Source organism: Alphaproteobacteria bacterium (assembly GCA_037200005.1).
Classification (GTDB): domain Bacteria; phylum Pseudomonadota; class Alphaproteobacteria; order UBA9219; family RFNS01; genus JBBCGY01.
In genome coordinates, this window is the sequence record JBBCGY010000001.1 from 1,629,354 (window position 1) to 1,744,696 (window position 115,343).

The following is a 115,343-nucleotide window of genomic DNA, read 5'->3' on the forward strand; positions in this document are numbered from 1 at the left end:
TATGTCCTGTCCATGCCAACATTACTTTCATGCTTAACGGCTTCATTATAACAGCGTTTTCTTACAATAAATTGAATATCACGGTGCGCAGTCCCGTCATGCCGGTATTGCGCGTCGCGCTGGTCGATAAAAGCTCGGCATAGGCCGCCGGATGTTTGGTTAATTTTTGCCGCGTCTCTTCAAGGATTTTTTCCTGGGCCTCGGGCGGCGTCAGATCGGTCTTGGTCAGGACGATCTGATAAAGCTGGGCCGCCCGGTCGAGCGTGGCCAGCATCTCCTGATCCGTCGCCGTGATTCCGTGCCGGGAGTCGATCAGCGCGAAAACCCGCTTTAACGTCCGCCGCTCGCGCAAATACAGGCGCAGCAAACTTTGCCAGGCGGCGGCCTTGACCTTGGGCGCCTTGGCGAAGCCATAGCCCGGCACGTCGACGAGATAACAGCGGCGCTCCAGGCGGAAGAAATTCAACTGCTGCGTCCGTCCCGGCGTCGTCGAGACATGCGCGAGCTTTCTGCCGGTCAGCGCGTTGAGAAGCGAGGACTTCCCGGCGTTCGAGCGTCCGATAAAAACGAATTCAGGCAAATGCGGCGGCGGCATCGCGGCAGCCGTCGCCGCGCCGAAAGCGAAGTCGCATTCCCCGGCAAAAAACTTATCGGCACGGGTAGGGCCTGTGCTCATTATGGCTTGCTGTGCTTCTTGTCCATCTGGCGATAGATCAGAAACTGCTGCGTGATCGAGATCGTGTTGCTCCAGGTCCAGTAAATCAGCAAACCCGCGGCCATGCTGGGACCGAGCATGGCGGTGAATATCACCGGCATGAGCATCATGACCTGCGCCTGCATGGGATCGGGCGGGGCCGGGTTCATTCTTTGCAGCGCGTACATGCTGACGCCCATCAACAGCGGCCAGACGCCGATATGGAGAAAGGCGGGAGATGCGGGGATATTCCATGGCATCAGGCCGAAGAGATTGAGAATCGTCGTCGGGTCGGGAGCCGACAAATCCTTGATCCAGCCGAAGAACGGCGCGTGACGCATGTCGATGCCGATATAAAGCACTTTGTAGAGCGCGAAGAAGACCGGCAGCTGCGCGAAGATGGGCAGGCATCCCGAAAGCGGCGAGACTTTTTCCCTTTTATAAAGCTCCATCATTTCGATGCTCTGGCGCGGCTTGTCGTCCTTGAAGCGTTCCGACAGGAGCTTCAATTCAGGCTGCAATTTCTTCATCTTGGCCATGGAGCGGTATGATTTGATGCCCAGGGGCAGCACCGCCATCTTCACCAATACGGTCAGCGCCAATATGGCGAGGCCGACATTGCCGAGCTGCCTGCCGAGCCAGTTCAGCGTGTAGAGCAACGGCTTGGTCAGGAATCCGAACCAGCCGAAATCGATGGCGAGAGCGAATTTCTCTATATTATATTTCTCGGCATACATATCGAGCAGTTCGACCCGCTTCGCCCCGGCGAAGAAGTGGCGCGTATATTCATGCGTCGCGCCGGGAGCGATCGTGGCGGGAGCGCCGCGATAATCGACCTGGAATTTTCCGTCCTCTGTCTTCTGCTCCGGACGCCTGGCAAATTTGAAGCTCGCGGCGATTTGTTCCTCGGGCGGAGGGATCAAAGCCGTATGCCAATATTTGCTGGTGATGCCGGCCCATCCGCCCTGCGAGGCCTCGGCGATGGAAACCTTGTCTTCCAACTCGCCATAACTATGTTCCTTCAGCACGCCGCCCAGCACGCCCAGCGGCCCTATATGGCCCATGGCAAGCTCGCTCTGGTCGGGAATGGTCTGATGCACGAGCAGCCCGAAGGGATGCAAGGTCACGGGCCGTTCGCCGCTGTTGCGAACGCGATCGGTGATGGTGAACATGAAGTGATCGTCAAGCGTGATGACGCGCTCGAAGCGCAATCCCTCGCCATTGTCCCACGTAAGCGTGACCGGCGACTCCGGCGTCAGCCTGGCGCCCGGCGGCAGGCTCCACTCGGTATCGGAGGACGGCAGCTTGACGTTCTCGCCGAGCCAGCCGAACTCCGCATAACAGGCAGGATGCGGCCGGGCCGAACCGGACGGAGACAATAAAACGACCGGCGGGCTGGCGGGATCGACGGTTTCACGATAGCGGCGCAGGACCAGATCATCGATGCGCCCGCCGGCCAGATTGATCGAGCCGCTCAATTCGCCGGATTCGACGGCCACACGCTTTTGTTCCGCGACCAGAAGGGCGCGGTCTTTAAGTTCCGTTGACGCCGCCGCGGTGGAGACAGAAGGCGCTGGGCGGCGCGACGCGGGCGGTTCTTTCAGCGCCAGCTTGGCGGCTTTCTGCTGGGCAATGGCGGCGCGATAGGCCTCGAGCCTCGGGCGTTCGTAAAAATAGTGAAAGCCAAGCAATATGCTCAGCGAAATCGCCATGGCCAGAAACAGATTGGCATGATTCATCGAACTCATCGGCATTCCTTAGAAACAGGGTCATAGCCGGAATCTCCCCAAGGGTGACACCGGCAAATACGGCGCAGCGCCATCCCGCCGCCGCGCGCGGCGCCATGCGTCTGCAGGGCTTCAAGCGCATAAGCCGAACAGCTGGGCTCGAAACGGCAATTGCTCCCCAGCCACGGCGCGAGCATAAAACGATAAAAGATCACCGCGCCGCGAAGAATCGAGGTTACGGCAAAAGACATGGCGGCGGCGCAAATGCGGAAAATGGCAAACATGGAGTGTTTATGGCAAAGTTTTGCCCGTGCCTCAATTTGAATAAATGAATAATGTCATTATTCCTTGGAAGAAGCTTTGGGGGAGGCGGCTTTTGCGGCGTTAAGGCGGCGCAGCGCGTAAAGCAGATCTCCGCGCAGGGCGGCAAAATCACGGGATACCGTTTCCGGCCTGGCAATCAGCACGTAATCGCAGCTCTCGCCCGCCATGGCAGGCAAGACTTCCCGCGCCAGCGCCCGAAGCCGCCGTTTGGCGCGGTTGCGCATGACGGCATTGCCGACGCGCTTGCTGGCGGTCAACCCATAGCGCAGTCCGCCGGACTCTTGGCCGGATTCATGCGCCCGCGCTTGCAGGACAAGCCCTTTGGTCGCGCATTTGCGACCGCTGGAAGCGGCGGCAAGAAACTCCGCACGCCGCTTGAGAATAGAAAGCATGGCAGGCATGTTCATCTTTAAGATGAATCACTAGGCCGACAGGCGCTTGCGGCCCTTGGCGCGACGACGGGCGACGACTTGGGCGCCGTTTTTCGTAGCCATGCGGGCGCGAAAGCCATGACGCCTTTTGCGCACCAGCTTGCTGGGCTGATAAGTGCGTTTCACGATAAACTCCAGAACGCGAATAGTTAAGCGGCGGTTATAGGAAACCTCGCCGCCGGAGTCAAACGAATCCGCGAATCGGGCTTAAGGAGGCGAAATCGTCGAGCCGGTGATGGGAATCGTGGCGGTTCCCCCGCTGCTCAGCGGCGGGCCGGAGGCGCAGGTGCCGGTCGTCGCTTTCTTGACTTTGAAATTACCACTTACCGACTGCGGGCGCCTATAGCAGCCCGTGCAATAATTCGCAGGAGCTACCGTGGGAACTTGGCCTTTGGTGTATATCAGGCCGCTATCGGTATTGGTCATGGTCAATATGTAAGACGCGTTCGAGGGAACGATCTTGCTCGTCTGCTCCCAGCTGACAGTTCCCTGTACCGGACATTCTCCGGCTCCATAAGAGATGGTTTGGTTCGCGATGGAATCGCTAAGATTGTCAATAACGGTATTGACGGCTGCACCGGTACAATCATCGCATACACCCGCCGAGCAGGAAACCGTGCCATCGGTGCCGGTGCAACCCCAAGTCCATGGCCCACGGGCAGGCGCCGCAGGGGTCACAAGCGTATTGACATTACCCACAGCGCATAGATTCGTGTTCGGCGTATTGGGAAGCCTGTTTCCCGGCAAGCCCGCGAGACCGCAACCCGCAAGGCCCGTCACGTTCGCGACCGATGTCGAGCATTGCCAGCTGGTCGTCCCGCCATTCTGGCCGGTGCAGAACCATGTCCATGGGCCAGTGCCGGCGACCGGCGTCGCCGTGCCGGTGGCGCACAGGCCGGTGACGGGCGCGCTTACGCTCGATATGGCAGAGGCTGGACCGCAAGTTCCATTGACGGGCGGCGGCGGCGGCGGCGGAACGTAATCCGCCTGCGCGTCGCGCCAGCAATAATCGATATAAAGGCCGCCCGCTTGATCCGTGCAGTTCCACTCCCAGCCGTTGTCGCCCGGACTCCAGGTTATGGCTTCGATCGGACTCGCCACGCCCGCCGCACAAAGCTGCTCGGAAGGCGAGGGCGCGATAGGATTGATCTGCTCACTCGCCGAGCCGCATCTTCCGGGAATCGGATTGCCCCCATAGACAAGGCATTCCTGTTCATATTCCGGATCATTCGGATCATTGCCCTGGCATTTCCACGTATTAAGAAGACCGGTCTTGACATAATTTGCCGCCGTGCCGGAAGCACATAGCTCATCCATTTTCGGCGGAGCGCTCAGTTTTTCACCCCAATCGAAATTGCACACGCCGCGCGTCAAGCCGAGATTGACGTTCACAACACATTGGGCGTCGGTGCCGGTATTTTCGCCCTTACAAGTCCATGTCAGCTTATTGCCAACCATCAAGACATTGACCGGCGTGCCGTTCTGACAGGCGTTATCGGGCAATTGATTGTTGTTGATGACATAATTGGAATCGATGCCGCATTGGCCGTTGATGATAGGCAGATAAGCTTTGCAGGTGGTATTGGAAACGCCGCCATTCACTCCTAGGCAAGTCCAACTCCAGCTTGGCTCTGTCGGCGTCGCGACATGCGTGATGACAGGATCCGGCATAGGGCTGTTAAAGGGATGGCGGCAGCCACAATTGTCCATTCCGCCAGGCGGAAGCCAGCCATTATTCCCCCAGATCGTCCAACCGTTGCAATCGCCGCATTGGCCGGGGAAGGGAGATGTGCTGGCAATAGCGCTGCAGTCCGCGTTCGACTTGCCAGGGCTGCCGGTGCATGACCACCGCCACCGGCCATCGTTGCAGCCATAACAGCCATATATGCCTGTGCCGGTCACGGGAGTCGGCGTGCCTCTACTGCATAGATCGGCAGGATCGAATGGCACGGCAGGCAATCTCCCGCCATTCGCGGGACCGCACTGGCCGTTATAAGCGGGCGGCACCTTCAACGCCGAACAGCTCGCCGTAGTCTTGCCGGGCGTGCCGGGACATTGCCAGGTCCATTTATTGCCGCCATCGACCGGACCGATGATCGCGCCGCTGCCGGGGCCACACAAATCCTGGATATTGGTCGGAAGCGAGGGAAGTCCCTGAGGCGGATTATTGACCGCACAAGTGCCGTCAGTCGGCGTACAGGCTCCCACCTGGCGCGTCAGAATCCATTGCCCTCCCTGGCATGTGTAGGTGATTTCATAATTGATCGGCGTATGCGGCACGCCGGCGGCGGTCAGCGCCGCATCGGCATTAATCGTAAACGGCTCTCCCTCGGCGCCGACGCGATCGATCAATGCGGAGGCGGGAACCCCATTAATGAGGGTGGCGGCATGTTCAGGCGCCGCCGGGTCCTTAGTCCACTCTATAATTTTCTGGCGCACGGGCGCGATCCGCCTGCCCATTTCGTCAGGCAGACCAAGACTTTGCAGCGTGTTGCCCCCACAGAATACATCGGTGGCTTTTTTCGCGGGACAGCAGGCGTTCGGGGTCACCATGATTTGGGGAGGCGGATTGGCAAGAAAAGCGCCCCATTCCTTCGGCGTATTCCATGGAATGAAGAACGGCTTGTCTTGCCCCACGCCCGTATCGTAAAGCATCCGGCAGGTCGCCGAAAGTTCCTTGATGGGGGAAGTCAGTTCATCATAGTCTGGCGATGGAGCTACGGGACAAACCACCGATGTCGCGCCGGGCCGATCGCAATCTGTCGCCCGCACGAGGGCCGTTTCGCCGGGACCGATGCGGGTGCCGTTTGCTCCCGGCATGCGCTCTCCCTCGCTATCGGTCATCCGCATATCAATGACATCGCCAACGGGGGGTATCAGCGTGGATGTGTCCGCCGCATGCGCGGGCGCTCCCGCCACCAGAACCGAGGCTGCGATAATGCCTAAAATAATACGACAAAGCGCCAATGGCTTGCGCATCCCTGTTCCCCGCTGGAGATGGAGCATTTTAAGGGCCATGCCCCTAACAAAACCTTAAGTTCCCCGGCGGTGATTAAGCCATGATCCGCAATTGCCGCCCCAACCCCATTGGCAAACCCCGTAGCCATGTTGGTTAATTTTTAATTAACGCTTCTTTCCGCTTCAAATATAAAATTCTTCTCTCCAATATCCCACACTCGGCGAATACTTCTCGTTTTTTGATGAATAAAACGATATGCCCGCTTGCGCACGTACGCGCCCCTGTTAAACTCACTCGCTGATCGCGCCGAATTATAGAGGAAATGACAATGATCATGAAGACGATGCAGCGGCTTATATTGGCTATTCTCGCCCTGACTGTTCCTCTCGCCCCGGCTTATGCGAAACATCACGTCAAGCCTGAGGCAAAAACGGAAAACTACCATTATCTGATGCCGCGCGACGTCGCGGATGCCGCGCGATCCCTGGCGAAACCGCCCGGCACCGGATCGAAAGCATGGAAAAAAGACATCCAGGACATTATCGGGCTTCAGGCCGCCCCCTCGCCCGATGAAATCGCGGCGGCCCGGGACGAAAACCGGCTGCAGCCGGAACTCGTGACCCATGTCCTGGCGGAAGATTTCACCCGCGATAATTTGCCGGTCACGTTCGCGCTGCTCGACCAGACCGGCGTGGATGCGAAAGACGCGACGGGGGTCGCCAAGAAATACTGGAAACAGCCCCGCCCCTTCAAGACCAGCAAAAAAGTCAAATTAATGCTCGATGAGCCCAAGGATTACGCCTATCCAAGCGGCCATACCAGCACCAGCTATGTCTGGGCCATGATCCTGACAGATCTGCAGCCTGACGCCGCCGCGCCGCTGACCCAGAAGGCAGAGAGCATTGCCGGGCATCGCACCTTGGCCGGAGTCCATTCGTCGCACGACATCGACGCCGGGCGCGAATTCGGCAAGCAGCTGCTCAAGCTTTTCTATAAAGATTCCCGTTTTTTGAATCAGCTTGAATCGGCGCGGCGTGAAATCGCCGCCTTGGGCTGCGCCAAAGAGCGCGCGCTCGATATTCCGCCCGTCTGGGCCCGCAGGCCGGCATTCCTGTTCAGCCCCCTGGTCCGGCCGCATTAGGGTCCCTCAAAACGAACAAATCCTGAAAGATTTCTCTCATTACTTTCATGATTTTGTGGTTTCTTTGAGAAATATAGGGGGAGATCATATGAGCTTGTCCAGGAAAGATATTTACTTCGCGCCGGCCGTTCTCGCGAACAGCATTTATGGTTTGCGTGAAACCCGGGTGCGCAAAACCCGGATGAAACGCCTGGCTATCGTCGGGATCGCCGCCGCTGCCTATGGCGCGGCCGCCTGGGCGACACCGGAAAGGCCGCGGCAAAACCCTCAACATGCGCAAACCGCCTCCCTCGACGCCCATTAAGAACGCCGCCAAACAACGCGCCGATCTCGCTCTCGTCCGGCAAGGACTGGCCGACGGCGAGGATAAGGCGCGCGCGCTCATCATGAGCGGCGCGGTCTATGCCGAAAACAGGCGCATCGACAAGCCCTCGGAATCGATTGGCGCGAAAGAAATCTTGCGCGTCAAAGGCAAAGCCCATGATTACGTATCACGCGGCGCGCTGAAGCTTGTCGCCGCGCTCGACCATTTCAATATCGGCCCCATGGGGAAAATCTGTCTCGATGTCGGCGCTTCGACCGGCGGCTTTACCGAGGCGCTGCTGCGACGCGGCGCGGCGAAAGTCTATGCCGTCGATTCGGGCACCAACCAGCTGGACTGGAAACTCCGCAGCGATCCCCGCGTGATCGTCCATGAGCGCTGCAACGCGCGCGCGCTCGACCGCGCGATCATTCCCGAAGCGCCGCAGATCATCGTCGCCGATGTCAGCTTCATAAGCCTGACGGTCGCGCTGCCCGCCGCGCTCGGCCTCGCCGCTTCGGACGCACAGTTCGTCGCGCTCATCAAGCCGCAATTCGAGGCGACGCGGGAAGACGTGGGCGACGGCGGCATCGTCCGCGACGAGGCTGTGCGCCAGGCCGCCTGCGATAAGATTCAGGCCTGGCTGGAGCGGGACATGAAATGGGCCATCCTGGGCCTGATCGAAAGTCCGATCACCGGCCATGACGGCAACAAGGAATATCTGATTGCCGCGACGCGCGGCATTTCCTAAAGTCCTGCATGCCTGTCCTGCTTTTTCTATTGGCGATTTTCCTCGCCTTCCCCGCTCATGCCGATCATGCGATCGCCATGCATGGCGCGCCGAAATACGCGGCGGATTTCCATCATTTCGATTACGTCGATCCCGACGCGCCGAAGGGAGGAACGCTGCGGCTCGGCCTGACGGGTTCGTTCGACAGCGTCAATCCCTATGCGTTGCGCGGGCGCAAGGCCTATGGCGTCAACGGCATGCCGCTTTATCTTTACGACAGCCTGCTGGCACGCGGCTCGGACGAGCCCTTCACCCTGTACGGCCTGATCGCTAAGGGTGTCGCCTCTCCCCCCGACCGGAGCAGCGTCACCTTCACGCTCGATCCCGCCGCCAAATTCCATGACGGTGCGCCGATCACCAGCGCGGACGTTATTTTTTCATGGAAGACATTTCGCGATCATGGCCTGCCCAACCAGCGCACCTATTACAAAAAAATAGAACGCGCCGAAGCGCCCGACGCTTATACGGTCACATTCCATTTCGAGCGCAATGCCGATAGCGGCTTCAACCGCGAAATGCCGCTGATCATGGGTTTGATGCAAGTCATCCCGAAACATTATTGGGAGGGAAAAGACATCACCGCCCCCACGCTCGCGCCGCCGCTCGGCAACGGCCCCTACAAGATCGCCGCCGTCGATCCGGGGCGCGGCATCGTCTGGGAGCGGGTAAAGGATTACTGGGCGCAAGACCTGCCGCCGCGCCGGGGCCTGAATAATTTCGATGAAATCCGCGCCGATTATTACCGCGACGAGCAGGTCGCGCTGCAAGCCTTTAAGGCCGGACAGTATGACATCCGGGTGGAAATCAATCCGGCGCTGTGGGCGAGAGGCTATGATGGCGCGGCGCGGGACGAGGGAAAATACAGCCTGGCCGAGATTCCGCACCACCGCGTCGAGGCAACGCGCGCCTACGCCTTCAATCTGCGCAAGCCGCTGTTCCAGGATCGGGTCTTGCGGCAAGCCGTCAATATGGCGTTCGATTTCGAATGGATCAACCGCGTGCTGTTTTACGGGCGATACCGGCGCAGCGAAAGTTATTTCCCCAACAGCGAACTCGCCGCGACCGGAACGCCCGGCGCGGAAGAACTCAAACTTCTCGAACCGTTCCGCGCGCAGCTGCCGCCGGAACTCTTCACGCAGGAATTCTCGCTGCCTCACGGCGATATCGCCGCGCGCCTGAGGCAGGCCCAGCATCTGCTGCAGGAAGCGGGCTATAGCTTACAGGACGGAAAACTCCACGATCCCCAAGGCACGCGCGTCGCCTTCACCATCATCCTGAACGATCCGTCGGAAGAAAAAGTCGCACTGCAACTGAGCCGCAATGTGCGCTCGCTCGGCATCGAAGCCTCCGTGCGCATGCTCGACAGCGCGCAGTATCAGGCGGCGCTGAATAATTTCGACTATGACATGGCTCTGGTGCGCTGGGTGAACAGCCTGTCTCCCGGCAACGAGCAGGCTTTTTTCTGGGGATCGGCGGCGGCGGCGCAGCCGGGATCGCGCAATTACGCCGGAATCGCCAGCCCGGCCATCGACCGGCTGATTACCGCCATCACCGGCGCGGATAGCCGCGCCGGATTGGTCACCGCCGTTCATGCCCTCGACCGGATTTTGCAATGGGGTTATTACGCCGTGCCGCTTTATTACAGGCCCGCCGATTATCTCGGCATCAAAATCGGCCTCATGCGCCCCGCCGTCACGCCGCTTACCGGCTATGTGCTGGAAAGCTGGTGGCGGGCGCCTGGGAACAATTAACCAAAGGTAAACAGGTTTTCCCCAATAATGAGCGACGCGTCAAACACGGGGTTTGCGCGACGGGGAGCGTATGTACCTTTTCACGCTTATCTTCATATTCGTGACCATCGTCGGACTGTTCACGCAGGTTCTGGCGATGCAGAATACGCGCTTCATCGGCAGGCAAACCGGCGGCGCGCAGCAGATGCTGGCCTGGCACAGCGCCGTGGTGCAAGCGGCGCGCTGGAGCATCGTCAATCCGCCCAATCCACCTGCGCCGGCCTTTCCCGGCTGGGGCGTGACCACACAAAATCCATGCACGATCTATGCGACCGCGCAAGTTGCTTGGCCCGGTGCGCCCGCGCAATGCATAGACAATAGCGGCGTGCCTCCGGCCCTGGCGTTTGTTGATAATCTCGCCATCGATGCCAATCCACTCAATAATGTCAGAAGTCTTCTTCCGGCCGGATTCGCGACGCGCTTTCGCAGCGTGATCTTCACCGCCAACAATACGCGCCTCGTCGTGACTTTCGTGCAGCCGGATGCGACCGGCGACGCCAATGCCATATTGCCGCCCGTCGGCCTGACCGCCAGCCAGCTTTACCGCCAGTTCGGGCGCCTCGAGGTCGATCGCGGCGCATTCGGATATGCCGTCGGCACGCGACTTCAACCCGCCGCCGCCGCGACCACGACGGATGCGGCGGGCGCGCCGGTCAATATCAACGGCCTTGGCGTATATGACATTCCGGGCGGCGTTGTTCCCCCCGGCGCTATCGCTCTATTCACGCCCATATGAGACTATGAGAGGAAAGATCATGCTTCGCCGCTTTCACCAACGCAAAGGCTTTACCCTTATCGAGCTTGCGATCGTGGTCGGCGTTGCGGGGCTGCTGTTCTCCGGCCTGTGGCGGCTGATGTCGTCGGGCAGTTCGCAATTGCGCGAACAGGCGGCGGCGGACCAGATCAACCAAGTCGTCAGCGCGACGCGGAATTTCCTGGCGTCGCAGCAGGGGCAAGGCTTGCTCACACTTATGGGGCCGGGAACCGCTCAGGAATTGACATTGCCGGATGCGGGCGGCTGCCCAGGCGCATTGCCTGCAAACCAGAATACCTACTGCAACTTTACGCCCGCGGGATTTACCGGCGCCACGGCCAATTCGTTCAACCAGACTTACAGAGTGTTCGCGAGGAAACTTAGCGGAGCCGTCAACGCAGCGGCGGCGAATTACGATTTTGTCGTCTTCACTACGGGCGGCGATATCATCCCCGACGCGTCGGGCGGCAGAATCTCGGCCAATATCGGCGCGAGCGGAGGGTTCATTTATGCCGATGCCAGCGTATGCGCCACGCCTCTTGCCACGCTGGCGGATAATGCTGCTTGCGGCGCTTTCGGCGGCTTCGCCCTGAATCTTTTGGCCGCGCCTCCGACCGGTCTCAGTCTCGTCGCCAGCCCCCTCAGCGGTCACATCGTCACTCTGAACGGCAGCGGCACCAGCAATACCAATAACTCGCCCTGGCTCGCGCGCACCAATCTTCCCAACGATACGGGTTTCTTCTTCAATACGATGCAGGAAAACCTGTTCATGGAGCCAACCAACGGCTGACCGGCCTTCTTACGCCCGGAACATCCACCATCGCCTTCGCGCCATCCGGGCCGGGGGTTACGCCCGGCATCATCACCATGAATCGCGGCATTATCAACCTAAATACCGGGCCGGGAGGCGCTGTGCCGCAAAATCCGGCGAACGGCACGATCAATCTGGATGGCGGGGCAATTCAGGGTAATTTCGCGAATGCCGCATCGATATTAGGCGGCACGATCACCATCAATAATACCGAAGGCACCGGCGCTCTAGTCATTAACAGCAGGGTGTCGACCAACCCCACGGGAGCGGCTGGACCGACGGCGCAAATCACCGGACAGGATTGCGATAATACCAGCGGCGGAGCATGCACAGCCGCCCTCAATATCGATGGCAGCGTCAACATCATCAAGAGTCTGGTCGTTCAGGGCAACGGCAATGCCAATGAATTTAAAGCTTTCACCTTCATTTATAACTCCGACATGCGCGCCAAAAAGAATATCGAGCCGCTGACCGGGGCGCTGGACAAAGTTTCACGGCTTCAAGGTTATAAATTCAACTGGCGGAAAGACGGGCGCGAAGATATCGGCGTGATCGCCCAGGAGGTCGAGAAGGTATATCCCGAACTGGTTCATGATACCGGCGGCGGCAAACTGGGCGTCGAATATGGGAACCTCGTCGCGCCGATGATCGAAGCGATCAAGGAACTGCGGCAGGAAAACCGGGACTTGAAGCTGAAGCTGGAAACGCAGCAGCGTGCCATCGAGAGGCTGCAAAAGGCCAAGCCTTAATGCGGGGCCACATAGAGGCGGCATAGCACGCGATAGGCGTCCCGCTCCTTCATGGCGCAGCAAACCGGCCATATGGCATTGCCGGAGCCACCCCGAGTTTCGTAACCATCGGGCACGACGCAATCGGCATATTTTTTCTCGCCGAAATCCAGGCCAATATCCTTGCTGATACCGAAATAAGTCTGCACGCATTGCTTAACGCCAGTGACGATTTTCCGTTTGTCTGTCACGAATTCTTTTTCGGTATAGGTTCCTGGACATGATGTGCCGCTCAGCATCATTGCATTGCTCGCATTAAACGGCGCTTTGTCCTTGACCATCGGTCCCGGAAAATCGTCGGCGAGCGCCGGAGCGGCCATGACGAAAAGAACGGTCGCGGCAAGGATGAGATGGCGCATAGCGTGAACCCTGGGAGATCGTTTCGCGGAACCCGATTATCCTGACAGACGGGAACTAACGAAAACTTAACGGGGATTAAGCCGCCTTCGCCTGCTTGGGATGGATGGTCAGGCCGTCCTTGCCCGCATCCACCAGCACCGTCTGCCCTTCCACGATCTTGCCCGCCAGCAATTGCTCGGCGAGGGGGTTCATCAGCGCGCGCTGAATGACGCGCTTGAGCGGCCTCGCGCCATAGACCGGATCGTAGCCGCGCGTCACCAGCCAATGCAGCGCGACCTGCGACAGTTCCAGGCTCAGCTTGCGGCCCGCGAGCAGCTTTTGCAGCCCCTTGACCTGCACATCGACGATGCCTTCCATATCCTCGCGGCTCAGGCGCCGGAAGATCAGGATTTCGTCCAGCCGGTTGAGGAATTCGGGGCGGAAATGCCCGCGCACGATATCCATGACTTCGTCGCGCTGCTTCTGGGTGACGTCGCCGCCTTCGGCCAGAACCGCGCTGCCGAGATTGGAGGTGAGGACGATCAGCGTATTGCGGAAATCCACCACATGCCCCTGCCCGTCCGTCAGGCGTCCGTCATCGAGAACCTGCAGCAGAATATTGAAAACATCCGGATGGGCTTTTTCCACCTCGTCGAACAGAATGACCTGGTAGGGCCGGCGGCGCACCGCCTCGGCCAGCGACCCGCCCTCCTCATAGCCGACATAGCCGGGCGGCGCGCCGATCAGTCGCGCGACCGTGTGCTTTTCCATATATTCCGACATGTCGATGCGCAGTAGCGCGGCATCGTCGTCGAACATGAATTCCGCCAGCGCCTTGGTCAGTTCCGTCTTGCCGACTCCCGTCGGGCCGAGGAACAGGAACGATCCGGTCGGGCGGTTGGGATCCTGCAGCCCGGCGCGGGCGCGGCGCACCGCGCTCGACACCGCCGCGATGGCTTCCTCCTGGCCGATGACGCGCTGGCGCAAATGCTCTTCGAGCCTGAGCAGCTTGTCGCGCTCGCCTTCCAGCATCTTGTCCATCGGAATGCCGGTCCAGCGGCTGACGATGGAGGCGATGTCGCTTTCCTTGACCGCCTCGTCGAGCATGGGGTTGTCCGCCTGCTTCTCCGCCTCGGCCAACTGTTTTTCGAGTCCCGGAATGATGCTGTAGGCCAGCTCGCCCGCGCGGGTAAAATTGCCGTGGCGCTGCGCCTGATCGAGCTCGACCCGCGCGTGATCGATCTTCTCCTTGATCTTCTGCGCGCTATGCAGCTTTTCCTTTTCCGCCTTCCAGCGCGTCGTCAGCGCCGCCGACTCCTGCTCCAAATTCCGCAGTTCCTGCTCCAGCTTGCCGAGTCTCTCCTGCGCCGCCGGATCATTTTCCTTCTTCAGCGCCGCCTGCTCGATCTTGAGCTGGATGATGCGCCGGTCCAGCTCGTCGATATTCTCCGGCTTGCTGTCGATCGCCATGCGCAGCCGCGCAGCCGCTTCATCTATTAAATCAATCGCCTTGTCGGGCAGGAAACGGTCGGCGATATAGCGGTTGGAAAGCGTCGCGGCGGCGATGATCGCGCCGTCGGTAATGCGCACGCCGTGATGCAGCTCGTATTTTTCCTTGAGGCCGCGCAGGATCGAGATCGCGTCCTCGACCGAGGGCTGATCGACATAGACCGGCTGGAAGCGGCGGGCAAGCGCGGCGTCCTTCTCGATATGCTTGCGGTACTCGTCGAGCGTGGTCGCGCCGACGCAATGCAGCTCGCCGCGCGCCAGTGCGGGCTTCAGCATGTTCGAGGCGTCCATCGACCCTTCGGCCTTGCCCGCGCCGACCAGCGTATGAAGCTCGTCGATGAAAACGATGATTTCTCCCGCCGCCGCCGAAATTTCCGACAGCACCGCTTTGAGCCGCTCCTCGAACTCGCCGCGATATTTCGCGCCCGCGATCAGGCTGCCGAGATCGAGCGCCATCAGGCGTCGGTTCTTGAGATTTTCCGGCACGTCGCCATTGACGATGCGCTGCGCGAGGCCCTCGGCGATCGCCGTCTTGCCGACGCCCGGCTCGCCGATCAGCACCGGATTGTTCTTGGTGCGCCGCGCCAGCACCTGGATCGTGCGGCGGATTTCCTCGTCGCGGCCGATGACCGGATCGAGCTTGCCGTTGCGCGCCGCTTCGGTCAGGTCGCGGGCGTATTTCTTCAGCGCGTCATAGCCGCCCTCCGCCCCGGCGCTATGGGCCGCGCGGCCCTTGCGCACGTCGTTGATCGCCCGATTGAGACGATCCGGCTTCACGCCCGCCTTCGCCAGCGCGCCCTGGGCTTCGGTGCCCTGCGCCATCGCGAGCGCAAGCAGCAGCCTTTCGATGGTCACAAAACTGTCGCCGGATTTCTTGGCGATCTCCTCGGCCTGGGCAAGAATGCGCCCAAGTTCCGGCGCCATATAGAGCCGGTCATTGCCGCTGGCCTGAACCTGCGGCTGTTTGGCGAGCGCGAGTCTGGTTTCGGTGATGGCCGTCTGCGGATCGCCGCCAGCGGCCTTGATGAGGTTCGCGGCCATTCCTTCGCGGTCTTCGAGCAGCGCCATCAGAAGATGTTCGGGCAGAAACCTCTGATGCTGCTCGCGCAGCGCCAGCATTTGCGCGTTTTGCATCAAGCCCTTGGCGCGATCGGTATAATTCTCGAGATCCATGCAACAGCCTCCCTGAATGGAATTTAGGCATCATGGAGACAGGTTACAAGGCAGGGAGTTAAAATTACCGAAAAACCAAATGCTTGGACGCGGTATAATTAAAAATCAGACCGACCAGCGAAGCCGGGATAAGCGCCAGTTCCGGGATCGCGTGGCATAACGGGATGAAGGCCACGCAGGCGGTGTAGGTCGCGAAATTGGCGGCGAATCCGGACAGGTTGGCCAGGCAAAATTTCGTCCATTGCCGGATCAGGCTGCCCTTCCCCAAACCCCGAAATGTGAAATGACGGTTCAGCGCCCAGGTCACGGTCACCGCCGCCAGAAAGGAAACGATGCGCCCGCTGAACGGATCAAGCCCGACAGCGCGGGTCATCAGCGACAGAACGCCCGCATCGGCAATCAGCCCCACGACGCCGACCAGCGCGAAGCTGAAGAATTGGCGGAGCGAGGGGTAGCGGTTGATAAAGTTAAGAAACGTCATTGCAGATAGCGTGGTGGAATCCTTCTCCCCTTGGGGGAGAGGAAGCAAAAACCTGGACTTAGTTCGCCCTCTTCAGGCGAAGTAAGTCCTTGGTTTTTGCAGGTGAGGGGGTTTGGGGGTTGGAGGAAAGCCCCCTCACCTGCGAAAACTAAGGGCTTACATAAGAATGTAAGCCCGAGTTTTCGCTTCCTCTCCCCGGAGGGGAGAGGGGCACACCGGTCTATCTTCAAGTACGCGCTCACCGCCCCGCCGCCTCCGCGCCGGGCGCGGGAATGCTGAGATAGGCAATGCGCTTGGCCTCGCGGCGTCCGCGCGTGACGGTATCGAGGATCATGCCGCAGGCCAGGCTGAGGAAGCTCAGGATCATCAGGCCCATCGACAGGATCGCCGTCGGAAAGCGCGGCACGAGGCCGGTCGCCAGATATTCGGTCACCACCGGCTCGATCAGGACGCCCGAAACCAGCGCGAGGAACAGCGCAATCAGCGAGAAGAATTGCAGCGGCCTTTCCTCCTTGATCAGCACGACGATCATCCACAGGATGCGAAACCCGTCCTTGAAGGTGCTGAGCTTGCTGACCGATCCGACCGGGCGGTCCTTATAAGGCGTCCTGACTTCCGCCGTCGGCATCCTGACTTCGAGAGCGTGAACGGTGAATTCGGTTTCGATCTCGAAGCCCGCCGCCAGCGCGGGGAAAGATTTCACATAGCGGCGCGAGAAGATGCGATAGCCCGACAGCATGTCCTTGAACCGGTCGCCGAAAATCCAGGCCACCATGGTCGAGAGCAGCACATTGCCGAAACGGTGGCCCGCGCGGTAGGCAGCCTTGATCTCCGTCACCCGCGCGCCATTCACCATATCGAGCGGCCCGGCATACAGCGCCTCGATCATCGCCGGAGCCGAGGCCGCGTCATAGGTCGCGTCGCCGTCCACCAGCACATAGATATCGGCCTCGATGTCGGCGAACATGCGCCGCACCACATTGCCTTTGCCCTGCAGCGGCTCGCCGCGAACGATGGCGCCAGCAGCGCGCGCGGCGGCAACGGTGCCGTCGCGCGAGTTGTTGTCATAGACATAGATGCTGGCAGACGGCAGCGCCTTGCGGAAATCGCTCACCACCTGCGCAATGGCCTTTTCCTCGTTGTAGCAGGGGATCAAAACCGCTATGCGCGCGTCACTCGGAATCATCGTCATCTGACATCTGTCCTTTGTCGTCCGTTTTCTGAACCGGGCACAGCGCGTAGCTGTAACCCATATTATCGGGAAACTCGCGGCACTTCTTGTCGAATTTAAGGCCGAGAATGCGCAGATCGTTCTGAATGACATCGCCATAGGCGACCTGCCAGGCCGGAATCGCCAGCAAAAACCCGCCCTTATGCGCGGCGACCCGCTCTTTGATAAGACGGTTGATGCCCTTGTTCTCGGTCATGCTGGCGAAGTTACTTTGAATTCTGGTCACCGGCATGGCGGCGGGAAAGAACGGAATGATATGCGAATAGGGCTCATAGCCGCCCATCAGCAGCATGGTGCTTTCCGGACGGGCGACGGACGGCGCGAGCACCTGGACGATATTGTCCGTCCATGCCGGGCCGCGGCCCCAGTCGCCGGGTTTCACCGAACCGGCGGCAACCAGCAGAATCGCGCCCGCGACGATGAACCTGATTTCGCGCTTCAATGGCAGCATGCCGATGCACAATACGATCAGCAGCGGGGCCAGCATCTCCAGGATGACGAGATAACGGTAGATGCAGAACATCAGCAGCCAGACGAGATAGGCCCAGAACGCCGTCCATAAAACGAACCGCGCCGGCAGCGCCGGGGCCATTTCCTGAATCCTGTCATGCTTGCGCCCGACGAGCAGCGTGATCCATACGCAGGGCAGCAGCAGCGCGTAGAGCATGGGAATGCGCCAATCGCGCCAGACGATCTCGCCGACCTTCTTCGGATCGGCGGCGAAGGTGAACGGAAAACTCAGCATCTCGCGCCAGCCATGCGGAATATATTGCGTGTCGCGGGCGCTGGTCGGCGGCGCGAGCGGCGCGCCGAAAATCTGGTTGAAATAGGGGAACATGGGGCTTTGGTAATGCGTCCACAGATGCCACATCCAATAACCCTGGGTGATAAGCATTCCCGCCGTCATGCCGCAGCCCACGGCGAAGGCGATAATCAGCCGTCGCCGGAAATCGCCGCCGGTGCAAAGAATCGCGAGCGGCAAGGCGGCGCAGAAATCGATCATTGTCAATTTCAGCCCCAGCGCCATGCCCGCGGGCACGCCATACAAGAAAGCCGACAATAAAATACTGCGCAGCGGCAGCGTCAGCAGATAGGGAATCGTGGTGGCGATATGCAGCAGCGACAGCAGAAAGCCTATGCTGACCAGATTGTCATGGAACACCGTGCCGATCATGGCGATGCCGCCGCCGCCCAGCATCCCCATCGCCGCCAGCGCGGCAGCCGTCGCCACCCGCCGCGCGGATTTCGGAATATTCAACAGCGCATGGGACAGCATGAACAGCAGGCAGAAATTCAGCCCCTGCAACGCGCCGAGAATAAACGCGTAAACCTTGGCGGGGAGATAGGTGCCCAAAAGATAGACCGGCGCGTCGAGGATCGGGCTGTAGAAAAACGGCGTCTGCGAGGGCAGAAGGTCGAAGCCGTGCCGCCCGTTCAGGAACGCGTAGGCGTTGTACCAATGATAATTCCTCAAATCCCAGTTGGCGTCCGGCCCCAGCAGGATCGCCAGGCCGCCGAACGCCAGCGGCCCAAGCCATATCAAGGCGCGCGCAAGGCCCCTTGCCTTGTCGCCGGGAGGTGGAAGAAGCGCGAGATGGAGCATCAGATGGGAGCCAGATATCAGGTGTCAGACTGTTCTATCCGATAGAGCGCACCCCATCAACAAAGAACCTTCCGCCGTCCGGCGCGCGTTATTATTCCGCTGTTTGTTTTTTCTGAATTACTTTCGCGATTTTTGAAGTATGGTAGCCGCACAGTGGTCATAGGTTGGTTGTTATTAGGCTGGTTATTATGTTGCCTTCTTTCAAGCGTTTACGCGGCTCTTGGAATATCAAGGATCAGGAACCCGGCGCGCCCCCGACGCATCGCAACAGCGATGGAAGCAAGGGCAGGCTACGCGCCGCACAGAAAATCACCGTCGTCGCGCCCCCCGAATCGCCATGGGAAACGCCGCGGGAATTGATGGAATCCTACCCTCCTCAATCGGGATTCCGGCGGATCGTGCCTTCCAGCCCGGCGCTGTCCTTTATCGACGGCCAGCTGGTTTTCGTCGACGCGCCGTCGGACCAGCTCGTCTGCCTCCTCGCGCGCGCGAAAATAATGCTGACCCGGCGGAAGCCCCGCGACGTCGAACCGTTGCGTCAAGAGTTCGCGACAGAAATCGCGCCATCTTTCGCCAGCAAAGCCAAGCCCGCGCTGCTCAAGATCATCGGCGAAAATCTTGACAAAACGACCGAATGGCCGACCCAAGACCCGCATGGCGATATACAGGAAATTTTATCCGGCTATAGAATCCATCACAAGATTCCGCTCGAATTCGGCGGCGACAATCGGCCCGGCAACCTCGTCATAGTGCATGACGGCATTCACCGCATATTCAAGGAAGCAACGGATGCGATCACCCGCGATATGAAAGTGGGGCAATCCCGCCCGGCGCTCATCGTCTATCCGGAAGGCCCGCTGCTGATGCCCAGGATCAGCCAGGACGCTGCCAAACAATACAACGCGTCCATGCATATCTTCATGCACAGATACTACGACCTTTCGCTTTAGGGTCCAGACCCTAAGGCATCGTCAGCACGGCGGGATTCAAATGCTCGCGGATGCTGCGCTCAAGCTCGGCGTTCAAATCGTCCATCAGCCCGGTGATCATTTTGCGGTAGGCGCCTTGCTTCTCGGCTTCGGTCGCGTCTTCCAGCAACGTCGTGAAACGCGAAGCCTTGGCGGTGGCGCTGCCGTTGAAATTGCCCGCCGCGCCCTCGACCCGGATATCCGCCGCGACCTGCGCCGACCACTTCTCGCTCTGCTCGCGCGTGAACCAGGAATTGACGCCGGTGCTGCGATGCATTTTCTCGCGGGTGATGTTCGCGTCGTGGATCACCAGGATGGCACGGCCCTTGCCGCCTCCGGCCTGAAGCCGGTCGACGCCCCAGCGGTAAACCACGTCGGTGAATTGCGGCTTGAAATTCTCGAAATAGGCGGCATCGACCGACGGCGTGACCCGGTTCATGAATTCCATCTTCTCGACCGCGAAAGTGATCTTGCCGAGCTTGCTGTAATCGAGCGTGAACGGCCCTATCGGCCTCGTCGGCGCCTCGCTGGTGCAGGCGGCGACAGCGATGAGCAGCATAAAGCAAGCAAGAAATTTCTTCATCGTGGCCTCTCCAGATTCAATAGGGGAACGCACCCTAGCAAAACATGCGATAGCGCGCAATTATGCGGAAAATATCTCTTCGACCGCCGCCTCGTCATAACGATAGACGGTGTTGCAAAACTGGCAGGTCATGGTGACAATGCCGTCCTCGGCCATCTTATCCACCTCTTCGCGCCCGAACAGCCGCAGCGTATCGTGAATCCGCGTGGAGCAGGCGCATTCATGGCGCAGCGGGCGGGTCTCCGATATCAGCACGCCGTCCTCGTGGAACAACCGCAACAGCAGTTGTTCCGACGGCAGCGCGGGATCGACCAGTTCCTCCGGCGTGCAAGTGCCGAGCAGGATCATCGCCCGGCTGCGGCCGTCATCGTCGTTATCATTGGCAGCCGCCGCGCGCGGCACATGCTGCAGGAGAACGCCGCCGCCGCGCCATGCGCCGTCTTCCCCGCGCCGCGCCGCGATGACGAGGCCGGTCGGGATTTGCTCGGATTCGCGAAAATAATGATGCGCCGCCTCGGCATGCTGCCGCCGCGCAGTTCGACGATGCCCTGATAGCTCTCGCGGCCCGGCTCGTCGGGCTGCTCCACGGTGAAAGCGAGATGCCCGCGCCCCAAAAGCCCGATTCCCTCGTCGCCCATGCGCGCCACGGCCTCGGCGTCATATTGGGCATAGCCGCGCAGCGCGCCGTCCGCTGCGCTGTCCGCGACGACCAGCCCGACGGGGCCGTCGCCGCGCGCCTGCAGCGTGAACTTGCCCTGATATTTCAGCATCGCGGCTAGCGCCGCGCCGATCACAACGGTTTCCGCGAGCAATTGCGCCACCGGATCGGGATAGCCGTGTTTCTGCAAAATGGCGTCGAGCGCGGGACCGAGCCGCACCACGCGCCCGCGCAGATCGCTGGCCTCGATCTGGAACGGCAGCACCATGTCGTCCTGTATATTTACCGCATCGTCCACAGGGCATGCACCTTGACATTTTCGCCTGACTGATTGATCCCTAACGTAGCAGGCGCGGCTGCAAAAAGGGAAATATTATGATCGGCCTTGTTCTGATTACCCACGGACGGCTGGGCGCGGAGATGCTGGCCGCGCTCGAGCATGTGGTCGGCCCGCAGCAGCAGGCCATGGCCATCGGCATCGGCCCCGACGACGATATCGACAAGCGCCGGATCGATCTTCTGGCCGCCATCGCCGCCTGCGACCGGGGCCAGGGCGTCGTCGTGCTGACCGATATGTTCGGCGGCACGCCGAGCAACCTCGCCATCGCCGCGCTGGGACAAGCCAAGGTAGAAGTCATCGCCGGCGTCAACCTGCCGATGCTGATCAAGCTCGCCTCGGTGCGCGGCGAGAAAAATCTTGCCGCCGCCGTGGCCGAAGCCCAGGAGGCCGGCCGCAAATATATCAATGTCGCTTCCGTGCTGCTGAACGGATGACATCGGGCCCCGCTCTCCCCACGCCGGACGGCGAACTCTGCGAGACAGTGACGGTGTGCAATCAGCGCGGCCTTCACGCCCGCGCCGCCGCGAAATTCGTCAAGGCCGCCAATGGATTCACCGCCGATATTCAGGTCGTCAAAGGCGACGTGCGGGTATCGGGGCGCTCGATCATGGGATTGATGATGCTGGCCGCCGCGCGCGGCACCGCGCTTAAGGTCTGTACGCAGGGAGAGGACTCCGTCGCGGCCCTCGCCGCCCTCGCCGATCTGGTCAAACGGGGCTTCGATGAAAAATGAGCCAAGGGTCCTGAGCGGAATCGGCGTCGCGCCGGGTATCGCCATCGGCCCCGCTTTCGTGATCGGCAGCCACGCCTGAACGTGCCGGAGTATCACGTGGGCGCGGCGCAGACCGCCGAAGAAATCGCCCGTTTCAAGCGCGCCGTCGAGCAGGCGCAGAAGCAATTGAGGCAATTGCAGGCGCGCGCCGAATCCCTGCCCGCGGGCGCGGCCAGCGAGATCGCGATTCTGCTGGAGGCGCATCACGCCATGCTGGCGGGATCGCGGCTGGTGCGCGGCGTCGAGGAAATCATCAAAATCGCGCGCGTCAACGCCGAAGCGGCGATCGAGCGCCAGATCGTCGAGATCGGCGCCAATTTCGCCCGCATGGACGACAGCTATCTCGCCGCCCGCGTCGCCGACGTGCGCGAGGTGGGGCAGCGCCTGCTGCGCAATCTCATGCAGCAGCAATATCATCCCTTCGCCGCCGCCAAGCCGGGCAGCATCCTGATCGCCGAGGAAATCACCCCCGCCGATACCGCGTTGATGGACCCCAAGCAGATCGCGGGCTTCGCCACCGTATTGGGCGGCGCGGAAGGCCATGCGGCGATCATGGCGCGCGCGCTCGGCATGCCCGCCGTGCTGGGCGTCGCCGCGCTGATGCAGGGCGTGGGGCAGAACGACCTTATCATCATCGACGGCCATCGGGGCGAGATCACCGTCCGTCCCGACGCCGCGCAGCGCCGCGCGGCGCGGCAGATGCTGCAAAAACAGACGGCGGAGCGCGGCAAGCTGCGCGCGCTCAAGCGGCTTGCCTCGGTGACCCGCGACGGCGTGGCGATCAATCTGCACGCCAATCTGGAATTGCCGCGCGAGCTCGACGCCGCGCTCGATGCCGGGGCGCAGGGCATCGGCCTGCTGCGCACAGAATTCATGTTCATGAACCGGGCCGATCTGCCGGACGAGGAAGAGCAATATCAATCGCTGCGCGAACTCGCCGAAGGGCTGAAGGGCAAGCCGCTGACCGTGCGGACGCTCGATATCGGCGGCGAAAAGCTCGCGGGCGCGCTGGGGCAAAGCTCGAGCAGCGCCAATCCCGCCTTGGGGCTGCGCGCCATACGCCTCGGCCTCAAGGTGCCGAAGCTTCTGGAAACCCAGCTCGCGGCGATTTTGCGCGCGGCGGCGCACGGCAATATCCGCATCCTGATCCCGATGATTTCATCCGTCAGCCAGATGCAGCAAGTGCGCCAGCATGTCATGCAGACGGCCAAGCGATTGCAGCGGCGCGGCGTGAAACTGCCCGACCCGCTGCCGCCGCTCGGCGCGATGATCGAGATTCCCGGCGCGGCGCTGGCAGCAGATGCGCTCGCCCAGGTCAGCGATTTCTTCGCCATCGGCTCGAACGATCTGACGCAATACACGCTCGCCATCGATCGCGGCGACGAGCAGGTAGCGGAACTATACAATCCGCTGCATCCCGCCGTGCTGCGGCTGATTCAATTCACCGCCGCCGCCGCATTACGCGCGCGGGTTCCCGTAAGCCTGTGCGGCGAAATGGCGGGCGATCCGGATTATACGGCGCTGCTGACGGGATTGGGGCTGCGCGAGCTTTCGATGTCGCCCGCCCGCCTGCCCCGCGTGAAGCAGCGCGTGCGCAGCCTCGACTTTTCGGCGGCGAACTGCCTTGCCGAACAAATCATGTCGCAAAGCGACGAAGCGCATATCGCGCGGCTGATTAAAGAATCCGCCGCGCCCGCGGGACGGCGCTGAAACGCGGCAGCGCCCGCCTTATCCGCTTGTCTCCGGCGACGGTTTTTCGTATACGCGCGTGCCCGACAATTTGTCATGCAGGCCCGTCCTCTCCTTCGAGATGAGCATCGGCAAGAAATAAAGGACGGCCCAGGCAAGCAGCGCGCTCGGCACGACAAAAAAAGCGAGGCCCATGGCGGTAGCGTCAAACTCGCCGCCATGCGATATTTTACAGAGCGACCATTTGAGGGAAATAAAATACAAGGCCGGAAGCGCCCATACGCCATACCGGCAAGCCAGCGCACGGCAAGACGCCTTGCTCTTGCCGCGAGCCGTGACATATAGGCCCGTACATAGCTTGCCCAACGACGCCCGCAAGGGCGAGAATTCGAACAGCACAAAATAGGCACCAGCCGCCAGCCACATCGCACAGTCTTTCAAGACAAGGAAATCAGCCATTCCCTTTGCCGAGCAATATCCCGCCGAAGGCCGGAAGGGCGAAAAAGCGAAATTCACAAGATAAAGGATACCGGCCACGACGGCGCCATCCACGAGGAAGGCGAATATCCTGACGATGCTGCCGGCACGTTTCTCGGACAGAGCCGCAAACGCCGCGACAGGAGCGGCATCGACGGCAGCCGCATATCCACGCCTATACATGCGCGCCCCCGACAGGAGGTCATGCAGGCCGGCCCGCTCTTTGGTGAAAAGCGCGCTCAAAATGCAAAACCCCATCCATGCCAAGGCAATCGCGCCGGAAAACAGTATGGCTTCGCGCGCTCCGGAACAGTCGGGCCAATGGTGCTGGCAGAATTCGCTCCAATGTTCGTCGCGCCAATTGCTACCCGTCAGGGAGGGCCTGATTTCCTGAAATCCCCATATGTAAAAGGCCGCATACAGGAAAGAGGGCATGGCGAACAGGACATATCGCAAAAGAACCGCGCCCGGAGAAAGCTTCCCTCCGTCCGCCGCCGCAAGATATATGTTCGCGCGCCTTTTGCCGATGCTGCCCCTTTTCGAGAAGCCGTCATAGCCGACGAAATAGAAGAAGGCGAAAAAACAGGCGACAATACTTATCGTCTCGGACTCCTCCAAAAAGAGCCATGTCTGGGCGTCAGGCCAGACCATAGGAGCGATAAAAGGCATAAAGAGCAAAGAAACGACGCCGGATGCGAGAATTATAAAGAGAATATCGAGCAGGAAAGCGACCGCCCTTGCTCCAAGTCCGGCATAGATGGTTTTGTCCGTCATCACTGATTTCATCGCCGAGGCTGTAGCACGCTTGCGGAAAATCTTCCAGCGCGCCAGCGCGGCGATAGCGGCCATCAATCCTGATTATAAACCAGCAGCGTCGCCTTAAGCCGTTCAGCCGCGCCTCGGACAATTTCGGCTCCGGGATTTTCTCGAACCGCTCCAGCGCCTGAAAGGCCGTCTTGCTGACCTCCTCCGGCTGAGGAACGAGCGCGATCATGCCCAGGACGTCGGCGGTGCCGCGCGTCCGCGCCTTGGCGCTTCCCTCCACGATAGCGTCGAGCACCTTCACCGCGGCAATGCGGAAAGCAAGCCTCGGGTCCGTGCAGGCCTCCTTGGCCAGCCGTTCGAGCGCCATGTCGCGCACCTGGTCCGGCATGGCATCGGTCACGCGAAGCACCGCCGTCATAAGCGCGTTCACGCCGCGCTGACGGCCCTTCGCCATGGCGTCCTTTGCGGTGCCGACCAGCCAGCCATAGAAACGCGTTTCGGCGCTGGCGGTTTTTTCTCCCGTGATGGAAGCATGAAGAAGCTGCGCGATGGGAGAAGCCAGGGTGGAGCTGCGTACGGCGCTCGAAAGCAGGGAGCTGATGTCCGTCAGAACCGAACTTTCGGCGGGAACGCTTGCGCTGTTTTCGGCCATGATGCCCCCCCAATAATTTATATGATTTATGCGGCGAACCGCCCGTTATCGCCTCACTTTAAGGGCAAAACTGCAAAAGTAAAAAGAAAATTGTGCTTTGCAGCAAAAATTGCCGGATTAAGCCCTGCCAAAGCCTTGTGTCCCCAATATAAACCGCTAAACTCCGGCCAGTTTATAACACTCATTATGGAAACGCCAATCATGACCTCCGCCGCCGCAACCAAGCCCCAATTCTCCGATTTCAAGGTCAAGGACATGTCCCTGGCCGCCTGGGGGCGCAAGGAAATCAGCCTCGCCGAGACCGAGATGCCCGGCCTGATGGCGGTGCGCGAAGAATACAAAGGCAAGAGCCCGCTCAAGGGCGCGCGGATCGTCGGCTGCCTGCATATGACGATCCAGACCGCGGTGTTGATCGAAACGCTGACCGAGCTCGGGGCGGAAGTGCGCTGGTCGTCCTGCAACATCTTCTCGACGCAGGATCACGCGGCCGCGGCCATCGCGGCGGAAAATATTCCGGTCTTCGCCTGGAAGGGCATGAACGAGGAAGAATATTGGGACTGCATCGAGCAGACGATCCAAGGCCCCGGCGGCTGGAAGCCGAACATGCTGCTCGACGACGGCGGCGACCTTACCCGCCTGATGCATGAAAAATATCCGCAGCTGCTCAAGGACGTGCGCGGCGTATCGGAGGAAACCACCACCGGCGTGCATCGCCTGCATGTGATGGCGAAGGAAGGCAAGCTGCTGATCCCCGCCTTCAACGTCAATGACAGCGTGACGAAATCGAAATTCGACAATCTGTATGGCTGCCGCGAAAGCCTGGTGGACGGCATCCGCCGCGCCACCGACGTGATGATGGCGGGCAAGATCGCCATCGTCTGCGGCTATGGCGATGTCGGCAAGGGTTCGGCGGCGAGCCTGCGCTCGGCCGGCGCGCGCGTGATGGTCACCGAAGTCGATCCGATCAACGCGCTGCAAGCCGCGATGGAAGGCTATCAGGTCGTGACGATGGAAGACGCCGCGCCGCTCGCGGATATCGTCGTCACCGCCACGGGCAATGCCGACGTCGTCACGCTCGACCATATGCGCGCGATGAAGGACCGCGCGATCATCTGCAATATTGGCCATTTCGACAACGAGATTCAGATCGACGCGCTGAGCAACATGAAGTGGGACGAGATCAAGCCGCAGGTGGACGAAGTCACCTTCCCCGACGGCAAGCGCCTGATCGTTCTCGCGAAAGGCCGTCTGGTCAATCTCGGCTGCGCGATGGGCCATCCGAGCTTCGTCATGAGCGCCTCCTTCACCAATCAGGTGATGGCGCAGATCGAATTGTGGGGCAATCCCGGCAAGTATCAGAAGCAGGTCTATGTGCTGCCCAAGCAGCTCGACGAAAAAGTCGCCCGCCTGCATCTCGCCAAATTGGGCGCGAAGCTGACGGTGCTATCGAAGGCGCAGGCCGACTATATCGGCGTCTCGCCGCAGGGGCCGTACAAGGCGGATACGTACCGGTATTAATCGTTCTTCGGCGTATGCAGCGGCGCGCATATTTGCATCGCCCGATATAAGGGCACGGCGGGATCGACTGGCGCGGTTGGCTTGGCCAACTGCGGAAAAGATGCCGTTTGGACAAAAGCCGTCACCGTGTTTTTCTCAGATTGTAAGACTGGACAATGATATCGCCGCCCTGTTCCGTGCTTTGCCGCACGATCCAGCGGTTTGCGAAAGGATCGGCGAGGCGCAGACCGAAGAGCTTGTGGCCAGATCGGGGATGGGCGCCCCATGGCTGAAAAGGCATTTCGTAAAATTCTCGTCGCGCTGATCTTCCTGAGCCTTCGCGGCAAGGGCTGCTGTTTTCCGGGCGGCGGCAGCTTGCGCCTGCTCAGCCGTTTGGCGCTGTTTAACCGTTTCCTGAGATGAATTCTCGCATCCAGCCAACGCCGCTAAGGACAGGCCCAAGGCAACTCTTCTTTTCCAGTCCATAATACGTCCTTGAAAATAAGGTTGTTCCAACGTCACCTGCGCAGAATAGAGTTCTTTCCGCATCCTCCCAATAACTTTTTACTTTCATGCCGCTGCCGCCGGATTCCATTTCCACCTTATTTACTTTCAAGGTAGAAATAAATGTTAAGAAATGACGGTTAAGTTGTCATTCCGGCTCTACGCATTTTAGGCAAGAAGCATGTATCTCGGCATTGATCTCGGCACGTCGAATTCGGTGATTGCCGGCATTGTGGATGGCGAAGTCCGGGTGTTCAAGCCGTGGACGGCGGCGACGTGCTGCCTTCCGTAATCTTCCCGTAATCTTCTTCGACAAGCGCGGCCACCGGCTTTACGGACGCCGCGCCTACGACCAGGCAATGCTGTCGCCCGATCAGGTGGCGATGGGCTTCAAGCGCCTGCTCGGCACCTCGACGCCGATCCAGATTACCGGCGCGGGCCTATCTCTCGGCGCGGAAGAATGCAGCGCCGAAATCCTGCGCCAGCTTCTCGGCCAGGCGGCGACCGAAAACCGGCAACCAGCCGATCCACGGCGCGGTGGTCACCGTTCCCGCCGCCTTCAACCAGATGCAATGCGAGGCGACGATGCGCGCCGCCAAGACGGCGGGGCTGAGCAACGTGACGCTGCTGCAGGAGCCCATCGCGGCGGCGCTGTCGGCGCTCGGCACGCAGCGGCGGTCGGGACAGTATCTGATCTATGATCTGGGAGGCGGCACGTTCGACCTCGCGCTGGTCGAAGCCATCGAAGGGCAGACCAATGTGGTGGCGCACCAAGGCATCAACATGCTCGGCGGGCGCGATTTCGACCGCATGCTGGTCAACGAAATCATCCGCCCCTGGCTCGTCACCAATTTCGACATGCCGGAGAATTTCCAGCGCGACAAGAATTTCCAGCGCCTGATCCGCGTCGCCCATATCGCGGCGGAAAAAGCCAAGATCGATCTTTCGACGCTCGAACAGACCACGGTTTTCGCCAGCGACGACGAAGTTCGCCTGACCGACCTGAGCGGCACGGACATCTTCCTCGAAGCGCCGGTGACGCGGGCGCAGTACGAGGCGCTGATCCGCGAGCCGATCATGCAGACCATCGATCTCGTCCGGCAGGTGCTCGAGGAAAACAATTATAAGCATGAAGACATCGACAAGCTGGTCTTCATCGGCGGCCCGAGCCGCACGCCGCTGATCCGCGAGATGGTGGCGCGGGAACTCGGCATTCCGACCGATATCAAGGTCGATCCGCTGACCTCGGTCGCCATCGGCGCGGCGCATTACGCCACGATCTATCACTGGGACGGCCAAGCGCCCCAACCCGCCATTACGGCGGGCACCGACAAATCCCCCGCCGTCACGACGGGCGCGGCGAACGGCGAACGTCCGCCCACGCCGCGCGACGTCATGCCCGAAGAAGACGCCGCGGAGGGCCAGACGAAAGCGCCGCACGCCGCCAAGAAACAATCGCCGAAGCGGCGGCGCAGGAAAAACCCCGCGCCCGAAGCGCCGGTGCGGCTCGACTATCAGACGCCGACATCCGACACCGAAACGCCGGTCTATCTGCATATCGTCGATATATTGGGCGACGTGGCGCAAATCCAGATCGAAAGCGCCGACGGCTGGGCTTCCGAAATCGTCGAGATCACGCCCGATGTCGAAATCCGGGTGCCGGTCAAGAAGCTGGGCGTCAATGATTTCACCGCCCGCTATTTCGACAAGCGCGACCGGATGCTCGACCAGTTCGAGCAGAAATTCTCCATCACCCGCAGCGACGCGGTCATGATCCCGGCGGCGCAGACCATCGCGGTCAAGGCGCTCGACCATCTGCAAGGCCAGAACAACATCCTGGTGACGATCATCGAAAAAGGCGCGCTGCTTCCGGCGCGCGGCAAGGCGCAGTTCAAGAGCGCCCGCGAGCTGGCGGCGGGCGCGCGCGGCAATCTGAGCTTCGAATTGTTCCAGGTCGAATATCCCGAGCGGATCGAGCTCAATCTGTGCGTCGGCGTCTTTCGCGTCTCGGGCAGCGATCTGCCCGCGCGCTATGTGCTGCGGGCGGGCGATCCCATCGTCTTCAACTGGAAAATGTCGGACAGCGGCATTCTCCAGGCCACCGTGAGCCTGCCGCAGCAGAGCGGACGCGCGCCGATCGAACTGCACGCGCCGCGCTTCTACTCGCCGCAGGCCGGAGAAATGAATTTCGACGCCGAGCATGGCGGGCAATTCGCGGCGGCGCTGCTGCGCCAGGCGGAGGAAGAGCGCGGCGACCTGGTCGCCGCCGCCGGTCCGGAAGCGGGCAAGGAGCTCAGCATCCTGCATATGCGCATCGGCGATCAGCAGGAAATGCTCGCCGAAGATTCTTCGGACCCCGAAGCGATCCGCAAGGTCGCCGAGGAAGCGCGCCTGATCCGCCAGGACATCGCGCGCCTGAGCAAGAAGCATCGCGGCGCGGTGATGCAAAGGCAGCTCGGCAAGCTGACCGCGATCTTCAACCGCCTCGCGCGCGGCCATGCGGAGAAAGTCGACATCGAGCGGTTCGAGAGCTATGTCGATAAAGTGCAGAAGATCATCGACGACGGCGAAGAGCTGGCCCTCCCCGACGCCGAACGGCATTTCGCCGACATGCGCGATATCTTTTTCGCCGCCGCCTGGCGCGACGATCAGTATGTCCGCATGTGGTTCGACCGGCTACAAAAAGAAGCTTATCTTTTCCCCGACCAGGCGGAATTCGCGAAACTGTCCACCGAAGGCAAGGAAGCCAAGGACATCAAGGCGCTGCGCAAGCTCGTCAGTCAAATGCTGGAGGCCCGCATCGCGCTCGCCGCCAGCGACACGACGACCGAACTGGCGACCATCGTGCGGGCGTAACGGCAACCGTCACAACATCCTTATTCCCGGATTCGCATTCGGCACGCGCATCAGCGCATCGAGCGCCCAGACCAGCGCATCGACGCGGTCGGGTGAAGACCGCGCGATCTCCGCGAAGCTGAATGACGCCATCTGCGCCGCGAGCTCCGGCATCAGACCGGCATGGCGGACGCGGCGCTGCTCGTAGAGCAAGGCGATGGGCACCGCGCGATCCCATTTGCTCCGCCCCGCCCGCACCGCGCGGCATATCATGGACGGCGCGTGCTGCTGCAGAAGCCGCGTCAGCAGTTCGCCGCCAGCATTGACCTCAACAACGATGGAGGTGGCCTTGCAAGTTTCGGCGAGATGCGCCGCCCGCGCCGCCCATATGTCGGACGGAAAACGCCCCGACGCGTCGCCCAGCACGTAGAGAAAGCCGTCCTCGCCCAAACCGGCGGCGATGATGCCGGTCTCGTCATTCTTCTCGCCATGACCGAGGGCGGGATCGACCGCCACCACGACGCGCCGCATCGCCGGAATCCTGTCGCGGCTGACGGTGCAAGAGGCGATCTCCGCCGCCTTCCATAGCGCCCCCGCGTCGTCTTCCAGAATCTCCGCTTCCATCTCCTGGCGTCCGAGGCGGGTTCCATCGTAACGCTCTTTCAGTTCGGCCAGCAAGGCCGCCGGCAGATTCGCCGCATTGTCGCCGGTGCGCCCGCGCGTGAGATGCAGGTCGCTTCCGGCGCGCGCGACAAGGCTGCGCACCAGGAGCGTCGGGCGCGGCGTCGTGGTGATGACGGCGCGCGGATCGCCGCCGAGCCGCAGCCCGAGCATCATCTGATCGAACGCTTCCGGCCGCGCCCAGGCGGCAAGCTCGTCGCACCAGACCCGGTGATGCTGCGGGCCGCGCAAACGGTCGGGCTCGTCGGCGGAAAACAGTTTGACGATGCTGCCGTTGCGCAAGATAAGCTCGCCCAGGCTGCGGTTCCATTTCTTGACGCAGGCGCGCGGAATCGCGTGCAGCAACCCGCTCTCGCCTTCCACGCAGGTGTCGCGCGCGTCGGCGAAAGTCGGCGCGACCACGCCGAGGCGCGCGCCGTCGTTCCATAGCGCGTAGCGCGCCAGATCCTCGGCGCCCGTCCGCGTCTTGCCCCAGCCACGCCCGGCCAGCACCAGCCACAGCCGCCAGTCATGCGACGGCGTCAGCTGGCTCGGGCGGGCGTCCTTGATCCAGCGCAGTCTCGCCTCGATCGCCAAGAGATTTGGCAGCGGCAAGGTCTTCCAGGAGTTTGGCAATTGCATGGAGCGTGGCCTGCCTTTGTTTGCGTTCATCGTCGGTTTCTGTCTTGTCCATGGTCGATTCCTCATGTTTCAGGATGCGGTCGAGAAGCGCTTTGGCGGCGGTCACCCGCACCTGATCGCTGCCGCTGCCGGTCATCAATTCCATCAATGTCTGGAGCGCCGCGCCGGCGGAAACTTCCCCAGCCGCCGTGCCCGCCGTTGTTTTCCTGGGCGTTTTTGTCGCGGCTTTTCCCGCGCCAGCTTTCCCCGCGCCCTGGCCGCGATTTTTTTCGCGGGGGCCGATTTATCTTTTGGTGTTTTCATGGACTATGTTAAATCCGGCTCTTCCACTTGACGCCAAATATCTTTGGGCACGCCAAATTGTTCAAACGCCTGATCAACGGTTATTTCAAAAGTGTCCTGCAGATAATCATATATGTCCTTGCCATCTTCATAGACATACAAATAGTACCCGTACTGATCCGGCACTGACGGCATTAAGCTGGTCAGTTTCTGACGTTCGATTACAAATCGGCGTGGCTTCGGGCTCTCAATCTGCGCTTCCCATTTCATGGTCACTCAACCTGCCGCCAAATATCTTTGGGGATACCGTACCTCTCATAAGCTACGTTAACTGCGGCCTCAAGGTCATCCTGTAAATCATCGTCAATACCTTTGTCATTTTCCCAAACATATAGATAAAATCCGTCTTGATTCGGCACTCCCGGCATTACGCTTCTAAGCGTTTGTTTTTCGATGACAGCATGAATACGCCTGGGGTGAATTGTATCAGCAACCCATTGCATGATTTCTACTCCTTCCTAAAAGGATACCAATGTTTATCCCCAGCGGGATCCCAGTCAATTTTATTCCCATTTTGTACCCCTTTTTGAACATGAAAATGCGGTTCATCATGTGGAGAATAATTATTGATATCAAACCGTATTTTCTTGTCACCACGCATAATAACGAGATCGTCGGCAGGATTTTGGAATACTCTGTCAGGCTTTCCACCAAGATAATCCTCGATGGCCTTGGCCGCCCGGCGGATTCTTAAGCTAGAGCCGACTGATCTGCCAATGCCGAGCAGCAGCTCGACCGCCGCTCTGGCGCCTGCCGCTCCCGCGCTTGCTAATCCCACTGCCAGATATTCAATGGGATAAACCGATTCGAGCGGCGGATCGTCAATATCGTCAGGTATATGGCCGACGCCTCCACTCCCACCGCCGCCACCCGTCCATTGTCCGCCATCGGGGCCGCCTTGTGGCGCACGCGGCTGCGACGGCCAGTTCGGATTATGCCTGCGATGATAGTCGCATAGCGCCTCCAGCGAGGACAGTGCCTGTGTCAGTTCCTGAATGTCGGACGGAATGCGGCCGGCTCGCAAATAATGGCGGAAGGCTAGAGTCTCCGCCGCGCCGTGCAGAACTTTTCTCTGCTCGTCGAACCATTCACGGCTTAACATCGCCAAACCTCTGCCTTGAGGCAACAAAAAACCCGCCCGAAATATCGGGCGGGTTGTTCAATCTTTCCAAATTCCGGGCGCAAGCCCTCTGGGGATTGTCAATAACCGAGGATGGGGAATAAAGTCAAGGGAAATTTCCCACACACGGGAAAATCCCTGCGAAATCAGGCCGGATTCCCTGCATTTGTCTCTCATTTTAGATGCATGCGCGGATTGATTCAGGACTCTTTAGGCATTCGGGATCAAACTCAAAACATAAGAAGGAAGAATTTTGACAAAAATAAATTAACCCTGTTTGCGGGAGAATGTTATGAGCGATTCAGTAGGTTCCGTCGTTTCCAGCCAGGTGCAGAACGCCACCGTTCCAGTCGCCGCCGCGCAAAAAGTCGAGCGCGAGCGGGCGCCCGCGCCGGAAGCGCCGCCTCCGCCGCCGCCGTCCGACAGCGGTCATGTGGATATCAAAGTTTAGCGTAATCGATCAGACAGAATCTTAATTCCCGTTTTCTTTTGTTCCTGACAAAAAACAAACGGGATTCCCGCTCGCCCTGTCACCCGCAAGCGTGTGACAGGGCGTCGGGAATGACGGCTTTATTACCGGATAAAACCTTACCCCTCCGCAGCCGCCGCCTTGCTGGCGCGCTTGCGTTCGTTGGGATCGAGATAACGCTTGCGCAGGCGGATATTCTGCGGCGTGACTTCGACCAGCTCGTCGTCCTGGATATAGGCGATGGCTTTTTCCAAAGTCATGTTGATCGGCGGCGTCAGGCGCACGGCTTCGTCCTTGCCCGAGGCGCGGACGTTGGTCAGCTTCTTGCCTTCCAGCACGTTCACGTCGAGATCGTTGCCCTTGTTATGCTCGCCGATGATCATGCCCTGATAGACCTTGGCGCCGGGCTGAATCAGCATCGGGCCGCGATCTTCGAGTTTCCACAGCGCATAGGCCACGGCCTCGCCGACCGCCGTGCTGATGAGCACGCCCTCGCGGCGTCCCGCCACCGCGCCCTTGTAAGGCGCATAATCGTAGAATATCCGGTTCATGACGCCGGTGCCGCGCGTGTCGGACAGGAATTCGCTGTAATAGCCGATCAGGCCGCGCGACGGCGCGTGGAACACCAGACGGACTTTGCCCGCGCCGGAGGGTTTCATCTCCGTCATCTCGGCCTTGCGCTCCGCCATCTTGTTGACGACGGTGCCGGAATATTGCTCATCGACGTCGATGACGACTTCCTCGACCGGCTCCAGGCGCTGGCCGTTCTCGGTCTTGAACAAAACGCGCGGACGGCTGATGGAAAGCTCATAGCCTTCGCGGCGCATGGTTTCGATCAGAATGCCCAATTGCAATTCGCCGCGCCCGGCGACTTCGAAATGGTCCTTGTCGGCGGATTCGGTGATGGAAATGGCGACATTGCCTTCCGCCTCGCGCATCAGGCGTTCGCGGATCACGCGGCTGGTGACTTTGCCGCCTTCCTGGCCTGCGAGCGGGCTGTCATTGATCGAAAAAGTCATCGCGATGGTCGGCGGATCGATCGGCTGCGCGGGCAGCGCCTCGACCACGACGGGATCGCAGATCGTGTCGGCGACGGTGGTCTTGGAAAGACCCGCCAGCGCGACGATGTCTCCCGCGGTCGCCTCTTCGACGGCGACGCGCTCGATGCCGCGGAACGCCAGAACCTTGGTGATGCGGCCCGTCTCGATCAATTGCCCGTCGCGGGTCAGCGATTTGATCGCCATATTGGCGCGAACCGTGCCGTTCTCGATGCGCCCGGTAAGAATGCGTCCCAGGAACGGATTGGCCTCGAGAATCGTCGCGCGCAGGCGGAAAGGCGAGTCCGGATCGACCTTGGGCGCGGGCACATGGCGGATGATGAGATCGAACAGCGGCTTGAGGTCGGTTCCCTTCTCGCCCAGCTTCTCGACGGCCCAGCCTTCGCGGCCGACGGCAAACAAGGTCGGGAAGTCCAGCTGTTCCTCGCTGGCGTCCAGCGCCGCGAACAGGTCGAAAATCTCGTCGTGAACCTGGTGCGGACGGGCGTCGTTGCGGTCGATCTTGTTGATGACGACCATCGGCTTGAGGCCGAGCCGCAGCGCCTTCCCCACGACGAATTTCGTCTGCGGCAGCGGGCCTTCGGCGGCGTCGCACAGCACGACCACGCCATCGACCATCGACAGGATGCGTTCGACTTCGCCGCCGAAATCGGCGTGGCCGGGCGTATCGACGATATTGATGCGGGTGCCGTGCCAGTCGACCGACGTGCATTTGGCGAGAATGGTGATGCCGCGCTCGCGCTCGAGGTCGTTGCTGTCCATGACGCGCTCGGCGACCTGCTGGTTGTCGCGGAAGGTGCCGGACTGGCGCAGCATGGCATCGACGAGGGTGGTTTTTCCCATGATCGACGTGGGCGATGATGGCGACGTTACGAAGTTCCATTGTCTATCTCACAAAATCAGAACGGCGCACAAAATGCGCGCCGTTTATGGGTTCTTATGGCGTTTTTGCGGGCGATAAGCAAGCCTTGCATTACTTTCAGGCGGTTAACGTCCCGCGATCAGATCCTGCGTCCCGGTCACCAGCGCGAAAATGGCAATGCCGAACAGCAGGACGCCGGTGCCGTGATTGATATAGACGATGGTCTTTTCGCTGAACATTTTGCGAAAGACCGCCACGCCGCCACAGAGAGCAAGCCACCAGCCCGACGCGCCGACGAACACGCCCGCCGTCAGGATGCTCGCCTCGGAATGGGTCATCTTGCCGCCCAGGGTCGCCACCACCGCCAATGTCGCGATGATCGTCACCGGATTGCTGCAGGTCAGCGCGAAGCCGGTGACATAGGCCTTCAACAGATTGCCCATGCTGCTGGCGGCAGCGTCGGCTTCGAGGCGCGTCTGCTTGTGCCACGCGGCCCACGCCATGCCGAGCAGGATCAATCCGCCGACAATCGTGATCTCGGTCTGCCATCCCGTCACCCAGTCGAGAATGGCGGCGATGCCGAACGCCGCGACGCCGCCGAAAATCGCGTCGGCCGTCGCCGCGCCGAGGCCGGTGGCAAGGCCGGTCAACAAACCGCGCTGCGCCGTGCGCCGCAGGCAGAGCAAACCGATAGGGCCGACCGGCACCGAGATCATCAGCCCCAGGATCATGCCCCGATAGAAAACGCCGAATGCTTCAAACAATGTACGCCCCACGCTTAACGAAGAAGAAGAACCATCAACCAAAGTCGCCGCTGGAAATCAAGCCGCAAGCTTATTTCGCCAGAATGCTGGCGATTTCCCGCAAATTGGTGCGGGCGCGCAGCACGAAGAATCCCTGCGATGCCAGATGGCTGGGCAGAAACTGGCTGTCGGGCGCGGCGCTGACGATCACCAAAGGCTGCAGCGCGATCGCGTCGTGAAAGCTCGTCAGCATATTATTCCACACGCTTGTCAGATCGCGCTGCTTGATGACTTCGGCATAGTCCTTGCCGAGCTCGCGCAGCACGAGATAATAGGCGTAAAGCCTGCCCTTGGTGGCATAGAAAATGTCATCCGAATGGGGTTTCGGTCAGCCAGAAGCGGCGTTCGTGCAAATTGTCCTCGATGACCGCGGATTGCGAACCAAGATCCGCCGCAATGCTGTCGAGCGCCGTCATCAGATTGTCGGCGCGGGGATCGAAGACCGCCCTCCCCTCGGCGAGACGCTGATTATAGCTCAAAAGCGCCTCGCGGGCGCGGCGGTACTGCGCTTCGGACGGCGCGGTCGGCACCAGCGAAGTCTTCGGATCGAATACCCAGATATTGCCCGGATATTTCAAAAGCCCCGACGCGCGATCGAGATCGGGATCGACCTGGCTCGAGCCGCGCGCGCGCCCTAATTGATCGCTCAGTTGAAAGGTAAAGCGGCTCAAGCCGTAAATAATGCCCTGCTGGTAGTTCGGCATATTGTCGAGCCAGTGGCCGGGCATGAAAAACGGGTCATTGCCCGCCCAATGATGAATATTGACCTCGCGATCGATCAACGCGGCGGCCACGGCGACGGCATGGCTGCCGCCCTTGATCGTGTCGGAGGCCGCGAAATCCGGATCGGCATCGATATTATCCGTCGCCAGCATCGCCAGCCCGCCGCCACCGATCACGATCAGCACCAAAAGCAGCAAAATCCTCATTTTGCCGCCCAGGCTGACCCGGGACGAAAGACCGTCTATTTTCTGGCCGAGATACTCGAACAAGGGCCGTAGCGATGCCATGATGGGTTCCTAATGAAGCGACAATCGCATTTTATGCGGTTGTGCGCGGCGGTGCAAATCGGGTAATCAAGCATAGGAATGGGGGAAAAATGCAAGACGTTATCGAATCCGCCTGGGAAAACCGCGCCGCGATCAATAAAGACACGCAAGGCGGCATACGCGATGCCGTCAATGCCGCGCTGGCCGCGCTCGACGCGGGCGAATTGCGCGTGGCGCGGAAGGAAAACGGCGTCTGGAGCGTCAATCAATGGCTTAAACAGGCCATTCTTCTGTCCTTCCGCCTCAACGACAACACAGTCATTGCCCCGGACGCGCCGGTCAGATGGTTCGATAAGATTCCGGGCAAGTTCGAGAATTGGGACGAAGCCCGCTTCCGCGCGTCAGGCATACGCGCCGTGCCGGGCGGTTTCGCGCGCTATGGAGCCTATATCGGCCCGAATGTCGTGCTGATGCCGAGCTTCGTCAATATCGGGGCATATGTCGATACCGGCACGATGGTCGATGGCTGGGCGACGGTCGGCTCCTGCGCGCAGATCGGCAAGAACGTGCATATCTCCGGCGGCGCGGGAATCGGCGGCGTGCTGGAGCCTCTGCAGGCCAACCCGGTCATCATCGAAGACAATTGCTTCATCGGCGCGCGCGCCGAAGTCGCCGAAGGCGCGATCGTCGAGGAAGGCGCGGTGCTGTCGATGGGCGTCTATCTCGGCGCGTCGACCAAGATCGTCGACCGCGCCACCGGCGAGATTTTCATGGGACGCGTGCCTGCCTATAGCGTCGTCGTGCCCGGCAGCCTGCCCGGCAAGAATTTGCCGGACGGCTCGCCCGGCCCGTCGCTTTATTGCGCCGTGATCGTCAAGCGCGTCGATGCCGCGACCCGCGCCAAGACCGGCATCAATGAATTGCTGCGGGATTAGATGGCTCACGACCGCCCGCATCATCTGCACGGCATGGCGATGGGGGCCGCGGGCTACGGCATCTTTACCCTCTATGACACGCTGCTGAAACAGACCAGCCACGCCTACCCGCAATGGCAGATCATGGCGACGACCAGCGCCACGAGCGCGGTCTTGGTCATGGCGTTCGCCCTCATGACCGGCGGCATCAAGCGGCTGAAAACCTCTCGCCCCGCGCTGCATTTCGCGCGGGCCACTTTTAGCGTCATATCGTTCGGCTGCGCTTTCTACGCCATCCGCCATATTCCGCTGACCGATTTCTACGGCATCATCTTCGCGGCCCCGATCATCAGCACGGCATTGTCGATCCTGTGGCTGCGCGAGCATGTCAACTGGCAGCGGTGGCTGGCGGTGATCGGCGGCTTCGCGGGCATCATCGTGATGCTGAAGACAGGCATCGCGCAGGCTCCGACGGACACCGCGCGCCTCGGTTATTTCGCGTCCATGGCGGCGGCGGTGCTGAATTCCGCGGTCATGATCATGGTAAGGCGCTACGGCCAGGGCGAAACCAACGTGGCTTTCTCGTTTTATTCCGCGCTTTACTGTTTCCTGCTGACCTCGGCTCTGCTGCTGGCCTGGGGCGGCGTTGCCTATGCCACAGCCGATCTGGCCCTCGTCATCCTCGCCGGAGCGCTTGGCGGCGGCGCCAGCGTCCTGATGATGAGCGCCTTCCTGCGCGCGCCCCGCCGCCGCCGTGGCGCCGTTCCAGTATACCCAGATGATCTGGGGCACGATCCTGGGCTATCTGGTTTTCCACGACATACCGCAAACCAATATGCTCATGGGCGCGATGATCGTCATCGCCAGCGGCATCGCCATGCTGTGGCGCGAAGCGCGGATCGCCTATGCGATGAAACGCGCCGGCGCTCTTGCCGGAAAAACGCCATGAAAAATTTGCGCGATCATCACCCCACGGTGCGCGGCATGGTCTATGCCGCGCTCGGCTATTTCGGCTACACGGTTTACGACACCTGCATCCGCACGACGCGGGAAGGGCATTATCCGCCGTGGCAGGCGCTGTGCGTCATCGCCGCGAGCGGCCTCGTGACGCTGGCCGCGATCAGCCTCGCGCGCGGCGGCATGCAGCACGTCGTCACGAAGCGGCCGGGATTTCATCTGGGACGCGGCCTGGTCAATATCGTCAGCGTATGCTGCTCGCTCTATTCCGTGACGCATATTCAGCTCGCGGAATTCTATACCATTATCTTTCTCATGCCGCCCTTCGTCGCCTTGCTGACCGCCTTCTGGCTGCGCGAGCCGGTAAAACCCTCGGTATGGTTTGCCATCGCCGCAGGTCTGTGCGGCGCGCTGCTGGTGGTCGCGCCGTGGGAGAAAGGCGGATTCGCGCATGTGAATTTCGATTATCTTGTGCCGTTCGGCTCGGTGGTTTTCAGCGGCACGGCGATGGTGATGGTTCGCCGCTATGGCCAAGGCGAGAGACCGCTCAGCATTCCCTTCTGGTTCTCGGCGCTGAACACAGTTCTGAGCGGAACGCTATGGCTGCTGCTCGGCGGCAAGCCGTTCCTGCCTGGCCATATCGAGATGCTGCTGTTGGTCGGTGTCGTCTCCGCCCTCAGCCTGCTTGCGGTGATAACCGCCTTTCAGATCGCGAGTCCGGCTCACGTCACGCCGTTTCAATATACGCAATTCCTGTGGGGGGCGCTGCTCGGCTATTGGATATTCGGCGATGTTCCGCCGCCGCGCATCTGGGTTGGCGCGGCGCTGGTCATCGGCGCGGGAGCTTTTCTTTTGCACCGGCAGGCACGCAAGGAGCGGCTCAAGCGTAACGCTTTACCGCCAGAACCGCATTAAGGCCGCCAAAGGCAAAGGAATTCTTGAGCGCGACATCGATCTTCATCGCGCGCGCCTCGTTGGGCACGACATCGAGCCGGCATTCCGGATCGTCGCCGAGCCAGCCCATGGTCGGCGGCGCTTTCTGCTCGGCGATGGACAGCACGGTGGCGACCATCTCCAGTGCCCCCCGCCGCGCCCAGCGCATGGCCGAACATGGATTTGTTCGACGAGGCGGGAATCATCGCGGCGCGTTCGCCGAAAACCTGATAGAGCGCCCTGGTTTCGGTGACGTCGTTGGCGCGGGTTCCGGTGCCGTGGGCGTTGATGTAATCGACGTCTTCCTTGCGGATTCCGCCATCAACCAGCGCGCCTTCGATCGCGCGCGCCATGCCGTCCACGTCGGGCGTGGTCAAATCCTTGGCATCGGCGCTCATGCCGAATCCGGCGAGTTCGGCATGAATTTTGGCGCCGCGCGCCTGCGCGGATTCCAGCGTTTCGAGAACGAAGGCGGCCCCGCCCTCGCCCAGCATCATGCCTTGCCGGTCTTTCGAGAACGGGCGGCAGAAATCCGGCGCCATGACGCGCAGCGCCTCCCACCCCTTGAGCGTGCCGAAGGTCAGGCAGGCTTCCGAGCCGCCGGTAATCGCCATGTCCGCCATGCCGCTGCGCACCATATGCATGGCGGTGCCGATGGCGTGCGTCGACGAGGCGCAGGCGGAAGCGATGGTATAGGCCGGCCCCTGCGCGCCGAGCTCCATGCTCACCTGGCTCGCGCCCGCATTGGCCATCAGGCGGGGAATGGTGAAAGGATGCACCCGGCCGCCCAAGGCGGCGAGCTTGTCGAAACTGTCTTCGACCGTATTCTGCCCGCCCGCGCCGGTGCCGAGAATGACGGCGGTGCGCAACGCAAGCGCCGGATTCATCGAGAGGCCGGAATCTTTCCAGGCTTCGCGCGCGGCCACGACGGCGAATTGCGCGAAACGGTCATAAAAATTGAGCCTCTTCGGCTCGAAATGCTGTTCCGGGACGTAATCGGGCAGCGGGCATGCGCGAAACTGCACCGGGCCGGACGGACGGTTGAACGTCACCGGCTTAACCGCGACTTCGCCTTTGAAAAGATTGGCCTTGAAACTTGCCAATTCGAGGCCGATCGGCGCGATCACGCCGAGGCCAGTAATAACGACGCGGCGCATGGTCAGAGACCTACCCCGCCACTGCCGCTTTGCCTTGCTTCAATTCGATCTGGCGTTCGACCAGCGCGACGACCTGTCCCAGCTTCTCGAATTCCTGATTCTGGGCGTTGGCGTTAAAAGGCAGCTCGATCCCGTATTTGTCTTCGAGCGCGAAGACGATCTCCACGACATCGAGCGAGCTGATGCTCAGATCGGTCAGTTTGGCGTCAAGCGCCAGTTTGTCGCGTTCGACCATCGCCTTGGTGGCAATGACGTCGAGGATGTCGTTGGTCAGCGTCGCATCGGTCATGAGGTAATCCTAAGGGTCTTGAGTATGTTAAGAAAGAGAGTTAGCCGGTTTTGTCCGCCGGCTCAAGCGCCTTCATCTTCTCGGTGAGAGTTTCGACCTGTTTGAACAGGAATTTCAAGCGATTGGTTAACATCATATTGTCGATGAGCCTCTGTCTTGGCAAGGCCGGAATGCCCCCCAGAACCTGACGCGGCGGAGCATTGCCCGCGACGCCGCTCAGGGCCATGACGACGACATCGTCTCCCACGATGACGTGATCGGCGACGCCGCTCGCCCCGCCGATGACGACGCGGTTGCCGAGGGTCGCGCTGCCCGCGATGCTCACGCAGCCGCAGAGCATGCAATCCTCGCCGATTCGCACATTATGGCCGATCTGCACCTGGTTATCGATCTTGGTGCCGCGTCCGATCCGCGTGGCCGCGACGGTGCCGCGGTCGATGGAGGTATTGGCGCCGATTTCCACATCGTCGCCGATCACGACATTGCCTATCGAGGCGATGCGGCGCAGGCCCTGATTGTTGGTCGCGGTGATGGCGCCGTCGGACTTCGCGGCTTCCACGCTGCCGCGTTCCGGCGTGACGAAGCTGAATCCGTCGCTGCCGATGGTGGTGTTGAAATGGATGAGGCAGTTCGCGCCGATCACGCAGTCCGCGCCGATGCGCACACCCGCGCGCAAGACGGTCTTGGCGCCGACAACGGCTCCGGCCTCGATGGTGACATTGCTTTGCAGCGTCGCGCCTTCGCCGATGACCGCGCGCGGGCCGACCGTGCAGAACGGCCCGACGATCGCGTCCTTGCCGATGCGGGCCGTCGGGTCCACGGCGGCGCTGGGATGGACGCCGCTGCCGAATTCCGGCTCGGCCGCGAACAGATTGGTCAGGACGGCCATCGCGAGGCGCGGGCGGCGCACGCGCAGATAGGCGGCGGCGAGGCCGTCTTCGATATCCCCGTCGGTATTGAACACGGCGGCGGCGACAGGCTTTTCGCGCAGCAGCGGCAGCAGCTTCTTGTCCATGGCGAGCGCCAGATCCTGGCCGCCCGCATAATCGCTGGGATGCACGACGCGGGCGACCGGAATTTCACCGTCGCCGACCAGCGTAGCGCCTAAAATATCTGCAAGCTCTTTGAGCTTATAGGAACGGGGGGGCATCATGTCATCCAACGTCAATGGGGAAACGAGATTTCTCGTCGCTCTTGCTCGGAGTGGAATATAGGGACTATTTTGGCGCGATGGAAAAGCTTTTTTTATGGACGCTTGCGATTTCGCTGCTGGCGGCACCGGCCGCGGCTGCGCCCGTGCCGGCCGGCAAGTGGGAAATGCGCGAAATCCGCGACAGCAACGGCGCCATCAGCCATTGCGTGGCCGATCACGCCTATGACAACGCGATGCATATCAACTTCGCGCTCGATCATTCCGGCCGCATGAATATAGGCATTATCGTGCCGAACGCCGAATTCGGCGCCGGGGAAAAATACTCCTTGCGCCTGCTGCTGCCCGATGGCACATCCAGGATATCCAGCGCCGAAGCGAGAATGGACCAGATGCTGCTCGTCGAGGACGGCATCGATGCCGAATTCCGCAGCCGTTTGAAGACAAGCGCTTATATGATCGTCCTTGGAGTCAGGGACAAAATCATCTTTCCTTTACCCGACTCTGGCAACATGCTTCGGGAACTTGCCGCGTGCGCCAGGTAAAAGGATTGGGCAAAAAGATGTGATCGAAATCGAGGATAAGAAGTCCGTTATGGTTAAAACCCGCTAACCACATTATCGCCTCAATTTTGTCTCAGATTTTAGCAAATAGTCAATCAAACGCATGTAAGCTGATTCCATAATAAGAATGCAGATGAAACACGATATTCGTCGGATCAGCCGGCCCAGACCGGTCAGAAGGGTATAGAGCAATGTATATTGAACTGCCTCAACGTCAGTTGGCCATCGCGGTTCCTACCGATCAGCTTCATATCGACCCGGTTCTTAATCTGCCCGACCGCTTCGGCCTCGGCGCGATTATCGAGCAAGTGCTTCAGCATGCGGCGCAGCATCAGGTGATGGCCAGCTACTTCGTCATCGGCATCGACCGCATGAAAATGCTGAGTCAGGCATTCGGCGCGCGCGTGGCCCACGACATTTTGTCGGCGACGGCGCAAACCCTGGTCAAATACGCCGCCGACCGCGCCCATGTCTGCTGGCTTGGAGGCGATATGTTCGCCGTCCTGATGCTGAATGTCGACGAAAACGACATCAACAAGCGCGCCGCCGACATGCTTGCGCTGTTCCGCGACCCCCCTCCATCCCTGGCCGCAAGACCTGCATGTCACGGTTTCGGTCGGCGGCGCGGTGATCCCGAGCGCGGCGATCACGGTGCACGACGTCATGACGGCGGGCGAAACGGCGCTCCAGCAGGCGAAACTGGCCGGCCGCAATTGCTTCTCGATCTACAATGCCAATCCCGCCGCCGAGGACGAATTGCGCGAATCGATCATGATCGCGACGCGGGTGCAGCAGGCATTGAACGACAACGCCCTTCATCTCGCCTATCAGCCCGTGGTCTGCTCCACGTCGGGCCGGATCCTGTTTTACGAAGCCCTGGCGCGCCTGTTCAGCGAAAGCGGCGAACCGATCCCGGCGGCCCATTTCATTCCGGCGGTCGAAAAGCTCGGCCTCGCCTATCAACTGGACTGCCGCGTGATGATGATCGCGGTCGCGGAACTGAAAGCCCATAATGATTTGCAGCTCGCGGTCAATATTTCTGCGGGAACGGCGGAACATCCGGAATGGCCGGACTATCTCGAGCGCGCCCTGGAAGGCCGCCGCGATCTGGCTTCTCGCCTGATCGTCGAGATTACCGAAACCGTGCAGATCCGCGACATGGCCGTGGCCCGCCGCTTCGTCGATTTCACGCAGGGACTGGGCAGCCGGGTGGCGCTCGACGATTTCGGCGCGGGCTACACCACGGTTCAGCAGCTGACCGGCCTGAGCGTGCGGTTGATGAAAATCGACCGGGCGATGGTCGTGGGCATCGACACCAACACGCAGCAGCAGGAAGTCATGCGCGCCATGATCGCGCTGGCCCGCTCGCTCAACCTTAAGATCGTCGCCGAAGGCGTCGAAGACCCCAAGGTCGCGGCCTGGCTGACGGCGGAGAAAGTCGAAATGCAGCAGGGCTATCATCACGGCCATCCCGCTTTCGACCGGCCCTGGAACAGCACGGCGGCCTGAACTCACAATAAATTAAGCCCGGCTATATAGAATGGCCTGATGGAAACTTATACTTTCTATCACGGCACCCGCGCCGATCCTGCCGTCGCCCAACAGAGTTTCGCGCAAGGCGCGCAGCCGCAAGGCAAGGGCTATGGCGGCCAGAAGACAGGATTTTATATTCTTACATCCCAGGACGCCGCGCGCCGCCACGCCAGAGATTTCCTGGAGCAGGAGATTTTTGCCGATCAGGAAAAACGGGCAGGTCCGCCCTTGGTGGTGCAGATAAAAACTGATTTTAAGTCCTCCGAATGGGATATCGATTACGAACAGCACGCTTCGGAAGTTCTGGCGCTCCTGGGGGCGCATCGATCACTTTTCGGAGAAATCATCGGGCAGCCTTTCTCATATCTCAACACGCAAAATCAAACCGAGACTTTTTGCGTCAAGGGATTGCATGATTTCGGACCAGGCGGTGGCTTTAAGATCGCCGACGGCGCTCGCAGACGCGGCTTTGGATTTACCAGAGCGCCAGACGATGAAGGCACGGTGGGTGATGCGCCGATATTGCAAGCCATTGCCGACCATTTTTCGGCTATCGACCCTGATTTTGCATCCGCACGGCAGCAATTAATGCTGGATCTGGCCACGAAGCCGGGTTCCGCGCTAAAATATGTGGGAACCTCACCGCTTGCCGTGAAAGGCATGGAGGTTTTCGAATCCGGCACCTGGAATAATCTGCCATTGCCGCCGCGTCACCCTTCCTTGCCGCAAAATCGGCAAGATTTGCGGCTTTAGTTTTCCATTCGGCTTTACAGGATTTCCAAGAACGGCGTATATCTTCCGGATTGCCGCGCTTCGGCATGAGGAAACGCAATGTCAGACGACCCATTCGATCATCGAAGCTTTTTCATGCCCGGCCTCCAGCTGTCGGGCCTGGACGAGCATGCGACCCGCATGCCGGGCGTCGCCTTGATGGACAATGGGCGGGGCGGCTATCTTTTCGAAGACATTTCAATTCGCGCGGCCGCGCCGGTCAAGCTGGCCGCCATCGAAATATTGTCCCGATCGCTTGACGCCGTCGCGGGCGAGCGCGATCAGCGCGCCCGCAATAATCTTTTATGGGAGCACTGCCTGGCCGCGCGCATGCGGTTTCACCACTTCGCGGTGGAAGACGAGCAGCGGGTGGCGGCGGGAATGCAAAATTTCCTGGTCAGGCTTTTCAAGATTCCTACTCTGGACCAAGCCGCCAAAGACCAGAAGACCGCGATCGTCCGTTCGCTGGAGAGCAAGAGCGTCCATGATTACGAACGGGATCATCCCGGCGCGGGCGAACTGCCCAAGAGGCGCGCGCGCGTTCTTCTTGCCAGGCTCCACCACGCCGATCCTTCATTGTTCCCATAATGTCCCCTCCCCGCCTCATCACCGGCCTTTCCGAACTCACCGGCAAATATGACGCTTTCATATTCGATTTATGGGGCGTGATTCATGACGGCAAGACCTGTTATCCCGGCGTCGCGCCCTCCTTTCATGCATTGCGCGAGGCCGGGAAGAAAATCGGCATTATCAGCAATTCGCCGCGCCCGGCGGCATCCGCCGCCGACAATATCCGCAAATTCGGCCTGACGCCCGATATGTATGACGTCATCATGACGTCGGGGCAGCTGACCTATGAAGCCTTGCGCGACCGGCCCGATCCGTGGCTGCAAGCGCTTGGCCGGCGATGCGTCCATTTCGGCCCCCCTCACGAATTCGCGCTCTACGCGCCGCTCGGGCTTCGGGAAGCGGCCACGCCGCAGGATGCCGATTTCATCCTGGCGACCGGCGTCGAGGATGTCCATAAGACGCTCGCGGACTACGATTCCATCCTGAAAGCGGCGCTGGAGAAAAAACTGCCGCTGCTTTGCGCCAACCCCGATCTCGGCGTGTCGCAGGAGGGTCGTCACAAGCTCGCCGCCGGTTCCATCGCGCATCATTATGCCGACATGGGCGGCGATGCCCGCGTCCCCTACGGCAAGCCGCACCCGGCGATTTTCCCATCGGACTCTGGAGCAGCTGGGCGTCGCGCCGGACCGCGCCGTGATGATCGGCGACAATCTGCTGACCGATATCGCGGGAGCGCATGGCGTCGGCATGGCGACTCTATGGATTCACGACGGCGTGCACAGGCCGGAACTCGGCGAGGCCACCGACATCGCGAGCCTGCGCGGCTTTCTTGCCAAACATGATGCGCAAGCCGACTATATCCTGCCTTCCGTAACCTGGTCGTAAAAAGCCGCGCTGAACTTTAATCTCATGTCTATTTCCCCGCCGGAATTCCACCGCAACGTCTTTCGTTACCGCCCTTTCGCGATTCTGTGGACGGGACGGATGCTGTCGACTCTGGCTATCATGATTCAAAGTGTTACGTTGGGCTGGCAGGTCTATATGACCGCGCGCCTCGATCACGGCGTGGAGGAAAGCTCGTTCCTGGTCGGCATGATCGGGCTGGCGCAGTTCCTGCCGATGTTCGCGCTGGCCCTGCCCGCGGGAGAAGCGGCCGACCGCTACGACCGCCGAAAAATCATGATCTTCTGCGGCATTCTGCACACATTCATCGGCGTGGCGATGACGTTGCTGGCCTTGGATGAGAAGCCTCATCTGACCGCCTTGTTCCTGGTGGCCGGGCTGTTCGGCGTGGTGCGCGCCTATATGATGCCGCCACCGGCGCGCTGATGCCGATGCTGGTGCCGCGCGCCGCCATGCCTCAAGCCATAGGGTGGAGTTCGCTCAGCCGTCAGGTGGGCATGATTTTCGGCCCCTGGATCGGCGGCGCGCTGTGCGCCGCGTCCGCCTCGCTGTCCTATGGCGCAGCGTGCCTGCTCAGCCTGATCGCCACCTTCGCCTATGTGGCGATCAAGGGAGAGACGCGCCCGCAACATAAGCCCAGCGCGCGCCTGGCCATGATCCGCGAGGGCCTCCAGTATGTCTGGAACACAAAAATCATCTTCGGCGCCATCTCGCTCGATCTGTTCGCGGTGCTGCTGGGCGGCGCCACGGCGCTGCTACCGGTCTTCGCGCGCGATATCCTGCATGTCGGCGCCGACGGATTCGGCATCCTGCGCGCCGGAATCGCCATCGGCGGCGCGGCGGCGGCGACATGGCTGGGCCTGTGGCCGATCAGCCGCCACGCCGGAATATGGATGCTATCCTCCGTCGCCGTTTTCGGCGCGTCGACCATCGCTTTCGCCTATTCGGAATCGCTTTGGCTTTCCGTGGCGCTGATGGCCCTCGCGGGCGCGGCGGACGGCGTTTCGGTCTATGTGCGGCAAAGCATCCTGCAGATCGTGACGCCGGACGCGATGCGCGGACGGGTCTCTTCGGTCTCGGGATTGTTCGTCAGCGCCTCGAACGAACTGGGCGAATTCGAAAGCGGCGTCGCGGCGCGCCTGCTTGGCCCCATCGGCGCGACGGTCTTCGGCGGCGTCGGCTCGCTGCTCATCACGCTTATATGGGCGCGGCTGTTTCCCGCCCTGCGCAAGGTCGATAATGTGGTCCCGGCGGAAATGCCGCCGGCCTGAGGGCTAAATTCGCCCTTTTTCTGCCACCCGACATCTGGTATCTGTCTTCCAGGCGCGGAGAGGCGGCCGAGTGCCCGCGCGCAAGGGCGCGCATCAATAAACTTAACCACGAGGCTTTTTTCAGATATAGGCAATATAAGTGCGGAGAGGTGGCCGAGTGGTTTAAGGCGCTCGCCTGGAAAGCGGGTGTACTGTAACAGGTACCGTGAGTTCGAATCTCATCCTCTCCGCCAAACATTTGCGTTTTTATCAACAAATTCAATATGTTAGATAAAATGAAATCGTTAATTCATACAATTTGACATACAAATAATTTGTGGATATTGGTATACGGGAGTGAACGGGGACGGACAAAATCCCCTCCTGGGACGAGTTCTCAGGACGGATCGCGAGTGGTGAGTTCCAACGCCTGTTCGATGATTTTCGTGACGGTCGGAAGACGGTTCGCAGGACATGAAACAAGCAGGCGAGTCAGCCGGTCGATCTCCTTGCGATGAGCTTTGCCCTTCTCCTGTCCCTTCTCTTGCGCGGACGGAAAGTCGAACATCTCCGGCAGCGTCACGCTCAAGACTTTCGCAAGCTGCGCGACCGTATCCAAGCGCGTCGAGCTGAATCCTCTTTCGATATTACTGACGGTATCGACGCTGCGGTTGATCGCATCGGCGAGTTCTTCCTGCGTCAATCCTTTCAGACGCCGCAACTGCTTCACCCTCTGGCCTAACTGACGATTGAGCTTCTTCTCGCGCATGGCCGGAGTTTCCTTCGGTTAACCAAAGGAGACCACCGAATGAGATTCCGGTTTTTAGCTTGATTTTCGCCTATAGGTCGTAATATCAATCGGAGTAACACCCAATGAAGGCTATAAACATCGAGCGAAAATACGTCCCCATGCATCCAGCACAATCCTTCCCACCTACGGAGAGAATGGCACGGGTCGCGTGGCGCGGCGGCTGCATCATGGGTCTGTCTGCCTTCTTTATCATGGTCGAAGTGCCCGTCGCGCAGGCCCAGATCGTCGAACAGGAAATAGCGGTAGGGGAATGCGTCAAAACCGAACATATGGGACAGCCGGTCAGGCTATGTCGTGACAACGCCGGAACTTTGAGATTCCTCCCCCTTGAGGAAGAACCCGCCGAGCCGGAAGATGAGGCTCCTTTTCCCGCTTCCCAACTTCGCCTGGACGAAGAGCAGCTTACAAAATTTGAGACCGCACTTTCCACTTTCAACGTCGCCGACAAAGATGCTGCATCGAAAATGCAAACGCTGCTCGATCAGGTGACTCAATTTAAGTACCTCCTATCCAGCAGGTCACATGAGCCATCGTCATTTGTTGAAAGGGTCGAAGGACTAAGAGAGAGGATCGCCGCAAGACAAAATCAGTTGGCGAAGCAGCCCATTATACGGAAATTGTCGTCCTCTCCGCCTTTGTCACCTGAACAAGAAGAAGAGAATGCTCGCATAGGCTGGACATTTATGCGCGCCATTTTCTTGCTAGTCACATTTGTGATTGTTTGGGCCAGAACACAACGGCTTCCGTCGGGGTGGCGAGCCTTAATGGTGATCGGCATAGGGATTCTTATTATTCATCCCTCAACCGTCATAGGGGGAATGATAAGCGCATTGGCCTATTGGCTCTATTTCCGCAATCGGGCGCATGACGATCGCTTTGATGCCAAGAATGAAAATGTTCTCGATGAGGAAAATTTCAGCAATGAGGCGCTTAATCGTGACGCTTATAAGAAGTTTGCTAAGGCCGCTATTCAATTGCATGAGAGTTCATCCAGATTAAAATCTTTCAAAATTCATTTCGGCAATGAATTTCGAGCCTGGGAAGCATCCAGGCCTTTTCTCGCCATATATAATAGTTCTCGTACGCTTATCATAACACCATATCGCTATTGGCATTATATTAGAGGAAAGCTGATCGACAGTGGCGTGACGAAAGAAATTAGATATGAGGTTTCTTTTCAAGATACTGAGACTCGAAGAACATCTCATGAGGATGATGCTGTAAACGTAACATGGAGATACGCACAAAGGGTTGACCCCTCTAAACCTGACTTGCGCCATAACAATAATTACAAAATATACATCGTGCGCCGCTATGGGATCACGCTTGCTCTGCCAAATTCTCATCCGATTGAATTGCCTTTTAGCAAGAATGTGACTTCTTTGTTCGATGAAATTATAGAATCCGGGAGAACCCGACTGCATAGACCCTTCTCCGAAAAGGCAACGCGAATACCTCACGAGAAGACTCCATAAAAGACGCACACAGAACAACGCAACATGAGAAACACGAGGCCATCTGGTGCCAAGATTTGCAAGGCAGATGGTCAGGTCAGTCCGGAAGAAATTAGGCCTTTAAGAAATATTTTGGAATTGATGAAAACAACACTCCTGATGCCCTAAAGATTTTCTCACATGCCGCTTCATCACCACATGGGTTACAGGAACCTGCGCGTAAGATTTATACTCTTTTCAAAGGTGAGCGGGAACCTTTAGAGCATATTATTATTGGCCTTATCGAAGTCGCTGCCGCCAATAGAGTTATCACAAAAGCAGAAAAATTAGTCATCGAAGCGATATGTGCTGAATTTCAGTTTCCAGAAGACGAAATCGAACGTTTATTTTTGATATATGAAGACCTTCATCAAGAAGAGCATGATTTTTCTCAGCGAATTCTGCACAAGGCACTCATATAAAATATCCTGAAAATCCTCGGATTGAAAGAAGGCGCGGCCCTCGAACACATCAAAGCCGCATATAGGGAACTGGCAAGAAAGCATCATCCTGACATGCTTCATGCACAAGGTGTTCCGGAGGAACGCATTAAGGACTCAGAAGAAATTATGAAAACTATAAACACGGCTTATGGCTGGTTATCCGAGAACTACAGTGAAAAGGAGCAAGCGCGAGCCTGACAGGAATGGGAGCTCTATCTGGTCGATGTTAACCCCTCCGGCAACTGGCTTTGGCAGGAATTAAAACTCGGCCTGCCTATCTCGACGGTCATGGCCGATAAATTGATGGCTTAATCACAGACTCCATGAAGGAAAGGAGGTTAGAATGGCGGCACAATATACGCCTAAACAACGCGACGATATGTCATCATAGATTGGACGGGATTTTCTATCCTCTTCTGAAATGCCTTTCTTTTTGTGCCGCAGTCCCTCCCGATCACTTATACCTTTCCTCAGTATGCCATTGCGACCCTGATTGTCCCCGCTCTCGCCATGGCTTCTTCCTCCCCCGCACGATCATATCGCTTAGCGGAGATTACATCGAATTTCCCTGTTATCTCTGGCGCAGGAAGATCAAGTTAAGCGAGATCGACGACATCAATATGGAATTCAGGACTACCGGTGGAAGATCGAACCCTTCGCGAGAGTCTATTGCGCCAATCTCTCCAGTCCGTCCGGCCGGATGCAAATCCGATTTTATAGCAAGGGCGCGCGCGACCAGTTTCTCAGCATTATGAAAAACCATTCACGCGCACGTATCACGCGCTGGACATAATGCCCAAGTAACGGCCTAGAAACCCAATCCATCATTGTTCCATTCCTCGCGGCTTATCTGCCCCTGGCAAGCCGCGAGGAAAAAACTCGTCCCCACGCCAGAGGCTGATGAAAGGAAACCCATATGAAGGTTGACGATCTCATGAAACATCTTGAAGCCGTTCCCTATAACGCCGAGGCCTATCTTGCGCTGCGTATGCCATTAGGCGGGAATTCCGTCGAGATTCCCGTCGATTTTCTGGCCTACCGTCCTCATGAGGAGCAGGAGGTTTTTAGGCGATCCGGCAAGGTTTGGATCGCTGGCTGCCGCCTCGCCGTGCGCGACCTCCCTTATGACCTATGGCCGACCAGAATTCAAGGTTACTCCCTAATATCGTCCATCTAGCCATACCGTAACCATCAAGGCCCGGTTCGCCGGTCTCACCTGCCCCCCCCCCCCCCCACCACAATTTGAACTACTGCCACGGCGCTTATGGGCTGCACCGGCGGCGGAGCCATGTCCCCAGCCCAGAGGAGAAGCACAATGCAGGAAGAACAAGACAGAAAATCGCGCATACGGTCTCTCAACGATACGCTACGCGAGACCATGCTGATCGGAAGGGTTGTCTTGACCCAAGGTGTCATGAGTCTGGACGCCTTCCGGCGCGCCGAGATCATGCAGAAGGTACGGACGTTCAGCGATTTCACCTATGACAACGACCCGCACCAGGAACATGATTTCGGGGCCTTCATGGCAGACGGCATCCGCATCTCTGGAAGATCGACTATTACGACAAGGAGGGCCGATTTCTGTCGCCCGATCCCGCCGATCCCAAGGTGACGCTACGGATTCTCACCATCCTCTTGGCCTCGGAATGGTAGGAGGCGAGCATGACCCCATTGCAGCCCCTCCGCAGGGCGAGTTGGACTCGACATGCGGACTCTATTCCGTCATCAACGCCATCCGGCTGGCGGCCTCTCCTTATCAGCACATCACGAAAGAGGACTATGAAGCTCTGTATATCACGCTCATCAAGGAGATCGACCGCAGATGGGGCGCGCGCCATGTCATTCTCGACGGCATGACGGCCCACCAATTAGCCGTTCTCCTGCACACATCCGCCGATTGGATGGCGCGGCGCAGAAAACCCGTGCTGCGTTGGAGCAAGCCTTACATAAGAAAGAAACGGATCGACGCCACGCCAGCCCTCGCCGCCATGAAGCGGCATCTCAAGACCGGGGGATCGATCATCACCGGCGTGAAGCTTGACGACAAAGACCACTGGACGATCATCCAGAAGATCACGCGCTCCTCGCTGTTGCTGCACGATAGCTGCGCCCGCAAGCAAGTCCGCCTCGCCTCATGCCATATCGGCATCGCGCCTCGGAAATGGGAGAAACCGGATTTCCCTCGATGCGCGACAGACTTTTTTCGTGTGGTGCGAAAATAGAGATGGGAGTGACAAACTTTCATGCAGACTGAAATATATATTTACGCGGAGCAATATAGCACTGAAATGACCCCATATATGTCATGGTTCTTGGGGTGTGAGCCGCCTTTTGAGAACAGGGTTGTTATCTAAACCCGGTTCGCATCTAAGAGACTCTAGAACGGTTCCGCCCTACTTTAACAATCATCCATGGAAATACAATTTCACGAGGCATACGCCCGCTGAATCGATATCCAGTATTCTTGATATGCCAAGCATTAGCCCCATTCTTTCCCATTCCAGGGAGTGTAAATTGTTTTCTTTCATTTCTAAGATTGAATTCAAATCCAAGCGCCCATATCAGCAAATGCTCTATCTCTTCCATAGCCTTGTCAATCCGTTTGAGTTTATCACGATGTGTAATGAAATCGATTGGAGCATAGCTAAACTCCGTTCTTCCTCTCTTTTTAGCTATGGACCGCGCCTTTTCATGATTTCCAAAACGAGTTTCAGGAGAATTTGTAAGGCCTACATAGACAATATTATTTTTGGTCCTATATCGACCATGATTGCGGATAAGGGCATATATGAACGGCTCTTTGGTATTAAACTGAGGAGTATTTTTACCTCTTTCCCATACAGTAGGCCTTAGACCACTCAAGCTCCGCTATCTTATATAAGGGGTTTCCTACAGCATTCTGAATTTCGGAAGGCTTTTCACACCAATCGGCAATCCTATATCCTCTCATGGTTACCTCCGTTTATTCCCAAATCCTTAAAGGATCACAGCAGATTGCCTCAGAACACACTATGGCATCCGATGCACCCACATCACTATATATCCATTGCCGCAAGTTCACGCTCAAAGGCCTTTTCTATCCGCCGAATTTGGCGAACAATATTTGTGTTGCCTCCAAAAGCCTGATCACTACGCCGAGCATAAGAAGAGAAATTACGAAACTGAAGAGAGGAAAATCGGCGACGCAATTTCTTCGTATAAACCTTCCCAGATTTTCCCCATTGTTGCTGACGCTTGAGCTGCCTTTTTGGCTTTTTTGATGCCCCGTTTCATCTTGCGCCACTGGTTGGACAATGAAGACGGCCTCAAGCCTGCACCTCCTGGATAATAGCAAAACCCAAGATATTGAGCAGACCTCTCCGAATTACCAACTACGGCGTGGCCATTGAATAAGGTGCGTTTCTGTTTTAGCTTCGCTAAGAACGAGCCTTTCAGCAGCAATATATTGGGAAATCTTCTCTTCCATTTAACGGAAATCTCCGAAGGACATATTATCAGGATGTCGTCGGAATAGCGCCGATAGAAAGCACCCATCGAATTACATATATCACGCACCTTACAATCAAAATCAGTCATATATAGATTAGAAAAAGTGGCACTTATCGGAGTCCCCTGCGGGATACCGGCCCCTTGTTTCAATATTGGGATGGAACACTACGCCAGCTTCCTTTAGTTCAGCAACGGTGGCTATAGGTAAGTTCCAGGCCTTGCCATAGCTTCCTTAAACAAAGGATGCACTCTTAGGTCTTCCCGGTTGACATAATGATAGGCTGTAACAGACCGGAAAACACGCAGCCAATCTTCGGAAAGGCTTGTGACCCCCAAGACGTTTTTCAGCCGGTATTTTAGAAGCTTGTGATCGAGATTATCAAAAAATCCGGAAACATCGAACGCGAGTATCATGCAAGGCGCATGCTGTAACGCATATTTGTATGCTTCAGCGGAGAAATGATAATTCGCTTTTCCTAAAGTCCTGTAGGCTACGATCGCTTCCTGAAGCCCTTGTTGAGCATAGAAATCATCAAGCAGAATATTAACGTGGTGCGCATAATAGGAAAGAATACAAGCGTCACGATGCGAGGCATACATAATGGGCCTGGGCTTCTTGAGGGTCTTATGCTCTTGGGGCTTATACCTTTTGACGCCCTGCATATAGTGGATTAGGGGGCTAAAGGAATGCCGAGCAACAAAGTCCGGCTTTGTGACCCGGAGAAGGAAATCCTCCGCGACCGGGCGGTCAAAATGCTTGTAATGCCTGGGGCGGTACCAAATCGGATCGTTCAATAATCTCCCCCCCCGGAGTTCGCAGAGTTCGGAGAATTAGCCCTGACCCTGGGCCCTCCTCCCTGAGAAGGGAGAAGACATCCTCCGAACGCACGCCACCTTCCGCCAGTCTATATCCAGGCTTGTCATCCCGAACCTTCACTAACGCGGGTCTAAAAACGCGAGGTGGTATTATGTAACCAATGGAGGTCCGAGTGCTACTCGTCATCTTGTCTTCAAGGCTCACGGTCTTCGCGGTGCGATTCTGCGCCACGGCGTCCGCGATTAACTTTCGACTTGACGTTCTCAACGGTCAGACCGCTTGGCCATTTCCAAGCGGCATTTCTCATGTGGTGTTGACGCCCCAAAGCTTCAAGAGGAAGTGTTATTTTTTCTTAGATTATTCCTTTCGCTCCACGCATTTTGTTTCGGTTCAGAAATGATACATGTATTCTATGGAATCTATGAACCAAATACGAACCCCGCCGCCGCTTCGCATTGGCAATGGATAGGATTGATGAGCGGCTTGGGGGCGTTGGTTTCGTTGATGGCGGCCAGGATGAAGGCAACCTCTGGCTCATTAGTTGAAAAAGGCCCACTTGTTCGGCATGGTGGAGGATGGACAACCCAGTACGGATTATCATGGCACAAAAAAAGCAACCAATTCATGCCGTTCAAGTGCTGCCCGATCCAACTGATGATGCATTGCGCTCGGCCTCAATGATACGTGGTGTGCCCTATAAGGCTAAACTGACACAGAAGGAGCTGTCCATAAAACTTGGTATCAAACAATATCATCTTTCCGAAATGGAAAATGGCAAAGCCTCTGTAGGCAACAAAATAGCAAAAAACTTTGCCAAGTTCTGGAATGTGACTATCGGATCTTTATATAATTATGGGAAAGCACTTACACAGCTTAAAAGATTTCTTTTCCTACGTTCGAGTAGAACGCAATAGCATTCTGCGCCGACATCAAAATGAACTCACCTTTTGTAGAGCACTCATCGACAAAGAGCTTCCACTATACCTACCAAGTGAGATTAGAACACTACTTACCCAGCTCGACGCTGACCATCGAGGACTATGCTATCGGTAGCGCATATGCGCTTCTGATTGGGGATAAGAAGCGCAAAGAGTTGTCAGCTTATTCACACCACCAGCGTTGGCCCAAGCTGTTTTGAATGCAGCATATCCTTATTTAAACCGCATTGCACCGCGAGTGCTTGATCCTTCATGTGGTGGGGGCTCGTTTATAACGCCGGTGGCTCGCCATCTAATTGAAAAGCAACAACGCACCGGCACGAATATGTCATTTGCGGTTTCTCGCACGCTGGCCACTTTAAATGGCATAGAGGTAGATGCAGGCCTTGCCGCCCTGTCTCAATCGCTCTTGCTGTCGATGTTAAAGCGTGAGTTCGACTATGCTCACAAGGGTCGGCTTAACGTCGTGCGATGCGCGAATGCGCTTACTATATCGTTAGATGCCTCTTTTGATCTGATCATTGGAAATCCGCCATACGGCAAAGTTTTTCCGATTTCTCTTCATCAATTCTCAAGCACGCGGGGCGCGCAAATATCGGAGGTCATACCAACCTCTATTCTCTGTTCCTGCTTCGCAGTTTGAATTGGCTGAAGCCGAGCGGCGGCCTTGTCTTTGGTGATCCCCACAAGCTTTGTGGCAGGTCCATACTTTTCGGGACTTCGAGAAGAGATACTTGCACGCGCAAATGTCGTGAGCATCGATCTACATGAGCAACGAGATAACTTATTCTTGGGTGCCGTTCAGGATATCTGTTGCTCACCCTGCAACGTCACAAGAGCGAGCAGAAAAAAGCAACATCGCATACCTACGAACTTGGCTATATTGATGCCAAACGGCGTGAGGCGTACTGTTGGACGTTCGGAAACTCGATCTGGCGGTGAACCTTGGATGCTTCCCGCCGCAAGCGAGGTCAAGGTGTTCGTCAGCAAGCGTGATGACGCGCCGGAGCGTGCAGCACGCACCTTTACGCTTCAGGATTACGGGTATGATGTGCGGGTAGGAAAAGTCGTGCCTACGCGCGAACGCGAAGATTTGCACGAGACCAAAGAGAATAGAGATATAGCGCTGGTCTGGGCGTCTGCGATCCGACCAGATGCATCCTTCGATCACCGCGCCGCAAAGCGCTTAGGGAACGCAATCTGGTATGGCGGATCACCTGGAACCCCAACCAAACGTCCAGCAGTTCTGGTTCAGCGAACCAGCAACAGAGATCAGAGGCGTAGGCTCAATGCCGCCGCTGTCCCAAAAGAGTTTTTGACACAGCAGCGCAATGGCTTTGTAGCGGAAAACCACGTCATTGTGTTGGAATCCCGCAGCAACAAACCGAAGATCGCCTCACGGATGTTGGCAGAGCTTCTGAACTCTGGGCCGGTTAATGAGCGCTTTGCCACTGGTATCAGGGAGCTTCACGGTATCGGCGAAACTATTGCAGCGTCTCGCGCTCCCCGATCCGAAACTGATTAAACAACTACCTCAGATCAACAAGGAGCATGAACTCAGAAAACTCTTTGCGACATTCCCAGACATTCTTTCGGCGTCGCAGTCAGATGGCCTTCGCGACGCGAAGAACGCCGTCAACAAGACGAGCAACTTGAATAGCGGCGCGGCCATCGACGATAAACCCCGCCTCAAGAGACGTTCCATCTCCTGAACCTTGAATATTCGCGGAACCGACGTAGGCCAAGCCATCATCTGCTAGCACGATTTTTGCGTGGAATGTCTCGATCGGTAGTGCGCGACCCGCTGCAGGAGGGTGCGACATGTGATAGTCGTGAATGGATATCTGCAGTGCCTGTAACCAGTGCGAGTGCTCGATTCCAATTTCGACGGAGTACTTGCTCACGTCTCGAAGCACCAATATGCGGCTAACGCTCGCAGCAGACGAAGCGAAAATCATTTGGAGCCATTCGAATCCACGGTCCAAAAATGGAGTCATAACTACAAGCCTGGAACGCGCAGACATCGCCACCCGTTCTAAGGCGGTACGAGTTGCAAGGTAACCACCAGGTCTACCGAGTGCCCCAGGAAGCTCGCCTTGAAGGAAACTTGGTGACATCGGCATCGTGACCGCAAATTTCCAGATTCGGCACTTCCACGCGCAACCGTCTGAAGTGCTCTGCACCCCGCAGTACACTCGAAAGGCGTAATAGTTCATCCCTGTTGAGCGATGTGGACCAGACTGTTTCATCGGCGCTTGCGGTGCAAATGCCCGCTAACGCGAGTCCCTCCAACACTTGGGCCCCTTCACCTGCGTTCAGACCAGACACTGAGGCACAAAGTCGCTCAATTGCCCAAGTGCCTCCGCCAAGCCCTACCCATGCTTCCAACAGTTGCGCGGCAAGGCCGGGCCACGGAGAAGCACAACGCACAACGTCGGCATCGTTCGGCATTATCGGTCTCCGACCGCACCATCAATTGCGCGAAGTTCACGGACGATCTCAAAATAACCCTTTATTGGCGTTTCGTTGATATCCCAAAGAGGCGCCCTTCCACCGATTAGTGCTGCGCGCGAAAGAAGTTGGTTGCCTGCGATGCATGACGTTTCGGGAATCATAACGCACGCAGGACATGCGCCGCCACGGTGATCGCATAGGCTGCCTGAGCCGCATCTAAGCTCACGACGATCAACAAGGTAGTGCAAAAACGCACTGTTATGATCTCGCCACATCGAAGAGATGTTGCCGAGATCTTCGGTCATGCCTCGACGATGAACGACGAAGGCTAAATCCGCTGGGAAAATGGCTTCGCTCATGGAGCCCCAAATCGAGTCCAGAAAACCGTGCAATGCCCTGCATAACGTGGTGCGACATCGTGTGAAGCAGTAGATAGATCATAGAGGACACATCCCGTGACCGTTCACGCGATGCCGGATCTCGAATGCCAAAGTCCTGTAAAAAGGGGGTAAAGTCCTGATACGTTTCGATGAGTTCCGCACCAATGGATCGAGAGCCAGAGGGTGGTGCTGCAAGCGCGCCATTTTGGATCAGGAATTGAAGCGCGGCATCCCGCTCAAGGCGAACATAGATGGCCTCGTTCTGCTGCTCGATAACATAGATGGGGCGCCTGTGACTCGGCAGCGGCGGAATCCCATCAAACGGACCGGCATAGGGCGATCCTTTTGTATCGTTGTCGGTCCCGCTGAAACTCGACTGAATCCAAAGGAGAACTCGACCATGTCCAGATTTCTGATTAGCAGCGCGTCTTGTATCCCCGCGCGTCGCAGAGCACGTGCTACGCGCGTCTCGTACACTGCTTGAAGGTCTTGGTTTCCGTACTCGGCGCAAAGGTCGGGGTGCGCAGTGCGCAGGTCGCTCGCCTGCGAGGGAACCTCTACTTTCCTTCTCCGAAGAGCATCATGCTCAACCGTACTACGCATTGGATCATATCGCTTGGCAAAGTCTCGGCGTGCGGCGACCTGTGAGATCAGTGCGGGAGATGCGTTGACTTCGCGCAAGACATCGCCAGAGCTATACCAGCTTTCAAGTGTCATGCCTGCCGCTTGGCCAAAGGCATCCGCTTGCGCAACATTCCCATTTTGCCGGGCGGCTAGTTCCTGTTGGCGCAACATTTCGTAAGGCGGCCAAAGTGCGGCACGTCCCTTTGCCGTTAGTTGCTCCTTGATCCTTTTGTCGCTGGGATCGGCTCCTCCATAGCCATGGAGTGAAGCGACCTTTGAGGCTAAGTCCGCACGGCGGTTTTCATGCATAAGAGCAACCACTTCGGGGTCTGCGTCATAGACAATGAAACGAGCCGATTGCACGTAGAAAACCGGCGAGGCGCGATAGGAGACCGGAACCATATTGATCTCACTCCACTGATGGGGCGATCCTTGGTCCATACGCGTCTTGAGCAGGTTCAGACTAAACGGATCGGTCTGGAAAACCTCGCGCTCTGCTTTGCAGCCAGAGCATCGGAAGCGCCACAACGAAAACCGGTTGCCACGCTTCGTTAGGCGGAAGTCATCGACGCCGCATTGGCATCTAGGAATCTTCCGAATCTCTCCATCCCCACCAACCGTGTACCTGTAGGGAGACAAGCCTTCGAGCCCGCCTGACCAATGCACGTAAATGACATCAAGCTGTTTCCACGACACTCAGAATGCCCCTCCGCAGGGCATCGGGTCGGAAGCGGCTCCGCGATCTGGTGCGCACAGGACACGTATTCTTGAAGCCGCTCGCAGTGGTCACAGCGATACACTAACGGGCCCGGCAAATAGCCCATCCGATCGGGCCGCATGAGCTGGAAGGTATCCAATCCAATCTCAATCCCTGCCACCCCGGCGCGCATTGGATTGAAGAAGCATGTGTCAAGCAGCTGAAGCTCATAGACCGGGGCATCCCGCTGAATGGAAAGCCACGCGCCAACCAGCTTTGGCAGAATTCTTCCAAATTTTCGATGATCTGGTCCCGGCGAGTAGGTCTCGCGCTGAAATCTATCTCGCCACTTTCTACGGGGACGGCAATGCAAGCGCCTTTTCCACCCTCCCATGTAAACATCGCGCCGGGCGCGTAAGACGTCGCGAGTTGGGGCTGCGAACGGCTCATGCGTGGAGGATACAGACGGGCTGAAGGTGCGTTGTCGTCTGCCATTTTATCTATCCTCCACGTCGATTGGCGCGGGGTCTGCATCGACTTCAGATCGAGATGCTGATCGCTGTCCGCGAATTATTTTCATGACTTGCCGCACCGCTTCCAAATGGACGTTACGGACGCCGCAGGGGGTCGTGCACCGAGCCGAGAATAACTCCTCCGGCATCGACGTCTCTGAGCGACGTCATTGGTTTGCGCAAAGTGGGCGTTTCGATGCTCGCCAGAATTTTGAAAGCTGACTGGAGTCAGAGCGATAAGTGAAACGCTGCACCAACGCCCAACACGCGATCTTCCACGAAGCGCCTGTAGTGATCGACATGTGTCGTGGCTCCGATGCCGTTTACACCGCGCCCATCCACCCCGATTGCTTCAAGAGCGAACTCGGTGATTGCCGCGACTGCCTTAGTGTAGCCGCTCCCGGAATAGTTTTCCGCCAGGCCTTGATTGCGCTTGCGGTGGTGAATGTGCGCGCCCGGTCTTTCGCATTGTCTGTGGCAGCCGCGAATAGATCTTGCTCGACGACTCCGCAAAGAAATGCCTGGAATACGCTAGGCAGAACGCGCTGAATGGCTCGGTCGGCCCACCGCTGCACGGCAGGTGGAGGGATCATACGCTCCAGAAAGCGATGGAACTGATCGTGCGTCTCGACAACGTACCGATCTCGACGGCTATGCGGCGTCGGCACAAAGATGCTGAAGCCGACATGCGTTCGCCCAACTCGACTGGATGCTTGAATGTATTCAGCGATATCTGAAGGCATGCCAGCGAAGAACATCGCGTTGAATTTATCTACATCGACGCCGTGGCTAATGGCCGAGGTCGCTACGATATTGCGCAGCACATCTCCAAGTCCAGGAAAGTCTTGGCCGGAAACCGTATCGCTTTCCGCACGGGCCATAACGTCCTGAATTTCTGCCGTAGTGACGCCCCCAGAAATCAAGTCTGTTGTGAACGCAAGTTCAGCAATGCCGTCGCTGCACTGATCACGTTCTACCTGCGCCGCGAGTGTCTCAATGATTTGGTCGCCGCCTTTTTTGTTCGTGACGTATGTCAGCGAAATTCGCAGCAGATCAATAAGTGTCGCCAATTCATTTAGCCCGTCCGGGCGAGCCAATAGTTGAGCTAGCGCCGCCTGCCTCAATGGCGTTACGGGCGGTCGTCGGCGCGCAGGACGGAGCTAAGTCTTTTAACGGCTTCGTTGGCTTGTCCGTTTTGTAGAAGCCTCCACAACCGCGTTACAGACAAATGGTAAGCTGAAACGACGGCCGAAGTCGTCATCGTGTGTGAACGACCATTAGTCATGATCGACACATAAGTGCGCATGCGCGGCGCAGTCTTTTCTGGCTTTAGACGGGCCGGAGTTGTCTGCGCTAGCTCAGCTCGCGCGGTGTTTCGAGGCACTCTTGGTGAGGCGTAGAAAGACTCATATAGGTTGGGGCCTGGATACGGAAAGCGAAGCGGTTCACGCTGGTAGAGTACGCGGAGCTGCCGATCGGGATCAGAAATCGTCGCAGTCGCGGCAATCACTTTAGCAAGGCGCGGTCTGCCTGGTGAGGATGAGTCCGCTGGCCACTTAGCGACCTGCTTGGAAAGCACGCCTTGGCCCAACGCAAGAAGTATACGCTCCAGCGTGGTTTCAAACAATCCTGAGAATGTGCCTAAGCTCTCGTCCAGCAAGTGCCCTTCGTCTTGAATGATGAGGCTGGGGAACGGGTCATGGAACACCATGCTCCCCTGAACAAAGGCTGGCTGAAGTCGTGTCCATCCGTCGTCTTCGGCCTTTGCAAGTGCCTGCCTACCTCTCGGCGAGAAAAGATGCTTGCTTTGCGGATCCATGTACCGCGCAACGCCAAGCATCCCGGCAATTTGATTGATCGTGCGATCATGCTGGCCCAACAGCGCCAGTTTATCGATCGTGCCTAAAACGACGGAAGGCGCTCGCTGATAAATGGTGTCATCAGTCAAGATGAACGGAAGCGGCTCACGGTGCGGTGACGGTGGGTTTAATTTGTTCCAATCACAGCCCTGATCGTTGAAACAAACGATCCCAATACGGCCATGTTGCGCCGGGTATTTTCGCATACCGGTCACATGGCCACAGCACGGACACTTGCGAAGTTTGTCGTAGGACTCCAGCGCTTCAATATACTTTGCTGACCGACGTCGTGCTTTCTCTGCAACCTCAGTGTCGTCTGAAGGCGGATTAAGGAGAGAATGATCAGTCGCATGCGCGGCGACGGTTATAAGCGGTACGCCGCCGAAACCTTGCGCGGCGCGATTGGGCGTATTTCCCGATCCGACCCAAAAGCCCAATTCGAATGGCCAACCGGCGAGTTTGTGTCGAAGCCGTACAAGCTCGGCGTTGACGAGAATCCGCATTAAGCGACGTGCTTGTTGCAGCGTTAGAAGACGTAGCGGGTAACGGACAAGCGCCGTGACGCCTCGCGCTTTTCCACGGTAACGGTCGAAAAACAGATTGTATATTAACAAGCCAAAGAAGGCCTCTGATTTTCCGCCGCCAGTCGCAAAATACAAAAGGCTCGCGGATAATTCGTCCCGCTGTTCGTCAAACTCTTGCGGTATCTCTCTCGACACGAGTGTCGGGATATGCGCCAAAATGAACGCCAACTGGAAGAGGCGCCAGTCCGTGAACTTCGAACCGCCATACGCTGCGAAAGCCTCGTTTGTCCGAAGCCATGCTTCGTAGGGTACAGCTAGCTTTTGCAACCGCGCGCTCTCTTGGGTGTCCTTGGCAGTCTGGAGCTCTCTAGAGCTAACTTGGGCACGCCTCAGAAGTTCAATTCCCGATCGAATATGTCCAGCTTCTTTTCGATATGCCGCGATATCTTTTGCATGAGCCGTACGCTCGGTGTCAGCAAGGTCTTCCGGAAGAGCGGCGCCTACGTCCACGTCTGCCTGCGCCTTGATCCACGCCTCGTACGCAGTGGGCAACGCCAGCAAATCTTCCAGCGGCGTAGCTTCGGAAGACAACGCTGTATAGGACGTTGGCATGCCCGCAATACTTGTTGGATCGATACGCGGCTGATGGTATTTCGGCGTCCACGTGGTCGCCAAATGCACTACGGTCTCAACAGACTCGCATTGGCGTACCCCGCAGTTCAACCCCATCGCCGGATAAGTCAGCCAATCTGCAAATCTGTATGAAGGCCGCACCCGATCCAAGTTAAGTGACTTATGCAATGCCGTCGGCACTAAAGCGTCGAGTTGTACTTGAAAGATTGCATGCTCGAATGCATTGGCGTCCCGCCCAGAAGGAAGCGCTGCATCGTTCTGAATAGCCAGCCGTACGTTTGCACGACTTTCATCAACATAGTCTTCGGCAATGTCTATTATTAACTTGAGGCCGGTGAGCGTTGGCTTAACATCATCAACGACCGCCACTCGACGCGTCCTTAAGGCAGTTAGGTACCGATTCCACGATTCTTCGGTCGCGAAGTTGCTGGGCAGGACGCGCTCGTTAGGGCGATACGCGTTGTTTTGGCCGGCTTCGGATGCAAGCCATGCCACTATTTTATCTTGAACATCCGCAGCCAGTTTCTGCTCAAACTCATCCATTGCGGACTGCTGAGAATCAGGATCGCCGACATCGAATTCGATAGCTCCGAGAGAAAGCGGAATTTTACGCCACTTCTGCGGAATTTGTTGAGGCGCAGCAAAGTTGTCAGCGATGCTTCCGGCATCTTGTCTGAGTGGCATCAATGCCCCGGAAGCAGGCGGCGGTCCTTCTTCTTGTTCTGCTTGTTCCGATGGCGACGGAGTTTCGGCGGTCGCGCCAGCCTCAGCCGAGTCCTCGACGCCCAGTTCGGTCACATCGCTGTTCGGAAGGTCAACAATATCGTTCGATTCAATTGGCCTAGCAACTGCACCCGTGCGCGCATCCACCAAATTTATTCCGAGTTCACGGAACGCCTGATCGAACGCGGCTTTGCGGATCGCGGAGATTGCTTCCACGCGGCGCTCACGCGCTTCACTGCGATCTGCTCCTTGTCGTTGATAGGCGCGAGCCGAACGATCTGCTCTCTCTAAAGCCTCAGCCGCAGCTCTGGCAATGCCCTTGCTGTCCGGCGTCTCTGCATCACCGACCTGACGGGATTCTTCGGACATATCTGCCGCTTCATGACTGACTTCGGCACGAACTATTGCCTCTCCAGCTTTTTCCAGGTCCTCATCTGCCGGAAGTGGCGGGCAGCTCGCCAATTTGCTCTTGAATGAGGTCGCGAGCACGTTGCTCCACGCGCTGTCGCGTCTCCCGCGAGAGCTGCACGGGCGGCATCATGTCGTTGTCTGGGCTTGATATCTCCTCCCATGAAGGCAACTCGCGAACGTAAATCGCGAGCTGTGGTCGCAGCTCAATCGATCCAGATTGATTGGAGTGGACCTGCAGATCCATGCCCATTGTCGCGATATGGATATCACTGGTGTCGTCCTCACCAGCTTGATCGTATCGCGGCAGGAGGAAGCCGCTCACCAACTTCGACGACGGGCGAGCGCCGAGCATAACATCACCTTCAGGGCTGCTTCCGACGCACTTCTGCTCGGTCAGGCCAAGGAGGCCTTCAACGATTGCTTCCTTCACTTCGGTAAAATCGGCGTCCGTTTTCTTGTGCAGCTCGCGCTCGGATGCTTCCAAATTTATCGCTCGAAGTGTCTGCGTGCTTGAATTGGTCATCACTTATCTTGCCTCAATCATTTTTAGATCGCTGACCTCATCTAGGTGCTCCACGGCGCGTTTGGTAAGTTGTGCGATGCCTTCTCTAACCTCAGGGCCGAGGCCCGATGCCGTTCCGTGAGGATCAACTAGAACCGACACGAATGCCTGGCCCATGCGCAAGCCTGCACGGCGACGGTTGATCCGCAGTTGTTGAATTCCAACTTGCCACATCTTTTCGGACAGTTGCTCAGGTACGCTTAACGCCTGCATGAAGGCGTTAAACTCGCGCAATGCCTGCGGTGCGTGAGGTTGACGCTGATCCGGCGGAAGCTGTTTGTATTCTTCTACCTTCAGCCATCCAGCAACAGCCTGTTGGCTTTGTGTGCGAGCACCAAAAGATTGAATCTTTCCGTGTATCCATCGCGTCTTCGCAGACAGACTGTCGCCGGGCACTTGTGCAAGGCTCGCCTGCACCGTGGCGTGGTAGACGTCTAGCCAACCTTCTGCGAGCACTTTGATGGGCACAACTGCGCGCACTTCGCTTTCAAACTCGCTATCAGGCACGACTACTGTATCGCCAGCCTTTAGGTCTTTCGCCAATGCCCGCTCGAATGGGTTAAACTCAGCGTTCTTGTTGTAGCGGACCAGTACAGAGAATGGTCTAGCGCGCATTTGACGACCGCTTGTGAGCCCGATGGAGAGCTTTGTTCCTCCATCCTCGTCTCCATCATCCTCCGTTAGATCAATGACGCTTTCGGATGTAGTTGTAATAGGTCGCTCATCAAGTTCAAGATCAAGAGTTTGCACTGCACGCGCCTCGATTTCCTTGTTAGCAGCGTCTCGAACCTGCTTTAGACGCTGAGCGAGCGCTTCAGCGCCGGACAAACTCGGATGCTCAGCAAGGCGCCCCAGTGTTTGCCCCATGCGGGACGCCAAGTTGCGCTCGCACAAGACGTAAAGTTCTTCGGGAAGCCATGCACGAACCAGAGTTGCGGAGAGCCACTCAATACTTGGGGCCACCAACATGAGGCGTTTCCATGAATTTTTATTTCCAGACGCCTCTATTTTTGAAAGCTCAAGGCCGAGATTTTGCGCACTGACCAAGGCCACTTGGCCTTTGTCGAGCCGCTTTCGCATTAGCGTCCCGTTTTCCGGATCGCTGCAGAGGCGGCGCTCACCAAGAAGCAGATCCGTCTCTGAGGCAAAGGCGACTACGGTCCAGCTAGATTTTCGCAGAACAGAATCGATAAGGCTATCCAAGAAAGAGCCCACTGGCGTATCTTTATCGAGAACATCGAACGCTTTGTTGACCGCATCGCGCGCAACAACCAGTCGGCTGCGTTCCGTCCCCGCAACGCCTGAATCGATTGCAATTGAGATCGGCGTAATAAAAGTTGCTCGCGAGCGACGATCAAGGAACGCTTCTGCTTGAGCTTGACCAACTGCTTCGCACAGAAAATTGTACGCATCCGCGAGTCCGCAAGGCATGCTTGATGCTCTGCGAATGCTACCGATCTCTTTTCTAAGGAAACCAGCAAGCACTAGGTCTGAACTTCCGCGCGCCGCCTCAGACAGGGCTGCGATGGCATCGGACGTTGCTCCCGTCACGACTGCAAAACTCGCCTCTGTTTGAGAGGTGATAGCGATCGGCGGATCGACTTCGATTGGATTGTTGGTAGTTCTGATGATAACAGTTGAACGTGGGCGTGTCTTTTTGCCCTGGCGTAATATCTTTTCGAGTCTGCGCTGTATGTAGGTATCTTGTGTGACTGCGAGCACTGGCACTTCTGGATGCCGCTTGGCCAGCTCATTTACGAAGTCCTCGACAACCTTCTCCCAGCCAAGACCCAAACGGGTCAAAGCAGGCTGTCCTAAGTCCAGCAAGCAGATGTCAGGCGCTCTGCCAGTGGCGCTCTTCATCGGCCCCGCAGCGAGCGCGCGCTTGATATTCGCTGAGCTTGAAACAGCATAAAACCCATAGGGGGCTGAGTCAGGCACACAAATGGCAGGCCGATAATCTGTTTGAGCCTTCAAACCCCGCCCCGAACTGCACGCGCAAAAAAAGATCGTTCGCTGGTGTTTTGAAGTACGTCCCGTTTTCGCCATCGGCGATGAAGACAGGATACATCTCGCCAAGAGTCGGGTGTGCCAAATGTGGCTTTGTCCTGTCCCGGCTCTTGAGATCGTTTAGATGCCCCAGTGTTAGATGAAATTTGTCGCGCAAATCACTAAAGCTCGATTCCTCTACCTCCCTACGAGTGAGGTGATACTTGTTACGGTTCAATATCTCTGATCGGCGCACCAGCAACGAATGTTGCTGAGTTGAAGTGGCTCCGCCGCGCCAAGGGAAGTACAGTGTTCGCAGCGTTGGCGCGCGTTCGCACCAGCTAAACCCCTTAGACACTTGCGTCGGTGACGCACATAAAAGCGCTAACATTGCCAACGGATGAAGGTAGGAAACATCTCTGGGACTGTGAGGCCACTGCAGAATAACCGAAGTCTGGCGGGTTCTTAGAACCTCAAAAAACTCTCGTAGCAATTCCATCGTAGGACGGTTCAAACTTGCCACCTCGGCGACGGCATCAACGCTCATCAAACGTAGCTCCTCAGCCGCGTGAATAACGGTTTGGACATCCAGCTGATGAAACTTTGATTGGGCCTGCTCTGGAGATTCGGCATCTGGCGCTTTCTCCTGGAGATTTGCCTGCTTTGCACGCATGCGCTCGATCAGCACTTTGCGATTTGACATTGCTTCCAATCGTGCCTTTTGCAATTGTTGTAATGGGTCTTCGCGCTTCTTCACCTCCCCACCCCCGCTAGCAAAAACTGATCTAAGCATCGCTTCAAGCAGGTACCACCGCTCAAAGAGCAATCATATTGGTTGTTTATTTACAACTATAGCGCGAACGCCTTTTAAAGACAATAGTGTGGAATATTGAATTCCTAAAATCGATTATGAAACTCATCTTCTACTACCAAACACGAACCCCGCCGCCGCTTCGCACTGACAATGGATTGGATTGATGAGAGGTTTGGGAGCGCTGGTTTCGTTGATGGCTAGGGGAAGCTCAGTGCACGCCAGGATAATGGCGTCCACCTCGGCATAGCGTTTCAGCATCGCGGCGAAGATGCGGGGATAGGACGGGTCGAGATTGCCGAGCGCCAGTTCTGACTGAATGTCCTGGATCGACTTACGGTCTTCGGCATTGGGGATCATGACCTTGATGCCCCTGTCCTCGAAATATTTGGCGAAGAAGCCGTCCTCCATCGTGAAAGCCGTTCCTAGCAGCAAGACGGTCTTGTGTCCCTGCCGCTGGGCTTCCTCCGCCGCCAGATGGCCGGCATGGAATACTGGGATGGTGATATTCAGGCTATCCCTTATCTGGTCGAAGGCGCGGTGCAGCGTGTTGTTACAGATGATGAGGCAGTCCGGCCCCTTGGCGAGGAAGAAGCGGACTTCCTCGGCCAGTAGCGCGGGGATTTTATCCCAGCCGTCATGATAAAGGCTTTTGATCGGGTGATAATCGATGCTGTAGAGCAGAATCCGCGCCGAATGATGCCCGCCCAGCGCCTTCTGCGCCGCGCGATTGAGCAACTCATAATAGCTGAAGGTCGAAGGCCAGCTCGTCCCGCCGAGAAGTCCTATGGTTTTCATCAATCACCTGGGGACGAAGTCGTACGAAGATGGTGACAGATTAAAGAGGCTTTTCATTTCTCAGGATTTTCCATGTATCCATACCAAGCTTCCGATGGCGCATTAACAGTCTGGAACATGCGCAGCATACGAATATACATTTCGTTCCCATAATCAAAATGCCAGAATTCCAGAGGATAATTTGTAAATCCAACTTGTTGCATAGACAAATGGAGAAGCCGCCGATTCCAAAGGCGCGCATCATTATCTGCAATCTCACCAGCTACAAGCTTTCTCTCAAAAAAATCGCTATGACTTATAGACGACGTTTCATCAAAACGAGCACCCATATCTAACAACCTTCCTGTTTCTTTGTGACGTATAAATAAATCAATGGCAGCACCAGTGGAATGGGTTGGCCATGTCCTGGAATCTTCGAGCGCAAACATACTCGGATCAGAAACATAGTTTAGAACGTATTGTCGACGCTCTTCTTCGGAAGAGTCAGGCATTTCGCACATTGCTTTTCTGGTAAAGAAGCTCCACAGACCACGCTGACATTCAATCGAGCGATATGCATCCAGGACGTAAACTTCGAGTCCGTAATTAGACAGAATTTGATTCACTCTTAGAAGTTTGAGCGCAACCGCTTCCCGCCCCCATACCTCTTGCATGGCCCCTTCAATTTTTTCTAGGTAAGGCCAGTTATCCCCATCAGATCGATTGTAATAACTTTCGCAAGCGATGTTTAAGTCAAGAAATTTGACCAATCGGTCTTTAGCCTCACTGTGATTTTCATTGAAATCAATATAATATACTTTGAAAAAGTCTCTTGGAATGAAAAATCTATGATGGGTACGGAGCATGTAAGCAGCGCCGATGATTCATTGGGAATCTGATTCAGCCAAGGGAATACGGAATGCACCTTGTCTAGCGGCATGGGAGTTTGGGGCGCGCCTTTTGTTCTTCTACGCATGGCATCTTCTATTCTGCATTGTGCCTAAGTTCCATCTCACATGCCTATTATGTCATATCTTTTTTAACGAGACTTATTTTTCCTCCTTGTTCAGAAGGACGAGCAGGCATTGCAAACGCTGATTCTGGGGTCACGGCCAAGTTAATAATGTGATTTAACAGTTCCGTGTATTCAAGGCCTGCCTCTTTCATAAGCATGGGGAAAACGCTAGAGGCGGTAAAGCCAGGTATTGTGTTGACCTCATTAAGATAGAGTTGAGATGTTCCTCTATCCAGAAAAAAATCTATACGGGCAAACCCGCGGCATTCTATGGCTTGGTATACCTTTTTTGCCATATCCTGAACTTGTAATTCAATGTCCCGTGGAATGGCAGACGGGCAAATGATGGGAGGCACCGTTTCAAGAATATATTTGTCATCATAGGAATCGAAACTATCGGATCGAGGCTGAGACATAGCAGATGGGGAAACGATCAGATTCTTGCCATTACCAACAACGCCAACCATAAGTTCGATTTGATCTATATATTGCTCCACAAGCGCTGAACCATCATGCTTAAAGGCCAGTTGCAAGGCATCGCCAAGCTCATCAAAAGTTTTAACTCGGGAAGCTCCTATACTTGAACCACCGCATACGGGTTTTACGAAAAGGTTGTTGTGACCAAAAGAAGAAGTGATGTGATTGCAGACCTCAACAAGACTTTCTTTCGCTTCCTGCGCCGACACAATTAGGTCTTTGACAACAGGGACGTCGGCACTCCGGACAATCCTCTTGGTTGCTGCTTTATCATACGCAATCGCCGATGGCAGCACGCCACAACCGACCACAGGCTTGTGGGTCATGGATAGAAACCCCTGCAGAATTCCATCTTCACCATGTGAGCCATGGGTAATTGGAAATAGACAGTCCACGCCCGCAAAATGCTCGGCAGAAGGAAAGCCGGAAAACGTTTCGACGGGAGACGCAACAGAAGGAGGGGGCAGATTCCGTATTTTGAAAGGCAGCATGGCGCTATCTGTCTGCATATAAAGTTGCCACCACGCGCCAGGCCCAATTAGCCAGTTTCCATCCTTCGAGATGCCGAATAATGTACCCTGTATACGGCTTGGATCGATATTTTCTAAAATGGATTTAGTGCTGGCAAGGCTAACCTCATGTTCGGCGCTCGTGCCGCCGAAAATAAATCCAACTCTTATGGGGCGATCTATAGACATAGCGAGCTCCTCTATCTACATTATTTTTTGAACGTCAGAACAGTGTAAACCTTGTTGCGATATTCGGGTCTATTGGGCACGAGATTGTCAAGGGTAACCAGCAAGTCGCGTTCATGCCTAGCTTGTGCCGTTATAGCCACGGTTTGCTGTTCAGGAAGAAGGGCAACTTTCTGCACGCCACCTATGTGACCTTCCGGGCCCTCTGAGAAAACGGAGAGTATCCGATATGTGTTTGTGGAAGAATTGAGTCCCCTCTGCTTCCAATATGGAGCAAGCAAAGCACTGCTTGAGCCGCATGCAATGTCTTCATTGACTCCACTAATTGGAAGAAAAACGCGCACATGAAGGTCACATGCTGATTTTGGCGGAGCTAAGCAAGATGTTATCATCCCCTCATGTTTAAAAGGGCCTTTTGCTGCCATGATCTTCATGGCTTCAAAATCAGGCTTCGCATGCAGAAGCGTTTCAGCATTGTCCAATTCGACGATATAATCTCTATGATGCGGAGAAAACGCGATAGAATTGATACTTAAAATACCTACGTTTAGAACGGAGGCCACCTTCTCATATAGCAAGAAATCGGACATATATTTTAAAGTGTCTGCTCGCATATCGAGGCCCAGGCTTTCACCATAAATATGACCCTTGATATATCTTTCATGCCCTGCAAACTGCTCTGGATTTAAATAAAAAGTTATGTCCTTTCCATCCAAAGTTTTTGTCATTCTCTTCAATTGAGCGACTGCGGCGAGCGTCGCGTGTCCACATATATGACATTCTCGCCCATTAAGGTCGTAATATCTTATATTAAATTCGGACCGCTCATCATTGCGTGGCTCTAGAAAAGCAGTAATTGGCTGCTGTGCTTCTATTGCGATTCTCTGCATCACCCCTGCTTCCGGCATGTTCTCTAAGAGAACAACGCCAGCTGGATTGCCTAGCGCAGGAACTGCTGTACTTGTAAAGGCTCGCAAAATGTGGACGGGGCAATCCATATACAATATCCATTTTTGATAAGTGAATTCGCAAAAATTCGGCGACTATTATTTTGGATTAGGATCAACTGTTCCATAAAGATGCTGGTCTAAACCCGTAGGACGTTTACATGAAGGAGAGTAATAATTAAAAATAACAGCAATGCGGCAATCAGCATCTTTGTTCAATGACGTTACGTAATGCGGGTGCTCTCTTGCATCAAAGAATACAAAATTTCCTACCTTCGGATAGATTTTCACACAGTCAGAATCTATTGCCTCTGTACCTACCGCTGCAGAATTATTGGCGACAACAAGTTCGCCCCCACTTCCTGGCGGATGCCCGGTTACATAAAGAAGCCCCGCAAGCCCAGTGTCAACATGGGCTTCATAACGCATGTTCTTGCCTTTTTGCATGTTGATGTTAACCGCAGAAGTTGGAATGGGATCACAAAACACTGACTCTGCTTGATGCCACTTCTGGACAATATCCAGCAACTCATTCTCATACAGTTTATATAGCCACGGAACCCCTGTTTTAATTTTCTCACCAGTCACCACGTAAATATTTAGAGGCTGATTGGGATCAATTTCGCGCGACGTAACTGATGTTGGCGAGATGCGATAGTTTAACGCATTGGCTTCGGTATATTTGATAAGCTCCTCCTGCCAATCTTGTGGCAAAAGAGATGTAACGTCGCGATCATAATATCTGAAAGTCATTTTATTTCTCCTTCCAAGCGGAATTTAGCGAACCCTAGCCCTATCCACAATGCTGTCTCTCAAAAGACTATTTAATACATTTAGTCCATTCTATTTAAGGCGTTAATGTTGCGTCGAGATATTGGTGTCGTTCAAAGCATGAAGAGCCTGCTCAAGCCGCGCGTCTTCGTCGAGTGTCGCGATGTCGTTCTTGATCTTGGACATCTTCTCAATCGTCAGCAGCAACCCATAGGCCATGTCCTTGCCGTAACGCGCGACGAGATCGTTATACGTCAGTCTATCCTTCATGCTGCCCCCTATGCCGCCACAGGCAGTAGTGAGCCGGAGGCCTGCATCAACGCATTCCAACGCTCTTCCAGGGAAGCTTCGATAGCCGGGTGGATGCCTTCACGGCGCTCCCAATTCTCGATAATTGCAGTGATGGCGGGTTCGCTATGGCGAGCCAGGAATTGGCTGAATGCATTGGGCATCGGAAATCTCTTTCGCAATATATCGGTCAATATGTCCTGGAAGCCGGTTTTCCGCCTGAAAATGCCAAGCTCCGTGCTTCCAAGGGCAATTTATACACATAACACTACAATTTGTCGAGTATTTTTATACTTGAAAGTAATGTTTGACGTTGTATTATCTACTCTTAACACTTAAAGATAGCTTGTTATCGGATTTAGGTAGGAAACGCTTTTAGCCATGTCCATCTCAGGAAAACAGCTCACCGCCGCTCGCGCTCTCGCAGGCTGGACGGCTGCCGCACTTGCCGAACGGGCGGGGCTGTCGCGTGACGCCATCATGAAAATCGAGGCGGGAACCGTCCAACCGCGCGAAGGGACGATTGCCGACATCACAAGCGCCTTTGCCGCCATTGGTATCGAATTCACCGACCATAACGGTGTCCGGCAAAAACCGGAAGGCATGGACAAGCTGCATGGACGGGACGGCCTACTGAAATTCCTGGATTTGGTATACCGCTATCTCTCGGAAAACGGTGGGCGTGTATGCGTGACCGGCGTCGATGAAGAGCAATGGAATGAGGTTATGGGCGAAGCGGCGGAATCACATTTCACGCGCATGACCCAGCTTGTCGATCAGCGCCAGGACGTGGAGTTCTCGTGTCTGTGCGAGGAAGGAACCCGTCAGACGGGAACCGAGTCCTACACGAAATATCGCTGGCAATCGCAGAAGGACTTCAAGTCAGTTCCCTTTTATGTTTTCGGGGATTATCTGGCGATCATCGTTTTCGAGGGCGATCCGTCACCGACCATTTTTCTTATCAACTCGACAATCGCCGCCGACGCATACCGGCAACAGTTCATGAAAATGTGGGAGACGGCGAAAGTCATGCCGCGCAAGGGTAATGTTAAATCCAGTTGATCTTGAGCTATTGCGCGACGCGCAGGACTTATTTGCCCGGCGCCGGGACGCGCATATGGGCGCGCATCTCTATGCCGATCATGGCGGACGCAACGGCAATCCCAGCAAGACAGGCGCGAAGTTATGGAAAAGTCTTGCGGAGGAGGAACCGGCTTACTATATCTCGCGCGATGACAACCGGCTTCTGGCCGAGAGCCTGAGCAGCCTAAGCAAAGCTATCCCGCCGCATCTCACGCTACGGGATATCGGCCCCGGCGCGGATGAGTCCGTTATCAGAAAGACGGTTTCTCTGGTCAAGGCACTGCAGCCGAGTCTTTATACCGCCGTGGATGTCGAACCGAGCTTCGCCCAAGCAGCCTGCGAACTGGTCAAGCAGGCTATTCCCGGCGTTTCGGCCAGGCCGGAAGTCGCCAATGCTCTGCAGGGGGATCAGAATTCATCAGAGCCAGCCGTTACATATTTCGGCGGCTCGACAGTTGGCAATATCGTGCATGGCCTTGATGCGCAATTCCCGGTCACGAAGCTAGCCGGAATGCTGCATGGCCTCGCCCCTCATGACGACAATTATCTTATCCTTTCATTCGATGCCAATCGTGACCCAGCATCTCTCCTTAAAGCTTATGCAAGCGAGGGAAGCGTGGAGTTTTGCACGAACGCCTTGCATCGCATCGCCCGCGAATTACCCCATCAAGGATTCGACGCGGAGAACTTCTCCTACAGGCCTTTCTGGAACGCGCAAGGGGGTCAGATCGCTCATCTATGGCAAGTGCGCAGAGATATGGATTTCACTCTCGGCGGCGAGCATTTTTCTTTGAAAGCTGGCGAAGAATTTCACGGCCTGAATTCCTACAAGCCGTCGGAAGGCAACATCGCCAAAGCAGCGAAGCTTGCAGGGCTTGAAGTCCTACAATTCTTCAGGAACGACAGCACTCTGCGGCTCGGGGTTCTCCACCGGCCCGCCGCGACGACCAGCCTGCCTAAATTGGCGGTGGGATAAATGTCCGCCACTCTTTATTGAATAGGGATAGCCAGTAACATTTTATGGAAACGGTTCGCAGCAGCTTGGGTTGCGTCTCATATATTGATAAATGTGAGACGCAAAAGGGTTTGTCAATAATACGTGAGACGCAACCGAGCGATGATAGTTCAACGTCGTAGGCTTAACGTCCCAACAATTCCTTCTCCAAATTTACATAAGCGTCTTGATGTTTTTGCTCTGACATCTTCTGAAGATTGAGCAGCTTCCAGCGAACCGCGGGCAAATTCTCAACATCTTGCAAGCCGAGAAGCGGCCAATCCGGCTCGCGCGACTTGAAGGACAGCAGGAAAGCTTTCTCCTGTTTGGTCAAGGAAGCGCGAAGAGTTTTGATGAACTTCTCGCGCGTTTCCTCCAGGTCGGCCACCGTGACCGGTATCGTGGTCATTCTAGCGAATTCGCCCTCGAAGATATTGCGTATGTCTTTCCGCGTCGGGGCGATCAATTCGGCGATAGGCCTGTGATGACTGATAAGGTAGACGAGGAAGGTCTTGCGTAAGTCGTCGTCGATGCCCTCGTTTTCCATGAGCAGTTTAACATCGAACAAATCCCGCGGATGCTGGCGATCCAACGCCGCGCAAAGCTTACCAGCGTACAAATCAGGCAAGGAGAGAACCAGCATCTCGCCATAGCCGAATTCCTCTTCCACAATCGGCCTGACGTCCATGGCGATAGGAGGAAACACACTTCCGCGCAACACTGGCGACAGTTCGATTTTGATGCGGGCATCCCCTTGCGTGACGAAGAGCCGCAATGCATCGGATGCTTCATGCGTGGTTAGCACCTCGCTATCCGGCAATTCCTTTTTAATATTGGCGGCTATCCGGGATAAGGCGCTGCGCGCATTCCGAAGCGCCGTCTCGCGGTCATCAAGCGGGAGATAAACGAGGTCGATATCGACCGAAAGCCGAGGAAGATCGCGAACAAACAAATTGATCGCCGTTCCGCCCTTCAAGGCAAAGCAGCTTTCTTGCCCAATTATGGGAAAGAGCCGCACGAGCAGCCGCACCTGCCGGTAATAGAGGCTGTTCCTATCCATGTGTATTCCCGGCCATTTCCTTCGGCACTGTTATCAGATATTTGGGATCAAGCTTGCCGCCTTTTACAAGCTCGCGTTTGCCCGATCCTAGTGCGCCGCTTTCCATGCTGAATTTATCGAGATCGATTTTCTTTAGCCAGGGCAATTGATTTTTTTCGGCAAGCCAAAGAAACAGGCGTTTTACTTTAACATTTTCACAGCGCGAAAGCAGCCTGTTTAGCTTGATGGGTGACAGCATAGGCAGACCTTGCATTAGCTGATTGGCATGTTCGAGAGAAGTGTTTTCCGGGACATCCATAAGCACTTCAAACATTGCGCGTTCCGGCCCTGATATCGTGAGAGGCCATTCATCCAAGCGCCATGCCCAGGGTATTGTATCTTCATAGGACTGGCCGTGCTTTGTGGAATAAACATGATTCTTGAGACCGGTCGAACGCAAGGCTTTCAATGGAAGATTCTTGTGGTGGATATAGGTTGTTTGCAACGGAAACTTGTTTATCCATTCCGGCATCTTTTCTTGGCTATAAAGGTGCACAGTTTTATGCGCCAAAGGAGATAGATAATGCGCGTGGCCTTGAAGAGTTAGAGCCGTCAACCCTCCCGGCATCACAACTTCATGCATTCTTTGTAACGAACAAACAACGCCTTCCCATGTAAGTCGCGTCGTCTCCGGCAGCTTGAATACTCCACGGACTTCAGAGGTAACAGAAACCAATTGCTCGCTCTTGATCCAATTATCAAGCGTATGGCGTTCAACGCCCCCTTTATCCATCAACCAAGAGCGCGTGACGACCAGCCCATAAGGGACAAGCTCGTGAAGGTGTTTTTGTGCCTTTTTCATGCGCACCACCAAGTTTATAAAATGCTATATTTGCGGCGAAAATCGCCGCAAAATGCAGTATCAATAAACTAACACACGGGAATTGGTTTATCAATATCTAAATTTGCGGCGAAAATCGCCGCAAATCACACGTTTATTAAACCAAATAAAGCTTGACCAATTGGGGAATTTTTTCAGATGCTGCTATTCAGGGTAGCATTCCACATAAGGGGAGCAATATGAGCAAAGAAACCTCTCTTGCTAACGAGGCATATAAAAAGTTTGCGCACGATACACTCCAACAATTGGAGAAAATTGCATTAGCGGCTCATAAAAAGCTTGCCGATTTTCAACCGCCCGGGCCAACCTCGATGGCGACCATCAATACCCTAACTTCTCCTTCCGCTGTAAGAAATTTAGACCAAATCGGCCAAGCAAGTCGGCAAAGTTACCAAGAATTATCAATAGAACCGGCTATAGCTAGGGTTGAAGTCATAGATGAAAATAAAAAAAGGCGGCTCTACTATATATGCCGAGGTGCCCCCATTCCCATAAATGGGATAGTTCTAGCCAGCTACAATTCATTCATCGGTCGTCTCGCCGCCCTCCCCGTTGGCAGCGAACTTACAATCAAAGACGATGTAACAGTAGAAATCGTAGAACAAGCTAAGCTGAAACCAAAGTATTCTAACGCGTGGGATGCATATGCTGAAATTAATGCCAAGACACGCCGTCGTGCAATAACCATTGCATCCCTCCAAGCCCTCTTACATGGATTGCAAGAGCAAGAAAAAATCGAGGACATCTTAGGACAGATACAAGCCGAAGCAAAAAGCGAAGCAATTCTTATTGAAGGTATTCGCCGCAGTATTATTTCGAAAATGGGCCTTAGAGATCAACCCATATTAGACCAATATCAAGACAAAATTTTCCGCATGCCCTTAAACAAGCAGCTGTTCTTAATGGGCCCTCCGGGAACTGGGAAAACCACGACTTTAATTCGTCGTCTAGGCCAGAAATCAGATACCTCATATCTCGAAGAGGATGAAAGAAATATAGTCAAAGCAAGCAGCCTTCTACAAACAGAGGTTCATAATAATAGCTGGCTAATGTTCACGCCAACCGAATTATTAAGGCAGTACCTAAAAGAAGCTTTTGCTCGTGAAAACATAGCAGCTTCAGATCGGCGCGTTAGAACATGGCAGGATTATCAGCGAGATTTAGCTAGAAGGGTTTTCAATATTTTAAAGAGCGCATCCGGAAACGGAAATTTTGTTATGAAAGATATCGACGAATCGATATCAACTGCAGCTATTCACAATTCGATTTCTTGGTATGAAGATTTCGATAACTGGCAACAAGCAGTCTTTTTCAAAGAACTTCGAACATCAGCAATGTTTCTCAAAGAAGGGAAAATCGCTCAAATAAACAAATTGGGACATAATATACATACCATTCTTGAGCGTGTCGGCGTCGACAACTTAGCCTCCGTTCTCCAGGCACTTGCCAAAGCAGCTGCCAATGCCTTGAATATTAATAGCACCTTGAAGAAACCAATAGACACAAAAATCGATCAAATAATCCAACTTCAACTTAACACCGATAAAGAATTTTTGAACGCTCTAACACAATATCTCAGAGATATAAAAGAACAAGTCGACGAAGAAGACGATCTGGAAGCATTAGAAGCGGATGAGGAGATCGAATTTTGGTCAGGCTCTATAATAGATAAAGATAAGGCTGTGCGCGCTTATAGACAGGCAATACGTACCCATGCATATGCAAAGTCCCTTGGAAAAACATTAAACAAAAAATCCCGCAATGGAAAAATTATAGAATGGCTGGACCAACGCTTACCTACAGAGCAGGACCAAATAGAGATCGGCGAGAGCCTTGTTCTTCAAAGCCATATAAGAGCATTCACAAGCCCTATTAAACTTTACATGAATAGCATGCCCAAGCGTTACCGCGCATTCAGGCGAACGCGCTTAGAGGAGAATAGTTGGTATGTTAATAAAAACCCTTCCTCGTCAAGAGAAATTCACTCGCTTGAAATTGATATAATACTGCTGTCTCTTTTGCGAACATCACATGCGCTTTTATATGCAACTAACGTCGTTCAGGATATTGGGTCTCCCATCTGGTCATGCCTGAAACCAGTCTTGGACTTATACAAGAATCAGATCATGGTTGATGAAGCTACCGACTTCTCCCCCATACAATTGGCCTGCATGACAGCGATGACCAATCCACAAATCCGTTCCTTTTTTGCGTGCGGAGATTTCAATCAACGCTTAACCATATGGGGCACACAATCTCCTGATGATTTAGAATGGGCGCTCCCTAATGTTGAAATTCAGGAAGTTACTATTTCATATCGACAAAGTGCCCAATTAAATGATTTAGCAAGGGCGATCATCCACGCTACCGACGGGCCTCAAAATAAGGTTACACTTGCTGAAGATGTTGATAACAACGGGGTAGAGCCTGCATTGATAGAATATACAAACGATAATGTAGCATTAGCAAAATGGCTGGCGCAGCGCATCCACGAAATTGAAGGCAGTGTTGGCCAAATGCCCTCGACAGCCATCTTTGTAAACTCCGAAGATGAGATTGAATTATTAGTCCAGCCACTGCTTATAGCTTTAGCTGAATATAACATCCAGGTTTTTGGGTGCAAAGATGGAAGAGTCGTAGGACAGGATAGCGACATCCGCGTATTTAATATTCAACATATTAAAGGACTGGAGTTTGAAGCAGCATTTTATATTGCGATTGATCGCCTTGCTGTTATGCAGCCAGAACTTTTCAGCAAATATTTATATGTCGGGGCAACAAGAGCCGCCACATATTTAGGCCTTACATGTGAAGGAGCTTTGCCAGAAAGCTTAGAAAAACTACGAAATAAATTCGTTCCTAATTGGGAAAGGTATAACAAATAGCTTCAGCTCAGTCATGCTAATCTAAGCAAGCAATACCATACATAATACATATAAAGGTCACCCCGCCGCATGAAGACTAACCTTAGAGGATTAGTAGGTCGACTCGAATTAAGTGCTTCCCGCGGGATGTTGCCTTTATTCGAGGCGATATCCAACGCCATTGATGCTATTGGAGAGCGGGGAATTAAGACCTCGGAAGGCAGCATTCGCATTCGCTTAATCGAAGCGCAGGACTTAGTCCGTCAATCCGGGGACACAGCCCTCGTGGTTGATGGATTTGAAATATCTGATAATGGGATTGGGTTTGATGATCGCCGTTTGGCCTCCTTTGAAGAGGCATACACTCTTGCCAAAGTGACCGCGGGCGGAAAAGGAGTTGGAAGATTCACATTTCTAAAGATATTCTCGTCTGTTCAGGTTCGCAGCGTGTTTGAACGCGAAGAAAAAAGATACGCTAGAAGTTTTAATTTCTCTGTTGATAACGAAGTTGACGGTGCAGAAAACCTTGCTCCTACCAACAATCCGGTTGGAACCAACATTACTATGAGGACGATTGATCAGAAATATCGATCAGCCTGGCCCAGAGATATAGAAACTATTGCTGAAAGAATAATTACCCATTTCTTGATTCATTTTGCAGGACGCACTTGTCCATCTATTCACTTGGAAACTCAAGGAACACCACCCATCAATTTAATTGACTTCTTTCAAACCACTATGCATCCGCACATCCAAGAAAAGTCATTCGAGATAGATGGGCATATTTTCTCATTACAAGCATTCCGTCATCGAGATGGTCGTTCGCGCCATGACTATATTCTCTGTGCCAACGGACGCGAAGTGATTAAGGCTAAATTGAAGGATTTATTGCCCGAACTCCCTGATAAATTTGTGAATGAATCACAAGAAACATATACATTAATTGCGTTGATAACAGGTGAGTATCTAGACGATCACGCCAATCAGGAACGAACCCGCGTTGCCTTTATGGAAGATGATGACGAGTTGGCAATAGATACAGCGCTGCTGCCACGCCAGTCTCTCAATAAAGCTATTGCTTCCAACCTTCGCTCCGTCCTCGCGGTCGATCTTAAAACTACAAATGAAGAGAAAATAGCCCAAATTGAAAGATTGGTTGAAAAGGCCCCCGAATATAGAATGCTCATGCATGAAAAATATAGGCTTATTTTAGAAGAAAAGATTGCCCCTGGCCTTAGCGAAGATAAATTAGATGAAGTCTTGCTCCACATAAGGCGTGATATTGAAGATGGCGCGCGCAAAGAAGAAAAGAATATTGTTGCTCTTATCGAAAAGGGTTCGTTTGAGCAATATCAAGAACGTCTTAAAAAAATAATTGAAACGATGAACGACGTAGGCAAATCAAAACTTGCTGACTATGTTGCTCATCGCCGAATAATACTCGATCTGATCGAGGTCAGCTTAAAACGAGTACAACAAGATACCTCCTATCCGTTGGAGAAAGTCCTTCATAATATGATTTTTCCTATGGGCCAAACATCTAAAGACATTTTCCTTGATCAACAGAATTTGTGGGTTATTGATGAACGGTTGTGCTTTCATACGCTCATCACTTCAGATAAAAAGCTTAATAGCATAGCAGGTTTAGAATCTACTTCAGGCAAAGAGCCAGATATTCTCAGCTTTTTCTATGATACTCCCATCGGTGTTGCCGAACCGGGGGACTTGGCAGGTGGGGGCGTTGTCATAATCGAATTTAAACGCCCGGGCAGAGATGATTATAACAAAGACCCTGCAGACCAAATTATTCAGAGATTTGTCGAAATTAGCCAAGGCAATGTTACGTCCATAGATGGGCGTCCAATTAATAGCCAAGGCCTGAGGTATTTAGGATATCTTATTGCCGATCTTACACCTTCCCTTAGACGCCACGTCAAAATGCGCTATCATGAGACGGTAGATGGAGAAGGATATTTCTATACGTTGCCCAATGGCAATGGATACATAGAGATTATGTCCTATGACAAACTTATCCAAGACTCTAAACGACGCAACCGCATTCTTTTTGACAAGCTTGGACTTCATAAGAATTAGAGGCCGCCCAATGGGCGGCCTCTCCTGTCTTCATGCAATGGCTAAGATTGTAGCGGAACATCCGAAAGAATGGATGCCTTAATCGCGTAGCCCGGATCAGTCTTTTGGTTCGTACGAACCTTTCTGTTCAGCAGGCGACGTATTTTAGGGGTGCCGTCCTTGGTTTTCCCATTGCGCTCGGTTACCAAACTCTTACCGAGAGAATCCCATAGAAGGTTAGCCTCGTATTTCCCCATAAAGCCCCGGATGAATACCTTTTCTGGTATCCAGAAACATTTCTGACCCTGCTTCTCGAAACGGAAACCAGGACAATCATTTAATTCCTCATCACTCATGTCCTGCATATCATCCGGCAATTTAATAAACCGCTTCTTATTTTGACGTATATATTCCGCCACAGCGACCTCTGGCCGAACAGGTCTATGCTGTCTTACAAAGTTGAAGTGAAGCGTATAACAGGCCACAACAACCTTAAAGATTCTCTTCCTTGACCAAGGCAAGACACCATATTTTTTGGCAAGCATACCAGCGGCATAGACAAGCGCAAATCGGCGCTCCGGTCGGCCGCGTCCCCCTTGCCTATTCTTTTCGCACCATTTTATAAAATAGCTCACTCTCTTGCGGAGCCATTTTAGACGCTGCGATCTTTTCTGTTTGTCTTTACATTCTTCACAGAATCTCTCCATGAATACGTCAATAGCGGTGCCATAATAACGCCTCACTTTCTTATGGAGATAGCCATCGATATAGTGCTTATGCGAACTGTACCCATCCGGCAGGAAATCGAGAACACTCTCCCTTCCATTGTCCCCCTTATTGCCAATTGGGATTTCGAGGAAACGATCCATATGTTCGTCAGACCATATCCTCCCCGCCTCATTCAACAGATCAAAACCGGATTTGTTGCTGCTGCTTAACATCACCCCATTCCATTCGACTGGAGTGCCGCCATTTTTTCTATTTTTTCCACGACCACCTGTGTAGCAGAATATGGAGTCAACCATAGTCGTGGCCTTCTGTTGCGGCGAACCAGGAAGACAACTTATATCATCCATGCAGGCCAATATGTCATTATGCTGGCACGCGATATCCTCAATCGCGTTATCTGTTGTCCGCCACTTCTCAAGGAAGCCTCTATCATCCCCCGTAGAGCCCCATACGGAGCCAGCGATCAGTGACTTTGTTGTTTTTCCGCTCCCAGCTGCACCCGGCGTGTTAAAGCAAAAACCCCCTTCTCTCAATGGGCGCAAGAGGGGTGGCACAAAGGCGCACATAATATCAAAGGCAAGGTGAACATGTTCTCCGCACGGTTTGGCAATATGTTTCTGCCACTCCTCTAGCGTTCCCCTTACCGCCCATTTTCTTTCCAATTCGGAATCGGTTTCTCTGCTCACAACAATATGATCGTTAGTTGCCATAAAGGACGAGCGCTGCGTTATATAAACTTTATCCTTCTGCCATCCGAAGCCGCTGGCAACCGTGAAGTCACGTTCATCTGAGATGCCATGCTTAAATTCATACTTTTCAACCATAGATAATACTGCCTCTTCCGATGATCGACGCAACATCGGATATTGAAGCTCACGCGAAAATTGGTCTTTTAGAGGCTTTCCTCTTTCTTCAAATTTATCGCGCGCTACAATTGCTTCGCGACCCGCATACTCCATCTTGTAATACAACCTGTTAGAATCCGTTATGTCGCAACCCACCCCAGAAATGCACAGTTTCTCTTTGGCATTCATGCTAGCAATTGTTATCTTGGTCTGCATCTTGAACTCCTTATGCATATGTTGATTCACGAGTGGGGAAGAGGGGGGGGTGATGGGAACCGTTCCCTCCCCCCCCCTCCCCACCAAACCCACCGTTTCGTTGACTGCATTCACCCTCAGATTTTCCCTAAGTTTAAAACCGCAGTGTGTGATTGGGTTTTGTTGAGAGACTTCATATCTCCTGATATTTTGCTGAAAAGAGCAGCTTTTCCCTGAAAAAACCCGTGTCTCACCCTCAATTTCTTAGGAAGAATTCAAGTTTATGGGATGGATGTTAGTATGATTTGTAGACTAACTTATCCTTCCTTCTGGATAGATTCCTCGTGATCAATCGATCATCAAAGGACATGGAATCCAGGTACAGCAGGAGCTCACACAATTCCCCTACCCTTAATTTATTTTCTTGGTCTTCTTCTGTTGGAGATTTTTCCTTTCTAATAAAATCATTTTTGAAAATGTAAGTGAGAAGTTTCTTTCTTTTATAAACGCTTACGATTTTGCATTGAGATGAGCCCGTGCAGGTTTTTTTACCTTGATAATGCTTACGAAGCTTATCCATTTCGCGATCCTCTCCAACCACAATGATATGTATATGTGGCTGCCAGAGCGTTTTCTCACCCCGATCATCGATATTAAAATCCATCCCACCTACGACGACTACATTAGAGGGGATACTCTCCCTCAGAATCCGCTGAATGCTCCTTTTAAGTCGAGTATGGTCGAACTTCCGCAACGTATGATATGGGACGCCTTTTTTAGGAATAATAGTCACCCATTGCAGTTGGTGTTTCTTGTACGGCTTGAGCAAAATTCTCGCCCGTCCTGCCAGCCATAAGCGATAAGCGCGAGCGCAGACGCTGCAAGCCAGTGATGCGCAAGGTGCATGCTTGTGACTATTTACAGAAAAACCCCAATGACAATCCTCGATCCTGTCGGCGAGTTCTTCTCCGGCTGATCCACCATAATTTCTTAATTGCCGGATACGCTTTTTTCTGTCTTCACAAGCTTGTCCCGGAGTTTCAAACTCATATAAATATTCAGCCAATTTTTTGTTCTGCTCACTTCTGACATCAAATATATGAATGAAGTCATTCATCATTTTGAACCTCTCTTTGGATTTTGACAAAGGACGAGCGCCCGATTTTCGGGCATGGAAAGCCCTCATCAGAAAACAGTCCTGAATGTTGATGGCGAGTGCCGGCCGTGAATGCATAAGCACCCACGACCGACACCCCTTATGTTAAGATTAAGCTGCCGTTTTGTATGGCGGCAGAGCCTCTAGCCATTGCAAGAGATCGGAACGCAGAATAATCGTCCGGTCTCCCCATTTTCTGGCCTGCAGGCTTCCTGTATTCATAGCCGCATAAATACTGCCTCGGCTAAGAGAAGTCATTTTCGCTGTACCCTCAATTGTGAAGGCAACACTAGGTTGATTGTTAACGCGGTCACTCTGGGCAATTGTTTGTTGGCCTTGGTCTTCATGGAACATAGCTACGTCCTCGATAAAGGTTTTTATCAACAATAGGCCGGATAGCCTACTGCACTCCCAATTATTTCCACTTTGCGATTTGGGGGTCACAAAGGGATGGCAGAATCTTGCCATCAGAAAGATCACATGCCTTGCAATAGCGACAAGACTAGCCCTCGCACATCGAATGATGCTCGATCACCAGTCCGGTCGCACGAACAAGGTCGTGCTGTATATGGGGATTCCTTCGAAATGAGTCTTGCTAAAATACTGACCTAAGAATTGTACACTGCAAACTTTCTGACTATCGTTTCGTCATCCAGACTCCTTCCGTTATTAAGCCCCCGATGATACCAAAAATTGATGAAAAAGTCAAGAAAAACGCGCTCGCAACACGCGAAAAATCCTAGCATTTCCGCGGCTTTGTGGCCTTTTTGACACTGAAGAAAATACGCTTATGAACGGATATAGAAACGCATTATTCACTGCCGTTCACAGGCGTATTTTCAGAGTGAATTTCACCCTTGTTTTTGAGACACCAGGACGCCCAATCAGACATCATCTGACGCCGTTTTTCGAAGAAATCACTGCGAAGGTACGAGGTGAGAGTCTTGTCCTTGGAGATATGCGCCAGGGCCGCCTCTCCGATCTCGCTGGGATAGTTGGTTTGTTCGGCAGCCCAGTCACGGAACGTAGAGCGGAACCCATGAACGGTTATATCCGTTCGTTCCATGCGCTTTAACAAAGCAAGCATTGCCATGTTGGAGAGGGGTTTATTCCTCCTGCCACTTAAGAAGACCCAGTTGAGAGTTTTCCCAGCTGGGTTCCCCTCACGTAGCTTTCTTAAAATCGCTATAGCGGGGCCGGAAAGGGGAACACGATGCTCGCGTCCAGCTTTCATGCGGCTACCGGGGATAATCCATAGGCCCTTATCGAGATCAAATTCAGGCCATGTGGCCCCAATGACCTCCCCGGTTCTCGAAGCCGTATAAATCACCATTTCTAGGGCTCGGGCCGCCATTTCCTCCCTCGCGGCCAGGTCAGCCATAAATACGTGGACTTTGTCGTAATGTAGGGCATCGTGATGTTTAATCTTTTTAGTCTTGGACGGCTTCGATAGCAGGTTTTCCAGCCTTCCCTTCCAGACGGCCGGATTCTCTCCCCGCCGATATTCCATCGTATAAGCCCAGTTTAATACCGACTCGATCCTTCCCCTCAATCTGGAGGCGGTCTCGGTTTTTTCCTTCCATATAGGCTTGAGAATCGCCAGCACATGCTCGACGTTGACTTCATGTACCGGCATCTTGCCGATGACAGGATAGGCATAGCCTTCCAAGGTGCTTGTCCACTGGTAAGCATGTTTCTCGTTTTTCCAGCTCGCCTCGTGCGCCTTGATATAAGCGACCGCGCAATCCTTGAAGGTAATGGCGCGCGAAGCTTCAAGTTTAGCCTTTTCCTTTCGCTCCTTTCTCACGGCTAAAGGATCGATCCCGTCGCTGATCGACCTTCTATATTCAGCAGCCCGGTGTCGTGCTTCCGCCAATGAAACGACGTGGGTTGCCCCCAAACCCATCATGTGGGCCTTGCCATACATCATGAAACGAAATATCCATGACTTTGCACCAGTTCCACTCACTTGCAGATAAAGGTTCCCACCATCCGCATAGAACCCCTTGGTGTTCAAACTTCTAACTTGCATAGCGGTGAGTTTGCAGAACTCTCTTGCCATTCTCTTCCTCCCAACTTTTGAGGTGGATATATACCTACAAAATGACCTACAAGGTCATTTTTCGCGCGTATAAACAGTCTTGAATACCAAGACACGGGTGTTCATTATTCTCTTGATATTCAAGGAGAATCATACCATAATGGGACATAGGTGAATAGAGGTGAATGACGCAGAAAAATGGTTAGTTAGACATCCTCTCCGCCATTAGCATATCATTATATGTATGCAGCAGTCTGGCGGCCTCAGCTAGCGCTTCGTTCACTGCGCAACTTATATAAATGCAAAATGGTCGACATGAAATCATGTGCGATTAGCCGCGCAACCGGAACTCCATAAAAATCAACGTCTGTCGCAACTCGGTAATGAGAGATGATTTCAAGCTTGGTCAAATTTTCTGAAACAGGCACAAGATTAAATGTCGTGTCATACAAATCGAAGTATTGCCCGCCGATTTTAACGTGCTCATCCATAGATCCCTCGGGGAAAGAATCAGGGGTAAATTTGTAACGCCAGGTAATTGAGCGATCTTCGATCCGTTCGGTCACGAGGGCGGAAAAATTGACTCCGCGCTCCCATTTAGAATATCGAACTTCGCCTTGTGGCGTCATGACATTAAAACCTTCGAGCGGGCGCGGCACCCCGATCCAATGCGTGAAATTCAGAGGCAACTCCTCTCTACGAATATTCCGGGCGTTTAATATCTCTCCCCAGATTCTATGGGGACTGGCAGCCACTTCGATGAAAGCGCGGTCTTCCAGAAATTTAGACTGTTGCGGAATCGCCGGCTCGACAAGCGTCAACATTATAGGCAGCAGAAGAATGGAGTTAAGCGTCGCCTTGCCTTTGTTAGACCACCTCAAGACAAGTCCCATAATCAGGCCGCCTATGCTTGATATGATAAAAAACAAAGGCGATGCCAGGCCAATACAAATAGCCCCTTCCAGCATAGTCACAGCAGAGCCCACCAATGCTAGCAATATGGCAAGCCACGGCGCAAAAATCATCTTGTCAATCGAGGGATTGGTGTGCCGGAGGCCGTAAACCGTAATAGCCCCAATTGCAAAGGGCGTTCCGAGCATAAAAGCGATAGAAACAACCCTTAGACCATATGTAGCGTGTTCAAAAAGCAATCGCATTGCGAGCGCATAGGCAACGCCAAAAACAATCCATAAAAGCGGGGATGCATTTTTCAAGTAGCAAATTTCCGGATAAATTTTAACTGGCGCTCAACCTGCATCTTAAGGGAAGGGCCGCGAGCCTGTCCACCCAATCGTTCGGCAGATTAATAATTGCCCTCGACAGATAGTGGCAAGTAGCAGACACTTATCTAATCTTTTGTGGAGCTTCGCTCACAAACCCTCTCCGTCATTTAATTTACTTGGCAAAGCCTATAGCAAATCGAATGTCGCCTCGAAGCTTCCGAAAAGAGCGGAGATAGACGACCCCTTTCATTCATTCCCACACCCATGCGCAAACTTATCTCCCTGTTCCGCCGCGAAAAGCCGCACAAGACCGTCATGGGAAAGATCGTCATGACGCTGGCGGCGCATGGCATCGATACCGTGCTCGATATCGGCGGCAATGTCGGGCAGACGGGCAAGGCGCTGCGCGAATACGGCTATCGCGGCAGGATCATCTCGTTCGAGCCGCTGCCGGAGGCCCATGCGCTGCTGCGGCGCGCGGCGCGCGGCGATCCGGGCTGGACGGTGGCGCCGCGCATGGCGATAGGCGCCGCGCCCGGCATCGCCACGCTGCGCCAGTCCGCCAGCACCGATATGAGCAGCATCCTGCCCGCGCATGACGCGCTGATGGCCGCGATTCCCGGCACGGCCATGGAGGCGAAGATCGAAGCGCCGATGCGGACGCTCGCCGACGTCATCGTCGAACATTGCGCGCCCGAGGCCAATATTTTCGTCAAGATCGACACGCAGGGCTATGAGCGCGACGTGCTGGAGGGGCTGGGACCAATGTGGGAGCGCGTCACCGGCCTGCAGATCGAGATGTCGCTGCTGCCGCTTTATAACGGCGAAACATTGTTCGACGGACTCATCGCGCTGCTCAAGGCGCGGGGCTTCGAGCCTCACTTATTGTTCGACACTTATTTCTCGCGCGAGCTCGTGCGGCAATTGCAGATCGACGGCGTTTTTTATCGCGCCGACAAAATCAAGGTGAATGGGAATTAACCATAGCTCCAGGATTTTTTACTCAAAAGCCACCGGATACTTACAAAATCTTTAGAATTAAACGCCAATAATGGATCATATTATTCGACGGAGGATTTGCAAATGCGCAATTTGGCGAAGAGATTCTGGCGGCAAGAAAGTGGCGCGACGGCGATCGAATACGGCCTGATTTGCGCGTTGCTGGTGACGGCCATGGCGGCGGTCTTCCCCCTGGTTGCCGGCGAGACGACGTCGATGTTCAACAAAGTCGGCGCCGCCATGCAAACCGCGACGAAATAACGATAGCGGATTTTATTCCGGCGAAATCGTCTGATTTTTATACCATGCCACCGTTTCGGCCAGCCCTTGCTGAAGGGAGCATGGCGGATTCCAGCCCAATTCCCGTCCGATGAGGCCGCTGTCCACGGCCAACGAGCCGGTCAGCCGGTCGATTTCCTTGCGCTTGCCGAGCATCGCGCCCACGGCCTTCAAAAGCTCCACCGGAACCGGCAGCAGCCTTGCCGGACGGCGCATCGCCGCCGCCAGAGCATCGATCAGCTCGGGCGTGGAAACATCCTGACGGTCCGAAACCAGAAATGTTTTTTGCGCCGCCGCCGGATGCGTAAGGCCGGCCGCGATCGCGTCGCTTAAATTTCCGGTATAAATCAGGCTGCGGCGATTATTCAAAGCGCCGAACGGAAACGGCAAACCGCAATCCACCGCGCGCAGCAAGCGGTAAAAATTAGCGCTTACGCCCGGCCCGTAAACCAAAGGCGAACGCAGGATCACCACTTCCAATCCCGTGCTGGACGCGATTTCGCGCAAGCCCTGCTCGGCCTCCCATTTGGAAATAGCGTATGAGTCTTGCGGCGCGGGCCGGTCGGATTCGGCATAGGGAATTTCCCGGCCCTCCCCCTGCACTTTCACCGTGCTGACGAAGACGAATCGCCGCACGCCCGCTTCGGCGGCCTGCCGCGCCAGATTGATCGTACCGGCGGTGTTGACGCTTCGGTATCGTTCCAGGGAATCCGGCTCGACATCGCACATCACATGGGCGCGGGCGGCCAAATGGACGACGGCCGAGCATCCGCTCAAGGCGGCGCGCCAATCCGTACCGCCGCCGATATCCCCTATCGCAACGCTATCATCGCCATGCACCCGATTCAAAACGCGATAGGCTTTGCGCACGTTCCATGCTTCACGCAGCCTCGGGCAAAGCGCCCGCCCCACGAAGCCGTTAGCGCCGCTGACCAGGACAAGGGGGAAGGCCTGTGTCATGCGTTCTCTCACGAACCTTCCGCAAGCAGTTGTTTATAGAGATCGGCATAGCTCGCCGCCATGCGCTCGGCGGTGAATAATTGCGCATAACGCTCTTCGGCGCGGCGGCCCATGACGGCGGCGGTTTCGGGATTCTCCCAAAGATAACGCATCGCATTCCTGAACGCGGCGGGATCGCTGGGCGGCACGACCAGCCCGGTTTCGCCATTAATATTGATATAGCTTGTTCCGGTGCCGATTTCGCTGGAGATCATGGGTTTGCCGTACATCGCGCCTTCCAGCAAAGAAATGCCGAACGCCTCCGAACGCAAATGGGACGGAAAGACGACGGCGTAACACAGCGTCAGCAGCGCGACCTTATCCTCGTCGGGCAGCGCGCCCAGAAAACGCACATTCTTCAGGCCCAGGCGCGCGGCATGCTCTTTCAATTCCGCCTCGACCGGACCGGAGCCGACGATCACGACGGGATAATCCGTATTCTGAATAGCATCCAAAAGGATATGCAGTCCTTTATAGTAGCGGATCAATCCCACGAACAGGAAAAACCGCTCTCCCAATTCGGCGCGCCATTTCGCCAGCAAATCAGGGGACGGCGTCACATAGGAAGATTTATCGAGCCCGATAGGAATCACCGCCGTCTTGTCGCGATACCGCTCGAGCACATGGCTGGTGGCGAAATAATTAGGCGACGTCGCCACGATACGATCCACGCTGGTCAGGAAACGGTGCTTGAGAGGGCGATAAAATTTGAGCAGCGTTTGCTGGCGGACGATATCCGAGTGATAGGTGACCACCGCCGGTTTTTTAAGGCGGGTGGCGAAATGCACGATATCCATGAACGGCCAGGGATAGTGATAATGCACGATGTCGGCCTGCTTCGCCAATTGCGCGAAACGCAGAAAGACCGACGCGGAAAACGCCGTGGAGGCGATCTGAAAATTCATCCGCGCCCGATGCGCCTCGTGACCGTCGAGATGGATGGTACGATCCACGACATCGCGGCTCAGGGATAAAACCGAGCTTTGCACGCCAAGGCGGGCGGTGCCGCGGCATAATTGATAGATGACCTGCTCGACGCCGCCGACCGTGTCCGGAAAATAGGTCTTATAGAAGTGCAAAACGCGCATTGGCCATCCAGGATTCGCTGTTCGGTGCCGAACGCGGAACCCTACGATTAAGCGGTGAGCGATTCAAGATGGGGTATTGCATGGAAAGCGGCGGGAATCAGCTCAATTTGGCTTCCAGCGCCTTGAACCATACAGAATAGACCTGAGCCAGCCACCATTTCAGCGGCACGGAGCCATAATGCCTGCGAACGATGTCCATCGCCTCCCGGTAATGCTGGCGGCGGTTGTTGCGCGTTTTCGTATCCCGGTGCATACGGTTGACCGCCGTGAAACGATCCACGAATTCCAGCGCGCCGGAATGCCGGTATAGCTTCCACCACAGGTCATAATCCATCGCCATGCGCAGCTTCTCGTCGAGGCCGCCCACGGCCTCCCACGCCGATCTTCGCATCAGCGTCGCGGGCTGGGAAATGATGCAGCGCAGGGCCAGGCGGCGATTGTCGAACGGCTCCACCCATACGGGCGTCTTTTTGCCGGTGCGATCGTCCAAATTCCAGGCGCGGCCATAAACGGCGGAGAGGGAAGGCTTTGCTTCCAGCACTTCCAGAAGCGCCTTCAGGCTGCCGGGAAGCAGCATGTCGTCGCTGTTCAGCCAGCATACATACGGAGCCTTGCCCTTGGCGATGCATTCGTTGATCGCCGCCGATTGGCCGGAGTCCGGATGGCTGCGCCACCCGGCCAGCCGCGGCGCGAAAGATTCGATGATCGCGGCCGATTGATCCGAAGAGCCGCCGTCGGCGACGAAAACCTCCACGGGAACGTCTTGGGCGAAAGCCGAATTCAGGGCGTCGGCGAGAAAGCGCCCTTGATTGAAGGACGGCACCGCAATCGTGACCATAGGGATTTCGGACGGCATCATCCCGCGGATCGGCGCGGCGGCGCTGCCGCATAGCGCGACAGGAAATCTTCATAAGCCTTCGCCAGACCGTCCTGCAACGAGGTGGAGGCGCGCCAGCCCAGCCCCTGCAGCAGGCTGACATCCATAAGCTTGCGCGGCGTGCCGTCGGGTTTGGAGGCGTCGAAAACAATCTCACCCTCGAACCCGACCGTCCGGCTGATTTCCCGCGCCAATTCCGCGATGGTTCTGTCTTCGCCGACGCCTATATTGACCAGCGGCGGCTCGAATTTTTCGCTTGCCGCTTCGTCACCGCCCAACAGGCCATCGAATGTCTCATCCGGCAGATTCATCACAAAGACGCAAGCATCCGCCCCGTCTTCGTTGAACAAAAACTCGCGCCGGGGCGTGCCGGTTCCCCAGACAACGACTTCCCCGTCGCCGCGCTCCCTGGCTTCGTGGAACTTGCGGATCAAGGCCGGAATGACGTGGCTGTTGTTCAGATCGTAATGATCACCCGGACCGTATAAATTGGTCGGCATCACGGCGAGATAGCGCGTCCCATATTGACGGTTATAGCTCCAGCACATCTCGATGCCCGCGATCTTCGCCAGGGCATAAGGGCGATTGGTCGGCTCCAAAGGTCCCGTCAGCAGGCAGTTTTCCTTGAGCGGCTGCGGCGCAAGCCTGGGATATACGCAACTGGACCCCAGGAACAGCAGGCGCGCCACGCCGTTCTGGTATGCGGCGCGAATGACATTGTCCTGGATCGCCAGATTGTCGCGAATGAATTCCGCGGGATACGCGCTGTTGGCGGCGATGCCCCCGACTTTGGCCGCGGCCAGAAAAACATAATCCGGCTTTTCCCGCGCGAAGAACGCATTGGTCGCGGCCTGGTTCGTCAGATCGAGCTCGGCATGAGAGCGGGTGCAAATATTGGCGTATCCCTTCGCGCGCAGATTGCGCACGAGGGCGGAGCCGACAAGACCCCGGTGTCCGGCAACGTAAATTTTGGCGTCTTTATCCATGGCCGGCTGTTTATCCGCGCCCGCCCCGACAATCAAAGATTTCTTCATTATATCTTCCCTATGGAAATTCGAGGCCCTTCCCGCCGATTCGGCGTCCGCAGCCTCATCTTTCAGCCTCGATATTTGCGCCGCAACCATTTTTTCGACCATGTCCTCGAAACCGACGGCGGGTTCCCAGCCTAACTCCCGCCGCGCTTTCGAAGCATCGGCGACCGTTTGCCCGGACTCGACGGGCCGCATCAGCGCCGGATCGCTCACGACGTTTTCCCGCCAGTCCATGTTCACGCAGCGATAAGCCGCCTCGCATAAATCCTGCAAAGTATGCAGCCGTCCGGTTCCGATCACGAATTCATCGGGGCGCTCCTGCTGGAGCATCAGCCACATCGCGCGCACGAAATCGCCCGCATAGCCCCAATCCCTCGCGACATCCAGATTGCCCAGCGCCAGCTTGCCGCCTTCGACGACGGGCCTTCCGGCTTCGTTTACATCCGATGAATCGGAGATTCCCAGCGCGGCGCACGCGGCGCCATAAGCAATTTTTTGCGTGACGAAATGCAGCGGCCTGCGCTCGCTTTCATGATTGAACAGAATGCCGCTGGCGATATACAGGCCATGGCTTTCGCGGTAAATGCGGGCCATTTGATGGGCGTACACCTTGGCCGCCGCGTAAGGATTCACCGGATTGAACGGCGTTTGCTCATTCTGGGGCGCGCCGGAAACGCGTCCGAACATATCGGACGACGAGGCATGATAGACGCGGCTGGACGGACAGTGCCGCCGAACCGCCTCGAAAAGACGCATCGCCCCCAAAGAATTGACCAGAAACGTCTCCGGCGCCCGCGCCCATGACTCCCCGGGGCGGGACTGAGAAGCGAGATTATAGATTTCGTCAGGCTTGGCTTCGGCGACGGCGGCGGCGATATCCGCCTCTTCGGCCATGTCGCCGAACAGGACTTCGATCTTCCCGGCCAAATGGCTGGCGTTATGTGGGCGATGCCAGCTTTCCGACCGCGCCATCCCAACAACCCGGTAACCCTTTTCGAGCAGCATCTCCGCGAGAAACGAGCCGTCCTGCCCGGTGATGCCGGTAATCAGTGCCGTCTTCATGCCGCCATCTCCGCCATCCGCCTTTTGGGAGTCCTTAAAGCCTCCTCGTAAAGCTCCAGCAAACCCATCGCGCTGCGTTTCCACTCGAACCGCCCGGCCTGAACCAGCGCCGCGGCGCCAAGCCGGTTTCTCTCCTCGCGCTGCGCCGCAAGCCACAGCATCGTCTGCGCCCATGACTCCCCATCGCCCGGATCGAGCAGGATGGCGGCATTTCCCGCCACTTCCGGGATCGAACTGGATTGCGAGGCCACCGTCGGCGCGCCGAATTGCATTCCTTCAAGAACCGGCAAGCCGAACCCCTCGAACAGCGAAGGATAGAGATTGGCATAGCAATGCCGGTAGAGCCAGACCAATTCATCGTCCGACACATAGCCCGTCATCACAATATGGCCGGCAATCCCCAGGCGATCCAGATGACCCTGGAAATCCTCCATCATCCAGCCCTTGCCGCCCGCCAGCACCAGCGGCATGGGCGCGCCCCCGAGGGCCAGATAACGGGCGTAAGCCTCGGCGAGACGGCGCTGGTTCTTCCTCGGCTCGATCGTGCCCACATTCAGCCAATAGCTTCCGGCGGGAATATTGTCCAAGCTCCTCGGCCGCTTCCCTTCCGAAGCCGGATCGGCAAATCGCGAACATGGATAGATAACGCGAATGCGATCTTCGGGGAAATGAGGGAATGTCTTCAGATAATGATCCCGCGAGGCGTTTGAGATGGCGACAATCCAGTCGGCGGCCACGGCCGCCCGGAAAACGCCGTTGAAACATCCGACGCGATTGGCCTCGGGCGTCCAGGTGGGATCGACGGCAAAACCCATATCATAAAAAGTGTAAACCAGACGGCTCGATCTCAGTTGAACCGGGCACCAGAAATTATTGGCGTGAATGATGTCCGGCATTCCCAGCGCGTTTTCGACTTCCATCCCGTTCCAAAACGCGCGGGCGGTATCGCGCGTGAGATGCCGCGGGCCGTAATGGGCATGACGGCCGGAATAGGGGTTCATGATGGGCATCAGCGCATCGAAATAAAAATCGCCAAAACTAGGGAAAAGCGAATAACGATGCTCCGGCGCAAGCTCCAGCATCGCCTGAATCATGGCGTGGGCGAAATAGCCGCAGCCGGCCCTGCCGGAACCGGTTTGTGAAATGTCGAAGCCGAGATGCATAATGTCGATTCTGTTATTCGGACTTAAAGGTATAACCCCTGCCGTAGAAAAACCCAAGATTGTTGTGCGGGCTTTCGTCCGGTGCTTATATCAGCGGTGCTTTGCTCGAGAGGATGGACCCATGCGCCCAACGATTTGGCAGGCCGCCGCGCTGCTTTACCTGATCCTGCCGCTGGCGATTTTTCTGCTGTTCTTCTCGAATTATTTGATGGCGGCGGCAGGACTCGCCTTCATCGGCTGGGCGCTCCGGCGATTGCTGTGCGACGGCGTTGAGCAACCTCTATTATCGCGGCCGGTAATAGGGTGCCTCTTTTTGCTCGCATTCATTATCGTTGGCGCATCCGGCATGTTGCCGCCCCTATGGCAAAGCAGTGATTACGAGAAGCATTACGTCATCCTGCATCTTCTGATCGACAATCCCTGGCCGGTCGTCATTGATTTCGGTCAAGGGCCGGAAATGCTCCGCTATTACCTCGGCTGGTATTTGGCGCCGGCCGGAATTTGCAAGCTGTTCGGACCGCGGGCAATTGATTATGTCATGACGACATGGTCCGCTTTAGGTTTGTGGCTGGTTTTTTTATTATTGGCAGAGGCGCTAAAAGCCAAGTCCGGCTTCAAGAAGCAATGGCTGGCCATACCCATCGCGCTTATGTTTATGTTTTTCAGCGGCGCCGATCAACTTGGCACCGCCTTGACTGGCAAGTCCATGGGACCGCCCAACCATTTTGAGTGGTGGGCCACATTTTATGTTTTTCCCTCGACCATGACCAGCTTGGTCTGGGCGCCGCAACATGGGCTCGCGACATGGATCGCCGCTGGATTGCTTCTTAATGCCGGTTCATTGGCCCGCATTATCCGTCATGCGGGACTGTTTTTCTTCGCGGTATTTTTCTGGTCACCATTTTGCGCCATCGGAGTCGTTCCCTTTATTCTCATCACCGCAGGAGCAAAAAGCTTTCGACGGCTATTCAGCATCAGCAATGTCTTGTCGGTCGCCACGCTCGCGCCGCCGCTCCTAGGTTATCTGCTCGCGGATGCGCAAGCAATCCCGCACGACTGGATATTTAATGTTCCCGACTGGACGATGCAAAATCTTATCGGTTTCTGGCTTTTGGAATTCGGCATCTTCGCTCTGCTGGTCATGGCCATCGGCACGGAACGGCGAGCGATGTTCGGCACTGCGGTTTTGGTGCTTCTCATTGCTCCGATTGCCCGCATCGGGTCTGCCAACGACTTCGCCATGCGCGTCCCGGCAGTGGCTATGGCTATCCTGGCGTTTGTTGTCATTGAAATCATAATGACCAGGCCATGGCGAACGACATTTCCCCTGATTTTGGTATTCATGCTTGGTCTCGGCACACCTTATGCCGAAATATCGCGCTGCTTCCGTTTTGCCACCAATCAATTCCGGGCCAACACGCCGGAACATCTCATGAAAATGGATGCGAGCAACGTGATACGCGCCCAGTATCTTGCCGCATATCCGAATAGATTTGTACGTTAAGCTTCGACCGCCGAAATAGCTTAGTTGACGTCCGCGACGCCACAGGCATTGTTGATCGGGTAGATCGAATAACCGCCAACTGAACTTTTATCTTTAAACATTCCGGCAAGCATTCCATCCGCTGCCGATCCAGCAGGCGCGACAAGGGTATCATAATGCCGATGGAGTTCCGACCACGCTTCAGAATCTTTCTGCATCAATCCGTCCCAGAAATGTTTCGCTCGAAGCCTGCCCGCAGGCGGCATATAGGCGTCGGCGCGGATTAGAGAAAAGTCGAAATCCATCTGACGGCCGGAAAGCGCCGCGAGAACCTGTGCCGGCGAGAAAATCGCGATTCGGGAACATCTTGGCAGCGCACGGACATGATTAATAAAAATCTTAACCCCAGGATCAATCGGCCGCCAAGCCGATTGAATATAATATTTCGTCGTCGGAAAATTGAGAAGGGCGATACCAAGAAAAAGCACGGCGGCAGCCAGCAAGCCGAGAGTTTTGTTCCGCCGGCAGTTCATCTTGCCACTGAGGACAAGCAGACCAATCCCAGCAAGTGGAACAAGAACAATGCGCATCCATAATCCAGATTTGACACCGGCGTCAGGATAGCCGCCAAACGACAATCCGATCATGCCGACAAAAGCCAGAATGGCCGCCCCGGCGAGAGTGCGCCGCCCCGGCGAATCAATGTCACGGCTGCCCGGACCGCGAAGCACTGGTGTCAGGCCAATAATCGCTAACGGCACCACCGTTCCTATTGCCGCTAGCACATAAAGCCATTGACTTGAAAGTTTGGGAATAGTCGCCATGACGCCGGTTCCCCCCGACCATTGCAATATTTCGATCAGAAAAGGAAAAACGAGAATACAGGGCAGAATTAAGGCCGCCATGACCAAGGAACATTCTTTAATAGCCTTCAGGGTGCCGCGGCCAAAAGATCTCCCATGCAGAAAAAAGATTAGCGCCATTCCAACCGCCAACGAAACGGCAAGATGGGGAAGGAGAATAAAGCTCGAAAGGGCACCCACCACAGTGATGATACCGGCCAGGAATATGCGTTTATAATCACCTGGCCCGAACCGGACGTTTGCCCACAAGAACATAGCTGCCAAACCGCAAAGCACGGCGAAAACATGCTGCGGGACAAAGATCAACGATTGAAGGGGTTCGTCTACCCAGACGGAGGTTGTAAGCAATTTCTCGGTATACAAAAAGAAGCCGATCGGCGGCGTGCCTTTCACCAATAACGGCGTTAGACCCCCGACCCACGTAGCGAGAAAAACACTCCCCAAATGCACAGATTTTGCTCGCGTCACATGGCGTGCAATATCGAGAATTGTCATAGGCAGCGCGACACCGATGGCGATGACCGCGAAAGGAAAGGTTTGAAAATTCGCCAACGGGCTGCCAATCAGCCTAGCAACAAGGGCCGGTGGAAAATAAAAAAGAAAATTGTAGGCGAATGCTTCGTTCGAGAGGAAGGGGCTTGGCGGCGGCCATCCGTTTGCTTTGTAAAGAGACATTTGCGCAAAAAGATGCTTCGGCAGATCGAAGATATCGGGGAATTGATATAGTAGATCCTCCGCTAGCGTCGCCATCGGAAGATAAACTAATGCAACGGCAACCACCCAAGAAACTATAACGGCCAAGATCAGCATCTCCATCGGTCGACTTACGAAGCCGTCAAGATGGACGCGCACGCGCGCTTTTATCCGTGCGATATTAAACGATTGCCGCGAAATCGCGCCTGCCGTGATCTTCAAACGGATTTCCCGTCGAGCTATTGCGGCAGCCCCTATGGCAAAAATCACGGCGCCAATCGCCAGATTGCCGGTATATTTCAAGGAAAGGAGTAGCATCAAACCGAAAATTCCATATCCAAGAACGAAACTGAATCCCATGAGCGAAAGATTCGTTATTCCGCAAGCTAGAAAAAGTGAGCGGCCAACCACCGCGCATCCAACCAACAATGTCATGGTGAAAATCAAGGCCATCGGAAACGAGGATTCTTGTTTAGGGCCGGCAGCATCTTCTCGAGCTACTATCCGCAACTGAAAAACCTCCAGGCTGGTCAATCGCAAATGTCCGCTGCCTTCTACCCAGCCACCCAAGCCAAACACCAAACGCTGCATTGAATCCTTGCCAAGCGCGGGGATAATTGCCTGAAATGACTGTGAAGATGAATATTTTCCGGGCGATAGAGTGACAACAAATTGTCTGCCGAATAGAGATAGATGCGCCGCGTGGTCGCCCGTTCCGGCAACTTCACCCTCGAAACTCGCCTTAACTAAGGTCGAGCCGTCCAACCGAAGTTCTTGGCTAACAAATCCGGCATCGACAGGACGCACGTTCTCAACCTCAGGCAATCCATTCCTAATTTTTAGCTTGGCTCCGGACGCTGCGTTCCATGTTGTCCACTGCATGCCTTTCAAATCGGCCACGGGAATTAATTCTATTCTCGATTTGGGCAAGGCAACAACATAGTAGGCATGATTGCACACCTCATTGATGGCAATCCAATAGCCCTGTCGTTCCAAAGCGACACTGAGATTTCTATCTAACGACTCTTTTTTCTGAATGATCGCGACGGCATCCCATCCGGGCTGCGCGGCGGTGACGAGCAACGCCGCGCCGTTGGCCACGGTTTGGATTCTATTCTGCGCGCGGCTGCCCAGAACGGGAACCAATGACGTGTTCAGCTCATTGAGCACCAGAGCATTGAGCGGCTTCTCCGCGTCAAGGCCCAGCGTATCCACCATCGATGTCTGATAGGCCCCCTTATTGAACAAGCTCAGCCTTTTCAAAGGCGTGTCCGCTTGCTTGATCTCCATCATCATCGGACCGGGAAGAGGCGTCGGAATAACTTCGCCGGGACGCGCTGTGATCGCAAGGTTGGCTATAACCGTTAGAACAGCCGCGATGGCAAAGACGCCGCCAACACCAGCCGTCTCCCTGCGAATGGCTAATGCCCCAATGCCGAGAAAAAGCGCCATGATTGCCGGCGCAAAGTAACGGAAAGCCCAAGGATAGGCGTCCGATAATGTCATCGACGCGGCAGTGGCCGCGAGGATTCCCAAGCCGGTCAAAACCAGCCATTGGGGCCTTATGGAAGAAGTCATGAGAGGATAGCGCAATGCCGGCGACATTCGGCACTGCCTGATAATAGCGGCCATCGACCATGCGGCGGCGATAGTTATTAACCATGCTGTCGCACCCATGCTGCCCGCAAGCGCCCACATTTGCCCTTTGCCCTGCAACTCTTGCCAGACTCCGAACGACATCTCTCCGGCAAGTTTGAAATTTGCGAGCATGTGCCCAAGACCGAACGTCGCCTGTTCGCCGTCAACCCGCTTCAGGGGATTTCCGTAGACAACCCAATTTGTCCAAAATCGGGATGAAAAAATCAGTAAGCCCGCAATCAAACCTAGCCCATTCCATCTCGGCGACCGCCAAAGGCCGCGGAAACCGATCCAGCCTATTGAACCGATGGCAAGAATCAGAATAGCGACGACGGGCAACGCTGCGGAAACTTTTGCTCCTACAGCCAAAGCCGCAGCTAGCATAAGCATTCCGAAAGCCAAGGGTGACCGATTGTTTCGTCTAATATAGACAAGCCAGCCGCAGGCCATGATAAATCCCGCGCAGGCGAGAAGATCGCCTTTGACGGTACTCGCCAGACCGAGCATGGCAGGCGTAGACCCCAATATCGCCGCGAGACAAAGCGCCCAGAACAGAGGAGCGCCAAGCAAAAACGCCGTCCAAGCGCTCGCGGCAAACAGCGTCAGCAGCACTTCCAGATTGCCGAAGGCAAATCCGAGATATGAGCCGGAAGCCAGCGCATAAGCTAGCGCATTAAATTCTCCATTCCATTCATTGACGAAGAGATTCAATTGCGGAGTCGGCATATGCACAAAGACGCTGCCGGCATTCAGCCAGATCACGAGGCGCGGCAGCCCGTAAGTTTGCGCATCCCATGTGTAATCATAGAGAAACATCGACCGCAGCCACATCGCCAGAAAAACGCAAGCTATGGCCATAAGCGGCAAATAAACGCGCCAAGTCGTTCGGATGGATTCAGCGCCAAATTGCAGTTTGCGCGTTCGCCAATGAATCAAGGCGGCACAGAGAACGATGCAAACCAGGAAATAAGGCCAGCGCATCAGATCGATGGCAGAAAGACCGAGAATGATCCCGGATTGCAGCACCTGGACCATCAGCCAGCCTGCGATCAAGCTGGATGTCCGGTCAAATGCCGATTTGGCTCGTGCGAACCTGCCCGTAGAATAAACCAAAAACAATTTCAGCGCCAAATAAGCGCTTGCCATTCCGGCTTCGACAAAAAATGACAATGGAGTGATGGAATCCATATCAGGGTGAGACCGGTTCAATGGTTACATTGCGGATAATCCACGCTGCGACGCGGGGATCATTATCGCCGAGAGGCGAGGCAACGCCATCGGTTTCGAGACTGATTTCGGCAAGCTGGGCGGCCGGCACATCGACAATCCTCTCAAATACAGCACGATCGCTGCCTTTCTGCAGCGTAATTATTTGGTTCGAGCCGTCATGCTTGACGATACGAAGCGTTAAGGCGCGGCCATTGCGCATGCCATATTCAAAACGCAATTTTGTCTGTTCCGCTCCCTTGGGAATGGAGAGAGGCTGCAGCTTAAAGTTTATTTTACGTTCCACCCAATGCCACCAGTTCTGGCCATCGCTCTCGCGACCATGCGCGCCGGTTACCGCCGCAATCCGGATTAATCCATGGGTCAGCAAGGTATTTTTCAAAACATAATCGGCGAATCCGTAGCCCCATCTCGAAACATTATAATCCGTCATCTCGAGAATAATGATGTCGCTTGCCGCGACATCTTCCGCCAGTTCGGCGCGCACCGCGGCCTCGTCCGTCGTGACATCTTCGAAACTCTTCTTGCCGTTCATGCGATCATCGACCAGGCGTTCGCGAAAATAGCCGGACATGACCATGCGGGAATAAATATTCGTCTCCTCGAGCGCATAGCGCATCTGGTCGGAAAAACTGTCGCCGATGAAGACGATGCTCGGCCGCCACGCTATTTCCCGCAGCGGCACGAGGGACGGATAAATGGTAGGCCGCAGCAAACCGGCATCAGACCAGATATTGAGCAAATTATAACCGTCAACGTCGATCATATGAGGCGCGCCAAGCTGCGGAGCGCCGCAATCAAGTTTCGGCATCGCGGGAAACTGGCGCTGCCGGCTCTGATCGAGAAGTTGGGCCGCGATCATGCAGCCGGCGTAATAATTCCAGTGAACCCCGGATGCGGAATGCGTTTCCAATCCCGACGTCTCGACGAATTTGCGCAGTTCCGGCCCGGAATCAATAACGTTGACGCCGACGGATTTGATGGCATTGCCGAAACTCGCCGCGCGATTGAAGATATCGGCGCTGCCTCCGGCAAGATAGCGGCTGCCCAGCCCATCCGGATAAACATACGGTTTGCTGCTGGCGATCACGACCGTGAAATATTTCCCCTGCCTCTCGAATACCTTCTGCAATTGAAGCAGCTTCTGCGCTTCCTCCTGGTATTTGCTTTCCAGTTCTTCCTTGTGCGCGATTTCGTTATTGAGGCTATCGAGCGGCATGCTGCTGTATAGGCCGCGCGCCCTGGTGGACAGCAAATGCAATCGGGGCGCTTCGCGGAAAATCCTGAAATTGACTTCGTTGAAGCTTCGTATGAGGGACACCCGGAAGCCCAAATGAACGTCGAAATATTTCTCGGCCCACCGCTGCAAGGATTTGTCGAAAAAACTCTCGATGATGGATGCCGGCCGATCAGGAATTTTATCTGTATAGCCATACAAGGGAGGCGCTTCGGGCGCAAACGGCGCAAGCCATTGCCCCATCGGCAAGGCCAATATGGCTACCACAAGAACGCAAAGCGCACTCTCGGCAAATTTGGAAACGCGGCTCATCGATCAAAACCGGAAATAAAGGAACGGGGTATAATCGGAACTGACGAGCGCCGCCGCCGATATGACAAGGAGCAGCAAACTGGCGACGAATTGCAATCCTGCCGCCCGCAGCCCCCCCGCCGAGGTCACGACTCCGGTCCAGGCCGCCTGTAAAGACTTGGGATACGGACGCCATGATCGGGGCAATGTGGAGCAAGCGAGAAACGACGCCGCTATCATGGTGGCGAGCGCGCGGTTGCCGAAAATCATCCCCCACGGCGGCATATCCGCCACCGCCGAAGTTTTCAGGCCGAACATCGTCCCGATATAGCCTGTGGCATAATTCAGCGAAGGCGAGCGGAAAAACACCCAGCCCACGATTACGATCAAGAGGGTCAGAACGTGACGCAACGCGCCAGGCACAGAGATTCGCGACAAGGCGCTTGAGACAACCGCGCGTTCGAGACTGAGGAAGAAACCGTAATAAGCGCCCCAGGCTACAAAATTCCAGCTCGCGCCATGCCAAATTCCCGAGATGAGAAATACGATCCAAAGATTGGCATAGGTTCGCGCCACGGACAGCCGGTTGCCGCCCAAGGGTATGTATAAATACAGGCGCATCCAGTTTGAAAGAGATATGTGCCACCGGGTCCAGAATTCGGTGACGCTCCGGGAAATATAAGGGCGGTTGAAATTCTCCGGAAATCGGAACCCCATCATGCGGCCCAGCCCGAGAGCCATGTCGGAATAGCCCGAAAAATCAAAATAAATCTGAAGCGTGTAGGCGATGATTCCTCCCCACGCGAACATGAAAGAAGTTTGTCCCGCCGGATAATCGAATATCTTATCGACAACAAGACCCAGCGGATCGGCGATAATCAATTTCTTGGCCAGACCGACGCTAAACCGGAAAAACCCCGCGAGAAACCCTTCCACGGTATGCTTGCGGTCATGAATCTGCTCGCCGATATCGTGATACCGGATAATGGGCCCGGCGATCAATTGCGGAAAGAGGAAGATATACAGCGCGCAATCGAGGAAACCGCGCGGCGGCACGGCGCGGCCCTTATAGCTGTCGACCAGATAGCTGATCCTGTGGAACGTGATAAAGGAAATGCCCAGCAGGAGCGGCATGGAGGGAGCCGACACCTTTATATGCAGCCAGGCTTCAAGGGGCGCGGCAATTTCTGTGACGATAAAATTCAGATATTTAGAAATAATGAGGGCCGTGACGTCAAAACAAACCGCCGCCGCGAGAATCAATTTTTTCCATCGCTGAATTATTCGCGATCGAGGGGCCACCGCAAGCGACACCTTGTAGTCAATGTAGGTGCCGCCAAGAAGGGCGAAAACAAAAATTGGCTCCCCCCAGGCGAAGAAAATCATGCTTCCGGCGAGCGCGACGCAGTTTTTGAAATATATGGAACGGGGAGCCAAGTAATATGCGGCCAGAAACACCGGCAGGAAAATGAACAGGAAGATCGGCGAGGTGAACAGCATCGGATTAATCAGGGTGATAGGGGACTGACGGTCACGTTCCGCACCATCCATGCCGCCAGACGCGGATCGCCGTTGCCCAGAGGCGACGCCGCGCCATCGGTCTCGATGACAAGTGCGGAAAGCTCGAGGGGCGGCACATCGACGATCTTTTCGAATATCTCCGGAACATCGCCTTGGCTTTGCATCTGCGTCTGATAGCGCGAGCCGTCGCGCCGGATCAGGCTCAACGTCAATGCTTGCTTTCCGCGCGTCGAATATTCAAAGCGCAGTTTCGTTCGAGTCGCGCCGCTCGGCATGAACAGGGGCTGCAATCTGAAATTCACCGCCCGCTCCACCCACTGCCACCAGTCGCGGCCATCGCTTTCGCGATCATGCGCCCCCGCCGCGGAGATAAGCCGAACCGTCCCTTGATGCGGCAAAATGCCGGACGGCGACGAGCCCGCCGCCACCGCTTGATCTGATTCGTCGCTCCGTTCCAGAGGCGTAATGTCCATGTCATAGATGTTCCATGCCGCCAGACGCGGATCGCCGCTGCCGAGCGGCGATGCGGCGCTATCGGTTTCGATGCTAATCTCCGCCAGATCGGCGGGGGCCGCATCGAGCACTTCGTCGAATGTCATGGGCGCAGCGCCTTCGCTATACAGCACGCTGTCGCGGCTCAATCCATCGCGCCCGGCGATGCGCAGCGTCAGTGTCTGTTTTCCGCGCGTCAAATATTCGAAGCGTAGCCGCGTCCGGTTCATGCCCTCGGCAATGAACATGGGCTGCAATTTGAAGCTTACCTTGCGCTCGACCCAATGCCACCAGCGTTTTTCATCGCCTTCCCGATTATGAGCGCCCGAGGTCGAGGCGATCCTGACGATGCTGTGAGCCAAGGAACATCTGCCGGCCACCGGACCCGGCTTGAGCCTCACGACCGCATAATAGGGACGCTCGGTCAATTCGACGCATTGCGACGCTTTCAGCGTCTCGATAACGGGCGCAAGCGCCGCCTTGAATTTAATCGTGTACCACGGATTATCCTGTATGGCGTCGAGATATAACAATACGGCGGCATCGGCCTCCTTATATGCCAGAAGATCGAACACCCGGTCCGCAAAGCCGCCATCCACTTCATTCATATGGAATTCGCGCATGGTCTGCGGCCAATGCCTCATGGCCTCCGCGAGATTCTTGTCGCCGCCGATATTATAGGTTCGGATGCCCAGCCGGGACGCGAGATAATTGATCGTAAAGTCGTTCTGATACGGAAGAAACGCCACCATCTCGTCCGGCCGCAAAGAGTTTCTCATCGGCTCCACCAAATCGGAATCGATACGGTGGAATTCATTCCTGTTGGCCATGCTCCTCCGCCATTTTTGACCCACATGAGGCAGATTGAAGAGAATCAAGACCGCCACGACGACGATGGGCAAGAAGGCGTTCGCGCGATTCTGTTTCGCGGCCGCGAGCATGACCAGCGCCCATAATCCGAGAACGCCCAGGGCGGTCCAGCGGCAGCTTGCGCGCATATTCTTGAAACCCGGGACATGCATGGATATCCAGGCCGATCCTGTGGGCGCGACGGCATATTCCCTCGACATTTGCATATCGGGCCGTCCCTCGGGCTTGACCGCGTTGATCTTCAACGATGGCCCCAGCGCCATATATAATCCGAAGAGCGCGACCAGAAGGAATCCTGCGGCCAGCGCTGCCTGCGATCTTACGCGCCACCACGCCCATAAACCCGCGAGAATAACCGGCAGGCAGAACGTCGTTCTCCAGTCATCGACGCCGCCAAAAAATTCCTTCGTAGAACGCGGAACGCTCAGTCCCAGCCAATCAAAGAACCAATGCGAACCGCGCGTGGGAATAAGAAAAAAAACAAGATCGGCGCTAAATTCCCGAAACTCGTCTATTGACGAAGCATCGAATTGCGGTTTCCCCAGATAGGCCGAATATAGCAGATAAGCCGCCGCAAAGCCGCAAAGCCATGCCGGAAAGGCAAAACAGGCAAGATACCGGCGAAGATCGCGAACCCGGATGAAGATGGAAGCTCCCATGATGCCCGTTCCGGCCGCGAACATCACGAAACTGTACCCATCCATGAATACCGAGATAAGGCAAGCGAACATGAATAAGCCGGCATCTCCGCAGATGGCATACAGGTTTTTTTTACGCCGAAGGAAAAGCCGCAAAGCCGTCCAGGCATAAAAGGGCAGCAAGGCGAAGCCCAGCGCCAGCATCGAATAGCCGATATGGCCCCATACAACAGGCATGCTCATCCAAAGCACGGCGCCGAGGATCGCAGTAAACGGCGCGACGTCGAGCATTGTCGCGATCCTATATGCGCCGAAGAAAGCCAGAGCGCTCCAAAGAATGACCATGACGGAATAAGCGTCGGCCGCATGCAGCCCCGCCGCCATGAGCAAGGCCGCAGGCCATGCTCCCGCCAGCCCGAATGAAATCGCCGCGGGTTCTGGAACGCCGAGATTCTTCGCGTAAATCGAAAAAATGGAATCATTCAGGAACGACTGGGAAAAACCCGTCGTCCATACCGCCTGCATTAATGTCGGCGTCCCCATGAACGGAATTGCGCCGTAAAAAGACATGACGAAGCCGAACGCGAGAAGCGCGGCGGCAACTGTCGTTATGACCGATCCTGGGGACTTCCGTCGATGGTTCATCGATTCCTCATAATATATCCGCGTCGCCGGATCGCTTCGCGAAATGGCTGATCGGGCGGTCTAAGATGACATCCGCTTCGCTGCCGGCTCTCAGCCTGAAGCGCACATCCTCCAGCAGCATGCGATTGGCCGCGAGTAGGTCGGCCAGAAAAGCGACAAGGATAGTCTGGAATCCCGCCACCAGCAGCACCGCAGCCAGAATCAGAGACTGCACATGGCCGCCGCCATAGCCATCGAGGGACAGCCATACAAACCGCACACCGATCAAAAAGCCGAGGCCGAATAAAAATCCACCGATCATTCCAAAAAAACGGAAAGGCCGATAGATGACGAAAATACGGATAATGGTGACGATGCTGCGCTTGATATAGGACGGAATGCTTTTAATCAGCCGCGACGGTCGCAAGTCTTCATTGACCCGCACCGGCACCGAGACGATCGCCATGTTTTTCTGTCCCGCCTGGATAATGGTCTCCAGCGTGTAAGTATGGCTATTGAAGACCACCAGCCACTGCGCCGCCTTGCGCGATATGGCGCGAAATCCGCTTGGCGCGTCGGGAATATCGGTTCCGCTCGCGACGCGCACCACCCAGCTTCCAAGCCTCTGAAGCAGCTTTTTCACCGGCGAAAAATGCTCGATCGCGGCAATCGGCCGGGCACCGACGACAATCTCCGCCCGCCGCTCCAGTATCGGGACGGTCAAGGCCGGAATGTCATCCGCGTGGTACTGGTTGTCGGCGTCGGTGTTGACGATCACATCCGCGCCAAGGCGCAAACAGGCATTCAGCCCAGTCATGAAAGCGCGCGCGAGTCCCTGATTCCGGGGATGACGAACCACATGATGCACGCCGTTTTCTTGCGCCACGCGGACGGTGGCGTCATGGCTTCCGTCATCGACCACCAGCCATTCGACGGTCTTGAAGCCCGGAACCTGGCGAGGCAGCGCCGCAAGCGTTATGGCCAGCGTGCCGGCCTCGTTATAGCATGGTATCTGGATGATGAGTTTCATTCTGTCATGCCGGGCTAGGGTGAAACCGGATCGATAGAGACATTCCGTACCGTCCACGCCGCCATGCGCGGATCGCCGCCGCCGAGCGGCGATGCGGCGCCGTCTGTCTCGATGCTCATTTCGGCAAGATCGGCGGGCGGTGTATCGAGAATGGCTTCGAAAGTCACGGACGCGCCGCCATCGCTTGGTATGATATTTTCCTTGATCGTTCCGTCACGTTGCGCGACACGCAATGTCAAATTCTGCTTTCCGCGCGTGGCATATTCAAAACGCAGATGGGTTTTCGTCATATTTCCGGCAACAAATTCCGGCTGCAACATGAAGCTCGCCTTGCGTTCCACCCAATGCCACCAATTTTTTCCATCGCTTTCGCGGTCATGGGCACCCGTTACCGACGTAATTTTAACGAGCCCGCGGCCATCGAAAATGCCGATCCGGAATGGCCCGATTGGCGTAGACTGCTTTAGCCAGCTGTTGTCTCCCATCGGCTCCACCACGCAGCTTCCTGCCGCCAATTCCTGCTTTCTGCGTTTTTCCAGTAGCCTGGGATATATATACCCGTCATCAGTCCAGTCTGATGCGACCGCCCTGTCGTACAGATAAACCATCGCCATCTGCCTGAATTTGTGGTGCTCTCCGCCAAGCGCCAGATAAATCGTCGCGTCGCTCGGACATGCGGCGAGCACCGTATTCCTGAACTCGAGATAGAAGCGATCCATATTCTTCACGCCGCTGTAATAGTCCATAAACGGCCTGGTGCGCGCCACGCCGATCCAGGCGGCGCTGATCATGCCGACTGCGAAAAATGTCATGACCGCGCCATCGAACCATTTGCCGGACAAATTTCCGCGCCGCGGCCGCAAACCCGCGGCCACCATGAGAACCAGCGCCACAGCGAACGGATGCGCCCAATCCGCCAGCTTGAATTGACTCCAGCTTTGCCCCATTCCTTTCGGAAAAGGCGACGGTACGGCATACCGGAAATAAAGAATGCCCGCCGTAAAAACGGCCAGCGCCGCAGCGGCGGGCATGAGCGGTCCGTCTATCGTGGCGCGCCACACAAGACGCATCCTGGCGAGACAAAGCCCCGCTATCAGCGCAACAAGCGCCAAGCCAGCCCCATAGGACAGAGGGCCGGTTTTCCCCCGGCGACGTCCATTGATAGCCGTCCCATGCTCCGCCATGAACGCCGAATGCGTGGGCGAGATAGCCGAGCGGACTCCAATCCACGGGCGACCCGACGACGACACTCGCTTGTCCGCGCAGCGCGGCGTATGTTCGCGCAAGCTCCGTGTTGAGTAACACACCGGCAATCCCCGCCAGCGCAGCGCCGAAGACAAGAGTTTTCTTCCAGGCGCGGAACCGGAAAGCCATCAGGAAGCCGCTGCCGAAAACGGCGGCCAGCATGAAGGGCGCGATCTCGGAATAGGAGAAAATCATTCCTGCGAGAAGCGCGGCACCCGGAAATGCCGTTTTCGCCATGGACGGCCATCGAAGTTCGGCCACAGCGATCCACCGATAGACCGGGCCGAGCATAAAGAGCAGGCCGGCCCCCATCGCCATGCCGACGACTTGCGGCATGAACCCCAGATTGGCGCCGAATACCAGCCCGCCGAGACTGAATGCCGGAAAAGCAAGCAGCGCCAGCCGCACACCGCGTCGCATGGAGCGCAGCGTCCGCGCCAGCGGGAAGCCTATCGCCAGACAGCAGACTGCAATGGCGGCAATGACGACTGCAGGATACACTTCATACGACCAGCGCAAATTGAGCAGCGACTGAAAGAGAGCAAGCAGAAATGACGCGCCCATCCGAAGACCGGCCTGCTGATAGAGCGCTATCTGCGTATTTTGCGGCGTGATCTGGTCATCGGGGATGGCGTCCCCGAACGCATGATCCTGGAGCCATCTGCCGTGGGTCAGATAGGTGAACGCATCATTATGGGAGTTGAATCCTCCGTCGACGAACAGCGGACCAAGCATGCTCGCGCCGCAGGCGATGCCGAAAACGCTGACCATAAGGACGTGATACAGCGCCTGGCCGGCATGGCGCTCGCGGATGAGCAGATAAACCAGCAGCGAGACGGTCATAAGCGGTATGGCGATCGCATTGCCCAGCGGCACGAACCGCCCGGCCAGGCTAGCGATAATCGTTAATGTAGCCAGGCCCAGCACAGGCGCGAGGTAGAAACCGGCCAGGGCTTGTAATTTGTAAGGAAACGCCCTGCTCCATGCGCGGCCGATCAACGTCGCCAGCGAAAGAACGGCGGCGACGGCAGCAAGGCTTGTCCAAAAAATTCCCGGCCCGAAGCTGATCATATGCCCCTGCGCGCAAAATATTTCGCCGCGGCGGCGCGGCTTTCCTGTATGCCCCATTGCATCAGCTTGGTCTGCATGGCGGCGGAGATTTTTCCGTTCCAGCGCCAGGCCGCGCCGATGGAAGAAGCCAGCAGCCTCATGACGAACCAGCGCGGGCGCTCACGCCTGTTAACGCCGCTCTCGACCACGGCATGCGCATAGTTGAATAGCCATCGGTCCGGCACTTTGCCGAAATGCTTCTTGAGCATATCGTTGATTTCTTTGTGGACCTTCACCCTGGCGCCCAGAGTCTTATTGTCGGCATAGAGTCTGGAGCCGGCCAGCTTCTCCTCAAGATAGGCGAAACGCGCGCCTGCCTTGCCCAGCCGCAGCCAGAATTCGTAATCCATGCAATAATTGAGGAATTCGTCGAGCAGCCCGTGCTTTTCCACGACCCGGCGCCGGAAGAATAGTGCCGGCTGGCAAATGAAGCAGGTTTCCTTCAGCCGTTCGAAATCCCAGGGTTCGGAAGGATAGGACTCGAAAGCACGGTCTTCCAGATCGATATGATCGGCCATGCCGTACACCACGTCGATATCGGGGTGCGCGGCGAAGAAGGCGGCAACCCGGGCAAACGCGCCGGGATAATAAATATCATCGGAATTCAGCCAGCCTATGATCTCCCCATCGGTGGCGCGGATGCCTTTATTCACCGCGTCGGTTTGCCCTTTATCCCTTGCGGACACCCAGCGCACCGGCGGACTGAAATTCCTGAGTATGTCGACCGTGCCGTCCGTACTGCCCCCATCGAAAACCACATGCTCTATATCGGCACCCGCCTGATCGGCCACGCTTCGCAATGTGCGTTCGATGAATTGGCCTTGATTGAAAGAAGGTGTCACGACACTGATCTTCATGCGGAAACTTTCTGAGGGAACAATTCGATGCATTCGCCGTCGGCGCGCTCGATGCTGCATCGGTGCAGCATGCCCGAAAGCTCGCGCTGATCGTCGCCGTGTCCCGAATGAGCGGGAACGAACGTCGGCGCAAGCCTGACTTCGTAATATCCGCCTGCGAGTCTCAGCGGCATCGACCAAACCGCATTCGAGCCGCGAACCACTTCAAAGGGAACGCCCCTGGGCTTTCCGTCGAAACTGGCCTGAATTTTAAGGCTGGATTGCGGCAGCCATGCGGGAACGGAGAATTCAATTCTTAAATTTTGCTCGCTGACGGCGGGCGCGACCTGTATATTCAGGGCGGGACCAGCCCAGCCATCGGCATAAGCGCCGGTGAGCATATTCCTGTGCTCTTTGTTTGTCACGGCATACTGAAAGAGGTCCCAATATTCCCTCGCCATGCTCTCCGAGTCTGAAAATTCGGCGGCGCGCTGCCGTCCTGCCTGGATGAATTGCGCGCGCAAGGCTTCGTCTCCCACCAGCGCAACCATCGCTTCGGCAATTTGGGCCGGAATGCGGGGATCGAAAAATATGGCGGCGTGAGCGGCCACTTCGGGAAGCGACGTGGTATTGCTGCAAGCGGCCGGAACGCCCGCGGCCATCGCCTCGATCACCGGCAGGCCAAATCCTTCATAAAGCGAAGGAAACACCACGCCGCCGGAATGGGCCATCAATGCCGCCAGCTCCGCATGCGGCAGATAGCCTGGAAAAAGAATCCGGTCGGCCATATTCATCATGCGGGCCGCGCTCATCAGCCACTTTTGGCGTTCCCCCGGCGCGCCGGTGCAGACCAGCTTGATATCCGGCGGCAGCCCCGCCCGGCAAGCCATGCCAAAGGCCGTGAGCAGAATTTCATGATTTTTATGCTTCCAGAAATTGGCGGGATAAATGAGATACCGCTGCGGCGCGAGGCCAAGGCGGTCCAATACGTTCTTGCCATTCTCCGTCGCCGGCGCCATGCGTTGCGCCATGCGCAAATAGATGGTGCGGATGCGCGCTGGATCGAGGCCTCCATAGGCAATAGCGTCAACGCGCGAATAATCGGAAATCGCCGCCAGAGCGCTCGCCCGTCGGCAAGCCTCCATAAACGCGCGGTCTCGATGGATGATATCCTCGGCAGGAAAGAATTCCGGATAGGCTTTATATTGCAGATCGTAAATCGTGCAAACGGTCGGAATTCCCGGCTCATAATAAGTGGGGGCCGTGAAAGGACAGAACAGCAAATCGGCATTAATATCGCGCAATAACGTAGCCGCGCGGCCACGCTTGAGAGCCGCATTCAAGCTATAACCCAACCGGCCCGCGGCGGCTTTCAGTCTCGCGGGCAAACGGGGCATCACGCGCAGGGCCAAAGCCACTCCGCGACGCCGAAGGGATGTCTGGGCGGGACCGATCGCCATAAGACGCCGCATGTTGGGACGATCCAGCGTCGTTAATTCTTCGTGCGAAGCGGCCTGCGTCAGCAGCACAAACTGCGTCTGAGGCGCCATTTCCGCCAGATGCTGCAGCAATTTGAGCACGAAAATCTTTGCGCCGCCATTCTCGCCGCCGGGGAGTATCGGGGTCAAATCCACCGCAATCGTTCGAAGAGATCTCTGAACCGCTCGATCCACGCCGTTTTGCCAGTTTTTCAGTTCGGGCCAGTCGACCAAGCGCAGCATCCAGCGCATCAGCGGGCGGGCGGATAATGTATTCATGGCCGCTTGCATCGCCTCGATCTGCTTGGCCCGCGCCGCGCAATCGGCTTCCATCTCCCGTAATATCAGGTTCGCCGCCTCGATCTGTTCCTCCCGCGCCGCTCCATGAGATTCGGATGCTCCCAGCATGCGCATCAAACTCTCATTCTGCTCTATCCTCGCATCGCGGTCGGCCTCGGATTCCCGCAGCCTCTGCATAAGCACCCGGTCTCCCGCTTCCTTCAGCGCGCCGGCGAGCGCCTCGATTTCTTCGGCTTGCGCCACGCGGCTGGCTTCCGATTCCCGCAACATATCGGTCAGCGCCTCTATTTGCCGCGACCTCGCCAATCGATCATCCTCCGATTCCTGCAGCATGCGGGTCAATGTCTCGATCTGCCCCGCGCGCGCCGTGCGGTCCGTTTCCGATTCCCGGAGCGTTAAAGCCAGCATTTCGGCTTGGCCCGCCCGCGCGTTCCGATCGGTTTCGGATTCCTGAAGCGCGCCGGTCAGCACTTCGATTTGTTCCGCGCGCATCATGCGGTCCATCTCGGATTCCTTCAGCATGCGGGTTAATGTCTCGATCTGTTCCGCCCGCATTGTGCGATCATCTTCTGATTCCTGCAGCATTTTTATCAAAGGCTTGGCCTCGGATTCTTTCAATATCCTGTTCAGCGTCTCGATTTGCCCGGCCCGCGCCAATCGATCATCTTCCGATTCCCGCAGCATGCGGGTTAAAATCTCGGTCTGCTCCGCGCGCGCCGCGCGGTCAGCCTCCGAATCCCGCAATGCCAGGGTCAGCGTTTCTATTTGTTCCGCCCGCGCCGCACGATCCGCTTCCGATTCCCGCAGCATGCGAGCCAAAGTCTCTATTTGTTCCGCGCGCGCCGTATGATCCTTCTCGGATTTCCGCAACGCCCCGGTGAGAGAATCGATTTGCTCCGCTCGCGCCGCGCGATCGATCTCCGACTCCCGCAGCGTTTGGGCGAGAGATTCAATCTGCTCTTCCCGCACGGCGTGCCTGGCTTCCGATTCCCGCAACAGCCGCGTCAATGTCTTGATCTGCTCCGCGCGCGCCGCGCGATCTTTTTCGGATTCCTGCAATGTCTGCGTTAACGCTTCGATTTGTTCCGTCCGCCTGAAACTAGGGAAAGCATGCTTCATCACATGGCGCAGCGTCGCGCTCAGGGGTTCGGTCCTCGGCGCTCGCATCCCGCGATCAGCCCCGAATTTATGCAGCATCCGCGTGAGCAGCGTGATTTGCTCCGCCCGCGCCGAACGGTCCACTTCGGAGGCTCGCAACATCCTCGTCAAGGTCTCGATCTGCCGGGAACGCGCATACCGGTCGATTTCCGTCTGCCGATGCTCCCGGACCAGATCGACATAAGCCGGCATGGCGCCATGGCTGGAAACGCTTGGATAGATAGCGTCGAAAGCAGGCCCCCGGCTTACATCCATGACCGCCCGATCGTTTCTATACGGCTTGCGAATATGCGGGCCGCCCTTGGCC

The 115,343-nt window shown here is 56.0% G+C and carries 102 protein-coding genes, 1 tRNA gene and 4 pseudogenes (1 of these 107 only partly in view); 38 read left to right on the forward strand and 69 right to left on the reverse strand.

Annotation, left to right across the window (positions count from 1 at the left end; genetic code table 11):
* Positions 1 to 61: 61 nt before the first annotated feature.
* The 6 genes from yihA to WDO70_08580 all read right to left on the reverse strand — a co-directional run bounded on the left by yihA (position 62) and on the right by WDO70_08580 (position 6,155).
* A complete protein-coding gene (gene yihA / locus WDO70_08555) occupies positions 62 to 676 on the reverse strand; it encodes a ribosome biogenesis GTP-binding protein YihA/YsxC (protein ID MEJ0063236.1) in 615 nt (204 codons plus the stop codon).
* The gene (yidC, locus tag WDO70_08560) at positions 676 to 2,442 is read right to left on the reverse strand and encodes a membrane protein insertase YidC (protein MEJ0063237.1); all 1,767 of its coding nucleotides are present in this window, start codon (positions 2,440 to 2,442) and stop codon (positions 676 to 678) included. Before yidC ends, yihA begins: the two co-directional genes overlap by 1 nt.
* Positions 2,439 to 2,705 (reverse strand): membrane protein insertion efficiency factor YidD, encoded by a 267-nt coding sequence (gene yidD / locus WDO70_08565; protein MEJ0063238.1) that lies wholly within the window; start codon positions 2,703 to 2,705, stop codon positions 2,439 to 2,441. The genes yidC and yidD overlap by 4 nt, the downstream gene beginning before the upstream one ends.
* A 57-nt stretch (positions 2,706 to 2,762) precedes the next feature.
* Entirely contained in the window at positions 2,763 to 3,146 is a 384-nt protein-coding gene (rnpA, locus tag WDO70_08570; protein ID MEJ0063239.1) for a ribonuclease P protein component, read from the reverse strand.
* Positions 3,147 to 3,167: 21 nt separating this feature from the next.
* Positions 3,168 to 3,302: a 50S ribosomal protein L34 gene (rpmH, locus tag WDO70_08575; protein ID MEJ0063240.1), complete on the reverse strand. Its 135-nt coding sequence runs from the start codon at positions 3,300 to 3,302 to the stop codon at positions 3,168 to 3,170.
* Between the two features lie 81 nt (positions 3,303 to 3,383).
* Entirely contained in the window at positions 3,384 to 6,155 is a 2,772-nt protein-coding gene (locus WDO70_08580) for a hypothetical protein (GenBank protein MEJ0063241.1), read from the reverse strand.
* 308 nt (positions 6,156 to 6,463) lie between these two features.
* Between WDO70_08580 and WDO70_08585 the strand changes: the two genes are divergently transcribed.
* The 7 genes from WDO70_08585 (at position 6,464) to WDO70_08615 (ending at position 12,471) form a co-directional block, all read left to right on the forward strand.
* Positions 6,464 to 7,276 carry a phosphatase PAP2 family protein gene (locus WDO70_08585; protein MEJ0063242.1) on the forward strand — a complete coding sequence of 271 codons (813 nt, stop codon included), beginning with the start codon at positions 6,464 to 6,466 and terminating at the stop codon, positions 7,274 to 7,276.
* A gap of 94 nt (positions 7,277 to 7,370) precedes the next feature.
* Positions 7,371 to 7,580, forward strand: a complete 210-nt coding sequence (locus WDO70_08590) for a hypothetical protein (GenBank protein MEJ0063243.1) — start codon at positions 7,371 to 7,373, stop codon at positions 7,578 to 7,580.
* Positions 7,549 to 8,328 carry a TlyA family RNA methyltransferase gene (locus WDO70_08595; protein ID MEJ0063244.1) on the forward strand — a complete coding sequence of 260 codons (780 nt, stop codon included), beginning with the start codon at positions 7,549 to 7,551 and terminating at the stop codon, positions 8,326 to 8,328. Before WDO70_08590 ends, WDO70_08595 begins: the two co-directional genes overlap by 32 nt.
* 8 nt (positions 8,329 to 8,336) lie before the next feature.
* On the forward strand, positions 8,337 to 10,118 hold the full coding sequence (locus WDO70_08600) for an extracellular solute-binding protein (GenBank protein ID MEJ0063245.1): 1,782 nt from the start codon (positions 8,337 to 8,339) through the stop codon (positions 10,116 to 10,118).
* Between the two features lie 70 nt (positions 10,119 to 10,188).
* The gene (locus WDO70_08605; GenBank protein ID MEJ0063246.1) at positions 10,189 to 10,893 is read left to right on the forward strand and encodes a hypothetical protein; all 705 of its coding nucleotides are present in this window, start codon (positions 10,189 to 10,191) and stop codon (positions 10,891 to 10,893) included.
* Between the two features lie 19 nt (positions 10,894 to 10,912).
* A complete protein-coding gene (locus tag WDO70_08610; protein ID MEJ0063247.1) occupies positions 10,913 to 11,701 on the forward strand; it encodes a type II secretion system protein in 789 nt (262 codons plus the stop codon).
* A gap of 77 nt (positions 11,702 to 11,778) precedes the next feature.
* Positions 11,779 to 12,471: a tail fiber domain-containing protein gene (locus WDO70_08615; GenBank protein MEJ0063248.1), complete on the forward strand. Its 693-nt coding sequence runs from the start codon at positions 11,779 to 11,781 to the stop codon at positions 12,469 to 12,471.
* Here WDO70_08615 and WDO70_08620 read toward each other — a convergent pair.
* From WDO70_08620 to WDO70_08640, 5 genes are all read right to left on the reverse strand, one after another.
* Complete coding sequence (locus WDO70_08620; protein ID MEJ0063249.1) at positions 12,468 to 12,869, reverse strand: hypothetical protein; 402 nt, start codon at positions 12,867 to 12,869, stop codon at positions 12,468 to 12,470. The two genes, WDO70_08615 and WDO70_08620, sit on opposite strands and share 4 nt — an antisense overlap.
* A gap of 76 nt (positions 12,870 to 12,945) precedes the next feature.
* Positions 12,946 to 15,531, reverse strand: a complete 2,586-nt coding sequence (clpB, locus tag WDO70_08625) for an ATP-dependent chaperone ClpB (GenBank protein MEJ0063250.1) — start codon at positions 15,529 to 15,531, stop codon at positions 12,946 to 12,948.
* A 64-nt stretch (positions 15,532 to 15,595) separates the two neighbouring features.
* Positions 15,596 to 16,012: a GtrA family protein gene (locus WDO70_08630; protein ID MEJ0063251.1), complete on the reverse strand. Its 417-nt coding sequence runs from the start codon at positions 16,010 to 16,012 to the stop codon at positions 15,596 to 15,598.
* A 238-nt stretch (positions 16,013 to 16,250) separates the two neighbouring features.
* Positions 16,251 to 17,204, reverse strand: a complete 954-nt coding sequence (locus WDO70_08635) for a glycosyltransferase family 2 protein (protein MEJ0063252.1) — start codon at positions 17,202 to 17,204, stop codon at positions 16,251 to 16,253.
* Entirely contained in the window at positions 17,185 to 18,846 is a 1,662-nt protein-coding gene (locus WDO70_08640) for a hypothetical protein (GenBank protein ID MEJ0063253.1), read from the reverse strand. Before WDO70_08640 ends, WDO70_08635 begins: the two co-directional genes overlap by 20 nt.
* 188 nt (positions 18,847 to 19,034) lie before the next feature.
* Between WDO70_08640 and WDO70_08645 the strand changes: the two genes are divergently transcribed.
* Positions 19,035 to 19,796 (forward strand): HNH endonuclease signature motif containing protein, encoded by a 762-nt coding sequence (locus WDO70_08645; protein MEJ0063254.1) that lies wholly within the window; start codon positions 19,035 to 19,037, stop codon positions 19,794 to 19,796.
* Positions 19,797 to 19,806: 10 nt separating this feature from the next.
* Here the strand turns inward: WDO70_08645 and WDO70_08650 are convergent, their stop codons facing one another.
* From WDO70_08650 to WDO70_08660, 3 genes are read right to left on the reverse strand one after another with little or no spacing between them, the layout of a single operon-like run.
* Positions 19,807 to 20,397: a hypothetical protein gene (locus tag WDO70_08650; protein ID MEJ0063255.1), complete on the reverse strand. Its 591-nt coding sequence runs from the start codon at positions 20,395 to 20,397 to the stop codon at positions 19,807 to 19,809.
* Between the two features lie 60 nt (positions 20,398 to 20,457).
* On the reverse strand, positions 20,458 to 20,859 hold the full coding sequence (locus WDO70_08655) for an Hsp33 family molecular chaperone HslO (GenBank protein MEJ0063256.1): 402 nt from the start codon (positions 20,857 to 20,859) through the stop codon (positions 20,458 to 20,460).
* Entirely contained in the window at positions 20,742 to 21,353 is a 612-nt protein-coding gene (locus WDO70_08660; GenBank protein MEJ0063257.1) for an Hsp33 family molecular chaperone HslO, read from the reverse strand. The genes WDO70_08655 and WDO70_08660 overlap by 118 nt, the downstream gene beginning before the upstream one ends.
* Positions 21,354 to 21,430: 77 nt before the next feature.
* Here WDO70_08660 and WDO70_08665 point away from each other — a divergent pair, with 77 nt between their 5' ends.
* The 3 genes from WDO70_08665 (at position 21,431) to ptsP (ending at position 23,877) form a co-directional block, all read left to right on the forward strand.
* Positions 21,431 to 21,829: a PTS fructose transporter subunit IIA gene (locus WDO70_08665; GenBank protein MEJ0063258.1), complete on the forward strand. Its 399-nt coding sequence runs from the start codon at positions 21,431 to 21,433 to the stop codon at positions 21,827 to 21,829.
* Complete coding sequence (locus WDO70_08670) at positions 21,826 to 22,128, forward strand: HPr family phosphocarrier protein (GenBank protein MEJ0063259.1); 303 nt, start codon at positions 21,826 to 21,828, stop codon at positions 22,126 to 22,128. Before WDO70_08665 ends, WDO70_08670 begins: the two co-directional genes overlap by 4 nt.
* 81 nt (positions 22,129 to 22,209) lie before the next feature.
* Entirely contained in the window at positions 22,210 to 23,877 is a 1,668-nt protein-coding gene (ptsP, locus tag WDO70_08675; GenBank protein MEJ0063260.1) for a phosphoenolpyruvate--protein phosphotransferase, read from the forward strand.
* 18 nt (positions 23,878 to 23,895) lie between these two features.
* Here ptsP and WDO70_08680 read toward each other — a convergent pair whose 3' ends face one another.
* Genes WDO70_08680 through WDO70_08690 form a run of 3 tightly spaced genes read right to left on the reverse strand, consistent with a single transcriptional unit; the run spans position 23,896 to position 25,953 of the window.
* Positions 23,896 to 25,056, reverse strand: a complete 1,161-nt coding sequence (locus WDO70_08680; protein ID MEJ0063261.1) for an RDD family protein — start codon at positions 25,054 to 25,056, stop codon at positions 23,896 to 23,898.
* Positions 24,971 to 25,750, reverse strand: coding sequence for a hypothetical protein (locus WDO70_08685; protein ID MEJ0063262.1), 780 nt, complete (start codon positions 25,748 to 25,750; stop codon positions 24,971 to 24,973). Before WDO70_08685 ends, WDO70_08680 begins: the two co-directional genes overlap by 86 nt.
* Before the next feature lie 53 nt (positions 25,751 to 25,803).
* Positions 25,804 to 25,953: a hypothetical protein gene (locus WDO70_08690; GenBank protein ID MEJ0063263.1), complete on the reverse strand. Its 150-nt coding sequence runs from the start codon at positions 25,951 to 25,953 to the stop codon at positions 25,804 to 25,806.
* On the opposite strand from WDO70_08690, the gene ahcY reads away from it, so the two are divergent.
* The 3 genes from ahcY to WDO70_08705 all read left to right on the forward strand — a co-directional run bounded on the left by ahcY (position 25,952) and on the right by WDO70_08705 (position 30,607).
* A complete protein-coding gene (gene ahcY, locus WDO70_08695; GenBank protein MEJ0063264.1) occupies positions 25,952 to 27,268 on the forward strand; it encodes an adenosylhomocysteinase in 1,317 nt (438 codons plus the stop codon). The two genes, WDO70_08690 and ahcY, sit on opposite strands and share 2 nt — an antisense overlap.
* A gap of 264 nt (positions 27,269 to 27,532) precedes the next feature.
* Positions 27,533 to 27,670: a hypothetical protein gene (locus tag WDO70_08700; GenBank protein ID MEJ0063265.1), complete on the forward strand. Its 138-nt coding sequence runs from the start codon at positions 27,533 to 27,535 to the stop codon at positions 27,668 to 27,670.
* 618 nt (positions 27,671 to 28,288) lie between these two features.
* The gene (locus WDO70_08705; protein ID MEJ0063266.1) at positions 28,289 to 30,607 is read left to right on the forward strand and encodes an Hsp70 family protein; all 2,319 of its coding nucleotides are present in this window, start codon (positions 28,289 to 28,291) and stop codon (positions 30,605 to 30,607) included.
* A gap of 9 nt (positions 30,608 to 30,616) precedes the next feature.
* Here the strand turns inward: WDO70_08705 and WDO70_08710 are convergent, their stop codons facing one another.
* A complete protein-coding gene (locus WDO70_08710; GenBank protein MEJ0063267.1) occupies positions 30,617 to 31,888 on the reverse strand; it encodes a terminase family protein in 1,272 nt (423 codons plus the stop codon).
* Between WDO70_08710 and WDO70_08715 the strand changes: the two genes are divergently transcribed.
* Positions 31,887 to 32,222, forward strand: coding sequence for a hypothetical protein (locus WDO70_08715; GenBank protein MEJ0063268.1), 336 nt, complete (start codon positions 31,887 to 31,889; stop codon positions 32,220 to 32,222). The two genes, WDO70_08710 and WDO70_08715, sit on opposite strands and share 2 nt — an antisense overlap.
* On the opposite strand, the gene WDO70_08720 is transcribed toward WDO70_08715, so the two are convergent.
* From WDO70_08720 to WDO70_08730, 3 genes are read right to left on the reverse strand one after another with little or no spacing between them, the layout of a single operon-like run.
* Entirely contained in the window at positions 32,195 to 32,440 is a 246-nt protein-coding gene (locus WDO70_08720; protein MEJ0063269.1) for a hypothetical protein, read from the reverse strand. The two genes, WDO70_08715 and WDO70_08720, sit on opposite strands and share 28 nt — an antisense overlap.
* A gap of 2 nt (positions 32,441 to 32,442) precedes the next feature.
* Positions 32,443 to 32,673, reverse strand: coding sequence for a hypothetical protein (locus WDO70_08725; GenBank protein MEJ0063270.1), 231 nt, complete (start codon positions 32,671 to 32,673; stop codon positions 32,443 to 32,445).
* A gap of 5 nt (positions 32,674 to 32,678) precedes the next feature.
* Entirely contained in the window at positions 32,679 to 33,332 is a 654-nt protein-coding gene (locus WDO70_08730) for a hypothetical protein (protein MEJ0063271.1), read from the reverse strand.
* 310 nt (positions 33,333 to 33,642) lie between these two features.
* On the opposite strand from WDO70_08730, the gene WDO70_08735 reads away from it, so the two are divergent.
* Positions 33,643 to 33,801 carry a hypothetical protein gene (locus WDO70_08735; GenBank protein ID MEJ0063272.1) on the forward strand — a complete coding sequence of 53 codons (159 nt, stop codon included), beginning with the start codon at positions 33,643 to 33,645 and terminating at the stop codon, positions 33,799 to 33,801.
* A gap of 137 nt (positions 33,802 to 33,938) precedes the next feature.
* On the opposite strand, the pseudogene typA reads toward WDO70_08735, so the two are convergent.
* The 4 genes and pseudogenes from typA to WDO70_08755 all read right to left on the reverse strand — a co-directional run bounded on the left by typA (position 33,939) and on the right by WDO70_08755 (position 37,552).
* Positions 33,939 to 35,760, reverse strand: a pseudogene (gene typA / locus WDO70_08740) (translational GTPase TypA).
* 104 nt (positions 35,761 to 35,864) lie between these two features.
* Positions 35,865 to 36,503 carry a LysE family transporter gene (locus WDO70_08745; protein ID MEJ0063273.1) on the reverse strand — a complete coding sequence of 213 codons (639 nt, stop codon included), beginning with the start codon at positions 36,501 to 36,503 and terminating at the stop codon, positions 35,865 to 35,867.
* Between the two features lie 70 nt (positions 36,504 to 36,573).
* A complete protein-coding gene (locus WDO70_08750) occupies positions 36,574 to 36,807 on the reverse strand; it encodes a hypothetical protein (GenBank protein MEJ0063274.1) in 234 nt (77 codons plus the stop codon).
* 43 nt (positions 36,808 to 36,850) lie between these two features.
* Positions 36,851 to 37,552: a DUF2333 family protein gene (locus WDO70_08755; GenBank protein ID MEJ0063275.1), complete on the reverse strand. Its 702-nt coding sequence runs from the start codon at positions 37,550 to 37,552 to the stop codon at positions 36,851 to 36,853.
* 89 nt (positions 37,553 to 37,641) lie between these two features.
* Between WDO70_08755 and dapD the strand changes: the two genes are divergently transcribed.
* Both dapD and WDO70_08765 read left to right on the forward strand, forming a co-directional pair.
* Positions 37,642 to 38,466 carry a 2,3,4,5-tetrahydropyridine-2,6-dicarboxylate N-succinyltransferase gene (gene dapD / locus WDO70_08760; GenBank protein ID MEJ0063276.1) on the forward strand — a complete coding sequence of 275 codons (825 nt, stop codon included), beginning with the start codon at positions 37,642 to 37,644 and terminating at the stop codon, positions 38,464 to 38,466.
* Positions 38,467 to 40,317: a DMT family transporter gene (locus tag WDO70_08765; protein MEJ0063277.1), complete on the forward strand. Its 1,851-nt coding sequence runs from the start codon at positions 38,467 to 38,469 to the stop codon at positions 40,315 to 40,317.
* On the opposite strand, the gene WDO70_08770 is transcribed toward WDO70_08765, so the two are convergent.
* Genes WDO70_08770 through lpxD form a run of 3 tightly spaced genes read right to left on the reverse strand, consistent with a single transcriptional unit; the run spans position 40,314 to position 42,934 of the window.
* Positions 40,314 to 41,492 carry a beta-ketoacyl-[acyl-carrier-protein] synthase family protein gene (locus WDO70_08770; GenBank protein ID MEJ0063278.1) on the reverse strand — a complete coding sequence of 393 codons (1,179 nt, stop codon included), beginning with the start codon at positions 41,490 to 41,492 and terminating at the stop codon, positions 40,314 to 40,316. The genes WDO70_08765 and WDO70_08770 overlap by 4 nt on opposite strands.
* A 10-nt stretch (positions 41,493 to 41,502) precedes the next feature.
* Positions 41,503 to 41,781 carry an acyl carrier protein gene (locus WDO70_08775; protein MEJ0063279.1) on the reverse strand — a complete coding sequence of 93 codons (279 nt, stop codon included), beginning with the start codon at positions 41,779 to 41,781 and terminating at the stop codon, positions 41,503 to 41,505.
* 40 nt (positions 41,782 to 41,821) lie between these two features.
* The gene (gene lpxD / locus WDO70_08780; protein MEJ0063280.1) at positions 41,822 to 42,934 is read right to left on the reverse strand and encodes a UDP-3-O-(3-hydroxymyristoyl)glucosamine N-acyltransferase; all 1,113 of its coding nucleotides are present in this window, start codon (positions 42,932 to 42,934) and stop codon (positions 41,822 to 41,824) included.
* A gap of 77 nt (positions 42,935 to 43,011) precedes the next feature.
* Here lpxD and WDO70_08785 point away from each other — a divergent pair, with 77 nt between their 5' ends.
* Complete coding sequence (locus tag WDO70_08785) at positions 43,012 to 43,476, forward strand: hypothetical protein (protein MEJ0063281.1); 465 nt, start codon at positions 43,012 to 43,014, stop codon at positions 43,474 to 43,476.
* A 191-nt stretch (positions 43,477 to 43,667) separates the two neighbouring features.
* On the opposite strand, the gene WDO70_08790 is transcribed toward WDO70_08785, so the two are convergent.
* Positions 43,668 to 44,159, reverse strand: a complete 492-nt coding sequence (locus tag WDO70_08790) for a hypothetical protein (GenBank protein MEJ0063282.1) — start codon at positions 44,157 to 44,159, stop codon at positions 43,668 to 43,670.
* On the opposite strand from WDO70_08790, the gene WDO70_08795 reads away from it, so the two are divergent.
* The 6 genes and pseudogenes from WDO70_08795 to WDO70_08820 all read left to right on the forward strand — a co-directional run bounded on the left by WDO70_08795 (position 44,146) and on the right by WDO70_08820 (position 48,775).
* Positions 44,146 to 45,003 (forward strand): EAL domain-containing protein, encoded by an 858-nt coding sequence (locus WDO70_08795; protein ID MEJ0063283.1) that lies wholly within the window; start codon positions 44,146 to 44,148, stop codon positions 45,001 to 45,003. The two genes, WDO70_08790 and WDO70_08795, sit on opposite strands and share 14 nt — an antisense overlap.
* 39 nt (positions 45,004 to 45,042) lie before the next feature.
* Positions 45,043 to 45,780, forward strand: coding sequence for a hypothetical protein (locus WDO70_08800; GenBank protein ID MEJ0063284.1), 738 nt, complete (start codon positions 45,043 to 45,045; stop codon positions 45,778 to 45,780).
* Positions 45,781 to 45,858: 78 nt separating this feature from the next.
* Positions 45,859 to 46,386, forward strand: a complete 528-nt coding sequence (locus WDO70_08805) for a hypothetical protein (protein ID MEJ0063285.1) — start codon at positions 45,859 to 45,861, stop codon at positions 46,384 to 46,386.
* Positions 46,386 to 47,210, forward strand: a complete 825-nt coding sequence (locus tag WDO70_08810) for a TIGR01459 family HAD-type hydrolase (protein ID MEJ0063286.1) — start codon at positions 46,386 to 46,388, stop codon at positions 47,208 to 47,210. Before WDO70_08805 ends, WDO70_08810 begins: the two co-directional genes overlap by 1 nt.
* 163 nt (positions 47,211 to 47,373) lie before the next feature.
* Positions 47,374 to 48,542: pseudogene (locus tag WDO70_08815) on the forward strand (MFS transporter).
* Positions 48,543 to 48,685: 143 nt separating this feature from the next.
* Positions 48,686 to 48,775, forward strand: a tRNA-Ser gene (locus tag WDO70_08820).
* Between the two features lie 143 nt (positions 48,776 to 48,918).
* Here WDO70_08820 and WDO70_08825 read toward each other — a convergent pair.
* On the reverse strand, positions 48,919 to 49,290 hold the full coding sequence (locus tag WDO70_08825; GenBank protein MEJ0063287.1) for a helix-turn-helix transcriptional regulator: 372 nt from the start codon (positions 49,288 to 49,290) through the stop codon (positions 48,919 to 48,921).
* A gap of 209 nt (positions 49,291 to 49,499) precedes the next feature.
* Between WDO70_08825 and WDO70_08830 the strand changes: the two genes are divergently transcribed.
* From WDO70_08830 to WDO70_08845, 4 genes and pseudogenes are all read left to right on the forward strand, one after another.
* Positions 49,500 to 50,807, forward strand: coding sequence for a hypothetical protein (locus WDO70_08830; protein ID MEJ0063288.1), 1,308 nt, complete (start codon positions 49,500 to 49,502; stop codon positions 50,805 to 50,807).
* A 1,377-nt stretch (positions 50,808 to 52,184) separates the two neighbouring features.
* Positions 52,185 to 52,445, forward strand: a complete 261-nt coding sequence (locus WDO70_08835) for a hypothetical protein (GenBank protein MEJ0063289.1) — start codon at positions 52,185 to 52,187, stop codon at positions 52,443 to 52,445.
* Positions 52,446 to 52,715: 270 nt separating this feature from the next.
* Positions 52,716 to 52,921: pseudogene (locus WDO70_08840) on the forward strand (DUF3768 domain-containing protein).
* A gap of 41 nt (positions 52,922 to 52,962) precedes the next feature.
* Complete coding sequence (locus tag WDO70_08845) at positions 52,963 to 53,490, forward strand: hypothetical protein (protein MEJ0063290.1); 528 nt, start codon at positions 52,963 to 52,965, stop codon at positions 53,488 to 53,490.
* Positions 53,491 to 53,635: 145 nt separating this feature from the next.
* Here the strand turns inward: WDO70_08845 and WDO70_08850 are convergent, their stop codons facing one another.
* The 3 genes from WDO70_08850 to WDO70_08860 form a co-directional block, all read right to left on the reverse strand.
* The gene (locus WDO70_08850) at positions 53,636 to 54,130 is read right to left on the reverse strand and encodes a GIY-YIG nuclease family protein (GenBank protein MEJ0063291.1); all 495 of its coding nucleotides are present in this window, start codon (positions 54,128 to 54,130) and stop codon (positions 53,636 to 53,638) included.
* Between the two features lie 291 nt (positions 54,131 to 54,421).
* Entirely contained in the window at positions 54,422 to 54,907 is a 486-nt protein-coding gene (locus WDO70_08855; GenBank protein MEJ0063292.1) for a reverse transcriptase domain-containing protein, read from the reverse strand.
* Positions 54,908 to 54,955: 48 nt separating this feature from the next.
* Positions 54,956 to 55,552 (reverse strand): hypothetical protein, encoded by a 597-nt coding sequence (locus WDO70_08860; GenBank protein ID MEJ0063293.1) that lies wholly within the window; start codon positions 55,550 to 55,552, stop codon positions 54,956 to 54,958.
* A gap of 621 nt (positions 55,553 to 56,173) precedes the next feature.
* Here WDO70_08860 and WDO70_08865 point away from each other — a divergent pair.
* Complete coding sequence (locus WDO70_08865) at positions 56,174 to 56,488, forward strand: helix-turn-helix transcriptional regulator (protein MEJ0063294.1); 315 nt, start codon at positions 56,174 to 56,176, stop codon at positions 56,486 to 56,488.
* Between the two features lie 973 nt (positions 56,489 to 57,461).
* Entirely contained in the window at positions 57,462 to 58,037 is a 576-nt protein-coding gene (locus tag WDO70_08870) for a hypothetical protein (protein MEJ0063295.1), read from the forward strand.
* Positions 58,038 to 58,116: 79 nt separating this feature from the next.
* Here the strand turns inward: WDO70_08870 and WDO70_08875 are convergent, their stop codons facing one another.
* From WDO70_08875 to WDO70_08945, 15 genes are all read right to left on the reverse strand, one after another.
* A complete protein-coding gene (locus WDO70_08875) occupies positions 58,117 to 58,509 on the reverse strand; it encodes a hypothetical protein (GenBank protein MEJ0063296.1) in 393 nt (130 codons plus the stop codon).
* 453 nt (positions 58,510 to 58,962) lie between these two features.
* Entirely contained in the window at positions 58,963 to 59,325 is a 363-nt protein-coding gene (locus WDO70_08880; protein MEJ0063297.1) for a hypothetical protein, read from the reverse strand.
* Positions 59,326 to 59,556: 231 nt separating this feature from the next.
* Entirely contained in the window at positions 59,557 to 60,666 is a 1,110-nt protein-coding gene (locus WDO70_08885) for a hypothetical protein (protein MEJ0063298.1), read from the reverse strand.
* Between the two features lie 836 nt (positions 60,667 to 61,502).
* Positions 61,503 to 62,249, reverse strand: coding sequence for a helicase C-terminal domain-containing protein (locus WDO70_08890; protein MEJ0063299.1), 747 nt, complete (start codon positions 62,247 to 62,249; stop codon positions 61,503 to 61,505).
* A 59-nt stretch (positions 62,250 to 62,308) separates the two neighbouring features.
* Entirely contained in the window at positions 62,309 to 65,287 is a 2,979-nt protein-coding gene (locus WDO70_08895; GenBank protein ID MEJ0063300.1) for a hypothetical protein, read from the reverse strand.
* 61 nt (positions 65,288 to 65,348) lie between these two features.
* Complete coding sequence (locus WDO70_08900) at positions 65,349 to 65,852, reverse strand: hypothetical protein (protein MEJ0063301.1); 504 nt, start codon at positions 65,850 to 65,852, stop codon at positions 65,349 to 65,351.
* A gap of 3 nt (positions 65,853 to 65,855) precedes the next feature.
* Positions 65,856 to 67,754, reverse strand: a complete 1,899-nt coding sequence (locus WDO70_08905; protein MEJ0063302.1) for a hypothetical protein — start codon at positions 67,752 to 67,754, stop codon at positions 65,856 to 65,858.
* A gap of 70 nt (positions 67,755 to 67,824) precedes the next feature.
* Positions 67,825 to 68,637, reverse strand: coding sequence for a hypothetical protein (locus WDO70_08910; GenBank protein ID MEJ0063303.1), 813 nt, complete (start codon positions 68,635 to 68,637; stop codon positions 67,825 to 67,827).
* 159 nt (positions 68,638 to 68,796) lie between these two features.
* The gene (locus tag WDO70_08915; protein ID MEJ0063304.1) at positions 68,797 to 69,489 is read right to left on the reverse strand and encodes an amino acid racemase; all 693 of its coding nucleotides are present in this window, start codon (positions 69,487 to 69,489) and stop codon (positions 68,797 to 68,799) included.
* Positions 69,490 to 69,542: 53 nt separating this feature from the next.
* Positions 69,543 to 70,334 (reverse strand): M15 family metallopeptidase, encoded by a 792-nt coding sequence (locus WDO70_08920; GenBank protein ID MEJ0063305.1) that lies wholly within the window; start codon positions 70,332 to 70,334, stop codon positions 69,543 to 69,545.
* Positions 70,335 to 70,491: 157 nt separating this feature from the next.
* On the reverse strand, positions 70,492 to 71,658 hold the full coding sequence (locus tag WDO70_08925) for a D-alanine--D-alanine ligase family protein (protein ID MEJ0063306.1): 1,167 nt from the start codon (positions 71,656 to 71,658) through the stop codon (positions 70,492 to 70,494).
* Positions 71,659 to 71,678: 20 nt separating this feature from the next.
* A complete protein-coding gene (locus tag WDO70_08930) occupies positions 71,679 to 72,653 on the reverse strand; it encodes a PhzF family phenazine biosynthesis isomerase (GenBank protein ID MEJ0063307.1) in 975 nt (324 codons plus the stop codon).
* A 48-nt stretch (positions 72,654 to 72,701) separates the two neighbouring features.
* Positions 72,702 to 73,355, reverse strand: a complete 654-nt coding sequence (locus tag WDO70_08935) for a 2OG-Fe(II) oxygenase (protein ID MEJ0063308.1) — start codon at positions 73,353 to 73,355, stop codon at positions 72,702 to 72,704.
* 102 nt (positions 73,356 to 73,457) lie between these two features.
* On the reverse strand, positions 73,458 to 73,643 hold the full coding sequence (locus WDO70_08940; protein MEJ0063309.1) for a hypothetical protein: 186 nt from the start codon (positions 73,641 to 73,643) through the stop codon (positions 73,458 to 73,460).
* 8 nt (positions 73,644 to 73,651) lie between these two features.
* Positions 73,652 to 73,825 (reverse strand): hypothetical protein, encoded by a 174-nt coding sequence (locus tag WDO70_08945; protein MEJ0063310.1) that lies wholly within the window; start codon positions 73,823 to 73,825, stop codon positions 73,652 to 73,654.
* Positions 73,826 to 74,042: 217 nt separating this feature from the next.
* Between WDO70_08945 and WDO70_08950 the strand changes: the two genes are divergently transcribed.
* Both WDO70_08950 and WDO70_08955 read left to right on the forward strand, forming a co-directional pair.
* Positions 74,043 to 74,723, forward strand: coding sequence for a helix-turn-helix transcriptional regulator (locus tag WDO70_08950; GenBank protein ID MEJ0063311.1), 681 nt, complete (start codon positions 74,043 to 74,045; stop codon positions 74,721 to 74,723).
* Positions 74,707 to 75,720, forward strand: coding sequence for an L-histidine N(alpha)-methyltransferase (locus WDO70_08955; GenBank protein ID MEJ0063312.1), 1,014 nt, complete (start codon positions 74,707 to 74,709; stop codon positions 75,718 to 75,720). The genes WDO70_08950 and WDO70_08955 overlap by 17 nt, the downstream gene beginning before the upstream one ends.
* Before the next feature lie 163 nt (positions 75,721 to 75,883).
* On the opposite strand, the gene WDO70_08960 is transcribed toward WDO70_08955, so the two are convergent.
* Both WDO70_08960 and WDO70_08965 read right to left on the reverse strand, forming a co-directional pair.
* A complete protein-coding gene (locus WDO70_08960) occupies positions 75,884 to 76,798 on the reverse strand; it encodes a nucleotidyl transferase AbiEii/AbiGii toxin family protein (protein MEJ0063313.1) in 915 nt (304 codons plus the stop codon).
* Positions 76,791 to 77,639, reverse strand: a complete 849-nt coding sequence (locus tag WDO70_08965) for a type IV toxin-antitoxin system AbiEi family antitoxin domain-containing protein (protein ID MEJ0063314.1) — start codon at positions 77,637 to 77,639, stop codon at positions 76,791 to 76,793. The genes WDO70_08960 and WDO70_08965 overlap by 8 nt, the downstream gene beginning before the upstream one ends.
* Before the next feature lie 218 nt (positions 77,640 to 77,857).
* On the opposite strand from WDO70_08965, the gene WDO70_08970 reads away from it, so the two are divergent.
* Both WDO70_08970 and WDO70_08975 read left to right on the forward strand, forming a co-directional pair.
* A complete protein-coding gene (locus tag WDO70_08970; GenBank protein MEJ0063315.1) occupies positions 77,858 to 80,563 on the forward strand; it encodes an ATP-binding domain-containing protein in 2,706 nt (901 codons plus the stop codon).
* A 69-nt stretch (positions 80,564 to 80,632) separates the two neighbouring features.
* Positions 80,633 to 82,636 carry an ATP-binding protein gene (locus WDO70_08975; GenBank protein ID MEJ0063316.1) on the forward strand — a complete coding sequence of 668 codons (2,004 nt, stop codon included), beginning with the start codon at positions 80,633 to 80,635 and terminating at the stop codon, positions 82,634 to 82,636.
* 41 nt (positions 82,637 to 82,677) lie between these two features.
* Here WDO70_08975 and WDO70_08980 read toward each other — a convergent pair whose 3' ends face one another.
* From WDO70_08980 to WDO70_08995, 4 genes are all read right to left on the reverse strand, one after another.
* Positions 82,678 to 84,405: a DUF927 domain-containing protein gene (locus tag WDO70_08980; protein MEJ0063317.1), complete on the reverse strand. Its 1,728-nt coding sequence runs from the start codon at positions 84,403 to 84,405 to the stop codon at positions 82,678 to 82,680.
* 274 nt (positions 84,406 to 84,679) lie between these two features.
* Positions 84,680 to 85,504 carry a hypothetical protein gene (locus WDO70_08985; protein MEJ0063318.1) on the reverse strand — a complete coding sequence of 275 codons (825 nt, stop codon included), beginning with the start codon at positions 85,502 to 85,504 and terminating at the stop codon, positions 84,680 to 84,682.
* 847 nt (positions 85,505 to 86,351) lie between these two features.
* Entirely contained in the window at positions 86,352 to 87,602 is a 1,251-nt protein-coding gene (locus tag WDO70_08990; GenBank protein ID MEJ0063319.1) for an integrase arm-type DNA-binding domain-containing protein, read from the reverse strand.
* A gap of 242 nt (positions 87,603 to 87,844) precedes the next feature.
* On the reverse strand, positions 87,845 to 88,795 hold the full coding sequence (locus WDO70_08995; GenBank protein MEJ0063320.1) for a hypothetical protein: 951 nt from the start codon (positions 88,793 to 88,795) through the stop codon (positions 87,845 to 87,847).
* A gap of 273 nt (positions 88,796 to 89,068) precedes the next feature.
* Here WDO70_08995 and WDO70_09000 point away from each other — a divergent pair, with 273 nt between their 5' ends.
* On the forward strand, positions 89,069 to 89,785 hold the full coding sequence (locus WDO70_09000) for an FkbM family methyltransferase (protein ID MEJ0063321.1): 717 nt from the start codon (positions 89,069 to 89,071) through the stop codon (positions 89,783 to 89,785).
* A gap of 102 nt (positions 89,786 to 89,887) precedes the next feature.
* Entirely contained in the window at positions 89,888 to 90,064 is a 177-nt protein-coding gene (locus WDO70_09005; GenBank protein ID MEJ0063322.1) for a Flp family type IVb pilin, read from the forward strand.
* A gap of 12 nt (positions 90,065 to 90,076) precedes the next feature.
* Here the strand turns inward: WDO70_09005 and WDO70_09010 are convergent, their stop codons facing one another.
* The 6 genes and pseudogenes from WDO70_09010 to WDO70_09035 all read right to left on the reverse strand — a co-directional run bounded on the left by WDO70_09010 (position 90,077) and on the right by WDO70_09035 (position 96,302).
* Positions 90,077 to 91,042 carry an SDR family oxidoreductase gene (locus WDO70_09010; GenBank protein ID MEJ0063323.1) on the reverse strand — a complete coding sequence of 322 codons (966 nt, stop codon included), beginning with the start codon at positions 91,040 to 91,042 and terminating at the stop codon, positions 90,077 to 90,079.
* A gap of 8 nt (positions 91,043 to 91,050) precedes the next feature.
* The gene (locus tag WDO70_09015; GenBank protein MEJ0063324.1) at positions 91,051 to 92,169 is read right to left on the reverse strand and encodes a glycosyltransferase family 4 protein; all 1,119 of its coding nucleotides are present in this window, start codon (positions 92,167 to 92,169) and stop codon (positions 91,051 to 91,053) included.
* Positions 92,170 to 92,266: 97 nt separating this feature from the next.
* Positions 92,267 to 93,007 (reverse strand): glycosyltransferase family 2 protein, encoded by a 741-nt coding sequence (locus WDO70_09020; GenBank protein ID MEJ0063325.1) that lies wholly within the window; start codon positions 93,005 to 93,007, stop codon positions 92,267 to 92,269.
* Positions 93,008 to 93,024: 17 nt separating this feature from the next.
* On the reverse strand, positions 93,025 to 94,032 hold the full coding sequence (locus WDO70_09025) for a GDP-L-fucose synthase (protein MEJ0063326.1): 1,008 nt from the start codon (positions 94,030 to 94,032) through the stop codon (positions 93,025 to 93,027).
* A gap of 147 nt (positions 94,033 to 94,179) precedes the next feature.
* Positions 94,180 to 95,139: pseudogene (locus WDO70_09030) on the reverse strand (GDP-mannose 4,6-dehydratase).
* Complete coding sequence (locus WDO70_09035) at positions 95,136 to 96,302, reverse strand: glycosyltransferase family 1 protein (GenBank protein ID MEJ0063327.1); 1,167 nt, start codon at positions 96,300 to 96,302, stop codon at positions 95,136 to 95,138. Before WDO70_09035 ends, WDO70_09030 begins: the two are co-directional and overlap by 4 nt.
* A 121-nt stretch (positions 96,303 to 96,423) precedes the next feature.
* On the opposite strand from WDO70_09035, the gene WDO70_09040 reads away from it, so the two are divergent.
* Entirely contained in the window at positions 96,424 to 97,806 is a 1,383-nt protein-coding gene (locus WDO70_09040) for a hypothetical protein (GenBank protein MEJ0063328.1), read from the forward strand.
* Between the two features lie 20 nt (positions 97,807 to 97,826).
* Here WDO70_09040 and WDO70_09045 read toward each other — a convergent pair whose 3' ends face one another.
* The 9 genes from WDO70_09045 to WDO70_09085 all read right to left on the reverse strand — a co-directional run.
* Positions 97,827 to 102,167 carry a hypothetical protein gene (locus WDO70_09045; GenBank protein MEJ0063329.1) on the reverse strand — a complete coding sequence of 1,447 codons (4,341 nt, stop codon included), beginning with the start codon at positions 102,165 to 102,167 and terminating at the stop codon, positions 97,827 to 97,829.
* Position 102,168: 1 nt separating this feature from the next.
* On the reverse strand, positions 102,169 to 103,755 hold the full coding sequence (locus tag WDO70_09050) for a hypothetical protein (protein MEJ0063330.1): 1,587 nt from the start codon (positions 103,753 to 103,755) through the stop codon (positions 102,169 to 102,171).
* 3 nt (positions 103,756 to 103,758) lie between these two features.
* A complete protein-coding gene (locus tag WDO70_09055; protein ID MEJ0063331.1) occupies positions 103,759 to 104,868 on the reverse strand; it encodes an MBOAT family O-acyltransferase in 1,110 nt (369 codons plus the stop codon).
* A gap of 374 nt (positions 104,869 to 105,242) precedes the next feature.
* A complete protein-coding gene (locus WDO70_09060) occupies positions 105,243 to 107,900 on the reverse strand; it encodes a hypothetical protein (protein MEJ0063332.1) in 2,658 nt (885 codons plus the stop codon).
* 7 nt (positions 107,901 to 107,907) lie between these two features.
* On the reverse strand, positions 107,908 to 108,909 hold the full coding sequence (locus tag WDO70_09065; protein MEJ0063333.1) for a glycosyltransferase family 2 protein: 1,002 nt from the start codon (positions 108,907 to 108,909) through the stop codon (positions 107,908 to 107,910).
* A gap of 14 nt (positions 108,910 to 108,923) precedes the next feature.
* On the reverse strand, positions 108,924 to 109,229 hold the full coding sequence (locus WDO70_09070; protein MEJ0063334.1) for a hypothetical protein: 306 nt from the start codon (positions 109,227 to 109,229) through the stop codon (positions 108,924 to 108,926).
* A 244-nt stretch (positions 109,230 to 109,473) separates the two neighbouring features.
* Positions 109,474 to 111,225 carry a hypothetical protein gene (locus tag WDO70_09075; protein ID MEJ0063335.1) on the reverse strand — a complete coding sequence of 584 codons (1,752 nt, stop codon included), beginning with the start codon at positions 111,223 to 111,225 and terminating at the stop codon, positions 109,474 to 109,476.
* A complete protein-coding gene (locus WDO70_09080; protein MEJ0063336.1) occupies positions 111,222 to 112,121 on the reverse strand; it encodes a glycosyltransferase family 2 protein in 900 nt (299 codons plus the stop codon). The genes WDO70_09075 and WDO70_09080 overlap by 4 nt, the downstream gene beginning before the upstream one ends.
* On the reverse strand, positions 112,118 to 115,343 hold the 3' portion of the coding sequence (locus WDO70_09085; protein ID MEJ0063337.1) for a glycosyltransferase. 1,274 nt of this gene lie beyond the right edge of the window; only the last 3,226 of its 4,500 coding nucleotides appear in the window; its start codon lies beyond the right edge, outside the window; the stop codon is at positions 112,118 to 112,120. Before WDO70_09085 ends, WDO70_09080 begins: the two co-directional genes overlap by 4 nt.

Coding starts and splice junctions, on each gene's coding strand:
- yihA (MEJ0063236.1), bottom strand. CDS start 676: ATGAGCACAGGCCCTACCCGTGCCGATAAGTTTTTTGCCGGGGAATGC.
- yidC (MEJ0063237.1), bottom strand. CDS start 2,442: ATGAGTTCGATGAATCATGCCAATCTGTTTCTGGCCATGGCGATTTCG.
- yidD (MEJ0063238.1), bottom strand. CDS start 2,705: ATGTTTGCCATTTTCCGCATTTGCGCCGCCGCCATGTCTTTTGCCGTA.
- rnpA (MEJ0063239.1), bottom strand. CDS start 3,146: ATGCCTGCCATGCTTTCTATTCTCAAGCGGCGTGCGGAGTTTCTTGCC.
- WDO70_08580 (MEJ0063241.1), bottom strand. CDS start 6,155: ATGCGCAAGCCATTGGCGCTTTGTCGTATTATTTTAGGCATTATCGCA.
- WDO70_08585 (MEJ0063242.1), top strand. CDS start 6,464: ATGATCATGAAGACGATGCAGCGGCTTATATTGGCTATTCTCGCCCTG.
- WDO70_08595 (MEJ0063244.1), top strand. CDS start 7,549: ATGCGCAAACCGCCTCCCTCGACGCCCATTAAGAACGCCGCCAAACAA.
- WDO70_08600 (MEJ0063245.1), top strand. CDS start 8,337: ATGCCTGTCCTGCTTTTTCTATTGGCGATTTTCCTCGCCTTCCCCGCT.
- WDO70_08605 (MEJ0063246.1), top strand. CDS start 10,189: ATGTACCTTTTCACGCTTATCTTCATATTCGTGACCATCGTCGGACTG.
- WDO70_08610 (MEJ0063247.1), top strand. CDS start 10,913: ATGCTTCGCCGCTTTCACCAACGCAAAGGCTTTACCCTTATCGAGCTT.
- WDO70_08615 (MEJ0063248.1), top strand. CDS start 11,779: ATGAATCGCGGCATTATCAACCTAAATACCGGGCCGGGAGGCGCTGTG.
- WDO70_08620 (MEJ0063249.1), bottom strand. CDS start 12,869: ATGCGCCATCTCATCCTTGCCGCGACCGTTCTTTTCGTCATGGCCGCT.
- clpB (MEJ0063250.1), bottom strand. CDS start 15,531: ATGGATCTCGAGAATTATACCGATCGCGCCAAGGGCTTGATGCAAAAC.
- WDO70_08630 (MEJ0063251.1), bottom strand. CDS start 16,012: ATGACGTTTCTTAACTTTATCAACCGCTACCCCTCGCTCCGCCAATTC.
- WDO70_08635 (MEJ0063252.1), bottom strand. CDS start 17,204: ATGACGATGATTCCGAGTGACGCGCGCATAGCGGTTTTGATCCCCTGC.
- WDO70_08640 (MEJ0063253.1), bottom strand. CDS start 18,846: ATGCTCCATCTCGCGCTTCTTCCACCTCCCGGCGACAAGGCAAGGGGC.
- WDO70_08645 (MEJ0063254.1), top strand. CDS start 19,035: ATGTTGCCTTCTTTCAAGCGTTTACGCGGCTCTTGGAATATCAAGGAT.
- WDO70_08650 (MEJ0063255.1), bottom strand. CDS start 20,397: ATGAAGAAATTTCTTGCTTGCTTTATGCTGCTCATCGCTGTCGCCGCC.
- WDO70_08665 (MEJ0063258.1), top strand. CDS start 21,431: ATGATCGGCCTTGTTCTGATTACCCACGGACGGCTGGGCGCGGAGATG.
- WDO70_08670 (MEJ0063259.1), top strand. CDS start 21,826: ATGACATCGGGCCCCGCTCTCCCCACGCCGGACGGCGAACTCTGCGAG.
- WDO70_08685 (MEJ0063262.1), bottom strand. CDS start 25,750: ATGGCCGAAAACAGCGCAAGCGTTCCCGCCGAAAGTTCGGTTCTGACG.
- ahcY (MEJ0063264.1), top strand. CDS start 25,952: ATGACCTCCGCCGCCGCAACCAAGCCCCAATTCTCCGATTTCAAGGTC.
- WDO70_08690 (MEJ0063263.1), bottom strand. CDS start 25,953: ATGATTGGCGTTTCCATAATGAGTGTTATAAACTGGCCGGAGTTTAGC.
- WDO70_08700 (MEJ0063265.1), top strand. CDS start 27,533: ATGGCTGAAAAGGCATTTCGTAAAATTCTCGTCGCGCTGATCTTCCTG.
- WDO70_08715 (MEJ0063268.1), top strand. CDS start 31,887: ATGGAGCGTGGCCTGCCTTTGTTTGCGTTCATCGTCGGTTTCTGTCTT.
- WDO70_08710 (MEJ0063267.1), bottom strand. CDS start 31,888: ATGCAATTGCCAAACTCCTGGAAGACCTTGCCGCTGCCAAATCTCTTG.
- WDO70_08720 (MEJ0063269.1), bottom strand. CDS start 32,440: ATGAAATGGGAAGCGCAGATTGAGAGCCCGAAGCCACGCCGATTTGTA.
- WDO70_08725 (MEJ0063270.1), bottom strand. CDS start 32,673: ATGCAATGGGTTGCTGATACAATTCACCCCAGGCGTATTCATGCTGTC.
- WDO70_08730 (MEJ0063271.1), bottom strand. CDS start 33,332: ATGTTAAGCCGTGAATGGTTCGACGAGCAGAGAAAAGTTCTGCACGGC.
- WDO70_08735 (MEJ0063272.1), top strand. CDS start 33,643: ATGAGCGATTCAGTAGGTTCCGTCGTTTCCAGCCAGGTGCAGAACGCC.
- WDO70_08755 (MEJ0063275.1), bottom strand. CDS start 37,552: ATGGCATCGCTACGGCCCTTGTTCGAGTATCTCGGCCAGAAAATAGAC.
- dapD (MEJ0063276.1), top strand. CDS start 37,642: ATGCAAGACGTTATCGAATCCGCCTGGGAAAACCGCGCCGCGATCAAT.
- WDO70_08765 (MEJ0063277.1), top strand. CDS start 38,467: ATGGCTCACGACCGCCCGCATCATCTGCACGGCATGGCGATGGGGGCC.
- WDO70_08770 (MEJ0063278.1), bottom strand. CDS start 41,492: ATGCGCCGCGTCGTTATTACTGGCCTCGGCGTGATCGCGCCGATCGGC.
- WDO70_08775 (MEJ0063279.1), bottom strand. CDS start 41,781: ATGACCGATGCGACGCTGACCAACGACATCCTCGACGTCATTGCCACC.
- lpxD (MEJ0063280.1), bottom strand. CDS start 42,934: ATGATGCCCCCCCGTTCCTATAAGCTCAAAGAGCTTGCAGATATTTTA.
- WDO70_08785 (MEJ0063281.1), top strand. CDS start 43,012: ATGGAAAAGCTTTTTTTATGGACGCTTGCGATTTCGCTGCTGGCGGCA.
- WDO70_08790 (MEJ0063282.1), bottom strand. CDS start 44,159: ATGACGTCGTGCACCGTGATCGCCGCGCTCGGGATCACCGCGCCGCCG.
- WDO70_08800 (MEJ0063284.1), top strand. CDS start 45,043: ATGGAAACTTATACTTTCTATCACGGCACCCGCGCCGATCCTGCCGTC.
- WDO70_08805 (MEJ0063285.1), top strand. CDS start 45,859: ATGTCAGACGACCCATTCGATCATCGAAGCTTTTTCATGCCCGGCCTC.
- WDO70_08810 (MEJ0063286.1), top strand. CDS start 46,386: ATGTCCCCTCCCCGCCTCATCACCGGCCTTTCCGAACTCACCGGCAAA.
- WDO70_08825 (MEJ0063287.1), bottom strand. CDS start 49,290: ATGCGCGAGAAGAAGCTCAATCGTCAGTTAGGCCAGAGGGTGAAGCAG.
- WDO70_08830 (MEJ0063288.1), top strand. CDS start 49,500: ATGGGTCTGTCTGCCTTCTTTATCATGGTCGAAGTGCCCGTCGCGCAG.
- WDO70_08835 (MEJ0063289.1), top strand. CDS start 52,185: ATGAAGGTTGACGATCTCATGAAACATCTTGAAGCCGTTCCCTATAAC.
- WDO70_08865 (MEJ0063294.1), top strand. CDS start 56,174: ATGGCACAAAAAAAGCAACCAATTCATGCCGTTCAAGTGCTGCCCGAT.
- WDO70_08870 (MEJ0063295.1), top strand. CDS start 57,462: ATGCTTCCCGCCGCAAGCGAGGTCAAGGTGTTCGTCAGCAAGCGTGAT.
- WDO70_08875 (MEJ0063296.1), bottom strand. CDS start 58,509: ATGACTCCATTTTTGGACCGTGGATTCGAATGGCTCCAAATGATTTTC.
- WDO70_08880 (MEJ0063297.1), bottom strand. CDS start 59,325: ATGAGCGAAGCCATTTTCCCAGCGGATTTAGCCTTCGTCGTTCATCGT.
- WDO70_08895 (MEJ0063300.1), bottom strand. CDS start 65,287: ATGTCCGAAGAATCCCGTCAGGTCGGTGATGCAGAGACGCCGGACAGC.
- WDO70_08900 (MEJ0063301.1), bottom strand. CDS start 65,852: ATGACCAATTCAAGCACGCAGACACTTCGAGCGATAAATTTGGAAGCA.
- WDO70_08905 (MEJ0063302.1), bottom strand. CDS start 67,754: ATGAAGAGCGCCACTGGCAGAGCGCCTGACATCTGCTTGCTGGACTTA.
- WDO70_08915 (MEJ0063304.1), bottom strand. CDS start 69,489: ATGAAAACCATAGGACTTCTCGGCGGGACGAGCTGGCCTTCGACCTTC.
- WDO70_08920 (MEJ0063305.1), bottom strand. CDS start 70,334: ATGCTCCGTACCCATCATAGATTTTTCATTCCAAGAGACTTTTTCAAA.
- WDO70_08925 (MEJ0063306.1), bottom strand. CDS start 71,658: ATGTCTATAGATCGCCCCATAAGAGTTGGATTTATTTTCGGCGGCACG.
- WDO70_08930 (MEJ0063307.1), bottom strand. CDS start 72,653: ATGGATTGCCCCGTCCACATTTTGCGAGCCTTTACAAGTACAGCAGTT.
- WDO70_08935 (MEJ0063308.1), bottom strand. CDS start 73,355: ATGACTTTCAGATATTATGATCGCGACGTTACATCTCTTTTGCCACAA.
- WDO70_08940 (MEJ0063309.1), bottom strand. CDS start 73,643: ATGAAGGATAGACTGACGTATAACGATCTCGTCGCGCGTTACGGCAAG.
- WDO70_08945 (MEJ0063310.1), bottom strand. CDS start 73,825: ATGCCCAATGCATTCAGCCAATTCCTGGCTCGCCATAGCGAACCCGCC.
- WDO70_08950 (MEJ0063311.1), top strand. CDS start 74,043: ATGTCCATCTCAGGAAAACAGCTCACCGCCGCTCGCGCTCTCGCAGGC.
- WDO70_08955 (MEJ0063312.1), top strand. CDS start 74,707: ATGTTAAATCCAGTTGATCTTGAGCTATTGCGCGACGCGCAGGACTTA.
- WDO70_08960 (MEJ0063313.1), bottom strand. CDS start 76,798: ATGGATAGGAACAGCCTCTATTACCGGCAGGTGCGGCTGCTCGTGCGG.
- WDO70_08965 (MEJ0063314.1), bottom strand. CDS start 77,639: ATGAAAAAGGCACAAAAACACCTTCACGAGCTTGTCCCTTATGGGCTG.
- WDO70_08970 (MEJ0063315.1), top strand. CDS start 77,858: ATGAGCAAAGAAACCTCTCTTGCTAACGAGGCATATAAAAAGTTTGCG.
- WDO70_08975 (MEJ0063316.1), top strand. CDS start 80,633: ATGAAGACTAACCTTAGAGGATTAGTAGGTCGACTCGAATTAAGTGCT.
- WDO70_08980 (MEJ0063317.1), bottom strand. CDS start 84,405: ATGCAGACCAAGATAACAATTGCTAGCATGAATGCCAAAGAGAAACTG.
- WDO70_08985 (MEJ0063318.1), bottom strand. CDS start 85,504: ATGATGAATGACTTCATTCATATATTTGATGTCAGAAGTGAGCAGAAC.
- WDO70_08990 (MEJ0063319.1), bottom strand. CDS start 87,602: ATGGCAAGAGAGTTCTGCAAACTCACCGCTATGCAAGTTAGAAGTTTG.
- WDO70_09000 (MEJ0063321.1), top strand. CDS start 89,069: ATGCGCAAACTTATCTCCCTGTTCCGCCGCGAAAAGCCGCACAAGACC.
- WDO70_09005 (MEJ0063322.1), top strand. CDS start 89,888: ATGCGCAATTTGGCGAAGAGATTCTGGCGGCAAGAAAGTGGCGCGACG.
- WDO70_09010 (MEJ0063323.1), bottom strand. CDS start 91,042: ATGACACAGGCCTTCCCCCTTGTCCTGGTCAGCGGCGCTAACGGCTTC.
- WDO70_09015 (MEJ0063324.1), bottom strand. CDS start 92,169: ATGCGCGTTTTGCACTTCTATAAGACCTATTTTCCGGACACGGTCGGC.
- WDO70_09020 (MEJ0063325.1), bottom strand. CDS start 93,007: ATGGTCACGATTGCGGTGCCGTCCTTCAATCAAGGGCGCTTTCTCGCC.
- WDO70_09025 (MEJ0063326.1), bottom strand. CDS start 94,032: ATGGATAAAGACGCCAAAATTTACGTTGCCGGACACCGGGGTCTTGTC.
- WDO70_09035 (MEJ0063327.1), bottom strand. CDS start 96,302: ATGCATCTCGGCTTCGACATTTCACAAACCGGTTCCGGCAGGGCCGGC.
- WDO70_09040 (MEJ0063328.1), top strand. CDS start 96,424: ATGCGCCCAACGATTTGGCAGGCCGCCGCGCTGCTTTACCTGATCCTG.
- WDO70_09045 (MEJ0063329.1), bottom strand. CDS start 102,167: ATGGATTCCATCACTCCATTGTCATTTTTTGTCGAAGCCGGAATGGCA.
- WDO70_09050 (MEJ0063330.1), bottom strand. CDS start 103,755: ATGAGCCGCGTTTCCAAATTTGCCGAGAGTGCGCTTTGCGTTCTTGTG.
- WDO70_09055 (MEJ0063331.1), bottom strand. CDS start 104,868: ATGCCGCTCCTGCTGGGCATTTCCTTTATCACGTTCCACAGGATCAGC.
- WDO70_09060 (MEJ0063332.1), bottom strand. CDS start 107,900: ATGAACCATCGACGGAAGTCCCCAGGATCGGTCATAACGACAGTTGCC.
- WDO70_09065 (MEJ0063333.1), bottom strand. CDS start 108,909: ATGAAACTCATCATCCAGATACCATGCTATAACGAGGCCGGCACGCTG.
- WDO70_09070 (MEJ0063334.1), bottom strand. CDS start 109,229: ATGTTGCAGCCGGAATTTGTTGCCGGAAATATGACGAAAACCCATCTG.
- WDO70_09075 (MEJ0063335.1), bottom strand. CDS start 111,225: ATGATCAGCTTCGGGCCGGGAATTTTTTGGACAAGCCTTGCTGCCGTC.
- WDO70_09080 (MEJ0063336.1), bottom strand. CDS start 112,121: ATGAAGATCAGTGTCGTGACACCTTCTTTCAATCAAGGCCAATTCATC.